The organism is Phycisphaerales bacterium (assembly GCA_029268515.1).
In the GTDB taxonomy this organism is placed as follows: Bacteria; Planctomycetota; Phycisphaerae; order Phycisphaerales; family SM1A02; genus JAQWNP01.
Map to the genome: position 1 here is coordinate 1 of JAQWNP010000010.1, position 115343 is coordinate 115343.

At 50.3% G+C, this 115343-nt stretch carries 84 protein-coding genes and 2 tRNA genes (1 of these 86 running past the window's edge); 48 read left to right on the forward strand and 38 right to left on the reverse strand.

Annotated features, from left to right (window positions below):
- Positions 1-516 precede the first annotated feature (516 nt).
- Complete coding sequence (locus P8J86_06610; GenBank protein MDG2054360.1) at positions 517-2811, forward strand: choice-of-anchor B family protein; 2295 nt, start codon at positions 517-519, stop codon at positions 2809-2811.
- Positions 2812-2857: 46 nt separating this feature from the next.
- Here P8J86_06610 and purD read toward each other — a convergent pair whose 3' ends face one another.
- From purD to gcvH, 5 genes are all read right to left on the reverse strand, one after another.
- Complete coding sequence (gene purD / locus P8J86_06615) at positions 2858-4228, reverse strand: phosphoribosylamine--glycine ligase (GenBank protein MDG2054361.1); 1371 nt, start codon at positions 4226-4228, stop codon at positions 2858-2860.
- 62 nt (positions 4229-4290) lie between these two features.
- On the reverse strand, positions 4291-6393 hold the full coding sequence (gene uvrB / locus P8J86_06620; protein ID MDG2054362.1) for an excinuclease ABC subunit UvrB: 2103 nt from the start codon (positions 6391-6393) through the stop codon (positions 4291-4293).
- A gap of 25 nt (positions 6394-6418) precedes the next feature.
- Positions 6419-9019 (reverse strand): FtsX-like permease family protein, encoded by a 2601-nt coding sequence (locus tag P8J86_06625; protein ID MDG2054363.1) that lies wholly within the window; start codon positions 9017-9019, stop codon positions 6419-6421.
- Complete coding sequence (locus tag P8J86_06630) at positions 8955-9743, reverse strand: ABC transporter ATP-binding protein (protein MDG2054364.1); 789 nt, start codon at positions 9741-9743, stop codon at positions 8955-8957. The genes P8J86_06625 and P8J86_06630 overlap by 65 nt, the downstream gene beginning before the upstream one ends.
- Positions 9736-10119, reverse strand: a complete 384-nt coding sequence (gene gcvH, locus P8J86_06635) for a glycine cleavage system protein GcvH (GenBank protein ID MDG2054365.1) — start codon at positions 10117-10119, stop codon at positions 9736-9738. Before gcvH ends, P8J86_06630 begins: the two co-directional genes overlap by 8 nt.
- Before the next feature lie 655 nt (positions 10120-10774).
- On the opposite strand from gcvH, the gene P8J86_06640 reads away from it, so the two are divergent.
- The 7 genes from P8J86_06640 to P8J86_06670 all read left to right on the forward strand — a co-directional run bounded on the left by P8J86_06640 (position 10775) and on the right by P8J86_06670 (position 17624).
- Positions 10775-11509, forward strand: coding sequence for a TIM barrel protein (locus P8J86_06640; GenBank protein ID MDG2054366.1), 735 nt, complete (start codon positions 10775-10777; stop codon positions 11507-11509).
- A 20-nt stretch (positions 11510-11529) separates the two neighbouring features.
- Positions 11530-12222, forward strand: coding sequence for a (d)CMP kinase (cmk, locus tag P8J86_06645; GenBank protein ID MDG2054367.1), 693 nt, complete (start codon positions 11530-11532; stop codon positions 12220-12222).
- Between the two features lie 9 nt (positions 12223-12231).
- Entirely contained in the window at positions 12232-13083 is an 852-nt protein-coding gene (locus tag P8J86_06650; protein MDG2054368.1) for a lysophospholipid acyltransferase family protein, read from the forward strand.
- 76 nt (positions 13084-13159) lie between these two features.
- Entirely contained in the window at positions 13160-14854 is a 1695-nt protein-coding gene (locus P8J86_06655) for a cation:proton antiporter (GenBank protein MDG2054369.1), read from the forward strand.
- A gap of 147 nt (positions 14855-15001) precedes the next feature.
- Positions 15002-16552, forward strand: a complete 1551-nt coding sequence (locus P8J86_06660; GenBank protein ID MDG2054370.1) for a YifB family Mg chelatase-like AAA ATPase — start codon at positions 15002-15004, stop codon at positions 16550-16552.
- Positions 16553-16645: 93 nt separating this feature from the next.
- Positions 16646-17200 carry a TetR/AcrR family transcriptional regulator gene (locus P8J86_06665; GenBank protein ID MDG2054371.1) on the forward strand — a complete coding sequence of 185 codons (555 nt, stop codon included), beginning with the start codon at positions 16646-16648 and terminating at the stop codon, positions 17198-17200.
- Positions 17201-17237: 37 nt separating this feature from the next.
- Complete coding sequence (locus tag P8J86_06670) at positions 17238-17624, forward strand: hypothetical protein (protein ID MDG2054372.1); 387 nt, start codon at positions 17238-17240, stop codon at positions 17622-17624.
- A gap of 39 nt (positions 17625-17663) precedes the next feature.
- Here P8J86_06670 and P8J86_06675 read toward each other — a convergent pair whose 3' ends face one another.
- From P8J86_06675 to P8J86_06690, 4 genes are all read right to left on the reverse strand, one after another.
- A complete protein-coding gene (locus tag P8J86_06675; protein MDG2054373.1) occupies positions 17664-18242 on the reverse strand; it encodes a DNA-3-methyladenine glycosylase I in 579 nt (192 codons plus the stop codon).
- Positions 18243-18276: 34 nt separating this feature from the next.
- On the reverse strand, positions 18277-19719 hold the full coding sequence (locus P8J86_06680) for a serine hydrolase (protein MDG2054374.1): 1443 nt from the start codon (positions 19717-19719) through the stop codon (positions 18277-18279).
- Positions 19720-19815: 96 nt separating this feature from the next.
- The gene (locus tag P8J86_06685; protein ID MDG2054375.1) at positions 19816-22812 is read right to left on the reverse strand and encodes a proline dehydrogenase family protein; all 2997 of its coding nucleotides are present in this window, start codon (positions 22810-22812) and stop codon (positions 19816-19818) included.
- Between the two features lie 22 nt (positions 22813-22834).
- Positions 22835-24223, reverse strand: coding sequence for a glycosyltransferase (locus P8J86_06690; GenBank protein MDG2054376.1), 1389 nt, complete (start codon positions 24221-24223; stop codon positions 22835-22837).
- A 237-nt stretch (positions 24224-24460) separates the two neighbouring features.
- On the opposite strand from P8J86_06690, the gene prmC reads away from it, so the two are divergent.
- Positions 24461-25309, forward strand: coding sequence for a peptide chain release factor N(5)-glutamine methyltransferase (gene prmC, locus P8J86_06695; protein MDG2054377.1), 849 nt, complete (start codon positions 24461-24463; stop codon positions 25307-25309).
- Here the strand turns inward: prmC and P8J86_06700 are convergent, their stop codons facing one another.
- Positions 25310-26989: a response regulator gene (locus P8J86_06700; protein ID MDG2054378.1), complete on the reverse strand. Its 1680-nt coding sequence runs from the start codon at positions 26987-26989 to the stop codon at positions 25310-25312.
- A 232-nt stretch (positions 26990-27221) separates the two neighbouring features.
- On the opposite strand from P8J86_06700, the gene P8J86_06705 reads away from it, so the two are divergent.
- From P8J86_06705 to P8J86_06720, 4 genes are read left to right on the forward strand one after another with little or no spacing between them, the layout of a single operon-like run.
- On the forward strand, positions 27222-28295 hold the full coding sequence (locus P8J86_06705; GenBank protein MDG2054379.1) for an ABC transporter ATP-binding protein: 1074 nt from the start codon (positions 27222-27224) through the stop codon (positions 28293-28295).
- Entirely contained in the window at positions 28292-29008 is a 717-nt protein-coding gene (locus P8J86_06710; GenBank protein MDG2054380.1) for an ABC transporter permease, read from the forward strand. Before P8J86_06705 ends, P8J86_06710 begins: the two co-directional genes overlap by 4 nt.
- Positions 28999-31074, forward strand: coding sequence for a hypothetical protein (locus tag P8J86_06715; protein ID MDG2054381.1), 2076 nt, complete (start codon positions 28999-29001; stop codon positions 31072-31074). Before P8J86_06710 ends, P8J86_06715 begins: the two co-directional genes overlap by 10 nt.
- A 4-nt stretch (positions 31075-31078) precedes the next feature.
- Positions 31079-32494 (forward strand): DUF4340 domain-containing protein, encoded by a 1416-nt coding sequence (locus P8J86_06720; protein ID MDG2054382.1) that lies wholly within the window; start codon positions 31079-31081, stop codon positions 32492-32494.
- Here the strand turns inward: P8J86_06720 and ribD are convergent.
- The 4 genes from ribD to P8J86_06740 all read right to left on the reverse strand — a co-directional run bounded on the left by ribD (position 32404) and on the right by P8J86_06740 (position 38746).
- Positions 32404-33591 carry a bifunctional diaminohydroxyphosphoribosylaminopyrimidine deaminase/5-amino-6-(5-phosphoribosylamino)uracil reductase RibD gene (gene ribD, locus P8J86_06725; protein ID MDG2054383.1) on the reverse strand — a complete coding sequence of 396 codons (1188 nt, stop codon included), beginning with the start codon at positions 33589-33591 and terminating at the stop codon, positions 32404-32406. The genes P8J86_06720 and ribD overlap by 91 nt on opposite strands.
- Entirely contained in the window at positions 33588-35045 is a 1458-nt protein-coding gene (locus tag P8J86_06730; protein ID MDG2054384.1) for a SpoIIE family protein phosphatase, read from the reverse strand. Before P8J86_06730 ends, ribD begins: the two co-directional genes overlap by 4 nt.
- Positions 35046-35150: 105 nt before the next feature.
- Positions 35151-37262 (reverse strand): elongation factor G, encoded by a 2112-nt coding sequence (gene fusA / locus P8J86_06735; GenBank protein ID MDG2054385.1) that lies wholly within the window; start codon positions 37260-37262, stop codon positions 35151-35153.
- Between the two features lie 503 nt (positions 37263-37765).
- The gene (locus P8J86_06740; protein MDG2054386.1) at positions 37766-38746 is read right to left on the reverse strand and encodes a hypothetical protein; all 981 of its coding nucleotides are present in this window, start codon (positions 38744-38746) and stop codon (positions 37766-37768) included.
- A 144-nt stretch (positions 38747-38890) separates the two neighbouring features.
- On the opposite strand from P8J86_06740, the gene mnmA reads away from it, so the two are divergent.
- The 3 genes from mnmA to P8J86_06755 all read left to right on the forward strand — a co-directional run bounded on the left by mnmA (position 38891) and on the right by P8J86_06755 (position 42903).
- A complete protein-coding gene (mnmA, locus tag P8J86_06745) occupies positions 38891-40123 on the forward strand; it encodes a tRNA 2-thiouridine(34) synthase MnmA (protein ID MDG2054387.1) in 1233 nt (410 codons plus the stop codon).
- A complete protein-coding gene (locus P8J86_06750; GenBank protein ID MDG2054388.1) occupies positions 40123-41751 on the forward strand; it encodes a gamma-glutamyltransferase family protein in 1629 nt (542 codons plus the stop codon). The genes mnmA and P8J86_06750 overlap by 1 nt, the downstream gene beginning before the upstream one ends.
- A 72-nt stretch (positions 41752-41823) precedes the next feature.
- On the forward strand, positions 41824-42903 hold the full coding sequence (locus P8J86_06755) for a class I fructose-bisphosphate aldolase (GenBank protein MDG2054389.1): 1080 nt from the start codon (positions 41824-41826) through the stop codon (positions 42901-42903).
- A 16-nt stretch (positions 42904-42919) separates the two neighbouring features.
- Here P8J86_06755 and P8J86_06760 read toward each other — a convergent pair whose 3' ends face one another.
- Positions 42920-44956, reverse strand: coding sequence for a cation-translocating P-type ATPase (locus P8J86_06760; protein ID MDG2054390.1), 2037 nt, complete (start codon positions 44954-44956; stop codon positions 42920-42922).
- Between the two features lie 194 nt (positions 44957-45150).
- On the opposite strand from P8J86_06760, the gene P8J86_06765 reads away from it, so the two are divergent.
- Positions 45151-46164, forward strand: a complete 1014-nt coding sequence (locus tag P8J86_06765) for an NAD(P)-dependent glycerol-3-phosphate dehydrogenase (GenBank protein ID MDG2054391.1) — start codon at positions 45151-45153, stop codon at positions 46162-46164.
- Here P8J86_06765 and P8J86_06770 read toward each other — a convergent pair whose 3' ends face one another.
- The 9 genes from P8J86_06770 to P8J86_06810 form a co-directional block, all read right to left on the reverse strand.
- Positions 46165-46446, reverse strand: a complete 282-nt coding sequence (locus P8J86_06770) for an HPr family phosphocarrier protein (GenBank protein ID MDG2054392.1) — start codon at positions 46444-46446, stop codon at positions 46165-46167.
- Positions 46447-46550: 104 nt separating this feature from the next.
- The gene (locus P8J86_06775) at positions 46551-47027 is read right to left on the reverse strand and encodes a PTS sugar transporter subunit IIA (protein ID MDG2054393.1); all 477 of its coding nucleotides are present in this window, start codon (positions 47025-47027) and stop codon (positions 46551-46553) included.
- Between the two features lie 17 nt (positions 47028-47044).
- A complete protein-coding gene (raiA, locus tag P8J86_06780; protein ID MDG2054394.1) occupies positions 47045-47341 on the reverse strand; it encodes a ribosome-associated translation inhibitor RaiA in 297 nt (98 codons plus the stop codon).
- Between the two features lie 16 nt (positions 47342-47357).
- Complete coding sequence (locus P8J86_06785; GenBank protein MDG2054395.1) at positions 47358-48356, reverse strand: DUF502 domain-containing protein; 999 nt, start codon at positions 48354-48356, stop codon at positions 47358-47360.
- Positions 48357-48465: 109 nt separating this feature from the next.
- Positions 48466-49938 (reverse strand): PDZ domain-containing protein, encoded by a 1473-nt coding sequence (locus P8J86_06790; protein MDG2054396.1) that lies wholly within the window; start codon positions 49936-49938, stop codon positions 48466-48468.
- Positions 49916-50545 (reverse strand): phosphoribosylglycinamide formyltransferase, encoded by a 630-nt coding sequence (locus tag P8J86_06795; GenBank protein ID MDG2054397.1) that lies wholly within the window; start codon positions 50543-50545, stop codon positions 49916-49918. Before P8J86_06795 ends, P8J86_06790 begins: the two co-directional genes overlap by 23 nt.
- Positions 50542-50955 carry an acyl-CoA thioesterase gene (locus P8J86_06800; GenBank protein MDG2054398.1) on the reverse strand — a complete coding sequence of 138 codons (414 nt, stop codon included), beginning with the start codon at positions 50953-50955 and terminating at the stop codon, positions 50542-50544. The genes P8J86_06795 and P8J86_06800 overlap by 4 nt, the downstream gene beginning before the upstream one ends.
- Positions 50930-52150, reverse strand: coding sequence for a hypothetical protein (locus P8J86_06805; GenBank protein ID MDG2054399.1), 1221 nt, complete (start codon positions 52148-52150; stop codon positions 50930-50932). The genes P8J86_06800 and P8J86_06805 overlap by 26 nt, the downstream gene beginning before the upstream one ends.
- 12 nt (positions 52151-52162) lie before the next feature.
- Positions 52163-54559 carry a hypothetical protein gene (locus tag P8J86_06810; GenBank protein ID MDG2054400.1) on the reverse strand — a complete coding sequence of 799 codons (2397 nt, stop codon included), beginning with the start codon at positions 54557-54559 and terminating at the stop codon, positions 52163-52165.
- Positions 54560-54668: 109 nt separating this feature from the next.
- Between P8J86_06810 and P8J86_06815 the strand changes: the two genes are divergently transcribed.
- Together P8J86_06815 and P8J86_06820 are read left to right on the forward strand one after the other, a co-directional pair.
- Positions 54669-55304 (forward strand): class I SAM-dependent methyltransferase, encoded by a 636-nt coding sequence (locus P8J86_06815; GenBank protein ID MDG2054401.1) that lies wholly within the window; start codon positions 54669-54671, stop codon positions 55302-55304.
- Positions 55305-55349: 45 nt separating this feature from the next.
- Positions 55350-56093 carry a type 1 glutamine amidotransferase gene (locus P8J86_06820; GenBank protein ID MDG2054402.1) on the forward strand — a complete coding sequence of 248 codons (744 nt, stop codon included), beginning with the start codon at positions 55350-55352 and terminating at the stop codon, positions 56091-56093.
- Here the strand turns inward: P8J86_06820 and P8J86_06825 are convergent.
- The 3 genes from P8J86_06825 to P8J86_06835 all read right to left on the reverse strand — a co-directional run bounded on the left by P8J86_06825 (position 56074) and on the right by P8J86_06835 (position 60535).
- Positions 56074-57423 (reverse strand): glycosyltransferase family 4 protein, encoded by a 1350-nt coding sequence (locus tag P8J86_06825; GenBank protein ID MDG2054403.1) that lies wholly within the window; start codon positions 57421-57423, stop codon positions 56074-56076. The two genes, P8J86_06820 and P8J86_06825, sit on opposite strands and share 20 nt — an antisense overlap.
- An 18-nt stretch (positions 57424-57441) precedes the next feature.
- Entirely contained in the window at positions 57442-59406 is a 1965-nt protein-coding gene (gene dxs, locus P8J86_06830) for a 1-deoxy-D-xylulose-5-phosphate synthase (GenBank protein ID MDG2054404.1), read from the reverse strand.
- A 235-nt stretch (positions 59407-59641) separates the two neighbouring features.
- Positions 59642-60535 carry a polyprenyl synthetase family protein gene (locus tag P8J86_06835; protein ID MDG2054405.1) on the reverse strand — a complete coding sequence of 298 codons (894 nt, stop codon included), beginning with the start codon at positions 60533-60535 and terminating at the stop codon, positions 59642-59644.
- Between the two features lie 119 nt (positions 60536-60654).
- Between P8J86_06835 and P8J86_06840 the strand changes: the two genes are divergently transcribed.
- Both P8J86_06840 and P8J86_06845 read left to right on the forward strand, forming a co-directional pair.
- Positions 60655-61347, forward strand: coding sequence for a MotA/TolQ/ExbB proton channel family protein (locus P8J86_06840; GenBank protein ID MDG2054406.1), 693 nt, complete (start codon positions 60655-60657; stop codon positions 61345-61347).
- A gap of 41 nt (positions 61348-61388) precedes the next feature.
- Positions 61389-62669 (forward strand): type II secretion system protein GspG, encoded by a 1281-nt coding sequence (locus tag P8J86_06845; protein ID MDG2054407.1) that lies wholly within the window; start codon positions 61389-61391, stop codon positions 62667-62669.
- A 39-nt stretch (positions 62670-62708) separates the two neighbouring features.
- Here P8J86_06845 and ispG read toward each other — a convergent pair whose 3' ends face one another.
- The 3 genes from ispG to miaA form a co-directional block, all read right to left on the reverse strand.
- The gene (ispG, locus tag P8J86_06850) at positions 62709-63974 is read right to left on the reverse strand and encodes a flavodoxin-dependent (E)-4-hydroxy-3-methylbut-2-enyl-diphosphate synthase (protein MDG2054408.1); all 1266 of its coding nucleotides are present in this window, start codon (positions 63972-63974) and stop codon (positions 62709-62711) included.
- Positions 63975-64029: 55 nt separating this feature from the next.
- Positions 64030-66606, reverse strand: a complete 2577-nt coding sequence (gene topA, locus P8J86_06855) for a type I DNA topoisomerase (GenBank protein MDG2054409.1) — start codon at positions 66604-66606, stop codon at positions 64030-64032.
- 209 nt (positions 66607-66815) lie between these two features.
- Entirely contained in the window at positions 66816-67754 is a 939-nt protein-coding gene (gene miaA, locus P8J86_06860; GenBank protein ID MDG2054410.1) for a tRNA (adenosine(37)-N6)-dimethylallyltransferase MiaA, read from the reverse strand.
- A 94-nt stretch (positions 67755-67848) separates the two neighbouring features.
- Between miaA and P8J86_06865 the strand changes: the two genes are divergently transcribed.
- The 17 genes from P8J86_06865 (at position 67849) to P8J86_06945 (ending at position 88667) form a co-directional block, all read left to right on the forward strand.
- Positions 67849-69075 (forward strand): phosphoglycerate kinase, encoded by a 1227-nt coding sequence (locus P8J86_06865; protein MDG2054411.1) that lies wholly within the window; start codon positions 67849-67851, stop codon positions 69073-69075.
- Positions 69076-69425: 350 nt separating this feature from the next.
- A complete protein-coding gene (locus P8J86_06870; protein MDG2054412.1) occupies positions 69426-70475 on the forward strand; it encodes a thioredoxin-like domain-containing protein in 1050 nt (349 codons plus the stop codon).
- A 61-nt stretch (positions 70476-70536) separates the two neighbouring features.
- On the forward strand, positions 70537-71220 hold the full coding sequence (gene rpe / locus P8J86_06875; GenBank protein ID MDG2054413.1) for a ribulose-phosphate 3-epimerase: 684 nt from the start codon (positions 70537-70539) through the stop codon (positions 71218-71220).
- 93 nt (positions 71221-71313) lie between these two features.
- Positions 71314-72156: an acetyl-CoA carboxylase, carboxyltransferase subunit beta gene (gene accD, locus P8J86_06880; protein ID MDG2054414.1), complete on the forward strand. Its 843-nt coding sequence runs from the start codon at positions 71314-71316 to the stop codon at positions 72154-72156.
- 11 nt (positions 72157-72167) lie between these two features.
- On the forward strand, positions 72168-73991 hold the full coding sequence (gene lnt / locus P8J86_06885; protein ID MDG2054415.1) for an apolipoprotein N-acyltransferase: 1824 nt from the start codon (positions 72168-72170) through the stop codon (positions 73989-73991).
- Positions 73961-75094 (forward strand): HEAT repeat domain-containing protein, encoded by a 1134-nt coding sequence (locus P8J86_06890; GenBank protein MDG2054416.1) that lies wholly within the window; start codon positions 73961-73963, stop codon positions 75092-75094. Before lnt ends, P8J86_06890 begins: the two co-directional genes overlap by 31 nt.
- A gap of 335 nt (positions 75095-75429) precedes the next feature.
- Positions 75430-76320, forward strand: a complete 891-nt coding sequence (locus P8J86_06895; protein MDG2054417.1) for a hypothetical protein — start codon at positions 75430-75432, stop codon at positions 76318-76320.
- Between the two features lie 8 nt (positions 76321-76328).
- On the forward strand, positions 76329-76511 hold the full coding sequence (locus P8J86_06900) for a hypothetical protein (GenBank protein ID MDG2054418.1): 183 nt from the start codon (positions 76329-76331) through the stop codon (positions 76509-76511).
- Between the two features lie 274 nt (positions 76512-76785).
- On the forward strand, positions 76786-77838 hold the full coding sequence (locus tag P8J86_06905) for a rod shape-determining protein (protein MDG2054419.1): 1053 nt from the start codon (positions 76786-76788) through the stop codon (positions 77836-77838).
- Positions 77839-77904: 66 nt separating this feature from the next.
- Positions 77905-78792, forward strand: coding sequence for a hypothetical protein (locus P8J86_06910; GenBank protein MDG2054420.1), 888 nt, complete (start codon positions 77905-77907; stop codon positions 78790-78792).
- Positions 78789-79358 (forward strand): hypothetical protein, encoded by a 570-nt coding sequence (locus P8J86_06915; GenBank protein ID MDG2054421.1) that lies wholly within the window; start codon positions 78789-78791, stop codon positions 79356-79358. The genes P8J86_06910 and P8J86_06915 overlap by 4 nt, the downstream gene beginning before the upstream one ends.
- 39 nt (positions 79359-79397) lie before the next feature.
- Positions 79398-80606, forward strand: coding sequence for a putative sugar nucleotidyl transferase (locus tag P8J86_06920; protein MDG2054422.1), 1209 nt, complete (start codon positions 79398-79400; stop codon positions 80604-80606).
- Positions 80607-80608: 2 nt separating this feature from the next.
- A complete protein-coding gene (polA, locus tag P8J86_06925; GenBank protein MDG2054423.1) occupies positions 80609-83395 on the forward strand; it encodes a DNA polymerase I in 2787 nt (928 codons plus the stop codon).
- A gap of 612 nt (positions 83396-84007) precedes the next feature.
- Positions 84008-84081 (forward strand) — tRNA-Asp (locus tag P8J86_06930).
- A gap of 51 nt (positions 84082-84132) precedes the next feature.
- Positions 84133-84915, forward strand: a complete 783-nt coding sequence (locus P8J86_06935) for a class I SAM-dependent methyltransferase (GenBank protein ID MDG2054424.1) — start codon at positions 84133-84135, stop codon at positions 84913-84915.
- Between the two features lie 93 nt (positions 84916-85008).
- Positions 85009-87309, forward strand: coding sequence for a S9 family peptidase (locus tag P8J86_06940; GenBank protein MDG2054425.1), 2301 nt, complete (start codon positions 85009-85011; stop codon positions 87307-87309).
- 98 nt (positions 87310-87407) lie between these two features.
- Positions 87408-88667, forward strand: a complete 1260-nt coding sequence (locus P8J86_06945; protein MDG2054426.1) for a hypothetical protein — start codon at positions 87408-87410, stop codon at positions 88665-88667.
- Between the two features lie 118 nt (positions 88668-88785).
- Here P8J86_06945 and P8J86_06950 read toward each other — a convergent pair whose 3' ends face one another.
- From P8J86_06950 to P8J86_06970, 5 genes are all read right to left on the reverse strand, one after another.
- A complete protein-coding gene (locus tag P8J86_06950; protein ID MDG2054427.1) occupies positions 88786-89295 on the reverse strand; it encodes a hypothetical protein in 510 nt (169 codons plus the stop codon).
- A 228-nt stretch (positions 89296-89523) separates the two neighbouring features.
- Entirely contained in the window at positions 89524-91416 is a 1893-nt protein-coding gene (locus P8J86_06955; GenBank protein MDG2054428.1) for a carbon starvation protein A, read from the reverse strand.
- Positions 91417-91508: 92 nt separating this feature from the next.
- Positions 91509-94280 carry an alkaline phosphatase D family protein gene (locus P8J86_06960; protein ID MDG2054429.1) on the reverse strand — a complete coding sequence of 924 codons (2772 nt, stop codon included), beginning with the start codon at positions 94278-94280 and terminating at the stop codon, positions 91509-91511.
- A 110-nt stretch (positions 94281-94390) separates the two neighbouring features.
- Positions 94391-94465 (reverse strand) — tRNA-Glu (locus P8J86_06965).
- 258 nt (positions 94466-94723) lie between these two features.
- Positions 94724-96331, reverse strand: coding sequence for a hypothetical protein (locus tag P8J86_06970; GenBank protein ID MDG2054430.1), 1608 nt, complete (start codon positions 96329-96331; stop codon positions 94724-94726).
- A 195-nt stretch (positions 96332-96526) separates the two neighbouring features.
- Here P8J86_06970 and P8J86_06975 point away from each other — a divergent pair, with 195 nt between their 5' ends.
- Both P8J86_06975 and P8J86_06980 read left to right on the forward strand, forming a co-directional pair.
- On the forward strand, positions 96527-98992 hold the full coding sequence (locus tag P8J86_06975; GenBank protein ID MDG2054431.1) for a c-type cytochrome: 2466 nt from the start codon (positions 96527-96529) through the stop codon (positions 98990-98992).
- On the forward strand, positions 98985-100244 hold the full coding sequence (locus tag P8J86_06980) for a DNA recombination protein RmuC (protein MDG2054432.1): 1260 nt from the start codon (positions 98985-98987) through the stop codon (positions 100242-100244). The genes P8J86_06975 and P8J86_06980 overlap by 8 nt, the downstream gene beginning before the upstream one ends.
- Here the strand turns inward: P8J86_06980 and P8J86_06985 are convergent.
- Entirely contained in the window at positions 100241-100984 is a 744-nt protein-coding gene (locus P8J86_06985; GenBank protein MDG2054433.1) for a DUF1579 family protein, read from the reverse strand. The two genes, P8J86_06980 and P8J86_06985, sit on opposite strands and share 4 nt — an antisense overlap.
- A 244-nt stretch (positions 100985-101228) precedes the next feature.
- Here P8J86_06985 and P8J86_06990 point away from each other — a divergent pair, with 244 nt between their 5' ends.
- The 4 genes from P8J86_06990 to P8J86_07005 all read left to right on the forward strand — a co-directional run bounded on the left by P8J86_06990 (position 101229) and on the right by P8J86_07005 (position 108011).
- Entirely contained in the window at positions 101229-102332 is a 1104-nt protein-coding gene (locus P8J86_06990; GenBank protein MDG2054434.1) for an MltA domain-containing protein, read from the forward strand.
- Positions 102333-102462: 130 nt separating this feature from the next.
- The gene (locus P8J86_06995; protein MDG2054435.1) at positions 102463-103662 is read left to right on the forward strand and encodes a DUF1080 domain-containing protein; all 1200 of its coding nucleotides are present in this window, start codon (positions 102463-102465) and stop codon (positions 103660-103662) included.
- A gap of 72 nt (positions 103663-103734) precedes the next feature.
- The gene (locus tag P8J86_07000) at positions 103735-105204 is read left to right on the forward strand and encodes a 4Fe-4S dicluster domain-containing protein (protein ID MDG2054436.1); all 1470 of its coding nucleotides are present in this window, start codon (positions 103735-103737) and stop codon (positions 105202-105204) included.
- A gap of 26 nt (positions 105205-105230) precedes the next feature.
- Complete coding sequence (locus P8J86_07005) at positions 105231-108011, forward strand: molybdopterin-dependent oxidoreductase (GenBank protein ID MDG2054437.1); 2781 nt, start codon at positions 105231-105233, stop codon at positions 108009-108011.
- Positions 108012-108019: 8 nt separating this feature from the next.
- Here P8J86_07005 and P8J86_07010 read toward each other — a convergent pair whose 3' ends face one another.
- Complete coding sequence (locus P8J86_07010) at positions 108020-108469, reverse strand: tetratricopeptide repeat protein (GenBank protein MDG2054438.1); 450 nt, start codon at positions 108467-108469, stop codon at positions 108020-108022.
- Positions 108470-108478: 9 nt separating this feature from the next.
- Positions 108479-109447, reverse strand: a complete 969-nt coding sequence (locus tag P8J86_07015; protein ID MDG2054439.1) for an SPFH domain-containing protein — start codon at positions 109445-109447, stop codon at positions 108479-108481.
- 300 nt (positions 109448-109747) lie between these two features.
- On the opposite strand from P8J86_07015, the gene P8J86_07020 reads away from it, so the two are divergent.
- From P8J86_07020 to msrB, 4 genes are all read left to right on the forward strand, one after another.
- Positions 109748-111640: a KUP/HAK/KT family potassium transporter gene (locus P8J86_07020; GenBank protein ID MDG2054440.1), complete on the forward strand. Its 1893-nt coding sequence runs from the start codon at positions 109748-109750 to the stop codon at positions 111638-111640.
- 191 nt (positions 111641-111831) lie between these two features.
- On the forward strand, positions 111832-113025 hold the full coding sequence (locus tag P8J86_07025) for a hypothetical protein (GenBank protein MDG2054441.1): 1194 nt from the start codon (positions 111832-111834) through the stop codon (positions 113023-113025).
- Between the two features lie 733 nt (positions 113026-113758).
- The gene (locus P8J86_07030) at positions 113759-114970 is read left to right on the forward strand and encodes a lytic polysaccharide monooxygenase (protein MDG2054442.1); all 1212 of its coding nucleotides are present in this window, start codon (positions 113759-113761) and stop codon (positions 114968-114970) included.
- A gap of 118 nt (positions 114971-115088) precedes the next feature.
- On the forward strand, positions 115089-115343 hold the 5' portion of the coding sequence (gene msrB / locus P8J86_07035) for a peptide-methionine (R)-S-oxide reductase MsrB (GenBank protein MDG2054443.1). Its footprint extends 159 nt past the window's final position; the window shows 255 of its 414 coding nt (coding positions 1-255); its start codon is at positions 115089-115091; its stop codon lies beyond the right edge, outside the window.

Below are 115343 nucleotides of genomic sequence, written 5' to 3' on the forward strand. Positions count from 1 at the left end.
TGGACTCAGCGACTTCTCAAGCTTCTTGGTGGCCTTTGGTACAACGTGCTCAGGCTGCGTTGAAGATATCGATGGCAGTGGTACCGTTGATCTTGCTGACTTCTCAGCATTCTTAGTTGTGTTTGGTACAGACTGCCCATAACGCTCACTTTTGTGAGTCGTAGTAGATCTTGATCGTGACCGGCTCCACCTGGAGCCGGTCACTCTTTTTGGAGCCAATGCCGATTATTCGAACAAATTGATGCTATTGAATGGCTTAGATATGGCTAAAACGGTTGTTTTCTGGGTTTTAAGTCCGTTTCTGGGGTATTTTTAAAAGGTTGATAGGTGTACATCTTCGATGCTCAATGGTTGTTTTCTGAGCAACCGATAGCGATCCTGGGCCGAATAATCAAACAGAGAAGGTGCGCGCGGTCATGAGCTGGCGGTTCCTTACCCAAAGGGACTCGCCACATCGGTTGGGCGACATTATTTAGAGAAGTGATTTAAGACAGAGAAAACGGAGTCAGATTCCAAATGCAACTTTCATGTATGCAAAAAGCTTGTGGCATTGTCTTGCTAGCAACAACAGTCATCACCACAGCAAACTTGGTGACGGGGCACCAGGACGACCCAAAAGTTCGAGACTTCAAAGGGCGCTATGAAGGCAAGGGATATAAGGCCGGAGAAAGTGCACGTGCGCTGGGTTCATTTGATAGTGAGAACGTCACGCTAAAATCGTGGATCACATTAGCAGACATTCAAGCTGCAGGTTTCGGAACACATAGCTCAGCGAATGATTGTTGGGGTTACACATCTCCAAGCGAAAACAAATATGCAATCATGGGTCTCTCTGATGGCACACTCTTTGTCAATATCACGAATCCGACGAGCCCTCAGATCATCGAAATGATCCCAAGTTGTAATAGCCTTTGGCGAGATATCAAGGTTTACCAAGATCATGCGTACATGGTCAGTGAATGTGGCAACGGCATTCAGGTTGTTGATATGAGTTCAATTGATAGTGGCATTGTAAACCTCGTTGGCACCACAACGACAGGTGGCACAACAGCGACTCATAACGTGGCAATTTGTGTCGAAACGGGTTTTCTTTATCGCTGTGGCGGCTCAAGTAATGGCCTGCGAATTTATAGTCTTGCGAATCCGTCTTCGCCAGCCTATATCGGTGACTGGACAACACGTTATGTTCATGATGCGCAGATTAAGGTGATGGAAACAGGTCCTTATGCTGGACGCGAAATGGCATTCCTTTGTGGTGGGATGAATGGTGGGTTTGCCCAAACCGGTCTCACAGTGCTTGATGTCACCGATAAGGCCAATCTCGTTGAACTGGCACACTACGAGTATCCAACAGCTGCTTATTCTCACCAGGGCTGGCTCAGCGTTGATGAACAGTATTTCTACTTAGGTGATGAGCTGGATGAAAGTGACTTTGGAATCGCGACCGCCACACATATTATTGATGTTAGTGATTTGACGAATCCGTTTCAGGCAGGTCTGATTCCAAACTCAAGTAGCGCAATTGATCACAATTTGTACACCAAAGATAACCTGATTTACGAGGCTAACTATCGAAGTGGTCTCCGGGTGTTTGATGCAACTGATCCACTGTCACCAGTTGAGGTCGCATACTTTGATACCTATCCAGGTAGTGACTCGGCGCAATTCAATGGACTATGGAGTAGCTATCCCTACTTCGACAATGGCCTCGTTATTGGTAGCGATTTGGAGCGAGGACTCTTCGTATGGGATATTTCATTTGATCGTCTTGACTTCGGTGGTGTACTGCCAGACCAGATTGATCCAAGTGGCGAATCGGTGGCCATCGAAATCACAGAGTTAGGTGGTGCTCAACTAGACACTTCATCTGGAAAGCTTTTCTACAACGATGGTAGTGGTTGGGAAGTTTCAGCTTTGTCACCATCTCGATCGACTGGTGTATTCCTGCTTTCGGGTGCCTTCGGAGCTACTGAATGTGGCTCTCTTGTTAGCTATTACTTTGAGGCCGATTCAACATCTGGTACGACCTATCGGTGGCCCTCAGCAGCACCCAGCTCGACCTATGACGCGATTAGTGCAAAAGACAGTACAACGACACTTGATTGTTTTGAAGTCGATTTGGGTTGGAGTGTTGAAAACACAAGTGGCCTGGTCGATGGCGGATGGGAACGCGCTATTCCAGCTGGAGGTGGTGATCGCGGTGACCCAGCCAGTGCTCATTGCGGTTCCTTCTGTTTCGTGACAGATAATGCTGATGGAAACTCTGATGTCGATGGTTCCTACACGATTGCAACGTCACCTGCGATGGATTCAAGCGGGGCTCAAGTGGTGCTGTCGTACTATCACTGGCTCTCTAATACTGTGGGTGATTCGGCTGGTGAGGATCCAATGACAGTTGAGATCTCGGACGACGATGGCGTGAGTTGGCAGGTTCTGGAAGTCATTGGCCCAGATGGTCCAGAGGCGAGTGGCGGCTGGTTAAATTCGAGCTTCAATCTTCATGAGATTCCAGGCTTTGCGCTCAATGATGTTTTCCGCATTCGCTTTGAAGTTGGTGATATTGGTGCAGGGTCGGTTGTTGAAGCTGGCTTTGATGACATCAAAATCGACGTCTTGATCTGTGATGATGGACCTGTGTGTGTCGGAGATTTCAATGGTGACAATCAGGTGAATATCTCTGACTTCTCAAGCTTCTTGGTGGTCTTTGGTACAACGTGCTCAGGCTGCGTTGAAGATATCGATGGCAGTGGCGTCATTGATATTGCTGACTTCTCAGCATTCTTAGTTGTGTTTGGGACAAGCTGCCCATAGCGCTGTAAGCACTGAGTCATCTGAATTTACGATGTGCGTTTCAGTATTAAACCGACTGCGTGTCAGCTTTATGAGCTGAGGTAGGCCCATCGGGTTTTAAAGGTGGTGCCTTTGGGGTCACCTTGAGGACGCGATCGCCAATATCACGACGGAAAAAAGCGCCCTCGAATTCAATCTTTTCACAAGCGCTATTAGCCTTGTCCCGTGCGTCTTCTAACGAGTCTGACAGTGCAGTGACTCCGAGGACTCTTCCCCCATTTGTGACCAATCGTTTTTGATCGGAGTGGGTGGTGCCTGCATGAAAGACATGAATATCATCAGCATCAGTAAACTGCTCGACACCAGTGATCACATTCCCCTTGGCGTAGCTGTCAGGGTATCCCTGTGCACACATCACCACACAACATGCAGTACGTGGATCAAAGGAAAAATCAACGGCATCGAGTTGGCCAGTCGAACAGGCCCAAAGAACTTCAACCAAGTCGCCTCGAAAACGTGACATGAGTGGCTGGCACTCAGGATCTCCAAATCGGCAGTTGAACTCTAGTACCTTCGGGCCCGCAGGTGTCAGCATGAGACCTGCGTAGAGGACGCCTCGATAGGTCACTCCCTCACGGCGCAGGGCGTCGACAGTGGGGACCAGGACCTCACGCTCAATCTCAGAGAGCATCTCTTCAGTTAAGAGTGGTGTGGGACAATAAGCACCCATGCCGCCAGTGTTAGGGCCGGTGTCACCTTCTCCAACTTGCTTATGGTCTTGGCACGGATCGAGTACCCAGATGGTACGACCATCAACGAGTGCGAGAATGCTCACTTCTTGGCCTTCAAGGAATTCTTCGATCAGAATCTTTGCGCCAGCTTCTCCAAAGGAACGCTGGCCCATGATCTTCTCAACAGCAGCAAGTGCCTCATGCTCATCTTTACAGACGATGACACCTTTACCAGCAGCGAGGCCGGATGCTTTGACAACACACGGTCCCTCACGAACTTCTAGATAGTGACGGGCATCTTCAAGTCGCTCAAAGATGCGAGCATCTCCAGTTGGAACGGCAGCTTGACGCATGATCTGTTTGGCAAATATTTTGTCAGCTTCTAGTTGGGCGCCTGCTCGCGTTGGTCCAAAGACACGACGCTTATCCGTCTCTAGTGCATCGGTGATTCCTTCGGCTAAAGGCACCTCCGGACCCACCACAATCAGATTGATTCCAGCCTCATCGCACCATCGTCCAAATCGGAACGATTCTTTCAGGTTCAATTCGAGTGGGCATTTTTCGCCCAAGTCGCTCAGTGCCGCATTGTTGTTATCAGTGAGGTAGAGCTTGCCCAACCGCTTCGATTGCTTGAGCTGCCAGGCGAGGGCATGTTCACGGCCACCGCCACCGATGAGCAGCACATTACATGGATTAGGGCATGGCATAGGTGCAGGCATAGTCTGACAAGTGTAGCGGGAAAAGTGATGCGGCGTTCGGTTGAATCTCTTCACCGGCCGGTGTTTTTTCGCTTACCTTTTCTCGTAATGCCGGCGCGGGAACGGGCCTGGCCGGGACGTTTTTGGCGCCCACGATCGTCAGGTGGGTGATCACCACCAGCGCGAAGAGCTTCCATCTCGTCTCGGATTGACGCTGCTTTTTCAAATTCTAACTTGTCGGCAGCGGCCAACATATCTTGTTCGAGTACCTCAAGGAGTTCATCTCGAGCCTCTGAAGTGGCACCCCGACTACCACTCATTGCAGTTCGGGCTGTGCGGCGAGCCTGAAGTTCCATCTCAATTCCGCGTCGAATAGCCTTCTGGACAGTCTTGGGTTGGATCCCATGCTCCTGGTTGTACTGATCTTGCAAAGTGCGTCGACGGGAGGTTTCATCCATCGCGGCTTGCATTTGAGGTGTCATCTTGTCTGCATAAAGAATGACTCGAGCTCCAACATGTCTTGCTGCGCGACCAATGGTTTGCACCAGACTCGTCTCACTGCGTAGAAATCCGGTCTTGTCGGCATCAAGGATGCAAACCAGGGCAACCTCCGGAAGATCCAGCCCTTCACGTAAGAGATTGACACCAATCAGCACATCGAATTGGCCTTCTCTCAATTCACGTAGGATTTCAAGTCGATCGAGTGTGTCGATATCACTATGTAAAAATCGCACACGCAGCTGGCATTCATCTAGATGGTGGGTGAGCTGTTCAGCTAATCGTTTTGTAAGCACTGTCACGAGCACGCGATTTCCAGCTGCAGCGCATCGTTGGCATTCTTCAACTAAGTCAGGAACTTGGTTGGTTGCAGCCTTCACCTCAACCTGTGGATCAAGAATTCCTGTTGGTCGAATGACCTGCTCCACAATCGCACCGCCGCTCAGTTCTAATTCATAGGGCGCTGGCGTAGCAGATACGTGGATAATCTGAGGGACGATTTCAGAGAACTCATCAAAAGTAAGTGGGCGATTATCTAAAGCGCTTGGAAGCCGAAAGCCGTGATCGACCAGCACTTGTTTTCGGGCACGATCGCCGTTGTACATCGCTCGGATCTGTGGAATCGTGACATGTGACTCATCAATGAAGACCAACCAGTCCTTGGGATCACATTCGGGTACATGATTAAAATAATCTAGGAGGCATGAAGGGCGATCTCCAGGTGAACGATCTTCAAGCGGCGCTGAGTAATTCTCAATCCCAGAGCAGAAGCCGATTTCTTCAAGCATCTCTAAGTCATAACGAGTTCGCGCTGCCAGTCGCTGAGCCTCCAAGAGCTTCCCTTGCTTTTTTAATTTTTCGAGTCGGCCTTCTAGCTCTGAACGAATGCGATCAATGCCGGGCTTTAGACTCTCATCAGGAAGTACATAGTGTTGTGCTGGAAACAGAAAGTATTGACTCTCAGTTGCGAGTAGTTCACCAGTGACTGGATTGACTAAGTCAATTCGCTCAATTTCGTCACCGAAGAGTTCAATGCGCACAGAATATTGTTCATATGCAGGAAAGACCTCGATGACATCTCCTCGAACACGAAAATTGCCTCTCTGAAATTCAATGTCATTTCGTTTGTATTGCATGGCCAGCAGCTTCATGAAGATCTCACGCCGATTTATGGAGGCGCCTTTTGTGATCGCTAGCATGCGCTGCCCGTATGCTGTTGGCGAACCGAGTCCAAAGATGCAGCTGACTGATGCAACAATGATGACATCGCGCCTTGAGAGTAGTTGGCTCGTAGCAGCGAGTCGAAGACGGTCAAGATCTTGGTTGCGAGAAGCATCTTTCTCGATGTAAATATCTCTTTGTGGAATGTATGCCTCTGGTTGGTAGTAATCGTAATAGCTCACGAAATAGCTGACCGCATTATTTGGAAACAGATCTCGCATTTCTTCGTAGAGCTGCGCAGCCAGCGTCTTGTTATGACTCATAATGAGCGTTGGTCGCTGGACCTCTTCAATGACATTCGCCATGGTGAAGGTCTTGCCTGTTCCGGTCGCGCCAAGAAGCGTTTGAGCATTGGAGCCGGCTTGCAGTCCAGCTGTCAGCGCCGCAATAGCGCTGGGCTGATCGCCCATCGGTATAAAGGGGCTCTTGATTTCAAAGCGTTGGTCATCAGCCATGCTTGTATTGTAGTTTGCTTGCAGATCAGCCAGTGCGTCCCAGAGAAATAAGCTGGCCTGCGGTGGGGCGAACGGTGGCAATCAAGCCGGGCACGGTCACTAAGCAGGTGACCAGCAGTAGGGCCGCCCAGGCGATGGCCGTTGCAGCCAGGGGGAAGTGAAGGCGAACGGAGAGGCCCGCTAGTTCTTGATAATGGTAGGTATCGACCCATGCCAGGTGCATGCCGAGCGCGGTGCCAATAATGGCTCCGATCAGCGCCAAGAAAATGGACTCTCCGAGGATCATTCGAACCAAGACGGTGCGTTGCGTGCCAATACTGCGCAGGACACCATACTCATACCGCCGTGCATGAATAGAGGCCAGCAAGATATTGCCAAGGCCGAGACTGGCCACAAGAAGCGCGCCTGCGGCAATAGCGCTTTGCAGCAGAAGTACATCTTGCCCAACACCATTGATGGTATCCAGAATCCACCGACCACTTCGCCATGTTGCTCCTGGCGCTGCATTGGAGATGGCAAGCGCTAGGGCCTCATCATCAACCTCAGGATTTGCATCGACTTCCAATATCTGTGGTTGGCCAAGAACAAAGTGCTGTCGAAATTGTGTTTCGTCGAAAACAGCGCAGCTAATGGCACGCTCTGTGTAAGCGTTTTGAATTCCAATCAGTTGTGTTGCAAGCTCAAGTCCACCAGTTTGAATCAGGCCAACCACGGTGTATTCTCGGTTTAGTGTCCCTGCTCCAAGCTTGATTGTGTCTCCGATATCAATGCCGCGAGCGGTGAGGAAACGATCTGAGAGGATCACCCCAGTGCCATCTTTAAGCGGTTGAATAGCCTCTTCTACAGATCCTCTCACCCAGACCGGTCGGTTCATTTCAAAGAAGCAGTCAGGATCGACACCTAAACCAATGACGTTGGGTGGTGTGAAGCGAGCTAAGCCAAAGATCTGCTCTCCTTCCACACGCATCGGCGCATAGGTTAGGCTGCAGGCACCATCAATTCCATCGACATCAGCAATCTTTTTTTGTTCTTCAGGTGATAAACCACTTGGCGCAAAGACAAAGCCATCGGCAAAAGTGAGTTGACCGACCCAGTCATTTAGGAGTGCATGGCCGTTTGCCCAGGTCGTAACAAGAATAGCAACGCCGACCATGAGTGTGCCGGCGGTTAGTCCTTGTCGCATTGGTGTGGCCAGAATAGTGTTTGAAAGCACACCACTTGGAAGGCGCATGATCAAGCTTATTAATGTGCCAAGTGGCCGAGCAGCAATATATGCAATTGGGATCGCTAACAAGAAATAGCCAACGTAGACCGCCGGCAGACCTGCCCATGCAAAGGCCATAAATCTCGCTTCTCGATCGGAAATGAGTAGTAGTAGCAGTTGCAGTAAAATGAGGCAGCAGCCGACCATTGCGGCAATGATGAGCGAACCTCGCCATGTGGGCTTTGCGCGACGTGCGATGGCTCGCATTGGATCAGTTCGGCAGGCCAGCCAAGCGGGGTACACAGCTCCGATGACGCCAGCCGCTAATGAGCCAATGATTGCCAGCAGAATACCCAATGGCGAGACGGTAAGAACCACAGGGAGATCGCCACCGAAAATACTCAGGATCATCCAGCTGACAAGGATGCCAATTGGAATGCCGAGTAAGCCACCGACAGAACTTATGATGACACCAACAATGACTTGGGCAAGAAATAGCTGACTTCGCCAAGCGCCAATGCAGCGTGTAATGGCCATCTCACGCTGCTGTTCGGTGACCGAAGTGGTCAGTCCTGTCACGATGATAAATGTGCAACTGAGAAAGCCCATGATTGTGGCAATAAGCAGACTAAATTCTACGGCCCCAAGGCGGCGATCAAAGCCAATACGCAGGAGTTCTGAGGGCTCCAAAATAAGCGGAGGTTTGACGCGGCCAGCTTCCTCATTGCAGAAGGTGCGCGGATCCTGATCTGGATCTAACACGATCATGACCTCGTTGATTTCCTCGGGTCGCCCTGAAAGCTCCCTGACAAGATCAAGTGAGGCCATGAGGTAGGGAGAGGGTGTCAAGCGAGGCCGCTGAAGTTCGTAGAAGCCTACGATCGTCACTGCGGTTTTGCCTCCGCGCTGACGCAACATGAGTCGCTGTCCCAAAGACACCGGCAGCATCTCTGCAGAGACAGTATCAATCATGACTTCATGTTTTCGTTCCGGACGTCGGCCATCAGTGACAATGGCCTTTGCTACAGCCGAATCTTTGTTTAATTCAAAGCCATCAAGCATGGCATAGGTGCGCCCCAGTTTTTCTGCATCCGGAGCAAAATGGAATCCATCAGTAGCGGCCAATTCAATAGCCAGTCGTGAACGAGCGTATGAGGTTGCAACTCCAGGCCAATCTTCAATTTCTTCACGTACAGACCAAGGCACACCACCAGTGAGTTGATGAATGACGCGCGCGTCAGCTGATCCGATCATGCGCGCAAGTCCATCAGTGAGGCTGGTCTGCACCGACGCAACGCCACATGAAATACCGACGACCAAGCTAGCCGCCAGCAGGACAACTAATGTCAGTAGTAGGCTACGTACCCACCGTGCCCGGATGATGTTGAGTCCGAGCCAGAAGCTCGGCAGAATCCATTTCATCAGTGTTTATTTTCGATTCAAAGACGCCGTCACGGAGAAGAAAAAGTTGACGGCAGTGCGAAGCAGCTTCAGGTTCATGGGTCACCATCAATACGGTGAGGTTGCGCGTTTCAGCCAAGTGGCCAAGCAGAGACCAAAGCTGTGCGCTTGAGGCAGAGTCAAGATTTCCAGTTGGCTCGTCAGCGTAAAGGACTGAGGGATTGAACAGCAGTGAACGAGCAATAGCAACCCGCTGCTGCTGACCGCCAGAGAGCGCATCAGGCCTGTGATTCGCCCGGTCCAGTAGATCAAGTTGATCAAGCAGCTCATGCCCACGTGCAAGGCGATCTCGTTTCTTGATGCCAGCGAGCATTGCTGGAAGGGTGACGTTTTCAATGGCTGTTAGTGTTGCAATCAGATTGAACTGTTGGAAGATGATTCCAATTTGCTTGCGGCGAAAAAGCGTGAGCTGAGACTCAGACATCTGATCGAGCTGAAATCCATTGATGCTAATTTGGCCACGATCGGGGCGATCTAGCGCAGCCATCAAATGGAGTAGCGTCGACTTTCCACTGCCGGAAGGACCCATGATTCCGTAGAAACCAGGTTCTTGAATCGTGAGATTGAGTCCGCGCAGGGCGTGCACGTCAAGCTGGCCTGTACGGTAGCGTTTATGGATATCGGTTAACGTGATGCTGCAAGACGTATCCGACTTCTGACGGTCTATTTCGATTTGGTCATTCAACCGGATATTTCTCAGCGTACTCTGCTTCGCTCATCAGCTCATCGAGTGAACTTGTGTTGTCTGACTTAATTCGAATGAGCCAGCCTTGGCCATACGGATCACTATTGATGAGTGATGGATCTTCATTCAAAGCTTCATTAACTTGTGCGATTTCACCCGTCACAGCGGAATAGATATCGCTGGTGGTCTTGACGGACTCAACCTCTCCAACAACATCGCCGGCGGCAATTGCTGTGCCCTGGTCCCGCATCTCGACATAAGTAATGTCAGTCAGCTCATTGACGGCATAGGCCGTCAGGCCAACAGTGACACCATCGTCGGTGACTTGAAACCACTCGTGGGTAGCGGTGTATCGGCGTTGATTAGATTCGGTCATTTCTACAAGCTCCGGGTGAGATCTTCGGGAAGGTTCTTGAATCCACATATTGGCATTGAACATGCAAGATGGGGCATCATACCGCTGTCAGCGGCAGGGTCCATTTTGGAATCAATGCAACCTGGATTCCGTGTAATTAAATGGGTGGGGTTGGTCTCGATGGCGACAAAAAAAGCGATCTGGATTTGATCTCAAGATGGCTGCTTAGGTCTTTTTTATTGAAGACGGAATGGTCGACTATCCTCCCCACGAGCCAGTAGAAGGGGTGGCTTCATCCATGTTTTATCTAGACTGGTGCCTTCCGACTCGCATTGGACAAGGCTGAGCCGCTCAGAGAGAGCAATTCAATCCGAGACGGTGATATTTTTGGGCCTCACGAGAGAACAGGCTTTCTGGTCTGTGCAGTCTGGGTTTTCCACGATTGGAGCTTGAAAGGTGGCCAAACGGCGATGTTGCCGAGCCAACCTCATAGAGGTGATGTCGGGGTCAGATCTCCGTTGGACTTGCTGCAGCTCTCTTCTGCGATAGACTCGTGACTGCAAGAAACTGGGGGTCATTGAATTGGACTCCTATTCTCAAAATGCTGTTGACCTTAGCTACATCTTCCCTGCGATCATTATTGGCAAAGCCTGGAGATACCCAGGATCAGAATTCAATGTCGCTCTTGGCAGTCCCTGCCTTCACTATGAATGAGCTTGATCTCCGCGGTCTCAATGTCTCGGCCAGCATGCTCGCTGGCTGGTCTCTCTCAGATATGGACAATCTACGTGATGAGGCTGATAAGGCTGCCTGTCCATGCCTCGTGCTTGAAGATGAATCTGAACTAAAGCTTTCGGCTACGAAGGCCTCGATTAATGATGCAGCTGAAGAGCGGATAAAGCGACTGGCCACGGCAGCCAATCGACTTGGCTGTAATGCCATTGCAGTTCGGTGTGTTGCACCTGAAAGTGATGCGGGGCTTGAGCAGACCGCTCAGATGTTCAAGAGAATCATGCCAACGATTGAGCGCCTAGAGCTCACAATGTTGATCGTTCCTTACGCAGGCTTGACTGATCAGAGAGATCGTCTTGTCGATCTCATTAAACGCATTGGTGGCTTCCGTATTGGAGCGATGCCAACCTTTGGTCATGCAGCTGAGTCTGGAGCCCCAGTTGACGAGCTGCGTATGCTGGCACCCTATGCGGGCGCAATTCATGCAACGGTGACAGATTTTACGCGTAACGGTAAACACAAGGGTGTTGATATAAAAAGCTGCATTGAAGCGATTATTAGTGTCAGCTTTGTGAATACACTGGCCATTGAGTATGTTGGTCAATCCGATCCAGTTAAGAACATTATTAAAGCGCGGGAGTCGCTTGTCGCTGCAATAGAAGCTTGTACCTCGACCTAGCGCCGAGAAGCGATCAAGATATGGCACAGTTGAAACGGGTCATTATCACCATCGATGGGCCTGCAGGCACGGGTAAATCAAGTGCTGCTGCTGAGCTGGCTGAACGCCTCGGCTTGGAAGTCCTCGATACAGGTTCCATGTACCGAGCGGCCACCCTAGTTGCTATTGAGAATGGCATCGATATTCATAATGGAGAAGGTTTGGCTCAGGCTGTCGAAGAAGCCCATATTGGCTTCGATTGGCAGCGGCAGCCACCGCTTATTCGTATCGGTGAGCGTGATGTGAGTGAGCGTATTCGAGAACTTGATATCAGTTCTGCTGTTTCAATCGTATCAGCACATAAAGCAATTCGTGATGTCATGGTTCATCGCCAGCGAGAAATCGCGGCGGCCCATCCTGGTCTGGTAACGGAAGGCCGGGATCAAGGTTCAGTCGTATTCCCGAATGCCACAGCACGATTTTTTCTGGCGGCCGATGTCGGTGTCAGGGTGAAACGCCGAGCCCATCAAATGGAAGAAGCGGGCAAGTCAGTTGCTGAATCAGCTATTCGTGAAAATATTGAATCACGTGATCAAATTGATACATCGCGCGCGGAAGCGCCGCTGCGATGTCCACCAGGTGCGATCATTGTTGATACAAGTAAGCTTTCTTTGGCCGAGGTTGTCGATGTGCTAGAGAAGGAATCTCGAGCGGTGTTGTTGTCGAAGAAATAGGAGATCCTTGTGGTCTTTCATACTTTTCAATTTAAGCGTCGAGGCCCGACAAGAACAAGATGGAATGTGTTCTGGAACTGGACTATTTGCCCACGTATTGTGCTTTATATTTACATGGTGCTCTATCGACTTCGACGTACGGAGCGTTCACGTGTACCTCGAAAAGGGCCACTAATATTTGTTGCAAACCACCAATCATTTTTGGACGTGCCAGCTGTCGGCATGACAGTTTGGGATCGTCCAGTGCTATTTCTGACCCGCAAGAGTCTCTTCGCAAACAAATTTTTAGCTTTTGGCATGAAGATCTTTGGCGTTATTCCAATTTCGGGCAAAGGTGGCGATAGGCAGACGATGCGTATATCGCTTGACGAACTTAAAGGTGGTGGGTGTGTGTTGCTTTATCCAGAGGGTGGCCGCTCGGTCGATGGACGTCTAGGGCCTTTTATGCGTGGTGCCTTGATGTTAGCAAAGAAGTCGAAAGCACCTATTCAACTCGTAGCGGTAGAGGGCGCTGCTGATGTTTGGCCGCGTGTCCGGAAGAAGCCTTATCTTCGCGGTCGCATCATGACACGGGTTGGTAGGATTATTGAATGGTCCGAACTTGAATCAATGGATCGTGATGAGGCGATGGATATGATCCGGCGTGAGCTCGAGGTCATGCGATTAGAATTACGTGCTGAGCTGAGGCAGCGTAGTCGTGGACGATACCCTCGACCAGGTCCCGCTGACATACCTTACTGGGATGCGCCTCAAGAAGAGCAGCAGTTCAAACCAGTTGGCAATATGGATGACGGGGAAGCCTCCCTGGCTGCTGAAGCAGCTGCTGGAATCAAGGAGCCGTCCTCTTCGGCGACATCTTGATCCACTGACACGTCCTCCATACTTCGAGTAGGCTTGCAAGTGGAACGTTGTGACCTACGAATGAAGGGCCCGCGTAATGGGTATGTGGCATGTACTTGGGGACGTTGTTCTACTGCTTGGTGCAGCGTTGCTGGCTGGGCTTGTTTTTGAGCGTATTGGCCTAAGCGCTATTGTTGGATATTTGGTAGCGGGCATTATTCTTGGCCCGAGCGTGACCGGTCTTATTGATGGACATGGTAGTGAGATTAGTCATACCGCTGAGCTTGGTGTGGCATTGTTGTTATTTACAATTGGTTTGGAAGTGACTGTTGATCGCTTGCGAGCGTTTGGTTGGTTGACGGCCATGATTGGTAGCTTCCAGGTAGTGGGAACACTGGCAGTCGCAGGTCTCATTGCGTGGTTCATTGGTGTGCCGGCTGGTGGTGCGCTGGCTATTGGTGCTGTTGCTGCGTTGAGTTCCACAGCGACAGTAGCTCGTATACTTGAAAGCCGATCTGAACTCGATTCAGCGCATGGGCGCACTGTCTTCGGTGTCTTATTGATTCAAGATATTGCGACGGTGCCGTTACTGTTGTTGATCTCTTTGTTGGGTATGGGTGGGAGTTTTGGTGAAACGGCCGGGTCAATAGCGAAACTGTTCGGTAATGGTGTGGCGCTAGTGGCTGTTGCGGCCTTGCTCTTTGTATTTCTGATGCCTCGACTATTGAGTATGACGGTGCTCACACGAAGTCGTGAATCAGCCATTCTCTTAGCTGTTGTCGCCTGTTTTACGGCTACTTGGCTTGCTAACTACTTGGGCTTGTCACCAGCGCTTGGTGCATTTATTGCGGGCCTGCTCCTGGCGGGTTCCCCATTTGCGCATCAAATCAGAGCCGATGTTGCGCCTCTAAAGGCTATTTTACTCACACTCTTTTTTGCCTCAGTTGGCATGCTCATCAACATCTCACAGCTTGGTACGCCAACAACAATTGGACTCGTGATCGTCTGCGCAATTGCCATTATTTTTGGCAAGACAGTCATCATGTATATCATTTTACGTTTACTGGGTCGGCCCGATCAGGTGTCATGGGCATCCGGTCTATGCTTGGCCCAAATCGGTGAGTTTTCATTTGTTCTTGGTGGAGCAGCGGTGACCTCAGGTCTCCTCAACGATGAGATCGGTCGGCAGATCATTGTGGTCACCTTCTTGACCCTCTTGGTAGCGCCGGTCTTAGTCAGTCATGCTCGGCCGATTGGAAGTAGGCTCACCAAGGGCTTGGCAGCTCTTGGTTTTGCCGCCGACGTGACACCCTCTACGGATCGTGCTGATCATCGATGGTCAGATCACGTGGTTGTTGTGGGTTATGGCCCGGCTGGCCGAGCAGTTGTACATGCTGTACGGGAGGCTGGAAGAACACCAGTCGTTATTGAGATGAACGCTGTAACGGTGGCAGCGATTCAACATGATGGGATTGATGCGGTCGTTGGTGTTGCTCAGCATCGTGAGATCTTGGAGTATGTTGAAATTGAAAGCGCAGCGGCGCTGGTGGTCACTGTGCCCGACTATCGTATTGCTACCCAAGTGGTTGCCCAAGCTCGCTCGATGGTGCCAGATTTGCATATCCTCAGTCGATCACGACATGCCAAATATGTACAAGTGCTTCGTTCTGCTGGTGCGGATGACATCGCCGATGAAGAAGTAGAGGTGGGGGAACGATTGGTGGAGCGACTCCAGCTGTGGAGTGCCGAAGATGCCCGATTAGATACCGACAAATTAGAAGGCGACACCTAGCAATTGGGTTTTTTTCAAAGTGTGATCGGCGCTTTCACCAGGGATAAGTGATTTCTCGATCTTCTGTGAAATTGAAATGTTACCTCTTTGTGTTGAATGTTCTATGGACTGATCAGGTGTGTCTAAGCTTGAGGTGTGATCAGCCGTGTGCATAGTTTCGTACTTCAAGGCATCGAACCAACGCTTTGTGAGATTGAAATCGATCTCAGTAATCAAGGTCTGCCTCGGACTACTATTGTTGGTTTGCCTGACGCTGCTGTGCGCGAAGCAACAGAACGAGTTCGCACCGCCATTCTCAACAGTGGCTACCGATATCCTGCCAATCGTGTCACGATTAATTTAGCGCCTGCAGATCTACGTAAGGAAGGACCGGTTTATGATCTCGCTATTGCGACGGCGCTGCTGATTGCTGATGGCACCATTACGAAGAAAGCAGTGCCGCTTGCGAGTAATGAAACGACTTGTATCGCTCCTGAGATCCAACCAGTACCAGATCAGTATCTCTTTGCCGGTGAGTTGGCATTGGATGGGCGGGTTCGATCTATTAATGGCGCTGTCGGGCTCTCTCTATTGGCTCGGCAGCAGGGTTTTCGTGGTGTCATCGTGCCACATATCAATGCGAACGAAGCAGCATTGGTTCATGACATTGATGTGATTCCAGTCGAGCATTTGGAGGATGTTGTTGCGATATTCAACGAAACAGTATCACTGAACTGCCATCCCAAGATCGACCTGCAATCGGTCTTGTCTCAAGAGCAACCTGAGGTGGACTTTGCTCAGATTCGCGGACAGGAGCCAGCCAAGCGAGCAATGACAATTGCTGCGGCTGGTGGGCATAACATTCTGATGCTCGGGCCACCTGGTACTGGTAAGACCTTGATGGCTAAAGCGCTGCCCGGTATTTTGCCGCCTCTCACATCCGATGAGGCGCTTGAGGTGACACGCATCTATTCCTCCACTGGGTCTCTCACACACGACCGCCCGGTCATTCTCAAACGCCCAGTACGGGCGCCCCATCACACCGCCTCTGCTCCAGCGATTGTCGGAGGGGGACCAATACCACGGCCAGGTGATGTGAGCCTTGCTCATCATGGAGTGCTCTTTCTTGATGAGATGCCAGAGTTTAGTCGCGATGTACTAGAGACACTTCGGCAACCGCTTGAAGATGGCTATGTCACCATTGCGAGAGCTCAGGGTACGATTCGTTTTCCTGCTCGTTTTATGCTTGTCGCAGCGATCAATCCAACCATAGATGGTTATCACACTGCTGGAGGTCTTTCGACGGTAACACGTCGAAAGATTTCTGGTCCGATTGTTGACCGTATCGATGTGCATGTGGAAGTACCGGAGGTGCCGATTAGTGATCTTATCTCCACGCGTACGGGTACCAGCTCTCAGCAGCTAAAAAAACAAGTGCAGCAAGCATGGGTGTTTCAGCACAAAAGGCAGGGGCAGGTTCGCAATAGTTATCTCAGTGGGCCGCAGCTGGACAAGATGGCTGTGATTGATGGTGACGGTCAAGAACTCTTGCATCAGTCGGTGACCTCACTGGGCCTCAGTGCGCGCGGCTATGACAAACTAAGGCGTCTGGGGCGCACGATTGCAGACATGGAATCATCATCAGTCGTTCGAGCACATCACATTGCCGAGGCAGTGCAATACCGGTTGCTTGATCGTGGTGCGGCATCAGTCAGGTGATAGGGAGCAGCTACTGGGCTCATGCAGTACCCGCTATGGTGTTTTTTTGCACTTCTGTTGACACTCAAGGACCAAATGAGACAATAATGTATCATGCCAGTCCCAGCCCAATCAACCAGAAATAGTCTCATCAATGCAGCCATTCGTGTCTTTTCGGCGAGTCCCAGTGCAACGCTGTCTGATGTTGCAACGGAGGCGGGTGTCAAGCGGGTCACCTTGCACCGGTTGTTTGGGACTAAGGATGCTTTGATGAAGGAAGTCGCGGCTCAGTCGCTGCGCGAGATAGACAAGGTCTTTGCAGAGGAAAGTCAGGACAAGGGATCAGCGATTGCGGTGATCAAGGCAATCGTCGAAGCCATTGTGCCAATGGGTGATCGATGGCATTTCATCTGGAGGCAGTATGACATCTGGCATGAACCAGAGCTTCTCAAGGAACTTGGCCGCCAGTATGAGATCATGGCTGCAATAGTCGATCGGGCGAAGTCAGAAGGTTCGATCGAAGCTGATATTCCAACGCGATGGATTACTGCCTCCATTGATGCTGTTGTGTTTGCTGCATTCAGTGCATCGCAGGAAGGTAATATTGCGGTCAATGACGCAAGTCAGCTTGCACTCAGAACATTGCTGAGGGGAATAGAAACAAAGTGATCACGGAAATAGTAGGAAGAGATGCGGTAGCGCACTGATGAAAATACCTTTGCTTCATGTCCCTGAGCTTGATTTGTTGCCTGATCAAAAGGCACGTAAAGCGATCGAACAAAGGTGTATGTGGCGATTGCTTCAAGCGCTGCTGCAAATTTTTATTGCGCCACTCATGCTTCTCGTGTGTGTGCTCTTATTCATTGTGAGTGATCCCACGCCAACATTCGACACAAGTATTTTTGTCGTCTTTGGCTTGGCATTTTTAGCAGTGCCATTTGGTTTTTTAGCGTTGTTGAGATATCGCAAATTCATCAGAGCACGCATTCGTGAATTTGATATACCGATTTGTGTGCACTGTGGTTATCAAGCACTCACCATGGAAACAGAAATCTGTACTGAGTGCGGTAAGAACGTGAAACTGCCTCGCTAATTCCAAAATCTGATTGTTTCACCGGACCATTTGTGGCAATTATTTATCGTAAAGCAGTTGCACCTGCTTATGCCGTGGGCAGTCAATGGCATGGTCGTTGACCATGCCCACAGCTTGCATGAATGCATAACAAATGGTTGGTCCGACAAACTTAAAGCCATGTTTTTTAAGTTCCTTTGCCATCTCTCGGCTCTGTCTGGTTTGAGTGGCGCACGACTGCGTTGGCTTTCTGTGGTTGACAATTGGCGCTCCATCGACATGCTTCCAAAGAAATTCGTTGAAGGAACCACGTCCTGATTCCATAATGGTGAGCCAGGCTTGGGCGTTACCAATCGTCGCCGTAATCTTGGCACGACTTCGAATAATGCGAGCATCCTTCAGAAGCCTATTGATTTGACGGGTGCCAAACCGCGCGACCTTTTCAGGATCGAAGTTGTCGAAAGCCAGTCGTAAACTCTTGCGTTTCTTCAGGACAATGATCCATGATAAACCTGCTTGAAAACCATCGAGACATAGCTTTTCATAGAGCTGGCGATCTCGGTGCTCAGGCACACCCCATTCTTTGTCGTGGTAGTCGACATAGATCGGATCATCACCACACCATTCGCATCGGGGCATTCATAATTCCCTTGGCAGACGCTCTGTTTATTGCTTAACGAGATGGATGGGGTTCGATTCGCTCAAACTTTAGCCCATGTAGATCATCTTGATCAAGAAGAAATCCTGTGATCTCGCCTTCATGTTTTTGGAAGGTAAGTTGGGTATTGAACGCGCCACGAAATCGATCGGGGCTTATGGCGCGAAGATCGTATACATCACCGCTTACACGAAGCGCCAAGGCACCATCGTTCATTTCGATATGACAGAGCATTCCTAATTCTTCACTGTAATAGCGTCCCAGGCAATGACGCAGTTGCGCTGGAGTGAGATCCACGTTTTTCTTTTGTTTAGTTTTTTTGCCTTCACGATCTTCGTTGCTTGGGGGTTCTTGTGCTTGTGGCTCTTTTGCTTCTTCTTTTGGATAGATGTCTTCTAGACAGATATCAGCAACCTCATAGCAGAGTTTCGTTGGTGAACAGTTGGCAGCATTTGAAAAACAAATCACAGAGAAGTGCTGCTCTGGGAAACGGATCATCTCAGCGCGATAGCCAACCCAAGCGCCCCCATGAGAAACGACCGGCAGGCCTCGGTGTTCATTAATGTCGAGGCCAAAGGCGTAGCCTTGAGGCTGCCCAGCATTCATGCCACCAGGGGTTTGAATCGTTTTTAGGAAGTTGGGGCCACCAACTTGCCCGGTATAAAAGTTTTCATCCCAAAGGGCATAATCTTCGACTGTTGTGAAAATGCCACCGTCGCCACACATTTCCATGCGCGTTGTTGAGATCTTCCAGTCTCGATCATCATCGCGTTCGTATCCAATTGCTCGATTCGGTATCACCTCTCTGTAGTCGTCCTGAAAATGAGTATGCGTCATTTTTAAGGGTTCGAAAATATAGTCTTCTGCAGATTCTCGAATGGTTTGCCCAGTCGCTCGCTCACAAATCACGGAAAGTAAAAAGTAGCCGGTATTGCAGTAACTGAATCGAGTTCCAGGGTCGAAATTAACCCCTTTCTGCCGGGAGATGATCGCCAAGGCTTCTTCATCGCTGCAATGATCATCAAGCGTGTCATTCAAATACATGATGCTGGTGTAATCGCGTAAGCCACTGACGTGATAAATCAAATCTTTTATGGTGATGGTCTTGCCGTAATCGGGTATCTCAGGAATCCATTTTCGGATGTCATCGTCCAGTGACAAAACGCCTTCTTGAGCAAGTAGGGCCATGAGTGCTGCAGTAATTTGCTTTGAAGTCGAAGCAATGCGGAAGACAGTGTTGGGTTGGTTTGGCACCAGGTAATCAAGATTCGCCATACCAAACCCTTTGGCGTAGACGATGTTTCCATCCTTTAGGATGGCAACGGTGCAACCTGGTGAATCAGGCTTATCCCATTTGGAGAAGACCTGATCAATCGCATTGGTATCAATTGGGGCCTGAGCACCTGCGGTTGAAGTGATAAGGCCAACCAATAGCGCGATTACAATCTTTGTTTTCATGTCATTTCTCTAAAGGCGATGGAAACGGTCAGAGATCGAGTTCGTGTTTCTCTGAAGCAGGTCTAATTGCTTGTGTCAGACCTCAATTGATGTGATCTACAGCCCTGGCGCAAACCCACGTCGCATGGTGTTTTCACTGACGCAACGCGGCTCAACAAATTGAAGGAGGTAGTCTGAGCCACCAGCTTTAGAACCAATGCCGGAGAGGCCAAACCCACCAAACGGTTGTCGGCCAACCAGGGCGCCTGTGCAAGTGCGGTTGAGATACAGATTGCCGACACGAAATTGATCGCGGGCCATGTCCAGGTGAGCGGGCTTGCGACTAAAGACGCCTCCAGTCAGCTTGTACTGTGTGTTATTCGCAATACGCAGTGCGTCCTCAAAGTCTGTCGCTTGAATGACGGCCAGAACTGGGCCGAAGATTTCTTCCTGGGCCAAGCGGTCTTCAGGACCAACATTTGTAAAGATGTGAGGCGTGACATATGGCATTCCAACTTCATTTTCGAGGCCAGCAGGCACTTCGGATCCCAGTGCAAGTGTCGCCTCTTGTTTGCCAAGCTCGACATAGCTGCGAATTTTGTTGGCAGCCTCTTGGTCGATGACGGGTCCAATGTCTGTTCCAGGCGACACAGGCTTACCGACAACCAAGGTGCGTGTTGATTCGACGAGACGCTCAACAAATTGTTTGTGTACATCACCAACCGTAATCACTCGGCTACATGCAGAGCACTTTTGGCCTTGGAAACCAAAGGCACTGGCACGCACACCCAACACTGCTTCATCAAGATCGGCCGAAGTATCGATGATGATCGAGTTCTTACCGCCCATCTCACAGATAACTTTCTTCACAAAGTTCTGGTCGTTGGGGGTGTTGGCTGCAGCAGAGATAATGTCAAGGCCCACTGCTTTGGAACCTGTGAATGCGATCAACGAAACACGTGGGTCTCTGACGAGTGCAGCGCCGACCGTCTCGCCTGGCCCTGATATAAACTGCAGCACCTGTTTCGGAGCTCCAGCTTGCCAGAGAATATCGCACATGATTTTTGCAATCGCCGGTGTCTGCTCAGCGGGCTTGACGACAACAGTATTGCCCGTCACTAATGCGGCGCTGGTCATGCCGGTACAGATTGCGAGTGGGAAGTTCCACGGGCTGATGACCACTGCGACGCCACGCGGTTGGTGCCACTGTTGATCCAGCTCGCCAATAAAGGCGCCGAGTCGATGCAATTCAAAGAGGCTGATCGCCTCGCGAGCGTAATATTCAAGGAAGTCAATGGCCTCACAGACGTCAGCGTCGGCCTCGCGCCAAGTCTTACCAGACTCTTTCAGCACAATCGCCGACAGTTCATCGCGGCGCTCACGCATCAACTGAGCCGCGTTGACAAGCACCTTGGATCTTTCACGGGGTGCTGTGTCACGCCATGCGGGGAAGGCTTCAGCGCAGGTTGTCACTACCTTGTTGGCATCATCGACCGTGGCATCAATAGCAACACGAGGGACCGCGTATTTGTCGATCGCCTTGCTGTAAGCAGTGTGCTGCTTGGCATCGGCAAAGTCGCGCATTGGTTCGCTGAAGAAGGGGCGGTCATCACCTACGCCCTCGGCAGCAACTGATAAATGGTGGCGTTCGGCAGCTTGATCCAGACGACCTAAAGGTGACTCTTCCTTCTCATCACGATGAGGGCTGGCAAGAAGGGAATCGATATCGCTTTCTGAACCAGCTTCGGAGAGAAGCCATGATTCGTTAGACGTATTCTCAAGAAGTCGACGAACAAGGTAGGCCATGCCTGGAATCATTTCGCCGACAGGAACGTATTCTCGCAGTCGAAAGCCCATGGCAATAGCAGCGTCTTTAATTCGATCAGCCATGCCATGAAGCATCTGGAGTTCAATAGCATTGTGCGGCAGACCTCGCTGTTCGATCATCGCGATCGCAGCAGCAATTGAACGTACGTTGTGTGATCCCAAAGCAAGTTTTACACCACCTTGGTCGCGGCTCGTTGGAATTGCATCAACAAAGATCTGTGTCATACGCTCAAAGCAGGCATCGGTATCTGATTTGGTGGTCCAAACTGGCACCGGCCAGCCCATTTGCTCAGCATGGATGACTTCGTAATCCCAGTATGCACCCTTGACCAGGCGTACAGTGACCTGACGGCCAGATTCAGCGGCCCACTTAACAATTCGCCGAGCATCATCATCACCAGTCCGTAAGTAGGCTTGCATGGCGATGCCTGCTTCAAAGTCATACGTTTCGCAGCACCGCATGAATAGATCAAGGGTGAGATCCTTCAGCTCAAACTGCTCCATATCAAAGTTGATAAGCGCATTATGCTCTTTCGCAGATTGGAGGATGGGGCCCAGTTGTTTTACGAGTGCCGAGATAGAACCTTCAGCATCAATCGGATCAGTATTTGAAAAGAGGGAACTGATCTTGATTGAGAGATTGGTGCGAGGAATTGGTCCAAGGTGGTCCGTTTCGAGGAGTGGATTGGCCGGCCATGCAGCGGCAAGCTCAGGAATCTCTTGGGTGAGTTTGAGGTAACGGTTCTGGTAAACCTTTGCTTCTGCATGGCTCACACACGCTTCACCGAGCAGGTCGACTGAAAAAGCAACATTTTTAAGCCAGCGTTTTTCCAGATAGGGGACCGCTGAGCGAGCATCTTCGCCAGCAATAAATCGCTGGGCCATCGCCTTGATGCGACCGGTGACCAGATTAGTCATTTGTCCTTTAAAGAGACCCCCGCCCTTAAGACCAATACCTAACCCCGATGGCAACGTGACACCCGGTTGGGAGAGATAGTCGGTCAAGTGGTCATGGACCTGCTCAGGCGTCTTAAGCATCGGGAATGTATCGACGAATCGAAACAACTGAACTTTGAAGGCTTCATCTTGCATGGCCCAGTTCATGAGTTTGTCTGACCAAAAAGCAGTTGAAAGCAAGCTTTGCTTCTGCTCGTCAGAAAGCTTAAGAAGCTTCTTGCCTACCTCATGAATATGAGGCTCGAGTTCACCGTCAATATGAACGGTTTGATCATTGCTACTTGCTTGCGATGCTTTGGCGCGACGCGATTTCAATAGACCGAATACCACGCTTTAACTCCCTGTCATTACATCAATGAGCGGTGACGCTATTTGCTTTCATTGCATCTACCACTTGGTTATAAACCCGATCGACCCGTTCTGCAGCGCCTTCCCAGTTCAGACCACGTACTTCAAAGGCACCTTGCTTGCGAAGTGTATTACCAAGAGGTGGATGCCTTAGTACTGCGACAATCTTATTTGCCATCGCATCAGTATCCCAGAAGTCTACTTTAAGTGCATGAGTGAGTACTTCACTCACACCAGATGACTTACTAATCAGAACTGGAACATCTCTAATCATGGCTTCCAGTGGGGCAATTCCGAACGGTTCAGAAACAGACGGCATCACATACAGATCGGCCATTTGAAAAACCCGTTCAATGTCCTTGCCACGCAAGAAACCAGTAAAGAGCACCTTGTGGCCAATGCCAAGTTTTGCAGCCATTTCAATCATGCTACGTGCCATGTCACCGTCGCCTGCTACCACGAACTTAACGTTTTTCATGACCTCTAGGACACGAGCAGCGGCCTGAATAAAATACTCCGGGCCTTTCTGCATCGTGATTCGCCCTAAGTAAAGGACGATTTTGTCATCTCCCTTGATTCCATATTTAGGATCATTTTGTGTTGGCTCAAGATCGACCCCGTTGTAAACCACTGAGATTCTATTTCGATCCATGCCATATCGGTACACAAGTAGATCCTGCGTCAGGCGACTCACTGCAATGACACGCATTGCCCCATGAGCACCACGGCGTTCGATGTCATAGATCATCTGGTTGGGATGTTCGCCAGATCGGTCAAACTCTGTTGAATGCACATGACATACAAGTGGTCGCCCCGTCGCTCGAGCCAACAGGAGTCCAGCAGGGAAGGTCATCCAATCATGTGCATGGATGACGTCAAATTCCAAACCCTTGGCAGCCTTAAGACAAAACGAGGCGTACTGTCTGATCTTGCTAAGTAGGTCGCCGCCATAGTCAGAATCGCTTTCTTCCATTGAAGCGTCTTCCGGCTCGATGGCATTGCCGGTGATTGGATCGATGAGTACCTCACGCGAGATCTTTTTGCCCGGTGTGACTGACTGGCGTTCAACAAATTCATGCTGAGCTGGACGTGCATAAGGATTCGCAAAACCAGCTTCGATTTCAATAAATTCTGTATTCGTGAGGTCATCTGAGATCTCACTGATTGTTCGGCTTCCAGCAGGATCCGCTGCGGTAGCAGTCATCGGTTGCCGCGGCGTATCGGTACCAATCAGGTTGATATGTGATGGTGCTTCGGTACCGATCGCTTTTGGTAGCAAAAAGGTAATTTTGACATCACGCTGATCAAGCGCTTTGGTCAATCCTTGACAGGCTGTCCCAAGGCCACCTGTGATATATGGAGGAAATTCCCAACCAAGCATGAGCACGTGCATCGTGCGTCTCCTGAACATAGCAGGCTCGAAGAGCTCTGCCTCCGCAGTACGTCACTGTCTTGAGGTGGGCTCCTTTTGGCCTGAGAGAGGGAATCCTATCCGAGGTTCTACCGGCTCGCTGTCTAACTGGGCAACAGGCCAGAAATCGAACGTACAATCATACATATGGCAAAATCAACCTCCTCAATTCAAGGTGAATCGACAGGTCCTTGGACCAGCGGGCGACTAATCAGCTGGATGACTAGCTTCTTCGAAGCCAAGCAGGTCGATGCGCCTCGGCATGTGGCGCAGATGCTTCTGGCCCATGTGCTCGACTGCCCCCGCATCGAGCTGTATACCCAGCTGGATCGCCCTGCGTCACCCAGTGAGCTTACTGAACTGAGAGCGCTGACGCAGAGAGCAGGGGCTGGAGAGCCCGTTCACCTCTTAGTTGGTCAGGCCGCCTTTTTCATGCGTGACTTCTGGGTGGGGGGCTGCACGCTGATCCCACAGCCTGCGACAGAGACGCTGATTCAACGCGTTCTCGATTGGGCCAAGGAGGCCGAGCAGGAAGACCCCCTGATCGCGGATATTGGGACTGGCACTGGATGCATTGCTGTCACCCTTGCCAAGGAGCTGCCATCGAGTCAGATTCTGGCAACCGACCTCAACCAGGAGATCATTGATCTGGCCGAGCGCAATGCGCACCGGCATAGCGTTCAATCGCAAGTAGATTTCCTACTTGGTACTGGGTTAGAGCCGTTGCCGGCTTGGTTATCAGGTCGAAAATTCGATGTGCTGAGCTCCAACCCGCCTTACATTCCTCCGAGCGAGGTACCTGAAATGCAGGTGGCAGTGAGAGATTTCATTGCTTCTACTGCTTGGGATGGCGGTGTTGATGGCCTAGCGGTCATCAAAGAGCTGCTGACCAAGAGTCAAGAATTGATTCGCATTGGGGGGCTGTTGGTTGTGGAGATTGCCAGTGTGCAAGCGGAAGCTGCCCAGGCGCTCGTCGTGGAGGCGGGCAGTTTTGACAATATTGAGGTTTTAGATGATCACGAGGGCTTACCTCGTATTCTTTCGGCAATCCGCTGTGAGCGGTCATGATTACTGCGTGGGGTCAGAATCACTCTGAGCCAGAGCGCGCGATACTGCCTCAAGTAATTGGCTTCGGTTAAATGGCTTGAATAGGAACCCTTCGAGGCCTTCTTGACTCGCCCGCACAATTGAGTGATCAGGGTCATAGCCAAAGCCCGTCATAAGAATGACTGGTGTATCAGCACACACTTGATGGGTTGCTTGAAAGACATCGTAGCCACTGCAGTCAGGCATCTTGATATCACTAATCACTAAATCAAAGAATGCATCCGCATTGCTGGCGATCTCTAGAGCTTTAAGTGTTTCGCTTCCATCGCCACATACGGTCACTTGGCAACCCTGTTGTTCAAGTACCTTGCACACAGCAATTCGAATAGCAGGTTCATCATCAGCGATCAAAATACGCTTATCTTGAATGATGGGATCAATTTCTAAACGCTGCCTTTCATCCTCTGCATCAAGCACTGTCCGAGGACCATGCTCGGCCGCTTCCAAGCGACTCCTCATTAATGCAGTCGCTTTTATGATGCCATTAATCGCGTCTCTGGCTTTCTGATTCTCGATGGTCAGACCTGTCAGTATTTCGGTATGCGTATTCAGCTCATCAATCGGTGCTTCCAATTGGCTTAGCACGCGCTGAGCGGTCTGTTCATTTGTCGTAAATCGCTCGATCAGTAAAAGGTCAAGTACATGCATTGCACTGGCGATATGTCGGCAGAACATTTCAGCCATCTGCCGGTCGTTCTCATTAAAAGCGTCCGGTTTATAAGACTCGGCATTAAAGACACCAATCACTGTGTCCAGCAGTTTAAGTGGGATAGTGAGAGAGCTCTTTGCACTATCCAGGCCCTCTCGATAAAGAGGGTCTTTCTGTACATTTGGACAAATATAACTCTCTCCGTTCGCGGCCACATAGCCTGAAATGCCATTGCCTTCATCTTTGGCATAGATGACTTCACCAACTTTGAGCGGTGTGATGTTGATAGCAATAACTAACTCAAGCTGTTTTGTTTCTTGATTTAGCAAGCGAATCTCAAAATTATCAAAGTCAAGAAGATCGTGCACCGATTTTACGATGCGATCTTCTAAGAGTTTGAGCCGTTCTGTAACATGCAAATTAACGATGGCTTTCGAATCAATTTGCATGAGTGCACTGCCAGCGGCATTGATAGAGTCCAATCGCCTTTGCAAGTTCTCTTTCTCAGTCATATCCCAAAGTATGCCAACAGCGCCACCATCTTGGAGCGGCGCAAGCGTCATGGCCCAGTGGCGATCGTTTAACGTAAAGCGAGTTGATCGACGGCGCGGTATCTCAGGATTATCCGCGTGAGCGTCTTTGGAAAAATAGATGGCAGCGAGCCCACACTCGTGGGTGGCGCGGGTTTTTAGTGACTCATCGAGTTGATCAAAGTGCCGATTTGTCCATTTTCGATCGCCCGCAGCAGTGACTGAGACAACGCCTTCGCCAATGGACTCCAGGGCGATATGGCTATTGGTGTCCGTCGCATTTGTAATAAGACCGACCAGATCTTCTGGGCGGGCTTCTTTGAGGTGTTCAAAAAGATCAGGATTTGAGTGAATCTCAATGACATCAAATATTGCATTGAGGTGCTTGGACGCCATCGTTAGGGCATCCGCACCCGCTGGCTCGGATTGAAGGAGAATCAGCCTGGGTTTTTTTTCACCCATAAGAGCTCCTGGTGTCCATGGACTGCATCGAGAATGATGAGACGGCGCTGGGGATCATATCCAAGGAAACACCTGTCCCATAATCACTGGACCGGTTCTCATCGACCAAAGGTGATCGAAATATGCTGTTTGGATGTAAGAATTCTGCCAGGCAACCCCACCAGTTCGGACCAACGAACCTCAACAGCCCCCGCATCCAACTGGTAGATTGTTCGTGCAGACAGGCCAGCGGATGCATAGGATTCGAATATTCGTTGGGGTCTCGGGACATTTTTGGTATCCAAATCAAGAGTCAAATAAGGCAAAGCAAGCCGTAGTGCCCCAAAGCGAAAGCCAATCACTCATCATCGATACCGCCCAACTGGGCCGACGGTTCGGTTCTGTCGAGGCAGTTCAGGAATTGAATCTCCAAATTCCCCAGGGCCAAGTGGTGGGGTTTCTTGGCCCCAATGGTGCGGGCAAGACGACCACGATTCGTATGCTCTGTGGCTCGCTAATGCCCACGACGGGCCAAGCATTCATTGCGGGGCATCATGTCGTTCGGGAGCGGCTTGAGGCACAGCGGCAGATTGGATATCTACCGGAATCAGCGCCTTTGTACCCCGAGATGCGGGTCATCGAATTGCTCAAGTTTCGTGCCCAGCTACAGGGGCTCAGAGGCCTTCGAGCCAACCATCTCGTAGCGAAGGCCATTCGGCGTTGTTGGCTGGATGCCGTGCAGCGTCGTCCCATTGGGCAATTATCGAAAGGCTATCGTCAGCGAGTGGGTCTTGCCGCAGCCTTGCTACATGAACCTCAACTCATCGTTCTAGATGAGCCTACATCAGGATTAGACCCCGTTCAGATTCGAGAGTTCAGAGGGCTTATTCGTGAATTGGCGGGTGCCCATACGATCCTGCTTTCAACACATATTCTCTCTGAGGTTGAAATGACCTGCGACCGTGTGGTCATTATTGCTCAGGGCAGGGTTCGAGCTGACGGAACACTGGCTGAACTGCGTGAAGCTGCCAGTAAGACAAGACGCTATGTCATTGAGACCACGCTTGGATCAGCCCCTCAAGCTCTTCTGGCACTTCCTGGAGTTAATGCCGTAGACGGTGTGGCATTGGATGATCGTTGGCGCCGATTGACTGTCGAGGCGAAGCCTGATGCGCCTGATTTACGAGAGATGCTGGGTGCTTGCATCGTAGAGGGTGGCGGCGCTGTTCGGGAGCTCCGGTTGATGGCACCATCGTTAGAGCAGTTATTCGTGCAAGCGACAGCAACATCAACCGAAGGATTAGCATTGAGTGAGGGCCTACAGTGACCGGCATTGTTGCAATTTCAAGCCGTGAATTGCGTGCGTTCTTTTTGAGCCCGGGCGCCTATATCATTGCGGCGCTTTTTCTTTTGGTTTGTAGCGTCGTTTTTGTTTCTCAGGTCTTTATTCCGGGTCAAGTTAGTTCTCTGCGAAATGTATTTCAATTCGCAACGTGGGTGTTAATGTTCGTTTGTCCTGCGATCAGCATGCGTTTGATTAGCGAGGAACTTCGAGGTGGCACCTATGAGGTGTTGATGACGTTGCCAGTTTCTTCTGGTCAGATCATCATTGGGAAGTTCTTAGGCGCTCTTGGATTCTTGATTGCATTGCTCATTCCAACAATTCTCTATGTGATCTTGCTTGAGGTGTATGGGCGCCCCGACTATGGCGCCATCGTCAGTGGCTATGTCGGACTTATTTTGATTGGCGCGGCTTTTCTCTCAACAGGTCTTTTGACGTCTTGTCTCACTCCAAGCCAGCCAGTTGCTTTTTTGGTCGCCATCTTCTTTTGGTTGGCTTATCGACTTGGCACAAAATCAATACCAGCCTATCTGCCATCGCCATGGTCCAATGGCGTTTTTGCAGCGGATCCAGATCCGAGAGCCCAGGACTTTATTGTCGGTCTTGTTGACTCATCAAACATCGTCTTCTTTATCACTCTGATTGCACTGATGTTGATTGCTGCGATCCAGGCTATGGAGCTACGAAGATGGCGATAGATCGCTCCAATCAGGGTCATGGTCAGAGTCGAAAGATGGCGGGCAACTGGGTGCAGTTGGGGGTGTTTTTTGTCGCATTGCTGGTCATAGCAATCGTCATCAATATCTTTGCAGTGCAAGACATGTTTCGCTTAAGAGTGGATGCAACCAAGACGCGCGCTTATTCACTAAGCCCGCGGACAGAGCTGCTTCTTAACCAACTTGAGGGAGATTGGACAGTCGTATTGGCCACGCTCGGTGTCAATGCTGACCCTGCAATGCAGCGTCAAATTACTGAGGTATTAAATCGTTACCAGGAATATAGCGACAACATCAATATTGTTAATGTGGATTTGACCGATCCCAGCACGCTTCCTGAATACGATCTGCTGATGCTTGAGATACAAGCTCGCTACCAAACCAGCATCGATCAATATAACACTGCTATTGACGAGGCCTTTGGTGTCTATGAGAAGTTTCTGTCTTTTGCACAGAGCGAATCATTGAGGCTTACATCTTTATTGAGTAAAGCGGGTGGTAGCTCTGCAGCGGTATCAGATATAGAGGAAGTTCGCAGGAACCTGTCTTTGCTTGTTGAGAAGTCACCAGAGATATTAGCCCCCATCGTGGAAGCAAGAGCGACGGGCGTAGATCAGCCAATTCCAGACTATGAACTGGCGAGAAGTATCATGGCAGCGGCGGCTCAGGACGCAGCCTTAAAACTATTGGCAGCGGTACGGACTTTTGACGTTCTTGTGATCGATGCACAGGTGGCCCAATCGCTTCGATCTGGACTCTTAAGTGAACGCGGGCGATTTGAACGACTTGGTGATGAACTCACGGCCGTGAGTGACCGATTGCGGAGGCTTCCTTATCTTGATCTGACGGAGATCGGCCGCGCCTTAAAAACCAGTGAGGTGGCGGTCATTGTGGGGCCAGATCGGGCCACTGTTATTCCTGCGGACCAACTCTTTCCGGCGGTCAGTAGTCGTCTCGATGACCGGGGCGAAATCTCCTTTGACATGCGATTTCGCGGTGAACAGTTAGTCTCTGCAGCAATTGGCTCTCTTCTCGAAGAAAAAATGCCATTGGTTGTATTTGTGCATGGGATGGAAGCATCTGTCTGGCGACGAACAGCTGACGGCTTGGATTTGGCTGGGGCAGCAGCCCAGTTAAGAAGTGGTCGTTTTGAGGTCGAGCAATGGAATGTCAATACTGGAACTCGACCTGACCCAGATCCGGGACAACCAGTTGTCTGGATTGTTGTGCCCGATCCACATCGTAGTGGTGATATTCCTGATCTTCAGATTGAGAAACCACTTGTCGACGCTACGGAGTTGCTCGTTGCGCAGGGGCAACCAATCTTGTTGACATTATTTCCAAGCCGATTGCATCAATATGATGTCACCGATCCCTGGGCCAGTATTGCAAAACAACTCGGTATCGATGCGATTATTGAGTCAATTGTGATTGAATCTCTTCCGACTGCTGAGGGTGACCAAGAGCTTCGCGAGCTCACGCTCATGGATTACCAACCTGGGCACCCTGTGGCCGCAGCTGTACATGGTTTGCCAACACACTTTGCATTCCCAGTGCCACTTCGCCGCGCACCAGAGTTATCAGAGGAATCATTTAAAGTGCTTGCTCAGATTGAGCCAAATGATCGTCTGGCCATAGCAGATGTGAGTGAGGTCATTGATTTTGAGACGGCAGACTCTTTGAGCCAAGCACAGCCATTGGTGGTAGCAATTGAGCGAACAAATCCAGTATCTTCGGGACAACAGCGAGCAGTGTTAGTGGGTTCAGGTTTCTGGCTCGTGAGCGCTATACTTGATCAAACTGTTGGAGAGGGTGGTCAGAAGGTTCGCTTGCGTTACCCTGGAAACCTTGAGCTTCTCATCGCATCTGTGACGTGGCTTGCTGGGCTTGATGATCTGATAGCTCAAGGTCCAACAAGCCAAGAGGTCGCTCGTCTTCGGGATATCACTCCGAACGTCCAACGCATTTGGAGTTGGCTTACGCTGCTGGCGCTTCCAGGACTTTGTGTTTTGATGGGTATCATCATTTGGTTTGTGAGGCGGACATAATCCCATGCAATGGCGTATCACCATCTTGTTTGTTGTTATTGCTGTGCTTGGTGTGCTAGCAGTGGTTTTTCTCGTGCAGCCAGGGCAACTAAAAACAAACAGGAATCAAGTGCGATCGCTACTTGGAGATCGTGTTCTGATTAATGAAGTTGATCGTATTCGTGTTGTCTTTGATGAGGACCAACAATTCACTTTTGAGCGTGATGAGGGCCAGTGGATACAGGTTGATCCGTTTCGCTATCCCATGAAACCTGATTCAATGCGGCGATTTGCTCAATTGGCCGCTGAACTTGAGGTGCTTTATGAGTTGCCTGCCAAGACAGTGACGGATGAAGAGCGGCAGCAGATGGGATTGCAACCGCCGCGGGCGACACTATCTCTGGGTTCAGGTGATCGTGATCTCACTCTGCTGTTGGGAGAAAATCCATTTGCAGGTCGTGCCTATGTTCAATTGGCTGGTGACGACAAAGTGCATGTTGTCAATCAGGACCTACATCAGCATATCTTTGATCGACATCCAAATGACTGGCGAACTCGTAATATCTTTGACCGAGTAGATATTGATGTGGATTACATCGATCGTATTGATGAGGGCCAACGCACAAGGTTGGAACGAAGTGATCGTGGTTGGCAAATAGCTTTGCCAGTACAAAGCCAGATTGATCGTTCAACGCTAGAGAGCTTCGTACAGTCGCTTGCAGAAATGCGCGCGGCAGGATTTGCACTGGATCAGCCGACTGAAAAAGACTTATCTCTTTTTGGGCTTAATGCGCCATTAACTCAGCTTGAAATTTCGTGGTCTGAGACACAAGAAGAGAATGGTCAGATCATTCGCGTTCCTCACTCCCAGGTATTGCTAATTGGCGCTGGTGTTGGCGATGGTTCTCTTGATCGTTATGGCATGATCCTTGGTCGGCCAGTCGTTCTTCGTCTCTCGGAGTCATCACTGCGTGGCCTTCGACTACCCGCGCCATACTTTGCTCGGCGAACTGGTACTGGAATTCCTGGACCAGATATTACAGCCATAGAAATCGATACACAGGATGCGAAATTTCGAATTGACCGCCGCATCAATCTCACCACTGGTGCCGTGGAGTGGTTTGATGTTGATCAGCCGGATCATCGTGCTTCATTAGACCTTGTCAATGAGCTGATTAATCAGTTATCCCAGGTGAAGGCAAGCGACATTCATATAGTTGCAGCCGACGGTGTTTCAGAATTTGTGGTTGGCAATGTGATCTTGTACAGCATCGGTGCAAGACCCGTTGATACGGTGCGACTTCTGAGTCTGCCAGATAATAATGGTGATATCCACTGGGCGATGGAGAACTACGATGGTGTTCTACGGATATTGCCTTCGTCAGTGAATTTGCTTGTTTCACCAGAATCACTGGGGCTGCCAAAGCCATTGAGTCCGTAGCGAAGTTCAATGTCATCGTCGCGCTGATGGGTGCTGATCAGTCTTAACCGCCACGCATCTGAAATATTTGCAATGGCAGGTCCTGAGAGTCCAATGGCTTTTGGATCAGCTAATAACATTGGAGCAAGGAAAACCCATACTTCGTTGGCGAGGTTTTGAGAGATGAGACTTGCAAGTAGTCGGCCACCTGCCTCAACCAGAATATTGGTGATATCAAATGTTTTTGCTAAATGACGCAGCCCGTCAGACAGTGAGCCATGGACTCCGTTCAGCTCGGTGCCAACAATGTTGACGCCAGCTCGCTCAAGTGTATTGCATCTTGCATGAGCGGCGTGCATTGCACTTTTTGATGTCCAGACGACGGTGGGAAATTCCTTAGCCGTGCGGACGAGCTTGCTGTCAGTTGGAATATCAAGATTGGGATCAAGGACAATTCTTCTTGCGACGCGACGAACTCGTACATTTCGGGCTGTGAGCAGTGGATCATCATGAAGTACGGTGCCCACACCCGTGAGGATGGCATCGACTCGTGCTCTACATCGATGGACTGCTTGGCGACTCTTGTTGCTGCTAATCCACTTTGAGTCACCAGTGCTTGTGGCTAATCTGCCATCCACGGTCTGGGCCCACTTTGCAATCACCCAGGGCAGACCGGTCTTGACTCTGTATACAAATGGACTGCTTACGTTGGTTGCAACTGGGCACGCATCAGTCACGGTGATGGCAATACCAGCACGCTCTAGCGCATCAAAGCCTCCGGAAGCAATTGGATTAGGATCGCGCTGGGCAATAACAACGCGATCAATTCCCGCATCAATCAGCGCTTGGGTACAGGGGCCGGTTCTTCCCGTATGGTTGCAGGGCTCGAGGGTGATGTAAGCGGTTGCGCCATGGGCAGCCTCGCCTGCACGGCGTAGCGCTTCAATTTCAGCATGGGGTCCACCGCAGTAGGCATGGTATCCCCAACCAATGACATTGTTATGTTTTGTGATGACGCATCCAACCAGCGGGTTCGGTTCAGCTCGGCCCCGACCACGAGCTGCCAGCCGTGCCGCAGCACCAAGATATTGGACATCTTCACTTACGTTGTCTGTCATGGCGTTGGTATGGCTACATCTACAGAAGTGCCAATCTCTAAGATTGCTGGCTGGGCTTGTGTCGGGCTCAGATGTAGAGTTCCGAGATTCTTGAGCATGAGAGTCGCTACCAAAATGTCATCTTCAGTCTGCCCCTCGTGATGTCGACGTACGGCGCTCGAGAGAAAAGTCGACCAATTCCGCGGTGGTGGGGTGAAGGCTGAGGCTTCTCGAAGTTGCTTAAGGCCGAACTGTTCACCTTGCGGATTTCTCGCTTCCATGGCTCCGTCTGTGTATGAGATCACGATGTCGCCAGGATTCAAGCTGCGCGATTCTGTCTTTGAGTCAAAAGCATCGTCTTCCATGACACCGAGCAGCATGACTGTTGATTCCAAATCTTCAACCGAACCATCTTCACGACGTAGAAATGCTGGGGGGTGCCCGGCGCTGGCCCAACTGAGTTGGCCATCCTTTGAACATATCTGATAACAGGCACCTGTCGCGTAGAGATCATATCGAGACATGGTCAGTCGGACATAGCGGTTCAAAAGCGCAATCAGCTGACCTGCAGTGCAATGAGGATGTTCAGCCCAGATTCGCTCAAGTTCTCCATACATTCGATTCACGGTGAGTGCGGCCACGACTCCATGTCCCACCACATCAAGTATGGTCATAGAGACGGTGCCACTTTGTTCATTAATAGAGACATGGACAAAGTCACCCCCGATTTCGCTCATTGGTTCATAAGCATAGTTGAAGCAAATATCGCCATCGAATCGCCGTGGAAAAAGCGACTCGTGTACATCTCTGGCACGCGAGAGTTCATCTCCCAAATTCTTAACGTGCTCGTCGAGTTCGATTCGTTCAGCTGCCTGTGCGCGCTGCTTTGTACGCCAGCGGATCATGAGTAATCCGGGTAAGGCAGTCCAGGGTAAGCTCACCACTGGTACAAGTTGATCAGCGAGTATTTGGGAAGGGGTTGTCATGAGTAAGACAAACCACAGAATGAATGGACCCAGAAGGGCCACCAGTGATTGTGTATAACTCAACGGCATCATAAAACTTGGTGTCATATGCGCAATCGTGAGGCCGATCAGAATGATGACAGTCGCTCGACGTCCAATAGGTGAGCCAAGCGTCTCAACGGGATACATCACGCACAGCACCAACACACAGCCCAATATGCACACCAGACCGGCCGCTAGATAGGCCATGTTCTGCGATGTTGCAGGCGGAAAAACACTTGCTATCCAGAATACTATGAGCACAAAGAGGCCAATGACCACGCCAGTAAAGTGAGGATCTATTGCTTGTGATATTGATTCTGTTGAATTGTTTAGTGGGCTTGTTAGTAACCAAACGAGGACAGCCAAAAGTACAACCAGATAGGTCATACAAACCCGACCGAACAGGCGCCTGTACAAATGACCAGTGCCTTCGGTACTTGGTTCGAAATTGGAGCTAGTCAAGGCCATGTCGACGTGCCTTCGTCAGGCGATGGTTGAGCATACCAGACGGTCTCAACTGTTAGGCTGACATATCAGTACCAAATCACGATCGAGACGGCCATGGCACGTTTTTTATGCCTTAGCAAGCACTTCATCTTTCAAGCGATCTGGCATCACACGATATTCTGATGGCTCCATGGAATTGCTGGCGCGGCCTTGGGAGAGCCCGCGAAGCACCGTCGTATAGCCAAATAGCTCAGCGAGTGGGACTTCAGCAGTGATAATCCTCAGCAGTCCTCGCAGTTCAGATTCAAGGATCTGTCCTCGCCGGCTTGCAAGATCGCCACTGATTGAACCAAAGAACTCATCAGGCGTTGAAATGGTACATCTCATAATCGGCTCAAGCAGCGCAAGGCCTGCTCGCGTTGCAGCATCGCGTAATGCCAGGGCGCCAGCTTGTTCAAAGGCAATTGGACTCGAGTCGACGTCATGGTAAGAGCCAAAGACCAGCTCAACTTTGAGGTTCTGCAAGGGGAATCCACCCAATACGCCAGATAAGGCAGCGGAACGCACGCCCGACTCGACGGATGGGATGTAATCTCGTGGAATGACACCTTGCTTGATTGAATCGACAAAGGCAACGCCGTTGACCATTTTGATTTCTTCGGCTTCGGCCTCTTCTGCGGTGCAGGGACTGACATTGATGACGACATCACCAAACTGACCGCGTCCACCACTCTGCTTGATGAATTTGCCACGGACACCCTCAGCGACGCCAGTGATCGTCTCGCGATAGCTCACGCGAGGTCGCCCGACGTTGACGCCGATTTTCATATCACGAATCAGTTTATTCTTCACGATCTCAAGATGCAGTTCGCCCATGCCTTCAATAATGGTCTCGCCAGTATCGTCGTTGAACTTTGTGCGGAAGGAGGGGTCTTCACGTTTGATTGTGACGAGTGCCTCGGAGAGCTTTTGTTTGTCGTCATTCGTAATGGGTTCAATTGACATTGAGATGACGGGCTCTGGGAAGATCATTCGTTCCAGCGTGATGGGATCTTCAGTGCTACAGAGTGTGTCTCCAGTCACAGAGTTCTTGAGGCCGATCAAGGCAACAATTTGGCCAGCAATGGCTTCTTCAAGTGGCTGGCGATCCTTCGCATGCATTTCAAAGATGCGAGAAACATTTTCCTTGCGATTATTCGCGGCATTAAGAACGCGTGTGCCTTTTTTCAGCGTGCCAGAATAGATACGTGCGTAGGTTAGATCGCCATGGGTATCGGAAACGACCTTAAAGACCAGTGCCGAGAATGAATCATCAGTTTTGTGAGATCGTGTTACAGGTTCATTGGTACGTGGATGAACACCTTCAATATCAGCGACCTCAGTTGGATTGGGCAAGAACTCAATCACACCGTTGAGAAGTCGCTGGATACCGATATTTCGTAAAGCAGCGCCGCAGAAGGTTGGATAGCAGCGGTGCTCCAGCGTACCTTTTCGCAGTGTTTCTCTAATTTTGTCGATGCTGATCGAATCTTCATCTTCAAGATAGGCCTCAGCAAAATCATCATCTAATTCAGCAGTTTGCTCAAGCAGACGGTGACGCCATTCCTGAGCAACGTCCATCATGGACTCTGGAATTTCTCGTTCTTCAACGAGGGCACCAAGCTCACTGCTGTCAAAGTAGAAGGCCCGCATTTCAATAAGATCAATAAGGCCTTCGAGTTCGTTTCCGGCACCAATTGGATACTGAACAGCAATTGGGTTTGCGCCGAGACGATTAATGATTGAGTTGTAGCTGAATTCGAAGTTAGCACCAACTTTATCCATCTTATTGATGAAGCAGAGGCGTGGCACGTTGTAACGATCAGCCTGCCTCCAAACTGTTTCGGACTGAGCTTCGACACCTTCTTTACCGTCGAAAACAGCAACTGCTCCGTCAAGGACACGCATGGAGCGTTCCACTTCAATAGTGAAATCTACGTGCCCAGGTGTATCAATCAGGTTGACGGTGTAGTCGCTACCTTTGTAGTTCCAAGGACAAGTTGTGGCAGCAGATTGAATTGTGATGCCACGCTCTTGCTCTTCTACAAGGAAGTCCATCGTTGCCGTGCCTTCATGAACCTCGCCCATCTTGTAGTTTTGCCCGGTATAGTAGAGCACCCGTTCAGTGACGGTGGTCTTACCTGCGTCAATATGGGCACAAATACCAATGTTGCGAAATCGTTCTAATTCAACAGTCATCGTGAATACTCGCTTAACATGAGACGGAGCGTCTCTACTTGGGCAACCAATCCTTGATGCACTGACTCGCTGACGGTGCCAATCGAGGTTGGGTAAAAGATACTTTTCAAGAAAACCCGCGGAGGCTGGAGCAGCCACCACACACGGCCTTCATCATCAGAAATGATCGATTAACGTTTCGTTGATCGATCGCGCTTTAGCTCACCCGGCTAGCGCCAGGCCTCGTCTTTTCGAAAAAGACCGGCTTAGCGCAATCGGGCGTTTATTTCATCGTCTCGCAACGGTCATCTCCTCACTTTTGGAGTCATATGCGAAACCCAGGGACGCCAGGGCCCTCCCTTGAATAAGGAGGCTTGTCATTCAATCCGACCAACTTCTTTCGATAGGGGTGCGGACGAATCAAGGCGGATTGTAGCGCTAGGCGGGGTTCTGTCAATGGGCAAAGGCCCAAGATCGACGCAATGCCCTCACTTAGTAACCGGATATGGGCACAGTTGTTGTGTTTAACAGGATCGGACCAGTTGAGAGCGGTCAATATGGCGTTCTTGGATGATTGGATCGATGTCTTGGAGATAGCGTCGAGCATCTTGCACATATCCAGCGGTGGGCCTTAAATCTGGCAAATGCTGGCCAAAATAGCCATTGAGTCGCTCCATCAGCAGCTCCCGTGTGTATTTGGCTGTCATGGAGGCCAGTGCTACTGGAAGATGCTGATCTTCTGCGCTCACCTGGAACGAGAGCCAGAGCTGATGTTGCCCACGGCAAAGCTGATAGGAACTGCATTTAGGACTCTCGTCACAAACAGTGACTTGGGCTTCAGGCCAACATTGTTGCAGATCGGCCCGGTAGCGCATCTTGCCACCCTGGCGATCCAGGACGATATGTGCTGCATCCCAGGTGCGCCAAATACGATCCACCAGTCGCATGGCGGCGGATAAATTGACCGATGACTTGCGTCCGGTTCTTTCCACTTGTTTGTTGAAAGAAGCCGCATCAATAATTTCACATACTGTGCCTAAGTAATCTACGCCGGCTGATTCGAGTGCTCGATTGAGCTTGCCTCCGCTGATTTTGAGTAGGCCAGCATCTTGGCTGATAGGTAGTGAAAGTTCATTGTCATACCACGGTTGTTGCTGGACATCAGCGCCGAGCTGCTTGAATAGAGAGCTGTCGGTTTTTGGTAGTTCTTTTCTGACGGCTGCAAAGCTGAGGACGCCCCGTTCTAGATGAGTCAGTGGGTGCATCTTGGCGGTTCTTGCACCCTTGAGTTTCTTGGAATCATCGATTGCAATACGCCGTTGTGGATCGCGCCGCGTGCGGCAGACGGCGTTGCCAAGAATGTCCCATAGATTTGGTAGGGATGGCTGTGTAAGAGTGGTATTGGGATCATGGTCTATATCCAGACTGAAGCCCGCTGCAGCAACGCAAAGCGGTCCCAACATGGGTCCATATCCTGCTTCATCAATACCAAAGTAATGCATCATTTGAGCCGCAATTTAGCACGTTCAGCCTAGGGCTCGAATTTCAGGCCGATTCTGAGAACAATGGTCCACAAGTTTTGGTCTGGAGCCCCTAATAAGCATGGAGATTGGATGACCTTTGGCCTGCAGGCCGGATACAATCGTCGAATGGCAAGGAAACCAGAAAAAGTGGTGGTGGCAATGTCTGGGGGTGTCGACTCTTCAGTAGCGGCATCATTACTGGTCGAGCAAGGCTATGACGTTGTTGGCTGCTTCATGCGTTTGGGTTCGCCTGGTGAGGAGCTCCCTTCCGGTAGCGATCAGTCCACAGGCAGCACCTGTTCCAACAGTGCCAATGAGACGCAGTCAGGGAGCGCGGGTAAGCCTATCAAGTTAGGTCATCAGGGTTGTTGCTCAGTTGCCGATGCTCATGATGCACGTCACGTTGCCGCGAAGCTAGGCATTCCACTGTACGTTCTTAATTTTAAGAATGACTTTGACCGTATCATTGGTCACTTCGTGTCAGAATACAATGCTGGGCGCACCCCCAATCCTTGTATTCGCTGTAACAATTGGTTGAAGTTTGGAAAACTCTTTGATTATGCGGTCAGCATCGGTGCATCGCATGTTGCCTCAGGCCACTATGCGCAACTCCTTGATGTAGACGGTGATCTTCGTTTGCGCAGAGCCGTGGACGATGATAAAGATCAGAGTTATGTGTTGTTCGGTACCCCGACACAACGTTTAAATTCGATGTTGTTGCCGATCGGAGGGTTTGCAAAGTCGAAGGTTCGGGAGATGGCTCGTCAACGCGATCTGCCTGTCTTCGACAAACCAGATTCGTACGAGATTTGTTTTGTGCCCGACAATGACTATGCAGGGCTGGTGACGCGACGCTCTCCAGATGAGGTGCAAAGTGGTGATATTGTTGATACCCAAGGGAAGAAGGTGGGGGAGCATCCTGGTCATCAGCACTTCACAATTGGCCAACGTCGCAAGATAGGCGTGGCACTTGGGCATCCACTTTATGTCTTAGAGAAAGATCCTCAATCGAATCAGATCACTGTTGGTGGAAAGAATGATTTGCAGGCAACTGCTGTCCAGGCAGCTGAAGCCAACTGGCATATTGAGCCACCGCGCACTTGGCGACGCTGCCAGGTTGCCATTCGAGCACATGGTGATCTGCTTGATGCAGAAGTTCGTGCCACCGGCGAAGAAACGCTGGAAATTCGATTCCGTGAACCACAGGCTGCCGTTGCAGCGGGGCAAGCAGCAGTGGCTTACGACGGTGATCTGTTGATGGGTGGTGGTTGGATACATCAAGTCAGCACCATCTGGTCTGATGAAAAACAAAAATTGAAAGACCCGGTCAGTGCCAAGCTGAGCAACGGTGATTCGTAATGCACAGATCGTTGTTTGACCTTAATGGTGCATCTCGCTTTCCTGGGCGTGCGGCCATCTTTGCTGATGAAATGGTGGTTTCAAGTCAACCACTTGCTGCGCAGATTGGGCTCGAGCAGTTGGCGCGCGGAGGTAATGCTGTTGATGCCGCATTGGCCGCAGCCATTTCGTTAACAGTGCTTGAGCCAACATCCAACGGAATTGGAAGTGATCTATACGCAATTGTTTGGCATGCCGATGAACTTCATGGACTCAACGCTTCTGGGCGGTCGCCGCAAGCATTGAGTCTGAACCAATTCGAAGGACAAACAGCGCCGCCTATTGAGGGTTGGGATGCAGTTGTTGTGCCTGGCGCTGTTTCAGGCTGGCAGCAGCTATCGCAGCGATTTAGTAAATTTGACCTCGGTGTACTTTGCGAACCAGCAGTGAGATTGGCAGCCAAAGGCTTTCCTGTCACACCTGGAGTCGCCGCGGCATGGGCTCGAGGTGCAGAGCGTTTTCAGAAATACGAGGGTTTTTCCGAGACATTTCTGTTTGATGGCCATGCACCCCATCCCGGTCAGCGGGTGCAATTGCCAGATCATGCTGCCACGCTTGCAAGCATTGGTTCAGAAGGGGCGGATGCTTTTTATCAGGGCAACATTGCTGAAGAGATTGTGGCGCAAGCTCGAGGCGCGGGCAGTGTTCTTTGTATGGAAGATTTAGCGAACCACACGCCGATTTGGGTTGATCCACTAAGCACCAAGATTTGGGGTGGAGCAACTTTGCATGAACTACCGCCCAATGGTCAAGGTATTGCAGCGCTCATTGGCTGTGGTGTTTTAGCACAAGGGCCCGATCAGAATCAGATGAGCATTGTGCAGAATCTTCACTATCAGATTGAAGCGGTCAAGATGGGACTGGCAACAGCCCAACGCGTTGTTGCAGATCCAGATCACGTTCGTGAAGATATGAACGCTTTGATATCGAATGATGCACTGACAAGTAAAGCCAATGAAATTGATCCAACAGTAGCCGGTGACTATGGGCCACTGGTGCAGCCACACGGTGGCACGGTGTATGTGACTGCCGCTGATTCGCAAGGCATGATGGTTTCACTCATTCAATCGAACTTTATGGGATTCGGTAGCGGCATCGTTGTTCGGGGTACGGGTGTTGCCATGAACAACCGAGTGGCTGGATTCATGTTAGATCCGAGCCATCCCAATGCCCTGGCAGGCGGCAAGCGCCCGCTCCATACGATCCTTCCAGGGCTGGTCACAAGAAATGACGAGCATGGCAATCGTCAGCCCTTAATTACTTTTGGTGTCGTTGGCGGCCATATGCAGCCCCAGGGGCATGTACAGCTGCTCGACCATCTCTTACGCCAGCGTCAGGATCCCCAGAGCTCGCTTGATGCACCTCGATTCCGAGTGCTGCGTGATCGAATCGTGGAAATGGAGCCAGGCTTTGATGCCAAGACGTATGAGGGGCTCAAAGACCTTGGCCATGATGTTAAGATGGCATCTGAGCCCAGCCCGTATTTTGGCGGTGGGCAGATCATTGCTGTTGATCAGTCAGGCTATATCGCTGGTAGTGATGCCCGGCAAGATGGGCAGGCGGCAGGTAGATCATCCAGTGGGGTATGATAGAAACTTCAGAAATCTAGATATAACAAGGGTGCCCACGAGCCATACCACTATGGGCTGAGGAGTGATTCAATGAGTGTTGTGAGTGAGAATACCAGTATTGAGGGTTATCTAGGAAGTGAAGCGGAGACTCTTCTTAACTATTCAGCCAAAGTCGATAAGGGCCTGTTGAATCTACCTGGCCCAGACTTCATGGACCGTGTTTTTAAGTCCACTGATCGAAACCCACAGGTACTGCGTTCACTGGCATCCATGTACAACCATGGTCGCTTAGGGGGCACTGGCTACATGTCCATGCTGCCAGTTGATCAAGGTATTGAGCATTCCGCCGCGGCTTCGTTTGCCAAAAATCCACTGTACTTCGATGGTGACAACATTGTGAAACTTGCGATTGAAGGTGGCTGTAATGCAGTAGCGACAACCTTTGGTGTGCTCGGATCAATTTCACGTAAGTACATCGATAAGATTCCTTTTCTTGTGAAACTCAATCACAATGAGTTGCTCACACTGCCTAATGAATTCGATCAGATCATGTTCGGTAGCGTGCATGAGGCATGGAACCTGGGCGCGACTGCAGTTGGTGCAACGATCTACTTTGGTTCAGATGGATCACGAAGACAGATCATTGAAGTGGCCCAGGCCTTTTCAGAAGCACATGAGTTGGGCATGGCTACGGTACTTTGGTGTTATCTTCGTAATCCAGATTTTGTAGTTGATGGCAAGGACTACCACGTCTCTGCTGACCTTACAGCACAAGCAAATCATTTGGGTGTCACCATTGAGGCAGACATCATCAAACAGAAACTGCCGACATGTAATGGTGGTTACAAAGCCATCAATGACAAAATGGGCAGCTATGGGAAGTATGACGAGCGAATCTATACCGAGCTTTGCAGCGATCACCCCATTGATTTGTGCCGTTACCAGGTCATGAATTGTTATATGGGTCGTGCCGGACTTATTAACTCTGGTGGGGCGTCGGGAGACAATGACTTTGGCCAGGCAGTGCGAACAGCGGTCATCAATAAACGAGCTGGTGGTACAGGGTTGATCAGTGGGCGCAAGGCTTTTCAGCGACCAATGGATGAAGGCGTAAAGCTCCTCAATGCCATTCAGGATGTTTACCTGTCACCCGACGTTACCGTCGCCTAATGCATAGCGAGAAGAGTTAAGCCACAGACCGACTGGGTTTCGCAATGCGCGAAGCTTCAATGCGTCGACGGGCGCCCTCGTGCTCTGCATACTCCTCGCCGTAGCGGACGAGTCGCAATGAGTTCAGTATGACGAAGATATATCCCAGCGCGTAGTAAAACGGCGTGATGTAGATACCACCGAAGAACTGGAAAATTCCAGTTGCTGCGAGCGCGAGGCCCACGACTGCCATCACGAGGGCAGCGGCAATATTCTGGCCGACAATTGACCGGGTCTTCCGAGCCAGTGCGATGAGGAAGGGGATATGTCGCAGGTCATCATTCATAAGGGCAACACCTGCTGAGTTCGTGGCGATATCAGAACCAGAGAGGCCCATGGCCACACCAACATCCGCTGATGCGAGGATTGGTCCATCATTGATGCCATCGCCAACGACCAATGTGCGATGGCCTTTGTCGATCAAGTAACGTAACTCCTGGTGTTTTTCTTCAGGCAGGCATTGGGCTTCAATCGAGTCGACCCCAACGGCCTTACCAACACGCTTCGCAACAGCAAGTCTGTCACCAGTAAAGATGCATACGCGTCGGACGCCATGCTTGCGTAGATCAGCAACGACCTCAGGTGCACTGCGGCGAAGTCTATCTTCTAGCCCAACGGCACCGAGATAGCGTCCACCTTTGAGTACGTGCACACCTGACATGCCTTCGATTTTCGATTCAATCGCAGTCACTTCACTACTGGCTGTTGGAGCCATTTCGCTAATCCAATCGGGTCGGCCAGCATGGATATCTCCATCACTGGCATGTGCAATGACGCCTCGCCCATGGACTTCCTCGTACTGCTCAATGACGCGCGGTGTCATTCGTGCTTTTTCGGCTGTTTCAAGTATCGATCTTGCTAATGGGTGGTTTGAGTGTTGCTCGCTATCTGCAGCTGCTTGGAGAAGCTCGCCACCTTCAATACCTTCAGCAGGTGCGAGTCTGCTTACAGCAAATTTTCCTGTGGTGAGCGTGCCGGTTTTGTCTAGTACGACAGTGTCGATGACGCCAGCGGCCTCAAGTGTACGAGTTTGTTTAATCATGATGCCAAGCCGAGCAGCTGCAGCGAAGGCAGCAACCATGGCCGTAGGATATGCAATGAGCAAGGCGCCCGGGCAGGTGACGACTAAGACTGTAATAGCACGTACAGCTGCTTGATCTTTCACGACTGGATCTGAGCTTTGCATCGTGAACCACCAGACAAGTCCCGCAACCATTAACACGATTGGCGCGTAGTAGCTCGAGAGTTGTTCGATGAGTTCCTGGCGTTGTGTCTTGGAAGACTCTGCTTCACGTATCAGCGCTTCAACCTTGCCGATCGTGGTATCGCCAGCAACGGCTGTCACCTTGATATCGATTTGTCCCGTCATATTCGCTGTGCCGGCATAGACCTCGGTACCCACCTCTGCTTGGATCGGTACCGCTTCTCCGGTCAGTGAAGCTTGGTTAATGTTGCTTAATCCATTGGTGATCACACCATCGACGGGAAGGTTTTCACCAGGCCGCACACGCACAATGTTTCCAACTTGGATTTCTGACAAAGAAACTTCTTGTTCGACAGAATCACTGACGCGACGCGCAATATCAGGTGTGAGATCCAGCAAGTCTCGAATAGCGCGCTGGGCGCCCCAGGCAGTACGGCTCAGAATAAGGTTTGCCATCCAAAGAAACAGTGCGATGAAACCTGCTGCGAGGTACAAGCCACTTGCGAAAGCCGCCAGTACAGCGAGTGATGCTAATGCATCACTGGATGGTCTTGAGGTGGTAATTTCCCGCCATGCCCCAATCAGAAGGGGAATCATCAGAATGATGGACCCAATAATGGCTGGGATCTGTGAAATTTGCTGATTGTCGCCCAGTAGTGAGGCGATCCAGCTGACCGCCAGTAGCACGCCGCCAGCGAGTGCAATAAGCAGACGTCTTTCAACGCCCTCAGCTCCACTTCCTAATAGGTTTGGATCGTCCAGCCCATCTGGTTTCTCTTGACGTTCGCCCGCTATCGTGACATCAGACATCTTTGGCTCCAGGTGTTAAATCATGCCCGATTAGAACGTGGCCACATTCCAGGGAGAGATTACCGATTCTTTGGTACGGTAATATGGCAAGGGAGGTTCGTAAACGGCATAGCAGCCTATCAAATATGAGCTCCTGGGTATTCATCAGCGTAGCCTACATCGGCTAACAGGGGTTTTTGGAATACGAAACAACTATGGCTCAGCAAGCAACGATTCTCGGTGATGGTCAGATGGCACTCGTTCTCAGTGATGTCCTTATCGAAAACGGCATGCATGTGCGAATGTGGTGTCCCGTCAAGAAAACAGCGGAAGTTCTTTCTCAGTCTCGGGTTAGCGATCGACTGCCCAATTTTACGCTCGACAAGAAGGTCGAGGTGGTCGACGATGATGCATCAGCGCTTCAAGGCGCTGAATTGGTGGTCAATGCTATTCCGACCCAATTTGTACGCTCGGTCTGGGAGCGTGTGGGTGGCAACTGCCCGCTTGGTGTGCCGGTGGCTTGCGTTTCTAAGGGAATTGAGATCCAGACGCTCCTGCGACCGTCAGAGATTATTGAGCAGGCAGTCGACAGTGCTGGTGGAGGCCGCCCCCGGGTCTGCGCTCTGTCGGGCCCGACCATTGCTTCAGAGCTCGCTGAGCATAAGCCAGCCACCTTGGTCGCAGCATCAGCAGATGCTGATGTGGCTGCTTTTGTCCAGGCTTCATTCCTTGTCAAATGGCTTCGGGTTTACAAGCAAGCTGATCTTATTGGAGTCGAACTGGCTGGCGCGACAAAGAACATCATTGCACTTGCTGCGGGCATGATCGATGGTTTACAGCTGGGTGATAACGCCAAGTCGGCGCTGCTTGCTCGTGGACTTGCTGAAATCGCTCGACTTGGCGTTGCAATGGGCGCTCGTGTCGAGACGTTCTTTGGAATTGCTGGAGTCGGTGATCTGGCCACAACATGTTTCAGCCCATTTGGACGCAACAGAACTTGTGGCGAGCGTCTGGGCCGTGGCGAATCTCTTGAATCGATTCATGCCTCCACCAATTCAGTTATCGAAGGTGTTTCAACAACAGAGTCAGTATCTCAGTTGGCTTCTCAAATATCGGTAGAGATGCCGATTACAGAAGCTGTTCATCAGGTTCTCTTTGGTGGCGTTGACCCACTCGAAGGGGCGCGAGCACTGATGTTACGTGAAGTTGATTCCGAAGAGATTGGGTAATTACTCCTCACCAAATTTTGATTCGATGAGTTCAGTAATTGCATCGATGGCTTTGGAAGAATCTGGACCATCCGCAAGAACTTCCAACTTTGTTCCTCGAGTTGCGGCAAGCATGAGCAGTTGCATAATTGACTTTGCATCTACTTGGTGATCAGTATCCGTCCGTCGCAATTTGATTTCGGCAGTAAAACCACCGGCTAATTCTGCTAATGCTGTCGCGGGACGGGCATGCAGTCCAAGCCGGTTGGAAATGGTCAGGAAACGTTTTTCGGTATCAGACACGCTGGTCGGAATCCTACAAATACATTGCGATTACAAGTGTTTACGGAATGATGCTTGAGCGAAATGATGATTTCTAAATGTTGATCTGCTACTGCTATCAAGAATCATGGTGCCGACGTTTGTGAGTCGGCCTCATCGATCAACATGAGAATATCTGCCGTGGTATGAGCCTGCTGCAAAAAGCTACGGAAGGTGTCCTGGCTCAGATGCCCGAAAATAGCTTCCATGGCATCAAGGTGATCTTCAGGTCGTTCTTCGGGGCTGAGCAGAAGAAAAACAGAATGTACGGGTTGTCGGTCGAGCGAATTAAAGTCAATACCTTTATGACTCACGCCAATTGCCACCGCCATTTTCTCAATAGCCTTGTGTTTGACGTGGGGTACCGCGACGCCGTGACCGAATCCAGTCGATCCACGGTTCTCTCGCTTAATGACCGCCTTGATAAAGTCATCACGCAGGCTGGGATCTACGGCGTCCGCAGCGACGAAGGCATCAATCATCGTGCTGATGACGACGTCTCTCTCAGTTGATTCAATGTTCGGGATGATGGCATCTTCGATGACGATTTCTCGGAGCTTCATATTCTGCATTCGTCCTATTAGTGCTTGTTGTCTCTGAGTCGACTTTTGTGATCTGTTAGTTGTCGTTGCGAGCGGTCAATTCCTTGGTCGATCGATGCATAGAGGTCTAGATTATCTCCATGGGCAACGATCGGATCATGGTGTTCTATTTCGGTAATGATCTCTGTATAGTAGCCATTCCGCGTTCGGTCGATAACTACTTCGATTTGCTGGATGCGATCAAAAAAACGGTCTAGTTTCGAGGCTTTTCTCCGGGCGTAGTCTTGGATCGCTTCCGTCAGTTCCATGTGCTTGCTGCTCAGCTTTATTTGCATAGTGCTCTTTCCTTGATCATGACTCGAACAAGTCACCAGTTTGAGATTTTGGTGAAACCTGCGGCCCTACTGAGGACGAGGGGGCCTTGGGCTTTGCATCCGGATTGCTGTCCGGTATTGGTAACGAGTTTGAGCTGTCTGTGGCCATCTTGGCCAGTTCTTCTGCTTGGGGTGGGGGGGCGGCATCTCCATCTTGATTAACTGGGGTTGAACTCACCTCTCGGCCTGGGATTAATACCCCTCCGCTCACGGTAAAGCGGATCGCCTCCTCGACAGTCAATGGCATTTCAATGATCTCATTGGCAGGGACCGTAATGGTGTATCCCGTAAAGGGCGTTGGTGAGCTTGGAATGAAGACAGTGACTGCTTCGCCTGAATGTGCACTAATGGTGTGAAGTGTATTTCCAGTGAGAAAGCCAACTGCCCAGATACCTTTGCGCGGGTATTCAACAGCAACCACTCGGTTGAACTTGATCGGTTGGTCTTCGCCGAAGAGAAAGTCAACCACTTGTTTAATGTAGGGGTAGACCAGCTTAATGATTGGTACCGATTCAATCAGCTTTTCGAGCTGTCGGTAGAGCCGCCGACCAAAGAATCCACCCAGGAGCCGGCCTGCAAAGTAGACCGCCAAAATGGCGATCACAATGCCAATGAAATTCAAATACCAATGGCTTTTCCACCAAGCGTTGACGGCCTTTTCACGATATTCCTTACGGATCAACGGATCTTGTGATTTGTCAGTGGAATCCAGCCCTTTTTCCTTCCTCCCATCTGACATTTGCTGCTGATTCGGTTCAAACGCCCATGACTCTGTGACAGACGGCCAAACGGTGGGCGTATTCACAATGCCCATCCGCACCCCGCTATTAATTGGTTGCGCAATCGAAGAATCGATGAAGCGATAGGCAGTCACCAGTAGCCAAAGTGTGAGGACTGAGGGGAGTAGAATGACGAGTCCGCGAACAAAGAACCTTTTGAAGTGCGAACTTGATCGACGGTCGTGGGCTGGAGTCATAGAGATTTCCGGGCGCCTAGGGGCGGCGAACCTAGGTCGTCATTGATTAGAGTATAGCCCACAGCTGGCATGCTCCATAGCATCCGCTGAGAATTACTCTTGTAGGGCATTAGGGCCTCTCCGAGGATGATTTGAGAGGCATGAGCTCTAGTATTTGATTGACATATGTATTTCCTCGTCGAATGACCAGGGTGATCTCATCGCCAATCCGGCAATCAGCAATAAATCTTGTTAATTCATCCGTACTTCGTATCGGCTGATCATTTGCAGACATGATCACATCTCCCGGTCGTAGTCCAGCTCGAGCTGCTGCGGAGCGTCGCAGCACTTTGGAGATCTTTACCCCATCGTTGGTGGTGTGTTGACCGAAGCGGATGCCGAGGGCTGCTTGTCCCTCAATGATGGTATCTGGAATCAGAGGACGATTGACGAGCCATAGTCTCCAGGCACGTTCGGTGCTTGCCATTGGTTGTCCAAAGACCTGCTCAAAGGCGAGGCGTCCAGTGGGATCGACTTTGAAGCCACTGACATAAGCCTTATACCACTGATCAAGCTTGCCTTGATCAGTGATGAATTCAAAGATCGAGCGGACCTGTGGATAAAGATGTGGTGCCTGGTTGGAAGTCATAAACTCATTCATGTCCATCGCAAACAATTTTTTCCATGGCATGAGGGTTCCGGAACGCATTCGCCGCACGGCAATATTGTTGCGCTTATTTGGGATGAATGTCAGAAGGCCCTCATCGGAGATTTCATAGTCTTCATAGAGACAGGCGAGACCTTCTTGAATCCAGATAGGATGACGTTGCCTCAGGCGATCCATGTGACCCCAATGAAAAGCATGGATCACTTCATGCCGCAGGTTTGATCCAACCGTGCGCGCGACAAGGCGTCGACGGCCATGTTCGTAGATTCCACCAACATGATCTTGGCCGTTAAAGAAAAGTTTGGAATCTTCCGGTGTCGGAATTGCAATGAGAAAGTAGTCATCAGGTGGCGCATCGAATAGATGTTGAATGGAGTGGTCAGAAAGCTCGTCAACCATCTCTCGCATGCGGCTTTGCGAATACGCATCAAGCGCGGTGGCGTAGTGAATACGCCGATCCTCATCTTGTTCAAATAGGTAACCAGCTTCTCCAAAACGTTGTCGCCATCCTTCCTGCGCGGATCGTGCAGCATCCTTCGCGAAGCGGCGAGCTGCCTCAAAGATAGACTCGAAGGTTCTTCGATTATGCAAATTGATAAGATCTGGATCTGATCGCAGGTATGTGAAGTCATTGAACCCAGCGTTTAGAGCATCGATCAGAGATGCCTCTGCTTCGTCCAGTCTTTCAAGGTGAGCAAGAGCACAAGCTCTGTTGTAGTACAGCTGATATGCAGTACCACCGTCAGCAATCTGCTGGTCGAGCATGACTAATGCACCCTGATAGTCACCTCGAGCAAAAGCATCGATCACCGGTTGTTGAGAGACTTCTTCATCAGCGGTTTGCGCCATCAAGGTAGCTGTTGGGCAGAGCATGCCCAAGAACAAGCCGATCATCAGCACAATCACGGCGCTGCTAGACGATTTGTGGTGGGTCATGCTCAACCTTTTTGTCATTCAAACGAATTTTTTTCATGGCAATCAATTGTATTGCTTCCGGATAGGCTTCGCATTCAAGGGCGAATACCCGCGCGGCCAGTGTTGCAGGCGTGTCATTTTCTTGAACTGAGCAGCGCCGCTGCAAGATGATTGGTCCGGTGTCATACTCATTATTCACAAAGTGAATGGTGCAACCCGATACATCCTTGCCCGCAGCGAGTACAGCTTCATGGACACGAGAACCATACATGCCTTGGCCACCAAAGTCCGGTAGGAGTGCGGGATGAATATTGATCACACGGCCTTCCCATGGATCTATAAGTGGGAAGGGTCTTAGGTACCCACACAAGCACACGAGATCAATGACGTCTGGGTCCAGTACATCGCGTACCCAGCAGTCACGTTCTGTTGCATTGAGATTTGCTGGTGGGCTGTGTACGAGCAGGCCACGTTGTCGCGCGAGGGCGATACCTGGCGCATCTTCGCGTGAGGCGACAACACATGTAATTTTGATCGAAAGCTGATCAGACTCGATTCGATCAGCGAGATTCAACACAGTGCGACCTGTACCACTGATCAGTGTGGCAATATTGAATGTCGCAGTCATGAACCCGTCTCTGAAGGAGATTGTGCATTGAGGAAAGGCGTTGGGCGCCCATCGTTATCGACAGCGACCATCGTCAGTTCAGCCTCAGTCACACGTGCGATGCCGCTGCCATCTCCTCTTTCAGCATCAACTTTGACTTTCACGCAGACCGAAGAGGTGCCTGTACGAAGGGTCGATGTTAAATAGTTGACAGCATCGCCAACATGGACGGGCGCCACGAACTCAACGCGATCCATGGCGACGGTTACCCAGCGCACCGAGGCATGCTTTCGTGCTTGCACAAGGGCCGCAAGGTCCATCTGTCCCATGATGACACCACCGAAGATCGTGCCATAGGCGTTGACATCGCGCGGCATCATCAAGGTCCGTAGGGCCAAGGCGTCTTCATCGAATGGTTGATTCTTTGTCATTGCCTGGACAATCATAGCTGAGCTGCTGGAACTTTGATGGATTATCCGGATCTGGCTTGATCGGGTCGATCAGCTCAAATTGAAGGGTTTCTTGGTTAAAGACCAGTTGCTTGAGGCAAAGCTCAAACAGTGCGACTAACGATGCTTGGTAGCGACGAACGCGGGCTTTGGATGTGGTTGGTGGTGGACTTATGCGGCGAGCCATTGATGGCGTAAACCGTTGAAGCAGTTGTATCCGTTCACTTAGCTCTGTTAAGGAACCAGTTTTGGTCTTCACGAGGGCTTCAAGGAAGCTGGATTCACCGAGCGCGAGTCCGATCGCTAGCATATTGAGATCAAGGGTGTCCTCTGAGTGTTGATGCATACTGCGCCAAGCAAGTTCATCTGCTGGTGGTAGTGGTGGGTTTGCTTCGACATCAATACCTGCGATCGCCAAAGCGAGATACTGAATAGCGAGCACACTGGGATTATTCTCACGGTGAAAAGCTTCCTGGAGTTGTTCTAGGTTATTGTTAGTGAGCGCTGCTAATAACGCCCCCGTTTTTTTCTTGTGATCACTGAGGTCAACCAACCACGCCTTGCTCAAGGATTCATTTTGCTCGGGCGTATTGAGCCGTTCTGCTTCTAATGCGATCAAGATATTTGGTGATCTAGATGTGGCACTAATATTTATTGGCAGGTCATTTGAAGTATTCGGTTGGGGTGGATCAAGAAGTTGACCAGTAGTTATGTCAACAAGATCGATTAATTGCTGAGGTACGGATTGGCTTTCTGGCCAGTGCAGTTTTGCTTCTGTCCAGTACATAGCCAGGATGAGCCGTCTTGCTAAAGTTGCATCATCAGCGACCCATGCCAATGGCGGTAGTTCAGTTGTATTGGGTCCATGTTGTGCAAGAAGTGCAGTCAGCGCTTGGTGCCGCACTTCATTGTTCTGTGATTGCAAGAGATGGGAAGCAATCAGGCAGCGTTGCTGACTATCGAGCTGCCGCCATTGCTCAATGAGTCCCGTGATTGCCTGTAGTTGTAATTGAGGATCTTGAGAGTTTGCTAGTTCGAGTGTGTCCACATCAACGATACGGACTTTTTGTTGATCATTATTGATGTCTGAATAGCTGACAATGAGAGCAATTACGGTACCGATGATGACTGCAACTAATGCGGTCCACCATGCGAGGTATGAGGTAAGTGGTTTCATTTCGCAGTCATACTACTTTTTCATGTATGCATAGGCAAAAAGGGTTTCAAGAATGGCGCGGGCGGTATTGTGTGTATAGCCATGGATACCACTTCGATTCTGGTCAAGTAATGCAAAAGAGAGATCTTCGTTCGAAAAGAAAACCCGTTCTTGTTCGCCCACTTTGAAACAACGAAGTGAGCAGGTGGCGCTGCGGGTTCCAAAGCCCGCGTTGAGTGAAGATGGTCGGTAAAGGTGTTGGAGATGCCCGGTCTCTTTGAGCGTGCGATTGATGAAATGATTTCTTGGCAGAACGGTTGCTCTCTTATTCCAGGCATGTTCGAGCATTGTTTCAGTAGCACGAGCAAAACTGCCTTGCCCCCCGACTGTCTCGAATAGCACCGTCCCACCGCGTTGCGTAAAGAGCGACAGAGCGGTCAACTCTGCGGTGTTTAATGGACGTGGCTGGATGCCTCGCACGACCACGAGAGATGTTGTGTCAGAATCTGCAAGTTCTTCGAGCATCATTTCTTTGATGATGATCGTATGGCCAAAATGTTGTTTAGATAAATGTGCGTGGTATTCCATTGCCAGTGGTTCAGAGTTCGATTCGGCATCATGATGGTTGACTGTGAGCACGTGTACCAGGCGCGGGAGTTTGACGCCCGTTGCATCTGGCTTTTTATGTAAACGGCTTTTCGTTTGATGCATCTCTGATGCATATAGATAGAGATTTCGAACCAGGTATCTTGCACGAATGCCGGCTTTACCGCCGATGTCACAATTAAGGTCGTCGTCGCGGGCAACAATGATCAAAGTGCGGACGCCACTTTCCAGGGCCGAGCAGCGCAGTGCGCTGCCGCTGATTTTATGCCGCTGTGTATATAGCCAGTGCTTGGTGCTGGGAGTGGACCATGCACTGCCAGGATAAAGTCCATCAAGACTTTCCAAAAGGGCTTTGCGGATCTCACCTGACTGGCTCTGGTCAATGACAAGAAGCAATCCTCCGCGCTGCAAAAAGTATTGAATTTTCTTTCGCTGCTCTTCCATGTGTGGATCGACTGGCATGGACTTGCCGACTGCTTGGGCAGCGCGAATCCAATGGCTTGGTTTATCCATTGATGCAACCAGAAGTGATGATTCAAGCCAGGCCTCAGTATCTGATTTGATGTCCACTGTCTGCCAATGCATGGGATCCTCAAGGGTGCTTGATAGATCGCTGGTCATACGTCGTACATCGCCTGGATTGAGATTCCATGCCACCGACTCATCTTGAAGTTTGGCGATGGCTATCGGCGCACTGCCGCGGCTCAAGAACAAGAGTGCAAAGGCGTACTCTCGCAGCCGCGTCTTGTGGCCCCATTGGGCGTGTTTATCCGTCGAAAATGCGAGGCCATCATTTGAAAATGAGCCAAGGTTATTGAGTAATGCACTGGCGCCTTGGCGAAACCAATCTTGTAAGCCAATCGTCCTTCTTCCCGACAGTAAGGCCACGCGTTCCAAGGCATAGAGATAGTAGGATCGGTAGGTTCCCTTGTTGGGATTGGTGTCAACAGTGTAGTGTTGATCAAGCCATGTAAGACCACGGTCAATTGAGTTGTTGAGGCGCTGTGAGAAAAAATGTTTCTGTTGACGTATTGCCTTGTCACTTAGCACGTCGCGGATGACCAACAAGATAGTGCAACCTGCGGCTGTCATCGATCCAGTTCCAGGCCCATTCTTCTTGTAATTCCATGACCCATCGTTAAGCTGCCACTGCAATGTTCCTTCTGCCAGCGATTCCCAAAGCCAAATTGGAATCTTGGCGCCACGGCGAGATGCTTCCCATAATGCGAGAGCACCGAAGTGACGCAATGACATGTCGACGTAGCCCGACCTCTGCTCACGCGTGTAGGCCCAACCATTATTCTTGCGATCATAAGTTTTGATTAGCCAGTGGACATCTTGTTGCATTTGTTTTTGATATGAATTTGGAAGCTGAGCAAGTAATTGGCATCGAGCTGCAATGGCATAGGTCCCTCGGAGACTTCTTGATAAGAGTGCATCAAGTGCTGGTTTCAATGCTTGGTGTTGATGGCTCTGTCCAGAAAAGCAAAGCGCCAAAAGTGCAAAGGCACTATCGCCACCGGCTTGTGTTCCTGTGTCTTGCGAATTCTCCCAGGTGTTATTGTTGAGACGCAGCTCAAGAAGGCTATTGACCAAGGCTTCGATAGCGATCTTCAACTTCTGGTCATCAAGCTCGGTGGGCAAAGTAATATCGGCATGAGATCGAATCCCCAGCGAGAGCAGGATTGCGACAAGGCTGGCCGTCAGGCAGTTCGGTGATCTACTGGGTCTTCTTAATCGATGCATTTGCTCATCGTATGGAGCATCGGTGGAGGGCTCGATTTTTAGATTCAAAGCCTTCTTGAAGCGAAAAGCTGGTGCCATTGTGTTTTTGTAAGAGGGCGGTCATTGCGAATCTGCCCCAAAATGTAAAGAAGGGCCCTGTTTGCACACACAGCCGGAAATGGAGAGGATGGAGCCAGGAGTCCAATGCATGGCCACGAAAGGTGCCTCACAAACACTTAAGCCCTATCAAGAAGCGATCGCTGAATTTGGGCCGGGCTTTGAAGCAACGCTGTGGACCTCACCGCAGGCACAGATCAAACGCTTTGACATCATGATGGAGCTGGTCGATTTTACGGATCAGATTGTGATCGATGCCGGGTGTGGTATTGGCGACTTCGCCGCTCGTTTGATTCACTGTGCAGTGGACTTTCGCGGTTACATTGGGCTCGACGGCCTCGAGGGTATGGTGCAAACAGCCACTGAACGGAATTTGCGGCAGAGCAAGTTCGTCGTCGCTGATTTTGAACGCGAACCACAAGTCTTCGCAGCGCATCAGCCTGACTGGATCTGTTTCTCAGGGTCACTGAACACCTTTACGCCACGCCAGCTACGGGTCGTTGTCGGCAAGGCATTTGAAAATGCTCGATGTGGTGTGGTCTTCAATGTTCTGTCCAATCGAGCCCATCCTCGATATCCGGTGAAGGTCAGTCCAGCTCGGCGTATGAATGTCGTCAAGTTGCTTGACTGGGCCTTGGGCCTTTCTAGCCGGGTGCAGTTTCGCCAGGAGTATCTTGATGGGCATGATGGGACCTTCGTGATCGAGAAGGATGCATCGGTGGGTTGATCATCGCTTGCTGTCTGACGCAGCGGGTTCTACCCTGGGCACACTATGGCAATTCTCGTAATCGAACACAGCGCAGAAACAGGTATCCAACGGCTTGGCCAAGTGCTTATTGGCTATGGTCATAAACTCCGGATTGTTCGTGGTGATCACGATCAATCTCTACCAAGCACGATTGATGGAATTGATGGAATCGTGACTTGTGGCGGACCACATTCGGTGACCACACCAAATGATTGGCTTGAGCCTCAGATGGACCTATTACGACAGGCGCATGCGGCGCAGCTGCCCATCATCGGTCTTTGCTTAGGGGCGCAAATAGTGGCCACCGCACTGGGGGGGCAAGTTTCCAGGATGCCTGGTGGTTATGAACTCGGTTGGCATGACTTGAAACTAACGCCTCAGGGGCGAACAGACCCTGTCTTTGCTGGAATTGGTTGGACGACCAGTCAACTACAGTGGCATCGCGATGAAGTGAGCGAGCTTCCAGCAGACGCGCAGTTGTTGGCTTCAAGCGAGCGTTGTAAGAATCAGGCTTTTGTTGTGGGTATGCGCACCTACTGTTTTCAATTTCATCCGGAAGTAACCACTGAATCGATTGAAGCGTGGGCCGTCTCAGAACCAGAAGCGTTAGATGAGTCAGGCATGACACATGATCAGCTTATGAAAGAAACCGCGGAACTTTATCCCGGTTTTCAGCGCATCTCTGATCGGCTGTTTGAGGCAATCTCACTCTTGGTCATGCCGGTTGATCGCCGCTATCAAGGTGCAATCAAAGACCTGCATCACTAAGTTCGCTTCGCATTGGAATACCGAAGTCTGGTTTATCATTGCGATGACCGAGAATCCATCGGTACACTTCATAGACCTGTTGAGCCTTCTTGTCCCAGGTAAAAACCTGTTGCACGCGATGGGCCGCGGCCTGGCCCATCGCGGTTAAGCTTTGGGGATTCGCTAGAACGGACTCAAGCGTTGATCTCATGTTTTGCACAATTGCAGCACGGTTGTCCATCGGTATTCTGAAACCAGTCTCTTCAGTCACCAGTTCGCTAGGGCCACCATAGTCAATCACAAGTGGAACGATCCCTAAGGCCATTGCTTCAAGTGCCACGCCGCCGCCAAATTCACGAATGCTGGGAAAGCCGAGAAGGTCGGCTTGGCAGAGACGTTGATTGACCTGGTCATGTTCTATCCAGCCAGCGAAGGTAACGAAGTCGGCCACCCCATTGTCCTGGGCTATTTTTTCGAGATGCGCTCGTTCCGGACCATCACCAATAATGTCTAAGGTCAAAGCCCCTTTCTGCATCAACGAAGTGCATGCCTCAAGCAACATGTCAGTCCCTTTGAGTGGTACGAGACGCCCAAGAGAAGCAATCCTGAGTGGTTGTCCAATGGAATGGTTTGAGCGGGGGGGGAAGACCTTTGGATCAATAGCATTCTCAGGAATGTAGACAGCTTTTGATCGGTACTTCTGGGGCAGCTGATTCAATGTGATGCGAGAGCCAATGATGATGCCAGAGGCACTGCGACGTGTCTTGTGATATCCAGGCATCCACTTCAGAGAACCTCTTAAATAGGAAAGCCACTCCTTCTCTTTACGCCTTGTTCCCCCAAAGCCTTTTGGCCATGGCACGCCTCCGTTGAGTGGTCCAATCACAAAAGGAACCCCCGCTTTTTGACATCGCCTAGCGAGCGTACTGGGCAGCGCTGGAGACAAGGGGGTGATGCGATGGACAACGTCGTATGCACCTTGCTTAATGCGGTCGCGGAACTTTTTCCAGACCAAACGTTCGAAGTACAAGTAGGGCAAGACTTGCATGGCGGTAACAAGTGTCCAGCCTTTGCCGGGCCCGCCACGCAACTTCTCGGCAATCTTCCAACAAGGTCGAGCAATGCGTTCAGAGTCAATACTCGTAAACTCTTGGCCATCAATCCAGCCAGTCTCTTCAATTGCTTTTTTATTACGGACCTGTGTTACCAGGTGGACGTCAGCAATCCGTGCCAGGGCCTGAGCATGTGACCATCCGACGAGGGGCACACTTGCCATCGAAGGGTTGGCTGCTTCGGCAATGACCAACACGCGTATTGACGAGTTCTCGGCCTCACTAGAAACTGGTGCCATGGTTTGTGGCCGGAGGGATCAGCGGTGAAGTACGCGTGCCACTGTGGCTGTTTGTACGTCTACCTTGGGCTGTTTCTTGGTATTCGCAACGATCTGACGGATTGTGCGAGCGATACCAGGAACATCAATGCCTGCTTCCGCTACTTGCTCACTACGAGCACCCTGGTAGATCCAGGTCTCAGGAAGTCCGAGGCGGGTAATGTTGCTGGAATCGAGGCCTCGCCGATTGGCTGCTTCGAGCACACAGGTGCCAAAACCACCGACGACAGAATGATCCTCAACGGTGATGATCGGAATGCCACGGCTGATGAGATTCTCAATGAGATCCTCATCGACTGGCTTCGCAAAGCGTGCATCGTAAACATCGATGAGATAGTCGTCAGATAGTTCATCAAGTGCGTCAAGCGCCGAAATCGCCATTGTTCCATAAGCGAGAACTGCAGCATTGGGCATTTCATGTTGCACCAGAGCTCGGGCTCTTCCTAATTCAAACGGTGGGCAGTCCGTTCCTAGCATACGATCACTTACATCGTCACGAGGATAGCGGACGGCTGAAAGGCCAGCGTCATACAAACGCATGAAGTCCAGTGCCGCATTCAAGCTTGGCTCATCCATTGCAGCCAGAATGGCGGCGTCTGGGAAAACACGAAGAATGCTCACATCACAGAAGCCATGGTGTACCGCGCCGTCGCCTCCAACCAGGCCCGCACGGTCGAGGCACAAACGCACTGCAAGTCCCTGGAGTGCGACTTCTTGGAATACCTGATCGAATGCACGTTGAACAAATGTTGAGTACACCGCGAAAAATGGACGGGCACCAGTCTTCGCCATCCCAGCCATCATGTCCATGGCATGAGATTCACAGATGCCTGTATCCCAAGTTCGATCTGGGAATTGTTCAAGTACCTGTGAAATACCAGTACCGGTCGGCATCGCAGCCGTCGCAGCAACAACACGTTTGTCTTCTGTCATTAAGCGGGTCATGCCATCGGCAAATGCTGTTGTAAAGCTACGTCCTGATGACTTAAGTTCCACTCGGCACCCATTCACTGAGAAGGGCTTTGGTGCGTGGAACGTTGTGGCATCGACCTCAGAGAAGTCAAAGCCTTTGCCCTTAATGGTGTGTGCATGCAGCACCAATGGTTTGTTGTAGTTCTTGACAATGAGCAGGGTGTCGATCAGGGATGGTAAGTCGTGGCCGTCAATGGGTCCGACGGTTAATAATCCAAACTTCTCGAACCACGAATCAGATGCGACCAGATCTTTGACGACCTCGCCAGCACGGTGATACATCTCGCCGATCCATTCGCCGCCAGGAACCTTCGCTACGAGGTCTTTGGCTGACTCTTTCATGCCTCGATACGTGCGATTAACACGCATTCGGTCAAAGTAGCCCGCCACAGCACCTTGTGGCTTTGCAATACTCATGCCGTTGTCGTTCAACACGACGAGAAGCTGACGATTGAGTGTGCCAGCATTGTTTAGGCCTTCCATTGCGATGCCATTGACAATACTCGCATCTCCGACCATCGCGACGACACGTCGGCCGCCGGGATTATCTTCTGCAATCGCTTCACCACTGACGACATCGCCTCGGGCCATACCAACAGCAGTGGAGATTGCCGTGCCTGCATGTCCAACCATAAACAAGTCATAATCAGATTCGCGTGGATCAGGGAATCCACCCATACCATCACGCTGTCTTAATCTTGGTAGTAAGTCATAACGGCCGGTGATCAGTTTGTGTGGGTAGCACTGGTGCCCCACATCAAACAAGAGGCGGTCATGGGAAAAGTCGAAAACGTAGTGCAGTGCCAAGGTCAGCTCAACCACACCCAAGTTGGGTGCAAAGTGACCGCCGCTCTTCATGATCTGTTCACAAATCACATGACGAATTTCAGCAGCGAGCGTTGGTAATTCATCAACGCTAAGAGCGCGTACGTCCGCAGGTGATTTAATGGATGGGAGATACTTCAAATCCATGCGTTGCATCCTGCGTCGTTATCGATGATCATTCGGCAAGCAGCCTTTTTATCTACCCGGCAAACGTAAGGGCGACTGGCTTGTTGTACGAGTGATCTGGTTGATTGCGCCCTGGTTTAGCAGAGTTCAGTGTTCTTTTTAGATAGGTCTGCACGAGTGATTCTAGCCCCCATCACGTTAGCCAGACCCACCTCAGCGGTTCTCAAGGCCCGCCGAAACGATCCATAGGGTACCGTCAGTGGCTTCGGATAGCCATAAAGCGACAAAAATCGCGGAGGCCCTCTGCCTCTGGTCCAAACTGATTGAGTGCCCCTAGGGCCTCCTGACGCAGCTTTTCGATCGTCTGGCGGGTTGCATCGATACCCAAAATACCTGGGTAGGTCATTTTGCCTGCCGTCTCATCTTTGCCGGTCGCTTTTCCCATGACCTCGGTGGATTGGGTCACATCAAGTAAGTCATCAACAACCTGGAACATCAGGCCCATGGCCTGTCCATACTGGGTGATGGCCATCAATTGTGCGTCATCGGCATCACCACAAATGGCGCCCATGCGGCAGGCACACCGAATCAAAGCGCCCGTTTTATTGCGATGGATCTCCTCCAGCTGATGTAATTTATCGAGCGATTCATCAACGCCGCCAAGGGTGTCATACACCTGCCCGACAATCATGGCAGTTGTCGCTGCCGCCAGTTCATTGCTCAAGAGAGAGCGTGTGCGATCTTCTGCCTCATCCTCAGTGAGCCACGTCAGGGCTAAAGACATCATCACATCACCAGCAAGGATTGCCATTGCTTCGCCCGAACGAATATGAAGTGTTGGTTGGCCGCGTCGAAGTTCATCATTGTCTAGTGCAGGCAGATCGTCATGAATCAGGCTAAAACAATGGATGAGCTCGACAGCGGCGGCAGCGCAGCGGGCTTTTTCAATGTCACCGCCCACAGCTTCACAGCTCATGAGTGCCAGCACTGGCCGCACGCGTTTTCCGCCTCCGCAGACACCGTAGTGGACTGCTTCTGCAAGCTTGGGTGGCAGAGGCTGACGTGATACACGAGCCTGTAGATCTGCATCCACAGCTTCGATCATGGCGTGCATTGCTGCTGGCGGCTGTGCTTTCGTGGTTGATTTCATGATTGGGATTGTAGTACTAGGCGGTTCAGTTAGTGGCATTGGACCAATCTGGGCCTGAGCAGGGCTCCATTTCCTACCAATAACCAACCAATAGAACAGGCTGTTGGTTATCATGACAGATGATGATTGCCCTGACCACACCTGCCAGTGACGTCTCCTTGCTGATCGAGCGCGGTGGGTACGTCATGATACCGCTGCTCATTCTTAGCGCGATTAGCCTTGCATTGATTTTTGAGCGGGCTGTTTTCTGGCTCATCGTTTCAGCTCGCAGTCGCCCATCGCGACTGGCTCGTCTCTCTGGCGACTTAAGAGTAGGTGATTCTGCAAGTGCCGCCAGAAGCGTTGAAGGTGATCGTTCTGTTTATGGTGACTTGGTAAAGAGTCTGCATCAAAATGGCGCAAGTGATGCCGTTGCACTTGAAGTCATCGAGTTATCGCGACCTCGCCTTGATCGTTTTATGGTGGTCTTATCAACCATCATTACAGCCGCACCATTGTTGGGCATTTTGGGAACGGTGATTGGAATTATCCAGTCCTTTGAGTTACTCGGAGAGCAGTCAACACTTCAAGATCCTGCGGACGTGGCGGGCGGTATTGCAGCAGCTTTGTTAACCACTGCATTAGGTCTCATCATTGCTCTTATTACACTTTTTCCATACATGCTTTATCGCTCATGTTCCAATCGCGCCTTGGGCCGTATGGAGATGTTGATTGCAGCAGCGCAACAAGGTGAAGCAATTGGTGGGCGTGAGGTTACGATTGAACGGGACAAGCCAAGGCAACCGCATGAACCGGAATTGGCAAAGAAATAGGCCAAGCAATCGTTTGTTTTTTTCGTCTTCCGAAGGGAGATATGATGATCTTCAAAAATATTGTGGGCGTTCTCACGCTCTGTAGTGTTGTTTCCATTGGCTGGGCAGGTGACGAGCAAAACGCAGCGGACGATTCTGCATTCCTTCGCATGAAGTCAGAGAAAGGCTTGATTGCTTTAGAGGTGGCTGTTCAAACGCTGACCAGTTGTCAGCCTGATGCCCCTGAAGTGCTCCTTGTTGGCGTTGCACACATTGCCGAAGCATCTTTTTACGAGGGAATCGATGACATCCTGTCATCTGCGGAGGTCGTGCTTTACGAATCCGTGCTGCCAGCAGGCGCAGATCGCCCCAGTGGCGAGACGGAAGAACAGCGCATTGAAACAACCCAAGCTTCAATGGCCTTTGTTGGCTCGCTTTTGGCGTGGTCTGAGCAAGTGGAAGGTGCGTCACCGAAGACACTGGCTGAGCTTGGCGTGAGCATTAAAAAGCTTGATGCTCGGATGGAACGCTGGCTGCAAGAAGCAAGTGTGGATGCCTGGGGGCAGCCGTTGATCTATGTGCCGGCTACCCAGGACAGTCCATGGGAGCTCATCAGCCTTGGTAGTGATGGTGTCAGTGGTGGTGATGCTTCAGCCGCAGATCTGCAGCTCAAAAACAGTTCAGACATTCAGGCGCCAGCAACATCGGGTGATCATGGGTTGCAAGGTCGTCTTGCTGATGCACTGGGACTGGCCTTCCAGCTTGAATCGCTGCCCTACGACAACCTTTCATGGCGTTGCAGTGATCTGACCTTTGATCGATTGGCCCGTCGAGCGAAAGAGCGTGGCTTTGAGCTCGACTCTTTGGCAGACACGTTGGCAGGTTCATCACTACCGGCAAAGTTTGTGAAGACAATTTTGGCGGCCATACCAATGCTTGATGCCATGGCCGGTGGGCGCGTGACTGATGCGCTAAAGGTCATGATGATTGAGGTACTTAGTGATGAGACGATGATTGAGGCCAGCATGAACTATTTGGGCGAGGGCTTTGCAGAAGTGATTATCAATGATCGCAATGAGGCAGTGATGGATGATCTGGCTGAGATCATTCGTGAAGAGCCTGATGTTAAATCGGTGGCCATTTTATATGGAGCCGGACACATGCAAGATTTTCTTGTGCGACTCAAAGAGCGGTTTTGTTACCAGCCCATCAAGAAACAATGGTTGATTGCGATGGAAGTGGATCTGAATAAGAGTGCTCTATCTCGTATGGAGTTGGCACAGATTCGAGTAGCGATGAAACGCATGCTTGACATGACGAAGTCGCAGATGGAGTCGCAGTAGTACGGTGTGCATAAGATACAGGCGCTGTTTGAGGGTCTCTTATGCGCTTGGGTTCGATTGACCGATGGTGATCTTTTCGACTTTGCCGCCGGCAATCTTCTCCAGGCCACTTCCCAGCTCGCCAATTGGATCGGGAGGCACAATTTCAACGGACTTGTCGCCAATGTGGGCTTTGCCGTCGATGACGGCCTGTTGGAATCGGACCGTTTCTTCCTTGAGACGTACCAGGATTTCCTCTTCTGGAACGTTCGCGACCCGTTCGCCTTGCACATAGATGATGCCGCGGCGATCACCAGCGAAAACAGCCACGTCCGCGCCCTCTGCTTCGCCAGGCCCATTCACGATGCAACCCATGACAGCAACTTTGATGGGTAAGTGAATTTCGTCAGCGAGCACTTTGCGTACATCTTGGACGAGTGTGAATAAATCAACCTGGATTCGACCACAAGTCGGACATGCAATCAGCTCAGCGCCGACGCGCGTTCGCAATCCAAGGCAGTAGAGCATCTCCAGGCCATCTTCAACTTCGTAGACAGGATCATTTGCATAGCTAATGCGAATGGTGTCTCCGATTCCATTGGCCAGCAGTGAGCCCAGAGCAACGACACTACGAATGGTCCCCGTTTCTTTCGGGCCGGCATGTGTGACGCCGAGATGCAGTGGATAGTCAAAGCGTTCTGATATTTCGGTATAGGCATCAATAACCAGTTGCGGATCCATCGACTTCGCACTGATGCATACATCGTGGAAGTCCCGTTCTTTAAAAATGTCGAGGTACTCTTCGAGTTTAGCAATCATGAGTCCAAGTAAATGTCCTTGGCGGCGGTCGGCAAAGAACTTGCCAAGCTCTTGCGCTCGCTGTTGCTTGTCCTTGCGTTCGATAATCGATCCTTCGTTGACTCCGATGCGAATCGGCAAGCCTCGCTCTTTACAGGCATCGATGACGGCATTGACTTGATCACGATCATAAATATTGCCCGGATTGAGCCGGATCTTATGTACGCCTGCATCAATGGCTTCAAGCGCACGTTTAAAATGAAAGTGAACATCAGCAACAATTGGTACCGAGACTTGAGGCAGGATCTTTGCGAGTGCCTCGGTGTCTTTCCGTTGTGGCACCGCGACGCGGACAATATCTGCACCTGCGGCAGCCATGCGGTTGATCTCTGCCACGCACTTATCAATTTCGTAGGTGTATCCAGCGGTCATGGTCTGGACTGAGACCGGTGCATCACCACCGATACGAACAATCCCTGTTCGCTCATCACCAATCGATATCTGTCTCGTTACTCGTCGCGGTTTCATATTTTTATTGTATGGACCCAATGATTGATGGGCCAATATGAGCCTTGATTTATGTTTAGACAGCCTCAGATGGTTTTGGGGCATCCGGATGAATTGCCAATTGTTGCACTTCGCTGGCCATGAGCACCTCTTCTAATGGCGTGGCATCTCCGAGCGGTACGCCATCAAGTGTTGTCACAATTGGAGGAGGATGAGCTTTTTCATGGGCATCTAAAGCTTTGCTCAAGCGTTCTTGCACCTCAGGTTCAAGTTTGGCCCAGGCGCCCCGTCCCTTGCATTTCGGGAATGTGGAACATCCTAACCATGGACCGCGTTTGCCACTCCGCAGATAGAGGATGGAACTGCATTTGTCACAGACAAGATCGGTTTCCATGGGCGGTGGTGAGGGAAGTTTGAGATTACCCTTTCGATCGAGATTCAATACAAACTTGATATCCGGGTAATTCATCGAAGCTAAGAACTTACCGAAGCGACCAGTTCGCAACATCATCGGCGACCCATCTTCTGGGCATGCGATGTCGACCCGCTCTGGAAGCAGTGGTAATCCTTCACGATCTGTCGGTGCGGCGTACTTACAGTCAGGATAGGCGGCGCAGGAAAGGAACCGTCCATTCTTACCAAAGCGATAGTGTGTCTGACTCCCACATTCTGGGCATTGATAGGGTGCCGGCTGTGTTTCAGCTTTCGCATGCACCATGGTCTCATGTGCTTCTGCCAGCTTGATTGAGAAACGGTCGTAGAACTCCTGCAACATGGTGGTCCATGCCATTCGCTCTTCGGCAATTTCATCGAGCCATCCCTCCATAGTGCGCGTATAGCTCACATCCAACAGGCGGGGGAAGGCATCAATCAACTTGTCGGTGACGACTTCACCAAGATCTGTGGCAAAGAAACGTTTGTTGACCTTGTCCACATAGCGACGGTCCTGGATGACACGAATGATTGACGCATAAGTAGAAGGGCGGCCAATCCCCTCAGTCTCGAGTTTTTTGATCAGTGATGCTTCACTGTAGCGGGGCGGTGGACTGCTGAACTGTTGATCCGGCTGCATAGAGAAAGGCATCACGGGTTGGTCGATTTTGAGTGCTGGTAGGGTTGGGTCAGCGCTACTATTTGGTATGCCAACTGCTTTATAGAAGCCATCGAATGCGAGGACACGGCCTGTGGCTTTAAAGGTAGCGCCGGTTGGCTTGTCTGTGCGCTCCAACATGATCGATGTGGCATCCCATTGAGCAGCAGTCATCTGGCAACCCACAAATCGAGACCAAATCAGTTTATAGAGGGAGCGTAGATCTTGGTCGACCGAAGCTGGCAAGTCATCAGGATGTCGCGCTACGTCAGTAGGGCGAATCGCTTCATGCGCTTCTTGTGCATGTTCAGCCTTTTGCTTGTAGAAGGTCGGCTTATCGGGAAGGTATGTTTCACCGAACTTGGCTCGGATGTAACCCCGTGTTTGGTCAATCGCTTCTTTTGAAATATGAGTCGAGTCAGTACGCATGTAGGTGATCAGGCCAACCTGGCCTTCCCCACGTACATTGATACCTTCATAAAGTGCCTGCGCTAATCGCATGGTGCGATCGGGACCATATCCCAATGTATTGGCCGCCGTCATTTGAAGGGTTGAAGTAATGAATGGCGGAGACGGCTTGCTCTTGGTTCGTTTCTGATCAATGTCGCTGACGCGGTAGGCCACACCATCAGCAACATCTCCGGTGAGCTTGGTGAGATGGGCTGCGGGACCCTTGCCCCCAGGGTTCTCAGTCCGATCAATCACAATGTTGGTTAGGCCAATCGCCTCGGAGACTTGTTCAATTTTCTTGCTGAGGTCTTCGGGCTTTTCTGCCGAGCAGCCAAGTTCGAACTTTGAGTTATCAAGGCTGACAAGCTCACCATGGAGGGCGCCGTGTTCTGCCAACCAGCGGACCTGCTGGGTCATTGGCTGTACTTGGCTCTCCGACTCAGCCATGAACTTATCCCAGGCGGAGGCCAGCTTGAGCCGAGCGGCATCATCCATCGCGAAGCGACCAATAACACGCCACTTTTCATCGGGAACAAAAACATCAATCTCACGTTCACGTTCGACCACAATTCGAACAGCAACAGACTGCACACGACCGGCAGACAGACCAACAGCCACCTTCTTCCAAAGAAGTGGTGAGACTTGGTATCCGACAATCCGATCGAGAATGCGCCTCGCTTGCTGTGCATTAACACGGGCCATGTTCAATTCATGGGGTTCTTCAAAGGCACGCTGGATCTCTGATTTCGTAATCGCGTTGAAGACAACGCGTTTGGCCTTGGTGGGATCGACACCCAAGACTTCTGCTAAATGCCATGCAATTGCTTCACCTTCTCGATCAAGGTCAGTTGCAAACCAGACATCATCTGTTTCTTTGGCCAGCTTCTTAAGTTCGGTGATCACCGATTTCTTTTTAGAGAGCACTTCATAGGAGGGCTTGAAATTGTTCTCTAGATCAACACCTGGAACTGGTTGTTTCTTACCTTTCGGTGAACGTGGGGGTAGATCACGCACATGGCCAACCGAAGCAGCCACGACATAGTCATCGCCAAGATACCGGTTAACGGTCTTCGCTTTGGCGGGGGATTCAACAATAACCAGATGCTTGCCCATAGGCCTCCATCACTCAAAGGTGCGTGTGGAATGAGGTATCGGTCATTGCCATCATGTGGCTCGACCGGTGGACCTTCGGGCCCACCTCAAGAATCACGCGGGGAGGATTTATAAGTCTCTCTGGCCTGTTGGATCAAGGCGCTCTCTACCAGATCGTGTTTTTAAGAGATCTGAAAACGTCCTTTTTGATATCAAAAAAGCCCTTGGAATCAGCTAAATGAAGCTTTCTTAATTATCTTAACTGCTTGTTCTTCAACGTCTTGTGGCGAAATATCAGTGATCTTTATGGATTCAGAGCGTGGATAAGCTGAGAATCGACGAAGCCAGGTCCGCTGCTGTTTTGCAAAACGACGTGTGGCGATCTTAATTTGTTCAATGGCCTCAGCCAGGGATTCCTTTCCTTCGAGGTGATCCGCAAGCTGTTGGTAACCCAGTGCCGCCCGCGCTCTTGGCCCCAACTGATTGTTATTAAGTAAGCCAGCCACTTCTTGCAAGAAGCCCATTTCCATCATCCGTCCAACACGTTGATTGATACGGCGATTGGTTGGTTCAACATCATCTTCGAGGCGCAAGATTAGCGCATCACGGCGTGGTTCTTGGGTCCACTGTTGTTGTAGCTTAGAAATTGGTTGTCCAGTGGTTTGGTGAACTTCTAGTGCACGAATAGTGCGACGGCGATCATTGGGATGAATCTGCTCAGCGGCAGCCTTATCGACAGCAAGAAGCTTCTGACGTAGTTGATCGTTGGAGTCTTGCTCCAGTGCAACCCGGATGCTTGTATCTGGGTTAGGCACGTCGCAAAGGCCAAAAAGAAAGGCCTGGAGGTAGAGGTTGGTGCCACCAACAATGATCGGATATCGGCCGCGCGATCGGACCTGACTGACACACGGTTCAGCAGCGTCTAGCCAGCGGTCGACTGTAAAGGTGGCATCTCTTGGATCAGCCAAATCCAGCAAATGATGCGGCGCTGCCGCAAGTTCTTGTTCGGTGGGTTTGGCGGTGCCAATATTCATATCTCGGTAGATTTGCATTGAATCAGCACAGAGGCACTCTCCTCCACCCGAGAGACGCTGAGCCAGTGCGATCGCGAGAGGGGTTTTCCCTGAGGCAGTGGCACCGGCAATGAGAATGGCTGGTGGATGGTCCATGATTTGGCCCATGCTAGGGGGCATGGCCGTTCAGTGCAGGCAGACGTATCATTCCTGATCTGATGCAAGAGTGATAAGGGCGAAGGAACTAGAAATGAGCAAGACCGGATACAAGCGTAAGAAGACGATTGAGCAAGTAGACGTGGACAATAAGCGCGTCTTGATGCGTGTGGATTTCAATGTGCCACTCAATCGTAAACACGAGATTAGTGATGATCGACGTATCCGCTTGGCCGTGGAGTCCATTCGAAGTGTGATTAGCCGTGGTGGTATTTGTGTTCTGATGAGTCACCTCGGACGCCCAGCAGGAACGGGGCCTGAGCCAGGGCTCAGTCTGAAGATTGTGGTTGATCACCTTAAGGAACTGATGCCTGATGCTGGTATTTCCATGGCACCTGGGGCATGCGATTCGCCAGAAGCCGCCGCTGCAGTCGCATCGGCCAAGCGGGGTAGTGTGATCGTTCTAGAGAATCTACGTTTTAATAGCGGTGAGAAAGCCGGCTCTCGTATTTTTAGTGAAAAGCTCGCAAAGCTCGGTGATATCTATTGCAACAATGCATTCGGAACCGCTCACCGCAGCGATGCTTCGATGGTAGGCGTCCCTGAACTCATGCAGAGTCAGCCACGCGTGGCCGGTTTCCTTCTGCAGCAAGAATTGGCGTTTCTATCTGATGCACTTGAGGACGCTGCCTCACCATTCGTGGCGGTCCTGGGCGGCGCTAAAGTTTCTGACAAACTAATGGCCATTCGGAATCTGCTAGGAAAGGTGGATGTGGTACTGATCGGTGGCGCCATGGCTTACACATTCTTGCAAGCCATTGGCCGTGGTGTTGGTGAAAGTTTGGTGGAAGAGGAGATGCTAGACCAAGCAGAGTTGCTGATTGATGCGGCGGCTGCAAGTACCACAGAGCTCATGCTTCCACGCGACCATGTGGCTGGCAAAGAAATTGAGCCACGCACATCAGTCGAGGTCTTTGCTGATGAAATTGAAGCCGGTTGGATGGGATTAGACATTGGGCCTGAAACTGCTGGTTGGTACACCGATCGTGTGCGGCATGCCCGAACGGTGCTCTGGAATGGTCCAGTTGGCGTTTATGAGATTGAACCATTTGATGTGGGTACGAGGCAGATCGCTGAAGCATGTGCAGCCGCCACAGAGCAGGGGGCTGTCACAGTCCTTGGTGGCGGTGACACCGCCGCAGCGATTAATCATTTCGGCCTTTCTGATCAGGTTTCTCATGTTTCCACGGGCGGAGGAGCCAGTTTGGAGTTGCTTGAAGGCAAGAAATTCCGCAGTGTTGAGCTTCTTGAGGACGAATAGATGCTTCTGGTCCGCTTGGTCTCAATCTGCAGGGACAAGCTCCAATCCCATGGTTGCCAGATCATTTTAAAGAATCTGGGAACAACTGGCCCAGCCATGAATCTGACTGACGGGACTGTGGCTTGGTTCACAGCTGTTTTTTGGCCACAGATTGGTGGCCTGTTGGGTTTTGGTCCTTTGGCAGCGTACAATTTGAATGATACATCGAGGGGCAATTCAGGTTTGATCGGGCTCGGTCTGAAACAAGCTCAGTGAATAACTCTGTAAGCTCCAGCTAATAGCTCTGCTTCGCATCTCAGCTAAAAAGTAAAGCTGAAGTGTGAGCGAAGAAAACGAAAAGGGACACGTCTATGATCCGCATTCTTCTTGCAGCAACAATGACCCTTGCAATCGCAGTTCCAGCACTGGCTCAGTCGAATACGCTTGGAGTTGGGTCTGATGCACCTGGTCTTGCAATTAATGATTGGGTCAAGGGTGATCCTGTTGCAATCGAAAATGACAAGGTTTATCTCGTTGAGTTCTGGGCAACATGGTGTGGGCCGTGCAAAGCAAGCATTCCTCATCTCACCTCACTTCAAGAAAACTATGGCGATGAAGGTCTCGTTGTTATTGGTGTGTCGATCGATGATGAAATCGAGACGGTTGAGAAATTTGTGAAGTCCCAGGGCCGCAAGATGGATTACACAGTTGCTTTCGATAATCGTAAACGTACGCAGAGAGCATGGATGGGGCGCGCTAAGAAAAAGGGAATCCCTTGCTCCTTCCTCGTAGATGGTCAAGGTAAGCTTCAGTTCATTGGTCACCCGCAGGATGAGGAACTTGAAGAGACCATTGAGTTGGTACTAGACGGTCGATACAACAAAACGTTGATGGATGCAGCCAAGCCTCACTTGGCTGAGATTGATCGAGCTCGCAAGGTTCAGGATTTTCGGATGGCTGAGAAGGTTCTTGATGAAGTCATCGCTACTGAGCCAATGGTCTTTGCCCATCTCATGCTCGAGAAATTTGAGATGAAGTTGATTGAACAGAATGATTCCCGTGGCGCCTATCAATATGCACGCGAAGTGATCAATACGCGGCAAATTGAAGATCCAATCATGTTGACTTGGTTGGCGGAAAAGATCGTGACGGATCCGAATATTCCTGATAGTGACCGTAACTTTGAGGTTGCCTTGGAAGCTGCAAATGCTTCGGTTGAGAATGGTCGACCAAATGATCCTCGTACAATTTCAACGGTCGCAATGGTCTATGCTCACCAGGGAAATATTGATGATGCGGTCGATGCTCAGAAGCAAGCTTGGTACAACGCACCACGTAAGCATAAAGAAGAGCAGTATCGATTACTAAAGCAGTACATCGAGGAAAGCGATCGCCAGAAGTCAAAGACTTCAATCCAGTAAAAGAGCGTGGAACGTTTTCCTGATGAGTGAATTGCGGTGAAAGTGGGGGAGTGCGAATAAAGTGGCTCTCAGCACACAGCGAAATATCATCAATCAACCGATCTCTCAAGCGTTGATTGCGCCGTCAATACTCTCAGCAGATTTTGCAAATATGGGTCGCGACTGTCGCCAAGTTCTTGAACTTGGTGCAGAGGTCCTTCATATCGACGTCATGGATGGGCACTTTGTGCCCAACCTCACGATGGGGCCAGCCATGTGTCAATGGCTGCGAGCGGCATTCCCTGATGCATGCCTCGACGTCCACATGATGGTTGATGATCCTGGTCGATTTCTCGATGACTTTGTTGCCGCGGGCATTGATAACTACACCTTTCATATTGAAGCGGTCCCAGAGCCAATCGCACTCATTGAACGCATTCATGATGCCAAATTGACCTGTGGTCTTGCGATCAAGCCAGATACGCCAGCAGCGGACATCCTGCCATTTATAGAGCTGGTGGATTTGGTTCTTGTGATGAGTGTGCATCCAGGTTTTTCAGGTCAAGCTTTCATTCCTGAGGTCCTAGAGAAAACCAGGCAGATATCACCTCTCCTGCGTGAGAACCAGCGGCTTGAGATGGATGGTGGACTCAATCCTGAGACCGCTCCGGCAAGCAAGGAAGCTGGGTGTGATCTGCTTGTTGCCGCCTCAGCTATTTTTGGCGTTCCAGATAGGGAGGCAGCTATCGCAGCATTGCGTCGATAATGCTGGTGTTAGCTTGCTAAGATACGCTGAGCCCTCGGTGGGCTCGTCATGCTCTGGGAGTGAGATGCTCTGGACTGACATGGGACGCAGCACATGCCAAACCGAACTTGGGCCGATGATCTAAAAACACAAGAGGAAGGTCGCAAGTCGATCCCCGAGGGGCTATGGATTCGTTGCCCCGCATGCGCCGGTATTCTCTTTCGTCGCTCAGTAGAAAATAACTTGTGGGTGTGTCCAGAGTGCCAGCATCACTTCCGTGTTTCGGCAGAACAGCGAATTGAACAGCTCGTTGATCCAGGAAGTTTTGAGCCAATGAACGCCACCATGGCGTCAATGGATCCACTGGGTTTTGTTGATCTTAAGCCTTACACCAAACGTATTGAAGACGCCCAACGAAAGACCGGCCAGTCAGATGGCGTGCAAACTGGTCGGGCCTTCATTAAGGGCCGAAAAGTCATTGTGGCCTGTATGGACTTTACTTTCCTTGGTGGATCGATGGGCTCAGTGATCGGTGAGAAGATCACCCGAGCGATTGAAGCTGCGACAGACCATGATTTGCCATTGGTCGTTATTAGCGCCTCTGGTGGCGCACGAATGATGGAATCGGGCTATTCGCTCATGCAAATGGCCAAGACAAGTGCTGCCTTAGCAAGATTCGACGATATGGGTGGCCTGTTCATCTCTGTTCTAACGGATCCAACCACTGGTGGTGTCACAGCCAGCTTTGCGATGTTGGGTGATGTCATACTTGCGGAGCGCAAAGCACTGATCGGTTTTGCTGGGCCCCGTGTGATTGAGCAGACGATTCGACAGGAGCTTCCAGAAGGATTCCAGCGAGCAGAGTTCTTAGAAGAACATGGCTTTGTTGACAGGGTGGTTCACCGTAGTGATCTGCGTAGTGAGATCGGTAGCATCATCGATTACACAGGTAAGTAGAACTGTGCAGCATGGCAGCAGTGCATCACATTATTCAAAACGATGAAAATTTGTCTTCACGGCACCGTCGCTATCAATTGGATCAGCTTCGGCCTTGGTGCGGGCAATGTTGGCCCTGGTGGCTGACCGCGGTAGCGATCTGCGTAAGTGGTATTTTTTTCCTCTTGGCAGTGCCGCCATTGAACCTATGGCCTCTGATATTTGTGGTGTTGGTGCCCATGTCAATGGCAGCCCTCAGTTCACGGCGCCGCTGGCATGCTTTGGTACTGACTTGGATCGTGTGGTTTATTGTTTGGCTGATACTCAATAGATGGATTGGTGATGTCACTGGGCCAGGCTATCCCTTGCTTTGCGCCTACCTGGCGATCTATCCATTGATTTACGTCTGGCTATTTCGCCGTGTTGCTCGGTCAAGGACTTTTGCAAAGCTCCCACTGGCGTTGATCGCAGCCATCCTTTGGACAGGGATTGATTTTGTGCGGGGCAACATCATCTTCTCAGGTGATCCCTTTTACCTTCTTGCTCATCCAACACTTCCATGGGCCAGTTTTGGCCAGTCGGCGGATCTGTTTGGTGCGTATTTTTCAAGCTTTCTAGTCGCATTCGTATCTGGCGGTCTCATGGATCTTGGTGTTGCCTGGGGGCCGCTTAGCAGAGGCCAAGACGCTCATTTAGAGAGCCCGCCAAGACGCTCGCGTTTCATTGGATGCTGGGGGTTCGCATCAGCGATTGTGGTTGTTGTCGTGAATTGGGGATATGGAAGCTACCGGCTTGGTCAAAACGCACAGCTCGAAGCTGGCCCAGCAGCACTGGTGATTCAGACCAATCTTCCTCAGAACAACAAAATTTTTCGTAGCCCTGACCAAGAGGTCGTTGATGTTGATGACATGATTCAGCTGACGCTTGAGGCTGCGACCGATCTAAACCAGCAAGGGCAGCCCATCGATCTTGTCTTATGGCCCGAAACAATGCTGCCTGCCGGTGGCTTGGAACTTGAAACAGCGGCGTGGCTCGCAGACCAGGGCTACTACCCAGGCACGTACTATCTGGAGCTGGCCCAAGCACTACAACAGCGACTGGACTGCCCGCTCATATTGGGGTCTTCGGCGTATCTAGGCATGCAGCTGGAGGGGGAATATCTCCGTCCGTCTGAAGAATACAACGCGGTTTACCTTGTGACAGGTGAACCACCCTATGCTCGCTACGACAAACAATTGCTCACGCCATTTGGCGAAACAATTCCCTATTTGGATCAATGGCCTTGGCTTGAGGAGCAGGTTCTTTCGCTTGGTGCGCCCGGTTTGCGTCTGACACTCGAGGCGGGGAAGAACCAAAGGCCATTGACAGTTCCACAGCAAGATCATCTCAGGATTGCAACGCCAATCTGTTTTGAGGCAACCAATGCCCGGCTGACCCGGCAGCTCGTGAATCAAGATCCTGATCATCCGGCCCAGTTGATTGCAAATCTGAGTAACGATGGTTGGTTTGGCGATGATGTTGGCGGTCGCCAAGCTCATGTACAGGCAGTCCGCTTTCGCGCTATTGAAAATCGAACGCCAATCATTCGCGCGGTGAACACTGGATTGAGTGTCTGGCTTGACTCCAATGGCGTCATCCGTGGTACTGTAGGAGAAGGACGCTACGGCCAGGCACAGAGAGCAGGATGGCTTTGGGCACCAGTGGAACTCGATGCTCGCAAGCCTTTTTATGCTCTGGTTGGTGATATCTGGGGTTGGTTTTGCCTGGTCGCGGTCGTTGTTGTTCTCGTCTGGCTGATGTTGGAGCGCACAAGGAGGTCGCCGACATGTACGGGCAAATTATCTCACTCATCCTGAGATCAATCGTCGTAATGGCAGTTCTTAGCTGTGGCATGTTCCATGCAGGTTGTGTGACTGGGGCAGGCGAACAAGAGTGGAGCACCAAGTCTCAGTCGGTTCTTGAAGGCGGGCCACAGGAACTTAATGTGCCACCAAAAAGGCTCGAGACCCTGGACATGCTGGAGGCCGATCAACGCGGTTATAGGGCGGTTGCTATCGACTTGCTCTATCAAGCCGCACAGTCGGAACATGCACTCTTGAGAGCTCATGCAATGGAGGCAACCCATGGAGCGCCAGCATCAGCGGAGGTCATTCTTGCTGGCGGACTCGCAGATACCAATCGAGGGGTTCGGTTTTCTGCGGCGATGACCATAGGTGATTTAAAGCTTGTTGATTTGGCGCCCCAAGTTGAATTGCTCACGGAAGATGCATCACTCTCGGTTCGTGCAGCGGCACTTTATGCGTTGACGCAAATTGGTCAGGAGGTTGATCTCACACTCCTAGCGGAAATGTTGTTCAGCGGCGACCCTGAGCTCAAGGCAAATGCTGCAATGGTGCTCGGGCGTCTGGGTAATAAGACAGCAGTGCCGGTTCTCAAAGCAGCAATTGGTAAGGGGCTTCAAAGAGTTGATCCAGCTCGTGCTCGCGTTGTTGAAATGCAACTCGCAGAAGCATTGGTCCAGCTTGGCTCTCTCGCTGAGCTCGAGGCGATCCATGCCGCACTCTTTGCACCTTCAGAGCAGGGTGAGCTTAAGGCATTGGCTTGTCAGATCTGTGGGCGATTGAGAGACCGGTCAGCCTTCACGACGCTCATGGCTCTTGCTCTTCGCACAACGCAGCAACAAGAAGCTCCGGAGGTTCGCCTTTTGGCAACAGAGGCGATTGCAATGATTGAGCCACATGAGACGCCGGTTGAGGTCGCGGTGGCTTATTTGGGTGACTCAGAGCCCTCATTACGTGCATTAGCAGCCCTAAGTCTGGGCTCATCAGGTGATCTGAGCCTCTTGCCACAGCTCGCAATGCTGATGGAAGACGAGAATCCTTCAGTCCAGGTGGCCGCTGCAACCGCCGTCCTGCGGCTACCAGTACCAGCCCAGCGGCTTGAAATTGCAGTCCCTTGACCACTGGTAGTGTGATTCAGAAGAAGGCGAATACTCCTGCCTGATTGTGTAGGCATTGCTGCTTTGCTTGCTACAATAAATTGACAGTGTCCAGCTGGGCCTGTAGAAGCGAGTGTTACCATACTGTTTGGTATCGGCTTATCGGGCGTTCCAATGAGCTTGGGGCGTAGAAATGGGACGTGTTGGCGGTTTATAAATCGTATCCAGTTTGCTTAGTTTTCGGATACAAGAACCTCTAACATCATGCGTCCAGGAAATGGTATTGGGAAGACATCTGAGGTTGTATCGCAACCAATGACTTCTTCTCAATCCAGTTATTAGGCAAGGGTCTGACGGTGCATATTCTGACCAAGATCTTTATCGTGCTTGTTACCCTGCTTGCGATTCTATTAGTGCCGCTTGTTGTCGTTAACGCGAAGAACGAGGACACGTATAGGATCCGCTTTGAGCAGGCTGATTCTGCACGAATCGTTGCTGAGGGTAGTCTGACTTCGCAAGAGGCAAGGCATTCATCCGAAGTTTCTAATTACACGCGTGAGTCAGCTGAGTACAAAGCTCAGGCACAGTCACTGCAAACGCAATTAGCAAGCGCTCAGATTGAGATGCGACAAGTTGAGTCCGACCTTGCTGTCGCTCAGGGGCTACGCTCTGAGATACTTGGCAAATTGGCGTCGCTTGATTCAACGATGCGTGCTGGCGGGCAACTGACCGAAACACTCATTTCTGAACTTCGAACCTTGCGAACGCAAGTCTTGAAGGGTGAGCAGCGCAACAGCGAGCTTCAATCAGTCGTGGAAGATCAAGAAAGCCAGCTCATGGTCGCTGAGAAGGCACGCCGTGATTTGCGAGAAGAACTCCACCGCATTCAGGAAATGCAGGCTCGCACCCAGGAGCACTTATCTGAGTACGAAGCACGCTTTGGTGCATTAGAGGTTGCTGGTGGCGGCAGTGCTGATGGCATGGCTCCAAACCGTGATCTAGAGGCAACTGTGGTTGGCGTTCATAGGAGCTCCGATCAGACCTTAGTTGAGATTGATGCTGGCTCCCGAGATGGAATCGAAGAGGGCTGGGTCCTTTCTGTCGGCGACGAGGGCACCTTTATTGGGACACTTCGCATCGTCACAGTCGATCTGAACCGCTCTACAGGGATGCTCTCCCTGGAAGACTCTAACCGTGGCCTTGTTCAGGCTGGACATCAGGCATATGCCATTCAGGGACGTCAATAAGGGCAATCATGAGCGATTTCAACACCCCAACCCCGGCACGTGGCGGCATACTCGATGTTTACTTTGTGCTGCTGATTGTGGCTTTCCTGTTATTGGCTCTTGGGGCCTTCATACAGGCCACAGCCAACATGGCTCAGAGCTCGGTGGGTAATCAGGCTGGTGGCATGTTTACCATCGTTGATCAACGCTAGCGGCAAGCCCAACAGAAATAAGCCTGGGTACTTTTCGATCTTGTCCATGAGGGCGGTTTGAATCTCAGTGATATCGCTGGTTTCCGGTCCTTGGTCCAGATCTGCCCATAGGCGGCTTGTCCACATTACAGTCCAGTCTGGATTTCCCGCTGCATACTCTGCCCGCGTGACGTATGATTGCAGTCGCAGGCTGAGTCATCTTGGGATTATCAGCTAATTATCACAGGCTTGGCAGGAAGCCAATTGCCATAGGCGCGTAACGGAGTGTCGCCTCGTGTTCCTAGACTCACTATTGGGTTGGTTTAGCGTCGACATGGGCATCGACCTAGGCACTTGTAATACGTTGGTATGTGTCCGCGGTGAAGGTATTGTTCTCAATGAACCTTCAGTTGTTGCGGTTAAGCGAGGTACCAATCGCGTATTGAATAACGGTAATGCTGTTGGTTGGTCGGCGAAGGAGATGCTTGGCAAGACTCCAGGATCAATCAGCGCTATTCGTCCCTTGAAAGATGGCGTCATCAGTGACTTTGAGATCACAGAGGCGATGCTGAGCTATTTCATCCGAAAGGTGAACGGCAAGAGTCGTATCTTTGGGCCACGCGTTGTCATAGCAGTGCCCTCAGGAATTACGGCTGTTGAAAAGCGAGCTGTTCTTGATTCAGCAGAGCGTGCCGGGGCTCGTCGGGTGTATTTGATTGAAGAGCCGATGGCTGCGGGTATTGGCGCAGGTTTGCCAATTGCTGAACCAACGGCATCCATGATCGTTGATATTGGTGGCGGTACAACAGAGGTTGCAATTATGTCTTTGGCAGACATTGCCACTTGCGAGTCAGTCCGGGTCGCTGGTGATGACCTTGATGAAGCCATCATCAACTACATGAAAAAGAACTACAACTTGACGATCGGCGAACAGACCGCCGAACGTATCAAGATTGAGATTGGCTCAGCCGCTGATGTCGGTGATCCGCGCACTATTGAGGTGCGTGGAAGGGACAATGTCTCTGGTTTGCCTCGGAAGGCAGATCTCACGAGTGAGGAAGTGCGCGATGCGCTACAGGAACCAGTACAAGCGATCATTGAAACGGTGACGCGCACGCTTGAAAGAGCAGAGCCTGAACTCGCCGCAGATCTCGTTGATAATGGTATTTGCCTTGTTGGCGGCGGCGGTTTACTTCGTGGATTGGATGTGGTACTTGCGAATGCAACAGGCCTGGAGGTGCGTGTTGCTGACGACCCGCTGACCAGTGTCGCTCGTGGTACCAGCATCTATTTGGAAAATCTTGAGGAATGGAAGGCAACCATGGAGTCAGATCTCGATGAGCGCTGAGCTCAATGAGGTACTGGCCATTGAATGCTGTCGATACTGGCTGAAGCCTGAGGGGGCAGGATGCCCATGTTCAGGATCTTAAGAAGGTCAAACGCAGTCTTTCCTCTGGTGATTGTTGCGACGATTGTGGTTGCATGTCTCTCACCAGCGGCATTGCATTGGACCGTGGATGCTTCAGCCTTAATGCGTGTACCTATTCGACCGCTGACTGTTGCAACGAATCAGGCTGCTAGTTGGCTGCGTCACACTGGATCACAGGCAACCTATGACTTTGCAGAAGCAGAGCTTGATTCTCAGGTCTTCGCAACGCTATCGGCGGAGCGTTCGAGATTCGAACGGCTCTATCGAGCACAGCGTCTTCAAAATGAAATCTTGCAGGATCAGCTGAGCCACCTTCAAGGGCTTGACCCAGATCAACTCGCCAGTGGTGCGACGCCAACACTTTTATCAGTACCGATGACGGGGCGTTCTCCGGGGCAGCGGGGCGAAATCTACCAAGTGCCATTGACCAATGACGCCAGGGAACGAGTGATGGTTGGATCGGTTGCGCTCTTTGGTTCGAAGTACCTACTGGGTCGGGTGACAGCACTTGCTGGTACCGACGCGCTGGTCCTGCCAATCGCAAGCAAGACAAGTGGTCCTCTCAAAGCGGCGGTGATTTCTGAGTCTTCAACAGATCAGATCGTCAGGTTCTTAGCGAAGCCTCTCGGGAATGGTTCCTTTCTTGCAAATGTTCCTCAGTCTCATGGGCTTGTGATTGGTAGTGAAGTTGTGCTGGCAGATCCTGCATGGCCAGCATCTGCACAGGGAATGGTCATTGGCCTTGTCATCGACAGTCAGCAGGATCAAAAGGCTGCACTTCGTCAGCAAATTACGATTCGTTCTAGTTATCAACTGGGTGGTGTTGGCGAAGTCGTTCTCCTCGGTGAGGCACCAGCAGGGGGTCGCCAATGAGATGGTGGGTTTTTTTCATTGCGTTGGTGGTGAGTATTGCCTTGGACTTGGCATTCGTTCAGGTCATGCGGATTGACTCGTTGGGGGCCCTGGTGCCTTGCATTACGATCGCGCTGGTCGTTTTCGTGGCGCTTTTTGCGCCCGTTTCAGCGGCTCTTTGGGCAGCTTGGGTTGCTGGCCTATTGCTTGATCTCTCCCTGCCTCAGATTAGTGGGGGGCAAGTGACCTATTTTCTTATTGGGCCACATGCATTGGGATTCGTGGCCGGTGCTGCAGTGGTCTTGCAAATGCGAACGGCCGTCTTTCGCTACCGTGCCCTCACAATCGGTGTCTTGAGCTTGGTGGCAATGATGGCCGCGGGCATCGTCGTTGTAGCGGTTCATGCAGTCCGCCTTTGGCTGCCTTGGACAGATATTTCGCCCGGCCAGGCTGGGCTCGGCCTCCAGCTTGTGAACTTTCTGGGCGTGAGTGTCTACTCTGGCCTTGTAGCCATACCAATAGGCTGGTTATTGAAGTGCTCTTGGCAATGGTGGGGATTTACAGGAAGTGCAAGGACGGTTGTCTGATACAGGTCAGCGGACCCGAAACCGGATAGAGTTTTGATCATGAGTGGTTTAATACTCTTTGATGATGGACGTGGCCAGTTTGGCCCTTTGACTGACTTGCGAGCCAGTTTCGAGCTTCGCACCGGCATGTTCACGACGGCCACGCGGCTCGCTAATTGCTTTGGTGAGCTGCAAGGTGTCATGGTGCCCAACGCCCTGGCGGATCTTGTTGCCGAGCGAAGCTCGGTGCCTGTGAATCGAGCTATTGAAACGGGCACGTCACTTTTTATCAATGGTCGACTTCTTCTTCCTCAAGGGATTGAGAAGCCCCATGTAGGAAGCGCCATTATCGAAGCCGATAGCGGCGCCATTATTGCCGCTCACCTTGCAGGAGCTGACAGCGAGAGCATGGTCGCTACAGGAAAATTACCCGACTCGGTCACTTGCACCGAACTTCCTCTCGGCACGCTTGCTGAATTTCCTTGGCACATCCTGGATACACTTCCCACATCGCTGCTTTCAGATATTGACGAATGTCGCCACCCTGATCCCTTGATGGTTCCAGAGTCGCAGATCATGGGCACATTCCCGGTCAAGGCGCATGCAACTGCTCAGATTGGTGCGGGCGTGATTATTGATGCACGCAATGGTCCGGTGATTCTTTGGGAGCACGCCGAAGTTGGTCCCAACGCAGTGATCTGTGGGCCAGCTTCGATTGGCCCCCACAGTTCCGTTCAAGCTCAGAGTTTGATGAGAGCCAATACTGCCATCGGACCACATTGCAAGGTTGGCGGTGAGGTTGGTGGCACGATTTTTCAGGGGTATGCGAATAAGGTTCACGATGGGTATTTGGGTGACAGTTTGGTTGGCGAGTGGGTTAATATCGGAGCGGGTTCAAACAACTCGAATCTTCTGAATACCTATGACAATGTGACGGCGGTTCTACAGCCAGGTGGCCCACGTCATCGAACCAATCGCCAGTTCTATGGAACCATTTTCGGTGACCATTCCAAAATCGCCATTGGCACACGGATCATGACGGCCGCCGTCATAGGTACGGGGGCCATGATTGCAACGTCGGCGCCGATATCGGGTGTGGTCGGCCCATTTCAGTGGATCACTGATGCAACTCAGCAGATCTACAGATCTCAGAAGTTTGTCAAAGTGGCAAAATCTGTCATGGAACGTCGTCAGGTGGTGATGACGGCCGCCTACGAGGCGGCAATTGTCCATCATCTTGAAGCTGCTCAAGCTGGCACTGCGTCCTAACAATGGCCAAGACTTTCTTTCTTATCGATGGGCATGCTCAATTCTTTCGTGCGTACTATGCCATTCGCGCGGCAATGACATCGCCAATTACCAAAGAGCCAACCAACATGACCTATGGCTTCGTTGGCACTATGTTGAAATTGATTCGCGAATATAAGCCTGATTATCTGGCAGTTGCAATCGATGTCAGTAGCGATACAGAGTCCTTTCGTAACGAAATCTATGCCGACTACAAAGCAAATCGGGAAGCAGCGCCGGATGACTTTCATCCACAGGTAGAGCGATGTATAGAGATCATTGAAGAAATGGCAATTCCACTCTTCGGTCAAGCGGGTGTTGAGGCAGATGATGTGATCGCCACGATCGTAAAGAAGATGCAGCGCGATCATCCAGACATTGATGTGAAGATTGTTTCACGTGATAAGGACCTGACACAACTACTGGCACCTCGTGTTCAGCTGATCGATGTTCATAAGGACGCACCAGTAACCACAGAAGATGTATTCAAAGTTCCTGGAGTTGAACCATCACAAGTTGGTGATGTTTTGGCGTTGATGGGTGATAGCTCTGACAATATTCCAGGTGTGCCTGGCATTGGTCCAAAAACGGCGGCCCAGCTCATCATTCAATATGGCACACTCGAAAATTTGATGGCGAATCTTGATCAGATCAAGGGAAAGCGACGCGAGAACCTAGAGGCCTACAGTGACCAGATTCCCATGAGTCGTCAGTTGGTCCAGCTGCGTGACGACTTAGAGGTGGACTTTGAACTAGACAGTGCCCAGTGGCCTCCAACTGAATTAGACGTCAAGCACATGCAGGGCCTCTTTCGGGACTTGGGCTTCAATGCATTCCAGGATTCAATTAAGAATCTCATTGGCGGGTCAGAGGCAGATGGTGTGAGTACCGCCGAAGGTGGACTCTTTGCTCATATGGATCAGACGCAGGCGGTTGAAGGGGACTATACAGCCATACGGAGTGTCAAAGATCTTAAGGGGCTCATTGCAAAGATCAAAACCAAAGGGTCCATGTCGATCGATACCGAGACAGATTCGTTAGCCATAAGAGATGCCAATTTGTGTGGGGTGTCAATTGCCTTAGAGGCTGGGGCCGGCTACTACATTCCAACCAGGAGTCCGGAGTCCAAGACGCATCTTGATACTGAAACAGTGCTCTCGCATCTTCGGCCAATTCTTGAAGATGAGTCAATCCAAAAAATTGGTCATAATCTCAAATACGATTTGAACATTCTCCGTTCACACGGTGTTGAGCTGGCCGGTCCATTGTTTGACACGATGGTGGCGAGTTATGTAGTGGATGCCACTCGATCGAGTCATGGGATGGACGTTCTTGCCAAAGCGATACTTGATCGCGACTGTATTCCTCTTTCATCATTGATCGGCAAGGGGAAATTCCAGAAGACCTTTGATGAGGTGCCGCTGGAGATAGCCATTCCCTATGCGGCCGAGGATGCCGATGTCACCTTGCAGTTAATGAAGGCCTTCAAACCACAGATCAAGAAAATGGGTCTTGCGGATCTCTTTGAAGAAATTGAAATGCCATTGGTGTGGGTGCTTGCCGAGCTTGAATATAACGGCATTAACGTAGATGCAAATGAGCTTGATCGTCAGCGTGATCACCTTCAAAAGATGATTGACGGACTGCGAGATGAAATTGCTCTTGCGGCGCCTTATCCATTTAATCCTGATTCGCCCAAGCAGCTATCGGCGGCACTCTTTAACAAACCAACGGCGGAGCCACCAGGCCTTGGGCTCAAGCCAATTAAGCGAGGCAAAACTGGGCCATCAACGGATCAAGAAGTGCTTGAGCGTTTAGGAAATTCCCCAGAGGTGGATACACCTTTGCCGCAACTTGTATTGCGTTATCGTCAACTTACAAAGCTCGTGGGCACCTATTTGGTTTCTTTGAAAGAGGCTATTAGTCCTGCGACTGGAAGGGTCCACGCTTCGTTTAATCAAACAGGAACTTCGACAGGTCGGTTGAGTTCCTCTGATCCCAATTTGCAGAATATTCCGATTCGTACCGAGGTGGGCAGAGAAATTCGACGAGCCTTCAAGGCACCGAAGGGGCGACTTTTACTGACGGCAGATTACTCACAAATTGAGTTACGAATTTTGGCACATCTTTCAAAAGATAGAGGGTTGTTGGCAGCTTTTGAGGCTGGTGAGGATATTCACAGCGCTGTTGCAGCCGAGGTGTGGGATATCGCGCTTGAAGATGTCACACCAGAACAACGTGATAGTGCAAAGATGGTGAACTTTGGCATTGTTTACGGTATTACACCGTGGGGCTTGGCCCGGCGTTTGGGGCCAGATTCATCTGTCGAAGAAGCTTCAAATATTATTGAAGGTTACAAAGAACGTTTCTCTGGTATCACTGCGTTTCTTGATGACTGCATTGAGCAAGCAGAGACCAAAGGGTATGTTGAGACCATTCTTAAGAGACGACGTCTTGTTCCACAGATACATGCGCGGCATCCTCAGCAGCGGGCACTTGGCGAGCGGATCGCCATCAACACGGTGGTACAAGGATCAGCTGCGGACTTAATTAAGTTGGCGATGATTTCCCTTGAAGAGGCGTTGCCGAAAGCCTTTCCAGAGGCGCTGATGCTCCTTCAAATTCACGATGAATTAGTGTTCGAGGTACCGAAGTTGCAGGTAGAGCCACTCCGTGATCTCGTTGTGGAGCATATGACAACAGCGCTCGAGTTGGATGTTGATCTTGTCGTTGATGCTGCTTGGTCTTCAGCTTGGATTGACGCGAAATAATGCTCATCATCACGCCTCTATCGTCCTATACAACTGGGCTTCTTGTCCCGAGATAGAAGCAGCCCCGTTTATCCTCGCAATTCGCTTGTTTTATCCTTGCCTCAAGTTCCTTTGGGATGAAAATTGAGGCCTGACGGCGCTGGGCTCTACTGACGAGGGAGCCTGGATGCCTTTGGGGGAAAGTGGAGTTTCACTGCATTTAAGTTTGGTGAGAATGAAGATCGTCATTTCTGTCTGGGGTTTTCTTGGGCAGTTATGGCGAGCGATAAAGCAGATGGGCTCCTGACGGGGGCTGCCAGCTCGGCCCTGCGGGTCTTTGGGGAGGGGCGGCTCGAGCTGACCCAGCCAAGGCGGCTCTCCGTCGGAGTCCTCTCCATCTATCTGGATGGAGGAAAACCGCATTGACCGTTCGAGGTTGAGGTTTCGTTGAGCCCGTCATCGGGGAGGGCGACTGGCACATTGAACCTCAGCCCGGGCGGCCAGGTTTGATGCGGCAATTCTTCTCGGATCCCTCGCTTGCCAGCATGATCTTGACCGCCAGCCTTGACCCCTGGAGGAGTGGTGTTAGATTAAACGCTTGATCCCGAGTTAGAGGTATGATTCTACTCGCTTGGGGCGGTAGCTCAATTGGTTAGAGTTCCGGACTGTCGATCCGGTGGTTGCGGGTTCGAGTCCCGTCCGCCTCGCTTAATGAAAGGCTCAGGGCTTGTCCCTGAGCCTTTTGCATTGCAATCAACATGTTGGTGGTTGAGGTCTTCTTTATTGGAGCCCATTTGTTTTCAGAGAATTGCTCTGAATCAAATGGCCGGCAGCACGGCCTGACGCCAAGCGTATCCAACCCTGGAGCTGTGTTCTTTCCCCTTTATTTCGCCGAGGGGTATATTGCAGCCATGCTTTTGGCGAAGTTCATTGGAAAACAAGCAGCCTCCCCAAGTGGTCTGTTCGGGCAGTTCTTGATGACGCGGATTTTAAACCGAGTCAATGTCAATATGAATCGATTTGCTTTAGATCGTGCTGATCTCTCGGCGAGTGACTACCTACTCGAGTTGGGTTGTGGAGGTGGGGGCCTTGCAAAACGTGCTTTGACAAAGAGTGATTGTGGTTATGTCATGGGTATTGATACCTCTGTCGCATCTATCAAGCACTGTAATCGTCGGTTACGTCGGTCCGTCCATGCACAGCGAGCCTGCTTCGAGCTCGCTCAGGCTGAGCAATTACCAATAGCTGATGCAAGCTATACATGTGTTATCTCTTCGAGCACCGTCTACTTCTTCACGGATCTCAAACAGGTGCTGTTGGAATGTCAGCGAGTGCTCAAGTCTGATGGCAAGATTGTGCTGTGTTTCAACGATGCCAGTTGGTTGCAGAGGCAGTCTTTTGCACGCCAGGGATTTCGCTCCTATGAGGTCGTAGCAATCGAATCGCTGCTTGAGAGCATTGGTTTTGAGAATATATCCACAGAACAACGGCAAGATGCTCTTCAGGGGCTGATTCACTGCACGATTGCATCGCGTTCTTGACACCCTGAGCGATGAGTACAGATCACTTCTAGGCGTATCGAGCTATACTCCTCGACTTCTGGCTCCCTCATGTGAGATCGAAAGGACACGCTTATGTCGCAGTTTTTTATATCTATCCTGATCGTTTCGATTGTGTTGTTGCTCTTTGCAAATAGCAGGTCTGAGGGTGCTTCGGCATATCAGAACGGTGATGCGACCTCATTGATTCCGCGCGCCGTTCTTTTTGGAAACCCACAGCGTGCTGGTGTCGAGATCAGTCCAGACGGGAAATGGATTGGCTATCTCGCACCACTGGATGGGGTACTGAATGTTTGGATCGAGCCTGTCGATGGTGGTGAGGCGCGAGCAATTACCACTTCCGCAGATCGGCCCATTCAAAATTACACATGGGCTCGGAATGGCGATCAGATTTTGTATATGCAGGATAAGGGTGGTGATGAGAATAATCACGTTTATGCAGTGAACATTGACGACTTAAGCGAGCGAGATCTGACGCCCTTTGAAAACACAAGTGCAAGTCTTGTTGGTGGTCATCGAGATCGTCCAGATGAAGTTCTTATTCAAATGAACAATCGTAACCCTCAGTTCATGGATCTTCACCGTGTCAATACACGTAGCGGTAACAGCGAGATGATTTTCCAGAACGATGAAGGCTTTGTGGGCATGATTCCAGACGATGATTGGGTGGTCCGTGCCCGAACACGTATGACGCCTGATGGAGGCACGTTCACCGAGGTGCGCGATTCTATTGGTGGTGATTGGTATGAATTTGCAGCCGTCGGCATGGAAGATGCAATGACGACTTCACCGGCGGGTTTTTCGAAAGATGGCTCAGTCATGTACATGATTGACTCTCGCGGTCGTAACACTGCCGCAGCATTCAAAGTTAAACCCGATGCAGCAGGCAATCACCAGAGTGATGTGATCTACTCAAATGAAAAAGCCGATGTCAGTGACTTTATGAGCAACCCAATTTCGGGTGAGCCTGAAGCAGCTGCAAGTGAGCACTTGCGGAAGAACTGGACGGTTTTGGATCCAGCTATCGATGCGGATATTACTGGGATTGGTCACCTCAATGAAGGTGACTTTGAGGTCATTAGCCGTAGTGGTGATGATCGAACTTGGATCGTTGCTTATGAGCAGGATGCCGGCCCTGTGGCGTATTACCTTTGGGATCGTGATACACAAGCAGGCCGATTCTTATTCACGAACCGGCCAGAGTTAGAGTCATTGCCACTTGCACATATGACGCCTGTTGAAATTGAAGCCCGCGACGGTCTTACGATGACGGCCTATCTGACACTGCCCAAGGGCGTTGAGTCTGGACCGTTGCCAATGGTACTGCTTGTTCATGGTGGTCCATGGGCGCGAGATCATTGGGGTTACAATTCATATCATCAGTGGCTTGCGAACCGCGGTTATGCCGTGCTTTCAGTAAACTTCCGAGGATCAACGGGTTTTGGAAAAGATTTTCTTAATGCAGGTAATCGCCAATGGGCTGGTGAGATGCAGAATGATCTAATCGATGCATGCGAATGGGCTGTTGCTGAGGGTGTCGCCGATCCCAATCGAATTGCAATCATGGGTGGAAGCTATGGAGGCTATGCCACGCTTGTTGGTATGACTGATACTCCAGAATACTTTGCTGCCGGCGTTGACATTGTTGGGCCATCACATGTTGGTACGTTGCTTGCAACGATTCCACCATACTGGGCACCAATGGTGGCTATGTTTGAGTCCCGTGTCGCAGGTACTGATGAAACGGAATATCTTGATCAAATATCACCACTGACACGCGTTGATCAAATTCGCCGACCGTTGCTTATTGGGCAGGGAGCAAATGATCCACGGGTAAAGCTCTCGGAAAGTGATCAGATTGTTTCTGCGATGCAATCTCGAGACCTGCCAGTGACCTATGTGGTTTTTCCAGACGAAGGTCATGGATTTAGAAAGCCTGAGAACAATCAAGCATTCAACGCCGTCACCGAAACGTTTCTGGCGAAACATCTAGGAGGTCGCTCCCAGCCAATCTCTGAAGATGTGACCAACTCGACAGCTCAGATCCGAAGCCTCGGAAATCTTGAAATGCCGGGCATCGTTATCTGGGAGCCATCAGAGGAACAGCAAGATGATCATGGATCGCAAGTAGCAGATTCAATCTCCGTTGAGGATCTTACTGACGACCAGCGAGCTGAGGCAACGCAACAACTAGATGCTATTTATAACCAAGTGCCGGATGAAATGTTGCCTGCCGTCTTAGCGCAACTTGAACAGCAGGAGCCTATGGTTCCAGATGCTGATAAGACTGTCTTCCTCTACATGGTCCAGCAAATAGAAGCGCGTGTTGCTGCCCAATCAAGCGATGAAGATGAGGCGGCGACCCTCACGGAGTAGTTCTGATCAGGTTTTTTATGATTGGATATCTAAAGATCAGTTCAGTGCTTTCATCTGAATGAATCGCGAGTTATGCTAGAGATCGTTGGGGCACGGGCATGTGCGAGGGGACTCGGGAAGACCCGAGTTTGGTAGAGGTGCTCAAGGGTCCCAGCGTTCTATTTATCGCTTGTACGGGTTCCTGGTTGGGTGCGGGAACCAACTGTAGTTCGGACCCTTGTGCTCCCACGGGGGCGTGTTGTACCGGATCAAGTTGCTCTATTACGACAGCCAGCGACTGTAACGGTAATTATCTGGGCGACGGTACAAGTTGTGCGGCAGATCCATGCGCTCCACCTGATCCAACCGGTGCTTGCTGCACGGGCTCATCTTGTAGCGTTACAACAGAAGCATCCTGTAGTGGCACCTATCTGGGCGATGGAAGCGATTGCGGCACCGATCCATGTGCACCGACGGGTGCATGCTGTGTTGGCACCAGCTGTTCTGTCGTCAAGGAATCGGAGTGTAGTGGAGCCTGGCAGGGTGCAAACACAGACTGTGCAAGTGACCCTTGCGCCGCGCCCACAGGGTCAACATTACTCATGGCATTCCGTGGCAACCCAACCATTAATGGCCGACGCTACAAAGACGAAGACATCATGTCTTATGACCCCACGAACGGTGAAACTTCCGTCTACTTTGATGGAAGTGATGTTGGATTTGCTTCGGGTCGTATTCACGCCTTCTGCCTTTTGCCGGATGGAGACATTCTCATTAGCCCACACAAAGCGATGACCATTCCCGGTCTTAGTGGCGGACCGAGTGGCGAGTCTGTCGATGATTCTGACATCATCCGTTTCTCACCGACGAATCTCGGTGGTGCAACGAGTGGTTCCTGGTCATTCTATTTTGACGGAAGTGATGTTGGCTTAACGACAAACGGTGAGGATATTGATGGGTTAAGTGTGCTCTCTGATGGCGCCTTACTCATCTCTACAGTAGGTTCCCCAGGTGTTACTGGACTCAGTTCGTTGAAGGACGAAGATATTGTTCGCTTTGATGCCAGTGCACTCGGCGCATCCACCGGTGGTAGCTGGAGTTACTACATGGACGGCAGTGATGTGGGACTGTCAGCAGACAAGTATCACGATGTTGATGCACTGACTGTATTAACGGAAGGCATTATTTCGCTCTCAACGCTGGGTAATTACAACGTTGGGTCCATCGCTGGTGGTGATGAGGATGTGATTGATTTTGCCGTCACTTCTTTCGGGTCTTCGACGAGCGGTTCGTTCTCATTACTGTTTGATGGTAGCGCTGATCTATCCTTGCCTTCTAACGCTGATATCCTCGGTCTTCATGAAGTTGGTGCTCCATAATCGATCTCACGGTTGCTCCGATGAAAAACAACCCCTTTCAGGCGTGGAAAGCCTGGAAGGGGTTTTTAAGTCTTGCATTTTTGTGATGTAGCTTACTGAAACAAAATCTTTCACGCGATTAGGAATCTTGATCAGTGGTCACCGGAAGCACAGTCTCCGAAGGTTCATCAGTCTCTTCCACTTTGAGTAGGTTGAAAGCACGGGTTTGTAGTTTGCTTAGTTTTGTAGAAAGATTATCCAGCCACGCTGAACGTGCAGCATTGCTATCCGCCGTATGGAGGGTGAGGGCCAGGTAGCGGCTATATCTCATGGCACTGAATTGTGAAATGGACATCAACTCGTTGAATCTCTCTTTGCCAGGCAAAAGTAAAGAGACTGTAGTTGCATTTTTAATTGAGTTTCTTGCACTGGTTTCAATAGCAGGCAAGTACTCATTGTCCATCTGAAGCGATGGATCTTCAGCTTTATATGAATCGAGTTTCTGCACAACTTCTTTCGATAATTTTGAAATGTCCTCGAGTAACTTGGCTAACTCAGCATCGGAGTGCTTAATCTTCAAAATTTCTGAAACCTTGGCTTCTTCTTTCATGACTTTGTAGAGCAAGGCGTATCCAGCATTAAGTTGCATTGCTCCGCTTGCATTGTCAGGTAGTGGGCGGCTGATGTTTGGAGCACAAGAAGACAAAAACAAAGGCAAAGAAATGAAGATCATTAAGCAATGGCGAGTCATTCATCGTTCCATATCATGAAAAAGTAGAAAAGCGAGTTGTTGCAGTCTGCGCCAGTGATCCGTCATCGGTCTTATGGCTTGGTTTGTGCCATGGTTAATTTGAGTAGACCAACGTTAATTGTAACCTCATTCGCTTGGTCTGGTCGGGCGAGCCTGTTTGAGAAGTATTGGTTGTGGTTGAGGTTCAAGGACACCCCGAGCGCGAGGAAACAATAGAAGCCCTTCAATGACCATCCAAATCTGTAGGACAATTGTAATTGTTGCAATTGCAACGAGCAGCCACCTTTCTGCTTCATACCAACTATCGGATCCGTCATAACCGATGTAGGCTTGCTGAATCATAGCCCAGGTGGGTAAGACAATCATCAGTAGAAGCGGCAAGACTAGGAACCAAATAGGTTTCTTTCGTCGCCATAGATAAAAAGCAATCACAAGAAATGCGAGGCCGGCAAGCATTTGGTTGGTGGCACCAAACATCGGCCACAGTAGTAACCCTCCAGTGCCAAGTTGTGCCCATGACCAAGTATCGCCTAAGGGTACCGCTGCGAGTGAGGCTGCGACAACGACAGCAATACCGGTAGCAATATAACGATTAGCGAACCAATATTGAGGCGATAGAGGCGTGGGCATACGTTTCTTCGTCTTAGCCTGTGCCCCTGTCATTGTTCGGCCGAGTTCATGAATGACATAACGCTGAAGCCGAGTTGCAGTGTCAAGTGTGGTCGCAGCAAATGAAGCTACAAAGACACCCATGAGTGCCAATCCGACAGTCGCTGGTATGCCAATCGCGCCAAGGAAGTTGGATGCTCCTTCAACGAAGGCCCCGACTGTTTCTTTGAGACCCATGGAGTCCCAGCTTGTATAGCGTGCATCCCATGCAGCACTTCCAAAAAGGGTGGAGCCATCTGCTGCGGTAACGCCTAACCCAATTCCAGCTGTGCAGGCCAGAATCACTAAAGTTGCCAAAAAGCCTTCTGTCAACATGCTGCCAAAGCCAATCAGCGGCGCGTCCGTCTCTTTGCGGAGTTGCTTGCTGGATGTTCCGCTTGCAACAAGGCAGTGAAAGCCACTGATGGCTCCACATGCAATGGTGATGAATAGAAAAGGAAAAATCATGGGGGCGCCAGTTGGATTGGGATCAAACGCTGGGGCAACAAGCTCAAGAGGGGGGCGTACATGATCTGGCCCAACGCTGGGGCCTCCAAGCAGTGCTGCTGCCACAAGGCCGACAATAATGAGAGCTAATGCGCTGAGCAGCTGTATTGAGTTAATGAAATCACGGGGTTGAAGTAGTGTCCAAACTGGAAGCACAGATGCAATAAAGCAATATCCAAGCAAGACAATGACCCAGGTCATGGTTGGCCATGAAGCAAGTGTCTGGTTAAAAGTGCCCAGCCATCCATCGTTGCCAAAGATGACGCTGAGATACATAATCGCCAATGCAATGATTGATGGGATCAGTAGTGATGCGCCCTGCTTTCTGATGTAACGTCCTAAGGCGATTGCGAGTGGAATCTGAATGACACAAGGAAATATAGCCTGGGGAAACTGTTTGAACACGCTTGAAATGACAAGGCCAAAGATTGCCAAAACAATCGTCAAACCTATGGTGAGAATAAGCAGAAACAAAACGCGAACGCGTCGGTTTAGAATTCGACCAGCAACATCACCAATAGAATCGCCACGACTACGCAGGCTGATCACAAGGCTTCCGAAGTCATGTACGGCGCCAATGAATATCGAACCCAAGAAGACCCAGAGGAGGGCCGGGACCCATCCCCAAAGTACAGCGATGGCCGGTCCAACGATTGGACCTGTGCCGGCAATTGAAGTGAAGTGATGCCCAAAGACAACCGAACGTGATGATGGGACAAAGTCAACGTCGTCTTGTTGTGCCACAGCCGGACAAGTAGCGTGAGAGTCGAGCTTAAAAATTTTACGGCTAAGCCAACGTCCGTAGGTGTGATAAGCGATGACAAAACCAACGCCAGCCAGTATTGCGATCAGTAGAGTCGACAAAGGGTTGGTCTCCGTAGCAGCTCGATCAACCAGTAGATCTTTGAGGTTATTTCAATAATCAGCATGTCATCAGGTTTATCGGTTAAGACCGATCACGGTTGTGACAATGGTGCTGCTTCTTGGCCTGTTTCGGAGTCGGTTTCAAAATCAATTGTGAGCGTATTTTGAGGCGTATCGATCTTAAGGCCTTCAAGCACTGTTATCTCGGCTTGTCGCCCTGTCTGATCTTCAATAAGGACGCGATAGGGCCCGGGGCCGGGGACGCGAATTGAAAGAGGATCCTCTGGCAAGCGAAGCGACGCAATGAGATCGTTACTCTGAATATCAGTGACCTGAAGACTGGGGCGTATGGCATTAACAGTACTGATTGGTGGCAATTTGTAGACCCATGAAGAACCGTTGTTATCAAATTGACTGAAAGTAATTGGCCATCCTTCGTAAGGCTTTCGATTTGGATGGTCGGGTGTTGCCCATCTGGGCCAAGCGATCATAGAGATCTGTCTGGAAGACGGGTCAAACGTCACAACACCATAGCCAGGTACCCGGTCATGTAGTGCCACTGGTACTTCCCCAGTTTTTCGAGGGTTTGATGCTGCGAGCACAGTCATGTGGTTCCCAAATCCATCAACAAAGTCACCGGTATATCGAGGCGCGTTGGGCGCCCTGTTGTGACCGGCAGTTTGAGGCATCCACCTTCGCGGCCATGTGTTGGCAATCGCAGGTGTTGAGAAGCAATAGCCTGCATCGCGTGGTTCATCAATTCCATATTGAAGCGCTAAACCTAGATGTTGATCACCACAGATATGAAAAGGATATGCTGGACGCATGGCGCGCAAGGCACGGTTACGACCGGATGCGGGCCAACCATTTGAATCACCATCAGCACAAGGCTGATCATTTTTTGGGTATTGACCTGGTTCGAAAATGGTGAGACCTGGTTGTGAGCCACCACCTTTTTTGGGTGGGAGTGTTTGAGCACATGCAAAGGGTGTTTGAGAAAGTGTGACCTTCATCCAAGTATCTCCTGACCAGTTGCGGGCCCATCGATCAAGGAATGCCTCCTGATCTGAGCCAAGCAGCGGGATGGATGGATCATCGGCTTGCGTGCGAGGGTTAAAGCCCTCGGCTTGAAACCAACCATTCTTGACTTTGCCGTCGGGTACTGCAATCGCGGGTGATTCCTTGAATTGACGGTCATCCAGGATCGCCATACTGAGGCCGCCATAATTTAAGTCTGTGAAGTAGACAGAAATGTCCTGCGCTGCAGGTTCTCTTGCAACAGATTCAGGCAGATGGCTGGTCTGGGTTCGATGAACTGCATTAACGAAACGAGCTGTTCTTCGATAACCGCCACTATCTTGGGCGGTCATGCCGGGCGTTGCTTTGGCTTGACGACCACCAGCACCCCAGAGATTTCCATGATAAACATCATGATCATCAGGAATCGTAATACATGGTCGACTGCGAGCAAGATCACCAAAAGCCCAACACCAGTGCGACCACTTATAGAGGTAGTCTAGAATGAAAGCGTCTTCTGACTTCTGGCCCGATGGGGTGAGGTCACCTTCGTAGATCTGATCACCACTGAAATACAGTAAATCAGGATCACATGATTCTACGCCCGCCACAATGTCTTGATGCGGAAACCAAAGTCCATCTGGATTCCACTTTAATCCACCAGTGTATGTCTTATGGCAAGTCAGGGCTGCCATCACAATTGGTTGATCAGCAGATGGTTCTGCAGCGATCGTTCCTTCATAAACATGTTGCACAGAATGTCCATCCGTATCAACTAAGTTATAGACGAGTCGATAGGGATGAGCCTGTGTCATATCGACGCCCTGGACTTCAAAAGTCGCTGTTCGAGAATCTGGATCAATCGTGGCCTGATCTACTTCCACCCAGAGGATGTCTTTGTTTTTATTGTCTTGGAATTGCAATGCAACCGTTTTGGAATCGTGCTTTCCCAGTGGTGGCATCTGTGCAGTCATCCGAAGTATTCCATGCTCAAGTGTGTACAGGCTGCACAGAACAGGACCGAAGTGTCGGTGTTGATGCGTGACAATCGCTGGTCCCTGGCCATGCAGTCCAGAAAACCAGTGTCCTTTCTTAGATCCCTTTGGCCCGTGATGGGAGACCAACGCAATAGAACCATCGATCATATGAGCAGGTACATTCTTCGCGCGACACCGACTCAGCTCTCGATTGGTATTAAGATCCGTCGCAATCAGTGTGATGTCGTATGCTGCCCCGCGAGGCTCTGCAGTGAGAATGAGTTGAAATTGGTGAGGGCCGACATCATTTGGATGTGTGTTATCTGCTTGACTGCACTCTTGATCTTCTAGCAATGGAAGGTCGTCTAGAGAGACGGGGCTTGAAATTGACCACTGACTCTTGCTACCCAATGATTGGGTATTGTCACGTAGAGAAACTTGTCCTCGATGATCAACAACGGCTAATGTGCCCCCATCAGGCGCAGGCGCGTGATGGACCAATGCAGTCAGTCGATAGTCGATTTTGTCGTTGCCCGCGCCTATTAAAAATCCACTGAAGGCATTTTCAGCATTTGGTGCTTCGGCATCGATTGGGCCAGTATCAACTTTGAGTTCAAAAGCATTCGGGGTCGAGTCAATCGAATGTGTCAAGATATGACATGTTCGAACCGGTAATCGATTATGAGTTTCATGACACTCAAGCCGGCCATCTACAATTTGCCAGTCCTGTAGTCTGTTGGTGTGATACCCGGGCCCAATCCAGATGCGATTAGGTGCTGTCGACCAAGTATCTTTCAGTTCATCAGCTGAACTTGAATACGTAAAAAAAGCGATCAAGAAAAGGAGTGCAGTCGAGCTTGGTATCTTCATTTGTGTAAGGGTCGTTTGCTCGATCTATTTCGTCAATGGTAGATCGTGGAATTTAATTGGGAATGGCTTTGGAATAGAAAAACGGCTGCCAAAATATGGCAGCCGTTGAGCGGCCCCAACGAGATTCGAACTCGTGTTTCCAGGATGAGAACCTAGCGTCCTAGACCAGACTAGACGATGGGGCCATTGAGACTGGATCAATTCCACATCATAGCAATTCTAATGGCTTTGATCCGCTGCAATAAACACATAGCCCAGGCGAGGCATTGGTGGGCACCCGAATGACATCAATTTGTCCGCATGTCAGATTGCTCGGCCCTGACCATCGTCTTGAGCACCACTGTTCTGGTTGAACTGTTGCTGCATCTGCTCTTGCATCTGTTGGAATTCTCGGTTGAAGTCCAACATTTGTTGCTGCATCTGCCGCATGTGATCTGCCGGTGTTATCGTGGCGGCCGACCGCCGCCTCCCGATCGCTGACGCCGTCGGTCAATCATTGTTTGGAACTCAGCGGCATCGAGGTAGCCGTCACTGTTGGCATCGAACATCTCGAATCGCTGTTGCATGCGTTGGGGCGCTTCATCGAGTGCGATCTTGCCGTCACCATCACGATCCATACGGGAGATCATCTGTCCAGCATCTTGGTCGCTGCCTTGTTGACCGCGGTCCATGCCACGATCACCACGCCGTTCACCCCGTTGGCCTTGTCCACCGCCTCGATTCCACCGTCCTTGCGCCATGCCGCCGGCTCGATCGCGTTCAAGAGTCACTCTATAGGTTTGAGAGACCGGCTTGCACCAGCCTTCCTTCGCGGAGCATGCGTAGTACATGACATCGAACTCAATAGGCGTTCCTATTGGCCAGTTGCTGACATCGAGTAAGAACTCCCGTGGATCAGAGTCCGTCGCAGGTTCGACTTTGGGGCCAGCACCATTGAGAGGCGTGATCTCAATGCCCTCCGAGGCCTTCAGTGTGAACTTGACTGGATCTACCAGGTTATTCCAGTGCACACCGTGAACAGTATCAAGATGGAAGCCAATGTACATTTTTCCGTCCTGGCCTTGGAGTACTGATGGATCGACTTCAGCACGAAGTTTCACATAGAACTCTTGCTCGCTCTTCTGAGGTTCCGTTTTCAGAGCGATCATTGTTCCTGGCACCTGTATACGTGGGACCACTGTGCCTGTGTTTCGATATGGACGGCTAAATGGTGGCACACCAATAGACTCGGGCGTTGAGATTGTCTCGGTCGGACCGACTAGATCACCAAGAGCGGCCCGTAATTTTGGCCCATCAGCCCAACCCGAGACATAATCAATCGTCCCATCACTCTGTAATACATAGGCAGCGTTCGGTGATCCGCCGAGTACGGTTGAGACACGATTGTCGATCGGATCTGCAACAAAGGGGATCTTGTTTTTGAGTTGTTTCTGAGCTGCGTTGATTTGGGAAAGGCGCTCTTGAAGTGTAAAGGGCTGTATCCAACCACCGTTCTCTGGATGCGCCAGTGATTTGTAAAGGTAGACAAACGAAACTGGATGTCCTGTACTTTTATAATCATGCGCAATCGCTTCAATATCACGATGGCTCATAAGAAACTTTGGGCAAGTTAAACACCCAGTGATCAAAACAATCCGGCCATCCTTTGGAACGAGTTTTGCAAGAGTGGTAGGGGATCCATCGGGTTGGTAGACGACCAGATCATCAAAGTCGGCAATCTTTGATCCAACACTGATCCGGCCTTTGAGCGGATCTTGCCCTTGATTTCTTCTTGATCTCTGCTCTCGTCTCGGTGGTTCAACAGTTTGATCTATCGGGGCAGCTTGGTTTGGTGGGACGACGGCAGGTGAAGCATTGCTTTCATCCTGATTGGCGAAGAATGTGTCGGTATGCCATTGTGGAGCAGATAAGGTGTCTCCATCATTTGCTCTCGAGTCGTTTATGAGAATGCCTTGTGCATCAATCCGATCACTCTGTGCCTGCACTTGCACGGGCAAAAAAAACAGCAACACAGTGAAAGAGAACAAAACAAGTTGTTTGCAGTTATTCATTGAATGACCTTTTTATGGCACTGGTAGAAGGTATTAGGTCCACTTTAAGTTGATCCCGGACTGTAGAGATGGGACAAAAAATGTTTTAGTAAGTTAGATTAGAATCTCGAAGACCTAAAACGTCTGTTCATCGTGGCACCACTTAGATCGAAGTATTCTGACAGAGGTAATTCAGGCATGTTGGGAATTCCCCAGATGGTCAAGTCTTGCACCGTCCTAGTGGTGTTTTTGATCAGTGATGGCTTGAGTTGGGCTGACCAGAGTCGAGGCCTGGTGGATCTCCAGCTACCGCCTGGTTTTGTGGCGGAGCATCTTGCCAGAGCTGAGCCCGAGCAAGGATCTTGGGCTTGTTTGACCTTTGACCATCAGGGACGACTGTTACTGTCGGCCCAAAATGGGCCCCTCATGCGCGGCACGCTCTCAAAAAAAAATGCGAGTGCAATCAGAATAGAGCCCCTCTCAATACCGTTCTCTGGCGCTCAAGGGCTCTTAGATATTGACGGCGTGCTTTGGCTGAATGTGGCACAGATGCCAGACAACAATGGCGGACTTTGGCGTTTAGTCGATACAGATCAGGACGACTATTACGATGCAGCAACGAGAATGGTGCGTTGGGGTAACAACTCTGAACATGGCCCCCATGGTCTGGTTCTTGGTCCTGATGGTTGGATCTGGGCGGTGAATGGAAATTACACCGGCGCACCTGGCAACTTGCTGGACAGTTCGGCCTATCGAAATTACCAACACGACATGCTTGATCAGATTCCAGACCCTGGAGGCCATGCCGTAGGCATCAAGGAGCCAGCTGGTGTGGTCTATCGTGTTTCAAGCGATGGCAAGCAGATAGAGATGGTGGCCGGTGGTATGCGTAACCCTTATGACATTGCATTTAATGATAAGGGTGATCTGTTTACCTATGACGCTGACATGGAGTGGGATTCGGGTACGCCTTGGTATCGAGCGCCACGAATTTTGCATGTTGTTTCAGGTGGCGAGTATGGATGGCGATCCGGGAGTGCGAAGTGGCCAGAGAACGTTTTGGATATGGTGCCGCCCGTTGTTGAAACAGACGTTTCCTCTCCAACTGGAATTGCCTTTGGGTACGAAACAAACTTTCCTGAGCCATGGCGATCAGCGCTCTTTGTTGGTGATTGGGCATACGGCCGTATCTTGGCTGTTGAGATGAACCAAGAGGGTGCTACTTACACTGGGAAGTGGCGAACCTTTATGGCGGGAAGGCCCCTTAACGTGACAGACATTGCCGTGGGGCCGGATGGAGCCTTGTATCTTGTCACTGGGGGGCGTGGCACGCGTAGTGATCTTTATCGCGTTTCTTACAGAGGTGATTCAGGTGTTGGAGAGGTTGAGCCAGTGGTTCAGACCGATCTTTCAGCCACGATGCAGCGCCGCCAGTTGGAGCAGCTCCATCGTCAGGCTGATCCTCGTCAATTGGAGTTTATATGGGCATCACTCGATCATTCTGATCGCTCTGTTCGCTATGCAGCCCGCGTAGCGATAGAGCGACTAGACCCGACATTATGGGCGGCCAAAATAAATGATGATGTGTCTATCGATCGTCGCCTCTCTTCGCTACTTGCACTTGTGCGCATTGGTGAACATCAGCGAGACATTGAAACCGTGCTTTCTCAATTGGCGCAGATTTCGAATGAGCAACTTACCACGCATCAGCGAATGGGACTCTTTCGCACGCTTCAGGTTTTACTTAGTCGCTGGCCAATTGAATCTGACAGTGATCGAAGATTAATTTTGTCAATGATTGATGGTTCATACGAAAGCAGCGACACACGGGTCGTGTTCTTAGCGCTCGACATTGGTGTCACACTTGAAGATGAAAAAGTTGTTGGACAGCTGCTGCGCGTACTTCGTCTGTCGGTGTCACAAGAGGACCAGATTCATGCTGCAACCATGCTACGCCGCGTACGCCATGGCTGGACGGAAGAGCAGCGTGCGCTCTATTTCAATTGGCTGGCTCAAGCTCGTTCTTTTGATGGTGGTAGGAGTTTTGGTGGTTTCTTAGATGTGATAGAAAGAGATGCTCGCAGTGGTTTGACAGAGGCGCAACGAGCCGACCTTGCGGAAGCCAGCTTAAACAAATCGATGAGGCAGATCTCAACCACGCCACCTCCACCAATGGTTCGAGCTTGGATTTATGATGAGCTGGTGGAGCACCTCGACCGTGTTTATGACACGGATCGTGATATCAGGCATGGTGAACAGCTCTTTCAGCGGGCTCAGTGCTTATCTTGTCATCGGATGAATGGGCAAGGGGGGCGGCAGGGTCCAGATCTGACTGGTGTGGGGGGTCGGTTTTCTGCCCGAGATATCCTTCGTGCGATCATTGAGCCATCAGATATGGTGAGCGATCAATATCGTCAGGTCACACTGTGGTTGAGTGATGGAACGGGTGTCACTGGTAGGGTGGTAGGCGGTGATACGACTGTTGTCGAAATTGACGTCGATCCATATGGAAATCAGCGAGAGCGTGTTAATCGTTCTGACATTGTCGAAAGAGAGATGGTTCCGACCTCCAGTATGCCGTCAGGCCTGGTCAATCAATTGACCCGAAAGGAGATTCTGGATCTCATGGCATTTCTTCTCAGTGCTGGTAGCTATGATGAAGTAGGGACACAAAATGACTGACGCGATCTTGATTCTCGTGGCCATTGGATTAGGCATCAATGTGGTGCTGGTGATTCTGCTTCTTCGCCGTGTGAGCAATGATACGAAAGAGCAGTCAGCGGTTGATCTTGATGGCGCATTCGCAGATATCAAGCAAGAGGTCGAACGATCTCGTGGTGACGCTCTTAAAGTAGCGCAGGGGCTACGTGAAGAAGTTTCTGGATCGCTTGGCAAGGTTAATCAGACCCTGATTGATGCAATATTTCGACTCACTGAGAGTGTTGAAAAGAGAATGCAAGTTCTCCAAGTAGATAATCAACGGCAATTAGAACGCATACGTGTTACGGTCGATGAGAAGCTACAAGGCACGCTTGAAAAGCGACTCGGTGAAAATTTTAAAATTGTCGCTGATCGATTAGAGACCGTGCATCGAGGGCTTGGCGAAATGCGTGAGCTCGCGACCGATGTTGGTGATCTAAAGCGGGTACTAACGAACGTAAAAGCTCGGGGTATGTGGGGTGAGCTTCAAGTGGAAAGCCTGCTTGAACAAGTCCTTACGCCAGATCAATACGAGAAGAATGTCGAGACTGTGCCAGCTTCCAATCGCCGCGTTGAATTTGCAGTTAAATTTCCAGGAAGTGACCAAGGATCAATCCCACATGTGTGGTTACCAATCGACTCTAAATTTCCGCGTGAAGATTATGAGCGGCTCTTAGCGGCTGAAGAGCAGGCTGATCCAGAAGCAGTGGCTTCAGCGCGAGCGTCGCTCTTGCAGTCAATTTATCGCGAAGCAAAGTCAATTCGCGAGAAGTATGTGTCACCACCGTACACCACGGATGTTGCCATACTGTTTTTACCTACCGAAGGTTTGTTTGCAGAAGTGCTTCGTGAAGGTCAAACGATTGAGCGGCTTCAGCGTGAACAACGAGTTGTCGTGGCTGGACCAACAACTTTGTCAGCTCTATTAACGAGCCTTCGTATGGGTTTTCGTACACTTGCAATTGAAAAGAGATCGGGCGAAGTTTGGGAGCTGCTCGGTACAGTGAAGTCAGAATTTGGGAAATTCGGTGATATACTTGATCGCGTTAAACGCCAACTTGATACTGCAACGCGAAGTATTGAAGAGTCTGGCGTTCGTTCAAGGGCTATTGAACGAAAGCTTCGAGATGTGAGTGAACTGCCCGCGTCTTCTGCTGGTGATAAATCGCAAATGCCTGAAATTCAGAAAGATCTCAAAGAATTTCTTGATGTGCCTGCTTCGGGGAACGATTAGCCTGGCCCATTGCCATCTACTGGAGTTGGCTTTGGTAACTCTGGAATGGGTTGAACCGCATTAGATGAGCTGCTGTTAAACGCCTTGTTCATCTCATCCTTGCTCACAGATTTTAGGGTGGTTTGTTGGTAGCGAACCATTTTGGAATTGATGTCTTGGCGCCAGATATTCCAGGTGAGATTGCCATTCTCATTAATTTTTATCGTGCGTTTCAGCAAAGTTTTTTCGCGACTGAGCGGGTTTAAGAATTTAATAACCCATGTGAAGAGTTGTTTTTCTTCGTCCCATTCTCCAGTCCCAATAATCGGTGATGTCAGCGTGCTGAAGATCTCGTAGAAGCTGTATTTATTTAACATCTGGTCATGACCAATGAAAATATAGCCATCCTCTGTGTCGCCATTTTCATTGATGTATTTAAAATCAAATTTTACATACCGCTTGCCTAGTTGCCACTCGCTTTCACAAATGCCGTTAAGTTTTATTGGTTGGCTTCCAGGAAATGCCCAGAAAATTTGCTCCCAGGTCCAGTATCCAGTCAACTTTTGCATTTGTTTGAGATCACCATTCGGCTTCGCATAAGCCATCTGATTATGTGTGAGCAACTGTGCAGAAGAAAAGTTTTCTGGCAATCCCGCACCATAGGTGATTTTTTTATTGCAGCCAGATGTTGCTGCAATAATCGCCAAGAAGACGACGGCAGAAACAGTCCAAAAACTACCGCGTGCATTTCGAACACTCATGACATTCTTCCTGATTAAAAGCCAAATATTAAAAGCGGTCAGCATGAATAAAAACAACTGCTGACGGGGACTGGATCGTACTTGGTCTAACTGGGTGGCACAAGGCAGTGGTTCATGAGGGGCCGTTATAATTGAGCGGTCATGGCTCGGAGGAATCGTAGGGAGCTTCTGTCGCGTGTTCATACTCAGCATCTGGTTTCTCTTTCTTCTATGTTGCCGTCGCGAAAAAAGTGGCGCAGTAGCCATGCTGCTGATACTAGGCGGCACAGTAAGCTGCCAACATCGCCAGCAGTATCCCGTTGATTTATCTGCGTGCTTGAAGCCAATTGATGATCCTATGCATTTGAAGCCACTCTTAGAGAGCGCTTTTGTTGCTGCTGGGCCACAAATATTTGTGTCTATTCAGCGCACGCTTACATGGACGGGGTCAGATTTGGCGAGTGACCATTTGTCTCTTGATTCGTCGATGATTGGTGCGGCGGCCACCCGACAAGGACTGATGGAAATGAGGCGTGCACTTAATGAATCGACGAGTGCATCCAGCTTTGCTGATTTCGTTCTCGAGCATTTCTCAATTTTTCAGGCCATTGGTAATGATGGTGCAGGTGAAGTTCTCTTTACCGCATATTTTGCACCCTCATATGCTGCGAGTCATAAGCAGGGCCAGCAGTATCAATGGCCCTTGTATAGCGAGCCATCAGGGAGTGTAGATGTAACAAAATTATCTCGGCGGGAGCTACAGCATTCTGGCGTATTGGACGGATATGAAATTGCCTGGCTTGCAAATGAATTAGATGCTTATCTTGTTCATGTCAATGGTTCAGCTGAACTTACTATGACTGATGGATCGGTCATGTGTGTGGGACATGTCCGCACCAATGAGTTTCCATATATGAGTATCGGTAAGAGACTCATTGCAGAGGGTTATGTATCGGCTGATAAAATGAGCATGCAGGCAATAAGACGCCTACATAACAAAAACCCCAAGGCTGTTTCAGATATGATGGTGCAGAATGATCGGTTTGTTTTCTTTGAAAGTATTCCATCCGCAGATTTCCCTCGCTCTGCTCTGGGGATCGCATTGACTCCGGAGGCCTCGTTTGCAACGGATCGCTCGTGCTTCCCTCCTGGCGGTTTGGGGCTGATTTCCACGACCATGCCCTCGTCTGAGGGGTGTCTGGAGTCATTTATTCGCATTATGGTTGACCAAGACACTGGTGGTGCGATTCAAGGGCCTGGTCGAGCGGATATCTATCTTGGGATTGGGGCAGAAGCTGGAGCTCGAGCTGGTCTTCAAAAATCGAATGGGACTCTTTACTACCTCCTGCCTAAATCGGTGAGTCAATGACTGTTACTCAGTTGCTTGGAGTATCCTATTGTCTCTCCATCGAAACGAAATCATGTACCTCATAGGCTGTCCGTAGCGTCCAAATTTAAGACAAATGGTCCTGATAGAAATTTGGTTAAGGAGTTCTAGGATGCATCGTTTTCTATTCCGAGTGACGATCTGGTTTGCATGTACTGGCTTGCTCACAGTGCCCGTTAATGGTTTTTTTCAGGATTCAGCTGAGCCAGCTGAGCCAGCTACTGATCCACTGGTGGTGCCACCCGCTCCAGCTGCTGAAGAGGAATTGGCTTCTGAGCAAGTTTCAAAAACAGAAGCCACAGGGGAGACCTCAAAATCTGATGACCCGAATTCTATGTCCATACAAACAGAAGAGGTGCCAATAGGATTTGACTCTCTATTTAATGGCAAGAATCTAGACGGATGGTTTATGAGCTTCGATGGGTTCCATCGTGCGAATAATTTAAAGCACGTAAGTTACGAAGAAGCGCGGGCAAAAGCTCTGGATGAAATGAGTTCTGTTTGGAAAGTAAGTGACGGGACTATTGAAAATCTAAAAATGGGCGGCAATTTGGTTAGCGAGAGAGATTTTGAAAATTTCGAGTGCTACATCGATTGGAAGATGACTGGTGATGGTAATAGTGGTGTCTACCTGAGAGGCATGCCACAGGTTCAAATTTGGAATGACCCCATCGGATCTGGTGGCTTATCCAATAATAAGGACTTGTTTCGTAATCCAATGGTCAATCGTGACAAGCCACCTGGTCAGTGGAATCGTTTGCACATTCTGATGTACGGTAACGTTGTGACAGTTGTTAATAATGGCGGTTTGGTTGTCAACCAGGGCGCCATGGAGAATTACTGGAACCGCAGCGCCCAGCCTGCGAATCAAGGGCCCATTGAGTTACAGAACTCTGAGGGCAACATTGCGTTCAGAAACATCTTCATTCGAAGTGTTACAGACGAGAATGTAATTGATAGAGAGGTTGTATTACAGACCGGTCGGAAAGTCACAGTTGAGGAGGGTGGTTTCTCATTAAATAAGGTTCTAATTCCAGTTAAGAATCTGAAGGCTGGAAAGCTGGTTCTTGAGGGCATCTACAATGAGCCGATCACAGCTTACATTGAAGCAAGCGAAGGAAAATCGTCGGGTGAGACGGCTGCTGAAAAACCGGTCGTTTTATTAGAAGTGGTTTCTGTCGGTAACAAGATTATTATTAGCATTCCAGAGTCAATGCAAAAGCGAGAAGATTTGGTCGTTAATCTACAGATTTTGGGGATATTAGCTCAGTTGCCGGCAGAGAAATTAACAAATGATTCAGCCGAAAAATGAGCGGCTATATTAAGTTATTAAACGAATAAGATGTGTCCCATCAAGTACTGAGAGCAAGGTAAAATACGCAGGATGCAATACGGCTTCGTAATCGATCAAGATGCATGCATTGGCTGTCACGCCTGTACGGTTGCATGTAAATCTGAGAACGAGGTTCCGGTTGGCAAGTTTCGTACATCGGTAAAGTACGTTGAATCGGGCGTGTTTCCTGATGTGAAGCGGAACTTTCTAGTACAGCGATGTAATCACTGTTCAGATGCGCCGTGTGTCACCATTTGTCCTGTCAATGCATTGGAAAAAAGGCCAGATGGAATTGTTGATGTTGATCGAGATGCATGCATTGGCTGCCGAGCTTGTATGCAGGCTTGTCCCTACGACGCTATTTACCTAAATGAAGATAAGGGCGCGGTTGAGAAGTGTCACTTCTGTGCACATCGCGTTGAAGTTGGCCTTGAGCCAGCATGTGCCGTTGTGTGCCCTGTCAATGCAATCATTGCTGGAGATATGAGCGATCCAAATTCGGCGCCCGGTCAAGTGCTCAGTCAGCATGAGACAGTGGTTCGCCGTCCGGAGCAAGAGACGGGTCCGAACGTGCATTACAAGGGCGCCGATCCCCTGGCGCTCTATCCTGGCCGTGTTGAGCGACCGCCAATGTATATGTGGAGTGATCGGCCGCCTGCGAAGGCTGATCAGTGGCCTTCGTCTGTACCCTTAGAACCAGATGCCCGCGTTGTACTTGATGTTGGGCATGAGGTGACATGGGGTTGGCCAGTCGCGGCCTATCTTGTGACAAAAGGGCTTGGTGCCGGTGCTGGAATGGTCGCACCGTTTCTTGGAATGATGGGTGTTGTCGGTTTTACTCAGCAGTGGCTGCCTGAGATTGTTGGGCTTGTGTTTACCATTTTGACGCTCGGGCTACTTGTTGAGGATCTCGCCAGGCCGTGGCGGGTTTATCGCATGCTGACGCGTCCCAATTGGTCGAGTTGGTTGGTCAAGGGTGGTGTAGTCTTATCCGCCTATGTTGCACTGTTGGTCGCAAGTTTGGTACTGCGGTTGGTGGACATGGAACAGGCAGCTGATGTGATTCGCTGGCTCAACCTCCCAGTAGCGTTCTGCGCTGCTGGCTATACGGCACTTCTTTTTCGTCAATGCAAAGGCCGAGATCTCTGGGAAGGTCGTTGGCTACTTCCTCATTTACTGTTTCAGGCTGGACTCTGCGGCGCTGTCATTTTGCTAGCGTTTTCGGACAATAGTTGGCTTGTTGTCATTACGATTGTGTGTGCCATAGGACATCTATTCTTTGCCTTAATAGAAGGGTTCGGGTCACATCCCACCGAGAATGCTAAGCAAGCGGCTGGTTTTTTAGTTTCCTTATCAATCGGACCGTTCAAACTTTTCCGCGATGGACTCCTGCTCTGTGTCATTGGTGGTGTGCTTCTTTCAATATTTCTTCCTGTGGTGGCATGGATCCCCGTGCTACTCGGCCTATTGATGTATGAGCACACCTATATTCGTGCAGGCCAGATGCCGCCGCTCTCTTAATACCGACTCATATTTCTGCATTTCTTATGACACAAAAGCCTTCAAAGACAATCACTGTCACGCCGCTGGAGAACTTTCCGCCTCCTAAACAGTGGGATAATTGGGTCGAACACGATCCAGTAGCTTGGCCTAAAAAAGTCGAACGTCGATATATGTTGGTGCCAACAACCTGCTTCAATTGCGAGGCAGCATGCGGTCTGGTTGCCTACATCGATAAGAATACAAAGCAGATCAAGAAGCTTGAAGGCAATCCGCATCATCCTGGATCGCGTGGGCGAAACTGCGCCAAGGGGCCAGCAACACTTAATCAGATTGAGAACCCTGATCGAATTCTCTATCCACTCAAACGAGTTGGGCCGCGCGGCTCTGGGCAATTCGAGCGTACCAGCTGGGACGAAGCTCTTGATTCAATGGCAGCGAAGATTCGTGCTGCATTGCTCGAAGATCGTCGTAACGAAATTATGTATCACGTGGGGCGACCTGGGGCAGATGGATATATGGATCGTGTACTCAAGTCTTGGGGTATTGATGGACATAATTCGCACACCAATGTCTGCTCATCGTCGGCGCGCGTCGGTTATGCGCTCTGGTCTGGTGCTGATCGGCCGTCGCCTGACCATGCCAATGCGAAGTTCATTCTCTTGTTATCAGCACATTTGGAAACAGGGCACTACTTCAATCCGCATGCGCAACGGATTATTGAGGGCATGCGTGATGGGGCGAAGCTCTGTGTCGTTGACGTAAGGCTGTCAAACACGGCATCCAAAGCCGACCACTGGCTGGCGCCATGGCCAGGCACAGAGACCACACTTTTGTTAGCCATGGTCACTGTTCTTCTACAAGAGGAGCTCTACGATCGATCATTTGTAGAGAATTGGGTGAATTGGCGAGAGACACTTGAGGCGCTATCGCCGGATGGTGAGGTGTGCTTCGATCGATTTATTGAGGTGCTAAAAGCGTACTATCAAAAGTACACACCAGAACATGCAGCGGAGGAATGTGGTGTTGACGCTGAAGTTGTTCGATCTGTTGCACGAGAAATAGGTGCTGCAGGTAGCGCCTTTGCCAGTCATGTCTGGCGGAATGCGGCATCAGGAAATCTTGGTGGATGGCAAGTCTCGCGTTGCCTTCAATTCATAGCCGTTCTGGTGGGAGCGGTGGGTGCTGAGGGTGGTAGTCATCTGAATTCTGATAATAAATTTGTGCCAGCGCCTTTCCTTACCCCGCCTCCACAGAAAATCTGGAACGAACTTCTCTATCCACTTGAATTCCCGCTTGCTTATCACGAGTTGAGCTACTTATTGCCGCACTTCCTAGAAGAAGGACGCGGCAAGATTGCGGCCTATTTCACTCGCGTCTATAACCCAGTGTGGACAAATCCGGATGGCTTGATGTGGGAGCGCATGCTTAAGGATGAATCAAAAGTTGAATTACATGCCGCGTTGACGCCTGTTTGGAGTGAAACCGCGCAGTATGCAGATTATGTCTTACCAATGGGACTTGGAGCCGAGAGACATGATCTTATGAGCCAAGAGACACATGCTGCGAAATGGATTAGTTTTCGGCAGCCTGTTCAACGCGTCTTTGGGGAGCGCATGGGTGAACGTTATGACACGACCTATGAAGCAAATCCTGGCGAGGTATGGGAAGAAGATGAATTTTGGATCGAGCTCTCTTGGCGTATTGATCCTGATGGAACGCTTGGTATTCGTAAGTATTACGAGTCGCCGACTCAACCCGGGCAGAAGATTACACTCGACGAGTACTACGGTTGGATTTTTGAAAATTCGGTACCCGGCTTGCCAGAGGCCGCCAAAGAACATGGCATGACGCCGCTTGAGTACATGCGTCACCATGGTGCATTTTTGGTTGAAGATCATGTCTATCGCACACATATGACGGAACTTTCTGAGGCTGAAAAGGAAGGCACAGCTTTAGCGGTAGATGGAACGGTCGAGCGTGAAGGTCAGCCGGTCGGTATTCATGTAGATGGAGCGCCGCGTCGTGGTTTTAAAACACCAAGCAAGCGTTTAGAGCTGTATAGCGATACGCTGGTGCAGTGGGGTTGGCCTGAGCACTCAATGCCCGGTGTCATAGAAAGTCATATTCATCACAGGCATCTCAATAAAGATGCGGGTGAGTTTGCACTTATCTCAACATTCCGATTGCCGACGCTCATCCACACTCGTTCAGATAATGCAAAGTGGCTGTACGAGCTCTCTAACGCAAATCCAGTTTGGATTCATCCTACCGATGCCGAACGTCTTGGAATTGAGCTTGGGGCATTGGTACGCGTATCTTCTCAAATCGGACATTACGTCAATCGAGCTTGGGTGACAGAAGCAATGAGACCAGGCGTTATTGCTTGTTCTCATCACTTGGGCCGATGGAGACTATTTGATTCTGCCACTACCGATCGTTGGAACAGTGCGCCGGTAATGCGGGAAGATATGGCCTCAGGTGCGGTTCGGTTCCGTCGTCTTGAGGCAATTGGCCCTTATAAAAGTGCTGATTCAGACACCAGAAAAATTTGGTGGACTGATGGTGGTGTACACCAAAACATGATCTTCCCAGTCCAACCTGATCCTATTTCTGGCATGCACTGCTGGCATCAACGCGTCACGCTCGCTATTGCCGAACCCGATGATTGTTATGGGGATGTTGTTGTTGATCTGAATCGATCGATGGAGATCTACCGAAAGTGGATGGCGCACACGAGGCCAGCGCCGGGGCCTGGTGGGTTGCGTAGGCCTCTGTGGTTTGCAAGAGCCGTCAAGCCTGCAGCAGAGACATATGAATGTCCTTGATCGCTTGACTAGAACTGAACCGCAGCGAGTTCTCGAAACGATATTTGATGTCCCTGCTCATCGATCACAAATGATGAAGGGAGCGTTTCCATTGCTTCAAGATCTTTGCCAGCACCTGAGGTATTGCCTTGTCCTAATCGAGCGTGTACTCGGCCGAGATAAGCCTTTGCGATGATCAAACCACTCTCTTCGTGCGGAATTGTCTGATGTAGCTTCGATTTCGGATAACACTTGATGACTTTGGACAAGGCCCGTTCAGCGTCTTTATAGAGTCTCATTTTTAGATACGTCAAGCCAATATTGCACCAGGCTGCTCCAGCTAGTGATTCTTCAGAATCCGCCACTGTACGAAAAACTTTGATTGCATCTAAAAAGTACCGATCCCAAACCAATGCAATTCCAAACGCCATCTGATTGGTGGCCTCATCTCTTGAATGCGTTTTGCTTTTGAGGGCCATTGGGACTTCCTATTTAACTCGAAGTAGACCGTATTTATGATCATCAAAATCAGACTGGCTCAATAAGCCACGATCTCGCAAATGGGCGAGTCTCTCTAGGTACTGCACCGGATCTGAGATTGCCTGTTTCATTAAGGCACCATCAGGTAGTTCCCCCGGTGTTGTTGGCAGTAATCGAGTGACACTGCGAGGAATCACCATTTCAAGTCCGAGTGATGCGGGTATTCCATAGAGTCCTTGTTTGAATGATTCCTTTGCCGTACCCCGATCTTTTCCCACACTCGTTGAGGATTTTATGACTGAGGCTGGAATCCTTATTTTTTCAATACGCAAATCTCTTATCTTAAGTCCCATTGCAAGTGCACTAACACTTGCGTTAAAGAGAACAGAAGTAGTCAGCTCATCTTGATAGCTATCTAATAAATGAACTGGACGATTCAGTTGTTTGACCGCTTTCATAAACGCAGATCGAAGAAGCTGGTCCTGACAAAAACGGCCGAGATCTTGGCATGAATACTGTCTTTGTTCAGCCATTACGTTTTGGCTAAATAAACAAATATCGTCAATGGCAACCATGAACCGAGCTTCGACATGAATTGGAATTTGGCCAAGTACAGGATCGGCAATATAAAGTGGAACTTTGTCTCGCCATTTCAAATCGTCTATGGGATCGGTTGTAACAAATGTAAGCGATGCATTGATTGGGCCTTGCCGAGCAGCTGTCTGGGTGGCATACCATTCAAGTTGGCTCATCGAAACCGTATCGAGGCAGTAGCGTCCATATGAAAATATGATGAGTGGGAAATCAAGTATGGTTTGGCCATTCACGGGGCCCAATAGAACTTGCTGGCGCTTATTCACGCGCAGTTTTGTGCCCCATCTAATAGAATCCGTGGTGGAGGATGGCAGCCGCCTTGCAACGCATTCACCATCGGTGTCAGCGGTTAGGGTAATCGGATTGGAGCCACTTGATCTCATAAACGACGGTCATTTAAGGTGTTGTGGGGCCATGGAACAAGCTGTACTTTATCACACTTCACATAAACCTCATTATTGATGAGAGGCAGACTTTTCGAGACCAGCTAAGGTACACGCGTGGACCACTCATCAGATGACAATTTGAAGGACGTCGGCAAGGTTAAAGGAGGCTCTACGCAGGGTTCTTCGAATCCTTCAAAGGGCAAAAAAACAGCGATACCGGGCTCAGGTCATGCGGAGCGGGTGCCACCATCCCTTATCGCTGAGGAAGCTGATAGGGACAAACTGAAGAAGCCTGTCATGTTGCTGGGGCTAGGGGCATTGGGCATTGTCTTCGGTGATATTGGTACCAGCCCACTGTATGCACTTCATGCCTGTTTCCATTCCAGTATTGGAGTGAGACCCACGGAAGAGAATATCTTCGGGGTACTCTCAATGGTCTTTTGGGCATTGGCTCTTGTCGTTGCGTTTAAATACCTCGTCCTGATTATGCGCGCAGATCATCGTGGTGAAGGAGGTATCTTTGCCCTGCTTGCAAAGGTGCGATCGAATCCTAGTTATCGCGGTAATTCAAAGAAGGCCTTAGTGGTGACGGTGATGGCAATCTGTGGTGCTGCGCTTATGTATGGAGACGGTGTTATTACGCCTTCGATCTCTGTGCTTTCAGCAGTAGAAGGTCTTGAAGTTGCATCTTCTGATTTAAAGTCTTTCGTTATTCCTATTGCCTTGATTATTCTGATCATGCTTTTTGTGGGTCAGAGATTTGGAGTGGAAAGACTAAGCTTTATCTTTGGCCCAATCATGCTGGTCTGGTTTGTGTCAATTGCATTTTTTGGTTTGATGAGCATTATCAAATTCCCCATGATTCTTGAGGCAGCAAACCCCTGGCATGCCGTTTCATTCTGGGTGAATTTCCCTTGGCGGGCTTTCATTATTCTCGGTGCCGTTGTACTAGCTATCACAGGTGGCGAAGCGCTCTTTGCCGACATGGGGCAGTTCACTAGGAAGTCAATCTCACTGGCGTGGTATGTTGTGGTCTGGCCGTCGCTGATCATCAACTACTTTGGGCAAGGCGCACATCTATTGGGCCATGAATCTGCTGCGGTGAATCCATTTTTTGCGATCGTGCCCCCATACCTGGTGTATTCGATGGTTGTCGTCGCAACACTGGCTGCAATCATTGCTTCACAGGCGCTTATTAGTGGCGCATTTACGCTGACAAGGCAAGCGATGCAGCTCGGGTTTTTACCAGCATGCCGTATTGTGCATACATCAAAGAAGAGTGAGAATCAGGTCTTTATCCCTGGCGTGAATCGTGCCTTGTTGTTGTTGTGCGTTTGTACAATCATTGGTTTCCAAACGGCAAATAATCTTTCTGCTGCCTATGGTGTCGCTGTGACTGCTCTGATGGTGACGACGTCATTGATATTTTGTGTTGTGTTATACAAAGTATGGGGTTGGAGCCTCTGGATTGTTGTGCCAGTCATGACGGTGTTCTTAATCGTCGATACTGCTTTCTTTGCCTCAAACTTGTTCAAGGTTCCCAGTGGTGGTTGGTTCCCTCTCGTCTTGGCGGCAATTCTCATCTTGCAAATGACAATTTGGCGTCGTGGACGAATTCTCGTTGAGGAAAGTGAAAACAAAAATCATATTCTGCTCAAAGATTTTATAGCGAAGGTACAAGAAGAAAAACCACACCGCATGCCAGGTGCGGGCGTTTATCTTATGGCTCAGCGCTCATCGTTTGATATCGACGACGAAGAAATTGATGAGACGGGTGTGACACCGCCAACGCTTGCAGCGCTCTACAGTCGTCTGTCGGTGCTTCATGAGCAAGTTGTGGTGCTGTTTGTTGAGCCGCGCCCAGTGCCCATGGTTGCGAAGAAGAGCCGAATTCATGTCAAGCAAATGAGCGATGGTTTTTGGGTGGTCAAAGGCCGATATGGTTTTGGTGAGACCCACAATGTTCCAAGGCTCCTCAAGATTGCTCGCCCTAGGGGTTTGGCAGTTGATTTAAACACAGCGACTTATTTCACGCTCCGTAATACCATTGTGCCGGTAAAAGGTGGTGCGATGAGCTACTGGCGAGCATCTATATTTGCCATGATGTCTCGAAACGCGGTTAGTCGAGCATCCTATTTTGAGCTGCCTGCCGATCGAATATTTGAAGTTGGAATGCTCTCAGAGCTCTAAATCAGGTTATTGAGATGAGTATTGCGGTTTTGCAAGAACTCTGCCTCTGATCATTGGCATTCACGCGTTCTTAGAAGAGCACACAAACGATTTAGACCATGACGATGCCGATTGGCGAAAACATGGCTGTGCTCTTTTGGGTCTTTGAAGAACGCGAGTAAATGTAAAAACAAATACGAATAGGTGCAAAAATGAAATGTGTCACGAACTTATTAGCCGTTGTTTCTGGATCTTTTCTAATGACGTCTGGTATCGCTTGGGCAGACTTTCCAGCCTTTGAAGATCGTGTCTTAGGTGAGGGATTTGTGGTGGGGGATACCTTTGTAACCGAGGGTGTGACATGTAAGGTGAGTGAGTTCTATCTCCCTTTCGGTCCGCCTGTCATGGATGGAGCTGCTTCCATTGGAAATATGCTTAAGGCTGCCGGTGCCGGTTATGAGATTCATACAAACAATATCAATATTACTTACGATTTTGCAGGTTCAATCGGATCTCAAACAGATCTCACCTTTAATTTCGGGGAGTATGGCGGAGGTATTAATGTAGCGGTTAATGGTGATCTCAGATTGGCATCCAACTACGCTGATCTAGATGGAATGATTATTGGTGGCGTGGTTTTTGATGTGCTCTATGGTGGACTCGGTGGCGATGCTGGTTCAGTACGTCTTATTGGCTTAACTGACTCACTTGTCATTGGAGGACAGGAAAACTGGAATGACCAGCCTACATGTCAGCCTACGTTTGATGATCGCCCACTTGGTGAGAGCATGCATGCCGGCGACGTTTTTGTTACTGATGGTATTGATGTCTTTATGAAAAACTTCATTCACCTAGACGGCACATCGGCAAGTGGTGGCCATAGTCAGATTATGAATCTGGGGCAGGCATGTGGCACGGATCTCGAACTCTGGACGAATGTCATAAATGCAAATTTTGACTTTCTAAATTCAGTTGGAACTGTTGAAGATTTGCGTTTTCGTTACGGACAGTATGGAGGAAGCATCAACGTTGAGATAAATGGAGCCTTCGCAAATGTGCCTGACTTCTCGTACTTGGATGGTGTTGTGCTTGGCGGCGTTCAAATTGAAGTGCTCTCCGGAGGTGCTATTGGTTGTGGGCAGATTCAACTTCATGGACCAGTTGACTATCTTCTGGTTGGTGGAGAAGAATTTGTGGTTGACTGCTTCGAATATGAAGCCGTTTTAGTTGAGCCAGTTACTGGAGATGCGAATGGTGACGGTTGTGTCGATCTCTCAGACTTTTCAGCGCTGCTGATAGAATGGGGTTCAGCCTGTCGTGGATGCAGCACCGATTTTGATAGAGACGGGCAAGTCGGTTTAGGAGACTTATCTCTATTGCTCATCCATTATGGTGACGGTTGTTAATTTGTATTGATTGATGAACGCTGTGATAAATATGCAACAAGGCTGCACTCTTTGGAGTGCAGCCTTGTTCAAAGATAACGTTCAAAGATGACCTGTGAGGCCTTATTGCCTTCTCTGGGCCAAAGGCTATTCACTATCAGAACTTTCACCACCGATCCCTTCGCTACCGAGATCTGTATTGTCTGATTCAGTCGACTGTGGTGCCTCAACAGTGCTGGCAGGCGCTGTCGTAGGTAATTTCTTGACTTCTGAGGTCTCAGAAGTCTTTGCGCTGCAGCCAACTAGGCTCCATACCAGACAGCAAGAGAGGGCCATGTAAAACTTCACGATCGGATTCCTTGTACTAGCACATTAATGTGCGATTTGTTGGTTCGTACTGTTTTGCAGATTCGATGATTAAATACGTTAAAAGCAGTTTCCAATGTTAGCTTACCTAACGGTATGCAAGCTTTGTGTATGAGACGAATGAGAGATTATCTAAAAATGGTCAAGGATCAAAGAAGTGCTTTTGTGAGTGATTAGGAGGGTTTTAGAGAAATTAATAGGGATCGGGGCGAACCGCCTGGGCTCAATTGCGTTAATCCAAGCGGTGGGTGGAAGTATCGATTTGGGCAGAGCTGCAGTATCGATCAGATATTCTGCTTCAAAGCTGGATCAACCGCATCACGCCACCGTGGTCGTGATCGTTGGATTCTCGCTCGTCTTTGCCCCCAAGGACGGAAGGAACGTGATCGTGAGAAGATTATTATTTGGGCTTTCAGCAACCAGTATTTTAGTGCCCGCAGTCGTTGCGATGGGGCATGGATCGATGTCTCAGCCGATTAGTCGTGTTTATAGCATCTATCAAGAAGGACCTAAGAGTCCAAGCTCAGATGCAGCTCGATGGGCGACCAATAATTGTGATACACAGGCTTTTTATGACTGGCATGAGCTCTCTCGCAACATCGCTGACTATGAAAATCCAGATAGCTACAAAGATGCCATTGCTGATGGTGAGATTGTTGGCGCTGGTCGTGAAAAGTATTCATGTCTCAATGAACCACGTGATGACTGGCCCGCCACCAATGTGGCTTCAGGTGACTACTTACTGACATTTTTTGCCCATGTGCCCCACGATCCGAGTTATTTCCGGGTCTGGGTGACGAAAGATGGCTACGACCCATTGCAGCCATTGACATGGGACGGTGCAAATGGTCTTGAGGAGCTTGCGGTTGGTGATGTCTACCGGAATCTTCCGGATTACCATTTTCAAGTCAATCTACCCGAGCGGACTGGTCGCCATATCATCTATGTTGCTTGGCAACGCATCGATCCAGTTGGTGAATGCTTCTTCGCAGCTTGTGATGTCATATTTGACGAATCAGTCATAAATCCAACAATTGATGACCTTGATATAGATTCCGGAATCGTCGAAGCCTTGGACATTGATTTCAAACTTGACTCTGCTTGGTCAGGGACCTTCAACGGTAGCGTCGTGATCACAAATCCAAATGCGAATGCAGAAGTTCATGGGTGGGAACTCTCATGGCAAGGTGATCCAAATTTAGAGACCGTTTGGAATGGTGTGTTAGAAAAAGATGGTGACACATCAACCGTTGCATGGGAAGCTTGGAATCAAGACATCAGTCCTGGTGAAAGTGTGACGTTTGGCTTTAGTGGCACCGGTGATTGGCCTCCAGCACCAGAGCATGTCATGCTGAACAACCAATCGGCGAATGTGTTTATCGACGGAGTTCTTTATTCTGAGGCAGATGACGGACATGAACATCCTGATTGTGTCGGTGACTTTAACGGGGACATGATGGTCAATGTGGATGACTTCTCTGTGTTTCTACAGAATTTCGGATCTACGAATACAGAGACTGATCTTAATTTAGATGGCACCACGGATATACAGGACTTCAGCCTCTTTCTCGTTGAGTTTGGGAACCACTGCATGCACTGAGAATAGGCATCAAAAGAGACTCGCATCAGCCGGGTCTGATCCGATACCATCATTGCTATAGTGACGGTAAGGATTGGACCCGGTTTTTTGCTGGCTGATTTAAAGGAGGAGTTGTGGCATGAGTCAGAAAGATCAACAGGCAGGAGATGCCTGGAACGAGAAACTTACGCCAGAGCAATATCGAGTTGCACGTAATGGTGGAACCGAGAGGGCATTTACAGGTGCGTACTGGGATACGAAGAAGCCAGGGACCTACAAGTGTGTTTGCTGTAATTGTGAGCTCTTTCACTCTGCGGAAAAATATGACTCTGGTACTGGTTGGCCCAGCTTTTCGGATGTTATGAATAGTGATGCCATTGAGCAACGCGAGGAT

Coding starts and splice junctions, on each gene's coding strand:
- P8J86_06700 (MDG2054378.1), bottom strand. CDS start 26,989: ATGGGTGAAAAAAAACCCAGGCTGATTCTCCTTCAATCCGAGCCAGCG.
- cmk (MDG2054367.1), top strand. CDS start 11,530: ATGGCACAGTTGAAACGGGTCATTATCACCATCGATGGGCCTGCAGGC.
- miaA (MDG2054410.1), bottom strand. CDS start 67,754: ATGGACCATCCACCAGCCATTCTCATTGCCGGTGCCACTGCCTCAGGG.
- P8J86_06845 (MDG2054407.1), top strand. CDS start 61,389: ATGATGATCTTCAAAAATATTGTGGGCGTTCTCACGCTCTGTAGTGTT.
- raiA (MDG2054394.1), bottom strand. CDS start 47,341: ATGCAAATAAAGCTGAGCAGCAAGCACATGGAACTGACGGAAGCGATC.
- P8J86_06935 (MDG2054424.1), top strand. CDS start 84,133: ATGTTGGTGGTTGAGGTCTTCTTTATTGGAGCCCATTTGTTTTCAGAG.
- P8J86_07010 (MDG2054438.1), bottom strand. CDS start 108,469: ATGGCCCTCAAAAGCAAAACGCATTCAAGAGATGAGGCCACCAATCAG.
- P8J86_06715 (MDG2054381.1), top strand. CDS start 28,999: ATGGCGATAGATCGCTCCAATCAGGGTCATGGTCAGAGTCGAAAGATG.
- P8J86_06910 (MDG2054420.1), top strand. CDS start 77,905: ATGTTCAGGATCTTAAGAAGGTCAAACGCAGTCTTTCCTCTGGTGATT.
- mnmA (MDG2054387.1), top strand. CDS start 38,891: ATGGCAAGGAAACCAGAAAAAGTGGTGGTGGCAATGTCTGGGGGTGTC.
- P8J86_06970 (MDG2054430.1), bottom strand. CDS start 96,331: ATGAATAACTGCAAACAACTTGTTTTGTTCTCTTTCACTGTGTTGCTG.
- P8J86_06790 (MDG2054396.1), bottom strand. CDS start 49,938: ATGACCCACCACAAATCGTCTAGCAGCGCCGTGATTGTGCTGATGATC.
- prmC (MDG2054377.1), top strand. CDS start 24,461: ATGACTAGCTTCTTCGAAGCCAAGCAGGTCGATGCGCCTCGGCATGTG.
- P8J86_06740 (MDG2054386.1), bottom strand. CDS start 38,746: ATGATGCATTACTTTGGTATTGATGAAGCAGGATATGGACCCATGTTG.
- P8J86_06680 (MDG2054374.1), bottom strand. CDS start 19,719: ATGAAAACAAAGATTGTAATCGCGCTATTGGTTGGCCTTATCACTTCA.
- dxs (MDG2054404.1), bottom strand. CDS start 59,406: ATGGATTTGAAGTATCTCCCATCCATTAAATCACCTGCGGACGTACGC.
- P8J86_06995 (MDG2054435.1), top strand. CDS start 102,463: ATGCATCGTTTTCTATTCCGAGTGACGATCTGGTTTGCATGTACTGGC.
- P8J86_07020 (MDG2054440.1), top strand. CDS start 109,748: ATGTTGCTGGGGCTAGGGGCATTGGGCATTGTCTTCGGTGATATTGGT.
- P8J86_06865 (MDG2054411.1), top strand. CDS start 67,849: ATGAGCAAGACCGGATACAAGCGTAAGAAGACGATTGAGCAAGTAGAC.
- P8J86_06840 (MDG2054406.1), top strand. CDS start 60,655: ATGATGATTGCCCTGACCACACCTGCCAGTGACGTCTCCTTGCTGATC.
- P8J86_06665 (MDG2054371.1), top strand. CDS start 16,646: ATGCCAGTCCCAGCCCAATCAACCAGAAATAGTCTCATCAATGCAGCC.
- ispG (MDG2054408.1), bottom strand. CDS start 63,974: ATGAAACCGCGACGAGTAACGAGACAGATATCGATTGGTGATGAGCGA.
- P8J86_06920 (MDG2054422.1), top strand. CDS start 79,398: ATGAGTGGTTTAATACTCTTTGATGATGGACGTGGCCAGTTTGGCCCT.
- P8J86_06870 (MDG2054412.1), top strand. CDS start 69,426: ATGATCCGCATTCTTCTTGCAGCAACAATGACCCTTGCAATCGCAGTT.
- P8J86_06675 (MDG2054373.1), bottom strand. CDS start 18,242: ATGCCCCGATGCGAATGGTGTGGTGATGATCCGATCTATGTCGACTAC.
- P8J86_06720 (MDG2054382.1), top strand. CDS start 31,079: ATGCAATGGCGTATCACCATCTTGTTTGTTGTTATTGCTGTGCTTGGT.
- polA (MDG2054423.1), top strand. CDS start 80,609: ATGGCCAAGACTTTCTTTCTTATCGATGGGCATGCTCAATTCTTTCGT.
- P8J86_07015 (MDG2054439.1), bottom strand. CDS start 109,447: ATGAGATCAAGTGGCTCCAATCCGATTACCCTAACCGCTGACACCGAT.
- fusA (MDG2054385.1), bottom strand. CDS start 37,262: ATGACTGTTGAATTAGAACGATTTCGCAACATTGGTATTTGTGCCCAT.
- P8J86_06990 (MDG2054434.1), top strand. CDS start 101,229: ATGCTGCTGATACTAGGCGGCACAGTAAGCTGCCAACATCGCCAGCAG.
- P8J86_06765 (MDG2054391.1), top strand. CDS start 45,151: ATGGCTCAGCAAGCAACGATTCTCGGTGATGGTCAGATGGCACTCGTT.
- P8J86_06785 (MDG2054395.1), bottom strand. CDS start 48,356: ATGACTCCAGCCCACGACCGTCGATCAAGTTCGCACTTCAAAAGGTTC.
- P8J86_06810 (MDG2054400.1), bottom strand. CDS start 54,559: ATGGCACCAGCTTTTCGCTTCAAGAAGGCTTTGAATCTAAAAATCGAG.
- P8J86_06985 (MDG2054433.1), bottom strand. CDS start 100,984: ATGAGTGTTCGAAATGCACGCGGTAGTTTTTGGACTGTTTCTGCCGTC.
- P8J86_07000 (MDG2054436.1), top strand. CDS start 103,735: ATGCAATACGGCTTCGTAATCGATCAAGATGCATGCATTGGCTGTCAC.
- P8J86_06795 (MDG2054397.1), bottom strand. CDS start 50,545: ATGACTGCGACATTCAATATTGCCACACTGATCAGTGGTACAGGTCGC.
- P8J86_06980 (MDG2054432.1), top strand. CDS start 98,985: ATGACTGACGCGATCTTGATTCTCGTGGCCATTGGATTAGGCATCAAT.
- P8J86_06915 (MDG2054421.1), top strand. CDS start 78,789: ATGAGATGGTGGGTTTTTTTCATTGCGTTGGTGGTGAGTATTGCCTTG.
- P8J86_06690 (MDG2054376.1), bottom strand. CDS start 24,223: ATGCACGTGCTCATGCTTGGTTGGGAATTTCCTCCATATATCACAGGT.
- purD (MDG2054361.1), bottom strand. CDS start 4,228: ATGCCATGCCCTAATCCATGTAATGTGCTGCTCATCGGTGGCGGTGGC.
- P8J86_06940 (MDG2054425.1), top strand. CDS start 85,009: ATGTCGCAGTTTTTTATATCTATCCTGATCGTTTCGATTGTGTTGTTG.
- P8J86_06640 (MDG2054366.1), top strand. CDS start 10,775: ATGTCGCTCTTGGCAGTCCCTGCCTTCACTATGAATGAGCTTGATCTC.
- P8J86_07025 (MDG2054441.1), top strand. CDS start 111,832: ATGAAATGTGTCACGAACTTATTAGCCGTTGTTTCTGGATCTTTTCTA.
- P8J86_06960 (MDG2054429.1), bottom strand. CDS start 94,280: ATGAAGATACCAAGCTCGACTGCACTCCTTTTCTTGATCGCTTTTTTT.
- uvrB (MDG2054362.1), bottom strand. CDS start 6,393: ATGGCTGATGACCAACGCTTTGAAATCAAGAGCCCCTTTATACCGATG.
- P8J86_06805 (MDG2054399.1), bottom strand. CDS start 52,150: ATGAAACCACTTACCTCATACCTCGCATGGTGGACCGCATTAGTTGCA.
- topA (MDG2054409.1), bottom strand. CDS start 66,606: ATGGGCAAGCATCTGGTTATTGTTGAATCCCCCGCCAAAGCGAAGACC.
- P8J86_06655 (MDG2054369.1), top strand. CDS start 13,160: ATGGGTATGTGGCATGTACTTGGGGACGTTGTTCTACTGCTTGGTGCA.
- P8J86_06825 (MDG2054403.1), bottom strand. CDS start 57,423: ATGGCACCAGTTTCTAGTGAGGCCGAGAACTCGTCAATACGCGTGTTG.
- P8J86_06975 (MDG2054431.1), top strand. CDS start 96,527: ATGGTCAAGTCTTGCACCGTCCTAGTGGTGTTTTTGATCAGTGATGGC.
- ribD (MDG2054383.1), bottom strand. CDS start 33,591: ATGACAGACAACGTAAGTGAAGATGTCCAATATCTTGGTGCTGCGGCA.
- P8J86_06800 (MDG2054398.1), bottom strand. CDS start 50,955: ATGACAAAGAATCAACCATTCGATGAAGACGCCTTGGCCCTACGGACC.
- P8J86_07005 (MDG2054437.1), top strand. CDS start 105,231: ATGACACAAAAGCCTTCAAAGACAATCACTGTCACGCCGCTGGAGAAC.
- P8J86_06730 (MDG2054384.1), bottom strand. CDS start 35,045: ATGGCCTTGACTAGCTCCAATTTCGAACCAAGTACCGAAGGCACTGGT.
- P8J86_06945 (MDG2054426.1), top strand. CDS start 87,408: ATGTGCGAGGGGACTCGGGAAGACCCGAGTTTGGTAGAGGTGCTCAAG.
- P8J86_06775 (MDG2054393.1), bottom strand. CDS start 47,027: ATGAAGCTCCGAGAAATCGTCATCGAAGATGCCATCATCCCGAACATT.
- P8J86_06815 (MDG2054401.1), top strand. CDS start 54,669: ATGGCCACGAAAGGTGCCTCACAAACACTTAAGCCCTATCAAGAAGCG.
- accD (MDG2054414.1), top strand. CDS start 71,314: ATGCCAAACCGAACTTGGGCCGATGATCTAAAAACACAAGAGGAAGGT.
- P8J86_06890 (MDG2054416.1), top strand. CDS start 73,961: ATGTACGGGCAAATTATCTCACTCATCCTGAGATCAATCGTCGTAATG.
- P8J86_06610 (MDG2054360.1), top strand. CDS start 517: ATGCAACTTTCATGTATGCAAAAAGCTTGTGGCATTGTCTTGCTAGCA.
- P8J86_06760 (MDG2054390.1), bottom strand. CDS start 44,956: ATGTCTGATGTCACGATAGCGGGCGAACGTCAAGAGAAACCAGATGGG.
- lnt (MDG2054415.1), top strand. CDS start 72,168: ATGGCAGCAGTGCATCACATTATTCAAAACGATGAAAATTTGTCTTCA.
- gcvH (MDG2054365.1), bottom strand. CDS start 10,119: ATGACCGAATCTAATCAACGCCGATACACCGCTACCCACGAGTGGTTT.
- P8J86_06900 (MDG2054418.1), top strand. CDS start 76,329: ATGAGCGATTTCAACACCCCAACCCCGGCACGTGGCGGCATACTCGAT.
- P8J86_06755 (MDG2054389.1), top strand. CDS start 41,824: ATGAGTGTTGTGAGTGAGAATACCAGTATTGAGGGTTATCTAGGAAGT.
- P8J86_06835 (MDG2054405.1), bottom strand. CDS start 60,535: ATGAAATCAACCACGAAAGCACAGCCGCCAGCAGCAATGCACGCCATG.
- P8J86_06705 (MDG2054379.1), top strand. CDS start 27,222: ATGCATAGGATTCGAATATTCGTTGGGGTCTCGGGACATTTTTGGTAT.
- P8J86_06750 (MDG2054388.1), top strand. CDS start 40,123: ATGCACAGATCGTTGTTTGACCTTAATGGTGCATCTCGCTTTCCTGGG.
- P8J86_06670 (MDG2054372.1), top strand. CDS start 17,238: ATGAAAATACCTTTGCTTCATGTCCCTGAGCTTGATTTGTTGCCTGAT.
- P8J86_06950 (MDG2054427.1), bottom strand. CDS start 89,295: ATGCAACTTAATGCTGGATACGCCTTGCTCTACAAAGTCATGAAAGAA.
- P8J86_06820 (MDG2054402.1), top strand. CDS start 55,350: ATGGCAATTCTCGTAATCGAACACAGCGCAGAAACAGGTATCCAACGG.
- P8J86_06625 (MDG2054363.1), bottom strand. CDS start 9,019: ATGAAATGGATTCTGCCGAGCTTCTGGCTCGGACTCAACATCATCCGG.